Raw genomic sequence first — 115,343 nt, forward strand, 5'->3', positions numbered from 1 at the left:
AAGAAAGCCTCGCCGGCGAGCGTAACGTTACGGTGTCGATTGCCGAAGCCGTTTTTGTCATAATGTAGCTGCGTGTTACTATTAAGCCATACGATGGAGCCATCGGGAAGCGATACCCTGGATTTGCTACCGGGGGAAGCGCTGATTTGTTGCAGTGCGGGGGCTGCCGGCCGAAAAAGTTGCCAGCCGGCCCACGTAGCCGCAAATACGGCCGCTGCGGCGGCTGTTGCCAATAGCCTCCGCAGCGGGGCGGAATAACGGGATGGTGGCAGTTGCGGACGTACGGTATTCCAGATACGTTCTTTACTGCCGCAGGGGGCCGTTATCTCCTCTAACGGCGTTTGCCAGATAGCGGCGGCAACATCCGCGGAAGCTGCCGCTTCGGGATCGTTTTTTAGTAGTGCATCCAGCTCCAATAGCTCCGCGGAAGAAATGTTACCGCTCAGTCGTTTGCCGAGTAATATCCATATGCGATCGTTGTCCATAGTACAATTGAATAATGACTGAATAAAGGGCGCCCGATCGTATAAGACAACATTCAACAGAAAATGCCCCCAAAAGGGGGACGGATTTTTTTTGACAGGATCACTGATCACCGATTGCCGGGGGAGATGCGAGAAGGAATGCTTTTATTCTGGCGAGTTTTTTCAGGGCGATACCCACCTGGTTTTCCACAGTCTTTATGGAGATATTAAGCAGATCGGCCACTTCCCTGTACTTAAGCCCATCTTCTTTTACGAGCTTAAAAATGAGACGACACTGCGGCGGTAGCGCATTAATGGCCGCATTGACATGTTGCATCATTTCATTGCTGATGAATTGAGCTTCCGGACTTATCTGATATTCCGGCAGACAGTCCTCATCGAGATACCGGGTTTTCTTATGCGCATATTTCCGGAGATAGTTAAGCGAGATGTTACGGGTGGTGGCATAGAGATACCATTTCATATTACCTACGCGGAGGAGGTCTTTCTTGTGCCGCCATACGGCAATGAATACATCGGCTACTATTTCTTCTGCCATTTCCCTGTGACGAACTATGGCCATGGCCACCTGCAGCAATGGAGCGCAGCAGTAATCGTATAATTCTTTAAATGCCTGTGTATCACCGTTGTATATCCTGGTTGTCAGTTCGGGGATATCGTCGCGCATGAAAATAAGAATAGCAAATTATGCAAAAATCCAATTGAGTAAATATAAATTGTCTTTTTGACAAATATACTATTTATATGTATTCGGGTCATTATCTATCCCTGTCATCGGCCAAACAGGCAGAAAAATGACGCGATAGTGCTGGTTTTAGAAATAACAATATTGCCGAAGGAAAGAATAAGCGTACTGTTGGAATGTAAACAGGTGAAAATCAGTATTTTTTGTTATTTTAACTGGCTGCTCCTCCTTTTATAAGCGTGCTGTCTGCGGAACGTGGCCCGATTACGAAAAAAAAGGACGAAAAATAATTATCACATGAGTTTGACAAATAAAACGATACTGGAAAAAGCCAACGAGGCGATCAAAAAAGGAGACAACGAGAGCTTCCTGGCTTACTGCACTGATGATACGGAACGGGTATTCGTGGGGTCATTGAAATAGACCGGTAACGGGCATTGGACGTTGGTAACGCAATGGCATTGAAAATGTCCGGATGGGACAAGCTGCTATACAACGGCCTGTCCCATTTTATTTTACTATATCGAAATCCCTTCCCTGATCGCTTTCAGCAGTTGTTTGTTGTTAGACTTTGTAATGACCACCTCCCTGCATTGATTGAACCGCGCGAATGCGCTAATAGCTTCAATGAGTTTATCAGTCATCGGCCGGGTGAAGGACACCGGTTCAAAATGAAGGTTATGAATAGTGAGCGTGCGGCGCTTCCGGTCGGCTTTGGAATCCATCCGGGCCACGAAAGTGTCGCCTATCAGCACCGGCAGGGAGAAATAGCCGTACTTCCGCTTTGCCTGTGGTACAAAACATTCTATCTGGTAGTCAAAATCAAAGAAGTCTTTCAAACGATGCCGCAGCACGTTTAACGTGTCAAACGGGGAAAGAATAAAAGCGTCTCCGCTCAGGTTTATTTTTTTCTTTTTATAAACGGGCAACATGTACAGGGGAGCGGTGTTCAGTCCGTCTACACGAACGCTGCACACTTCTCCTTCTTCCACCATCTTCTCCAGTACTGTTTTTACCAGGTTGTCTTTTGCGTAGTGCGCACGCCAGGAGATGTCTTTTACATAAGCGATCCCCAGCGACTGTAAAGAGCGCCGGATGACATGCCGTGCAAATTCTTCCGGAGATGGCGGGGTAGTATCTATATCACCCGGTAACAGGTTGATGGGCAGGTCATATACCTTGTGGAAGTTCTCCTGCCGCGTACACATGAGACTCCCATCGAGGAACAGCCGCTCGAGTGCCAGCTTCGCCGGGCGCCAGTCCCACCAGCCGGTACTGGCCACGGGGCGGTCATTTTCAAAATCTTTCACCATCAGCGGGCCTTCACGGCCTATTCTGTCCAGCACCTTACGCATCAGGTTGACCTCCGGTTGTGTCAGCGGTTTTCGCCGCGACAAAAAACCTTCCTTCACCGGCAGGGAGAAACGATATTCATGCATGGGGATATAACCGGTACCGTAAGTGAAAAATTCGAAGATCCGGCCGTCTGCCTGCAGCTCATCGATCCATTCCGGTTTGTAATCAGGCACGCGCGATGCTATCGCGTGGTGGTGCGCCCGCTCTACCACATAGTTGGTATCGATCTGGATAAAACCAAAATGATCGATCAGTTTATAAACGGCCTCAATGCCTTTTCCGAACTGCGCCGGCTGTGCCAGCCCTGCGGCATGGAGGATGATTTTTTTCGCGTCTGAACTGGTGAGCGTATGTTGCTTCGTCATGAAGACAAAATAAGGAAATAATCAATATTGTTGTTTCATGACAGATAAAAAAACAGCGCGGTTATGCGCTGTTTTTTTCTATAGTGGCCGCCAGGTGTTGCTATTATCAACTTAAGGCTAACGCCGGTGTAGCTGCCCAGAGATCCTTGATGGCTTTCTCTAATTGCTCGCTGGTGTCATAGCTTCCCAGGGTCGAGAATATTTTGGTAACTTTATACAGCGCGGCAGTCTTGGCCTCCTTGATATAATCCAGGGGTATTCCTTTTAGAATTACCCAAAATAAATAGAAGTTCATCGGCATCCGCACGTTTCGGGTATGAAGGATTTCATCTAGTCGTTTGTTGCTGGGTGTTTCAGCCGGTTTTCCGGTGGGTTTGGAGATAAGTAGTTTCGCTTTTTCGATAAACTCAGCTTCAAAATCATTCAGCGACAAAAGAAATTCAGATTTGAAATTCTTGTCTTCCAGCATCTGGGTGATATGTGCCTTTTTTCTGAATTTTACAATAGTTGCAGAAAGGCGTTTGCTGATATCAAGTACTTCCTTTATGTTAGCCATGTTGGCTTTCCCTGAGGTCATATAGTGAAGGTAACTAAGGTTGGTCACAAGTTCTTCATTGAGCATCCTTTTGTCATCTTTTCTCAGGTACAACCAGCTGTTTCGCTTACAGAGGTCTTTTATGGCATCGGTGATGTCACGGTCCACGTAAGCGTTCCAAAACTCAAAGGTGTTTTCCTTGATGGGAATGGGTTTGTGATTGATGCGTTTGAATAGTTCTTCCGGAAGAAAGTGTTTGTTGTTTTCTTCTTTTATCTCAATCACTTCCAAATCATAGTCCTTTATGTAGGATTGTTCTTTAGCGGAGAGATGCTGGAACTTTTTACGGTGAAGATCAGGCAACAGCCCTGTGCGTAAATTTAGCGCGAACTGGTGTTTTTGGGACTTTACCATTTTTCCCTGTTCGTCTGCGTATTTTTCTCCCAGGAAACCAAGGATCGTTAATAAACGTTGTTGACCATCAATTACCTCGGCTATACCATTTGCCCTTTGATATATATATAATGGATGGATTTTGATGCCCAGAAGTATACTCTCAATGAGCGAGGACGCTTTGGAGATATTCATGACTTCGTTCCGCTGATAGGGTGGCTTGAGCTTGAATTTTCGTCTTTTCATTCTGTCCAGAATATCACTGACCGATGTGGAAGTAGGGTCCATTTTGGAGAAGTGCTCCAGTTCTTTACCTGGAGTAAACCGCTCTTCCATGTATTTTTGCATCTTGTCTTTGTGGTCAACCAGGAAAGTCTCATCACTTTTTAAGTATTTGATGAAAGAGATGTCAAGTTGGGAGACGAAAAAGGTGGAGATAGTAGTATATCTTTTGATGATCAACTGCCAGTGGTTACTCTGGTCCATAGTATAATGCTGGCTTTGTTTCTGGATGTGATTTACCAGCCTTTCCTTGAAGATGATATTATTTATTTCATTTGAGGGGACGTTTTCCTTTTCACATACCGACAGCCCCCAGAATATGCAGTCGTGAATTAAGCCGTTAGAAGGATGATTCGCTTTCTTTAGCCCGGCACTGATTTCAGTCAGGTAGTCACATTTTTCCCTGAACTTGTCAAAAATAATTGAAATTTTTTTGGCACTTCCGGTCATGCTGTAAGACAAATAGTCATAGTACATATTGACAATGTCTTCCCGCTCATGCCGGTATTTATTAATAGGAATATGTTGCAATACCAGTAACTCCCGGATATGTTGCAAAATGGTCTCCTGGTTTTTGCTTTTGTGAGCAAATAGGGTAGTTACCAGTTTGTATAGTTCTGGTTTTTTTTCGAACTGCGTCTTGAAGTATATATTAATCTCATCCTGGATGTATTGTGCTTTGAATACCTCCTCTTTCTTTAAGGGTGAAATACCCAGGTTGTAACGTTTGAAAATTTCCCTTTTTATAACTTCTTCATCATAAGGACTGACAAGCGCCTCATTGGTTGCTGTCACCTGGATCAGCCGGAGGGAAGTGGAAAGTATACGTTCTTTCATTGTCTCATCCAGTTGCGAGAACTTTTTGCCTGCGAGGTTCCACAGTTTCTCAAGACCGTGAGGTTTTAACGAAAATTCGTTACGAATGTAACGCTCGATCGATTCACAGCGTTGCCTGCCATCTATGACCTCCCAGTCTTTACCTTTGATATATACTACAATCGGAGGAATTTCCCCATGTAATAAGATTGTCTCAATCAGGTAAGTGGCCTTTACGTCCGTCCAGACATATTTGCGCTGATAGGAAGGTTTGTAGTTGAGAATGTGCGATTGATCACTATTGAACTGGAAGACAGAACGTATAGATCGTAGTTTGTTGTGAATGATGATATTGTTGAAAAGAGAACTGATAGTTGTTGGTTCCATTTTTTAATTGGATTAATTATAGTAATAGTTTGCTGGCAGGGAGCTCACAGGATAGCGACAATTAGGTACGGCGGCAAGATCTGATGGTTTTGAGCGCCGCCTGATACGCTGCTATGACTTTCGTTTTTGTCATATTCAACTCGTCACCGATTTCATGAAAAGTGTATCCTTTTTCATAAAATAGTTTTAGGATATTGGTCTGGGAATGAGTGAGGTATATCTGATAATCGTCTACACGTATAATGGGAGGGAGGTTCGACATGTCTAAAGCCTCATTGGTCCGTTTAATGTAGGGATGTATGGCGGCTATGCATTTTTTCACTTCCACCGCAATGTGCCTGATGGTATGCCCGGTTACAGCTGCTATCTGTTGATGGCTATAACCTTGTAGCAGCAGATCGATCAGTTCTATTCTGCTTTTGGACAGATATCCTGCGGCTTTCCGGATAAGATTCAGGTTTACCTCGTCTGTCATCAGTTGTTCCTGATGCGATGCTTCCCGATACGGATCATAGACGGCCAGCTGGATACCCTGGTCACTAAGTTGTTCCAGAGAAATGAAATTATTTTTGGAATTACTGATGTAGGTTAAACAGTCCCATTTTACACGTTTGCAGATAAAGTTTTTGATGTGTTCTATGTTTTCCATCATATTCCGGCGGTCCCAAATGAGCTTGAACGCATTTTGAATGATCGTCGTAATCTCAAATTCATCTTTGATGATGCTACGGGCGAAGCTGAATACAGGTCTGTATAGGTGATTGTATATAAAGCTAAAACCTCTTTCGTTGCCTTCTCTAAAGAGCAGAAAATATTGATGGGCATGGTTATCCCGTTCTGACGGTAAAGCGTTGTCAGTCATTTTGTTTTATTTTTTTTGTTTGTAGTTGGCGTTTTCCCGTTACGCCTGTTGTTTTGGTTTTCTCCTATCCGTTGTTTGTGGGTTAGGGAATAAGAAAATGTTAATTCAGGTCTCAGTTTTTCATTTATATTTTCTTTTTGAGATTAATAAATTTGAGCGCGAAATAATGATTCTCTTTTTAATTATTGGTGAATAAGTTGCGAAGGTTATAGGGATAACAATATATTAACAAACATTGAAATAATAACTGCATGAAGTTAGGTTGTGTTGTGAAGTTAAAAACGAAGCCAGATTTTGGGTTGTCATATAAGAATGTGATCATGCAGGGTCCGGAGGAAGAGAAATTCATGTATGGAAATTGCGTACGGGGATCGTTGTTCAATAAATCATTAAATTGTACAAAAAAAAATTACATGCGTTCCATGCTGAACTGGTATAAAATTTCAGAGAAGATATTTGAGGAGATATGCCGTGAAGTAGGCGAGACTGCTTTCCCTGCATCCCGGCTATCCCTGTACTTGAAAAACGGGCATGCGCAGGAAGGAATTGATATACTAAGTGCGGTTGGCGAAGACGGAAAGTATATCTGCATACAATGCAAACATGTGGAGATATTGTCACAATGTGATTTGACAGAAATTGTCGATTTATTACTGGCGAAGCAATTTCATGATAAAACATCCTGCTTTGTTTTAGCCACCACAGCAGACCTGCAGGAGCCGAAGCTGCAGAAGCATCTGATAGCATTGACTGAGCAACTCCTGAAAAGAAATATACGGTTCGAATACTGGGATCGTCGTGTCCTGGAGGAGAAGTTGAAACGGCAGTGCAGTGTGGTGAGTTACTACTTCGGGACGGCCGCTGCGGATGAACACTGTTATGCACAATCCAGGTTACCCGGTATTCCACCACGGACAGGTGAAAAAAACTATCTGCAAAGAACCTTGAGCCTTATGCAAAACAGGCTACAGGAAGATTCCCTGTCATCGTTTTTTTCCGACAAGGAGACCATAAAGTTAGCCAGCCTGTTTACAGGTGAGTATAGATTTCAAAGAAAGCTGATCGGGGTGATTGCTAATGCGCATGAGGGGAAAAGTGTAGAGCTGCGGCAAAACGCATACCTCCTGGAACACGTTTCCATTCCGTTTACCTGCCTTTTGATTGAATTGAAGTCGCAGCTAACAATCCCCATTGACCAAATGCTCGATACGCTTTATCGAGGCTGGAAGCATGTTCCGGCGAAGGATCTGGCGGTTTTTATCGACGGCCTGGATGAAGTACCCACGGAATCTTTTGAAGATACCTTATTGCATATCCGGGATTTCTCACTCAGAAATCCATATATCAGCATCATCTTTAGTTGCCGCAAGTTATTTTTTAATCAATACAGGATCAAAGAGAGATTGGGGGCTTTTTCGTTTTACCGTCTGGGAAGTATTCAGCATGAAGACATCCGGATATTTATACGGTCGCAGATAAACATACGCTATGAAAAATTTATGGATTTCGTCAGAAAAGCGAATATAGGTTTCCTTTTGTCGGAGCCGTTTTACCTGGTCAGCCTGATAAAGCTGTTTAAGGAAAACCCGGGAGGCCTGCCCCGGACTAAAATAGCGATCATCGAAAAGTTGATGTTGGATTCCTTTTGCGTTAACGATAACCGGCGCCTTTCGGGCGGCAGATTGCTGCATCAGCGTGCTGTGGCTGCCACCATGATAATTCAGCAATTTGCCTTTGCCCTTCAATTGCATGGTTCAAATTCAATGGAAGCAAGTGGGGTACAGCAATTGTTTGGTCTGCCGGAAATTGAGTTACTGGAGCACAGCGCTCTTATTACGATAGAAAATGACCGCTGGAGTTTCGTAAATGCCATCTTCCAGGAGCATATAGCCGCCGTGGTATTGTCAAAGATGAATTTTGACGACATCGTAGCGATAGTTACGGTTGGCACACACAGAAGAAAAATTAAGGCAAAGTGGATACAGACGGTCACTTCATTGCTATTCTTATTGGAGGAAGGGGCGATGCGGGACCAGGTACTGCAACTGTTAAAAGAAGACAATATTGAGCTGCTTTTTTATACTGAGCATAGTAAGTTCGATGCAGTGACCAAACTGGAAATTCTTAAAAGCTTATTTGAAAGATTGGAGCAGTATCAGCTGCAGCCAATACTGATTGATGATAGCGCCATCGCCCTGTTTATCCAGGGAATACCGGCAGCGGTTGATTTTTTAACCGCACTGGTAGATGGAGCCGGTACATTTGTAGGGGTGAAGACTACCTGTTTACGTGTGTTGAAGTTTGTAACGCTTTCTCCGGCAGAGAAAACCAGGTTAAGTTCAACGTTGCAAAAGGAGCTTTTGTATACTACCGATCCAGGCTACGCTGGTGAGCTGATGCAAGTCCTGGCTAAGCATCAGCTGGGAGATGAGCCATTGGTCCATGCATTGATCGGGAATGTAGCGATGGGGGAATATCATGCGTTTAGAGATGGTGTATACCAGTTAATAGTGGCGCATGGCCTGGCTGACAAGCACTTTCTGTATGTGATGGATGGTATTCATGCATTGCGTAGGTACAATGCAACTATCAGGCACGGAGGTTCGGAAATGTCCTTTGGGAAGGCCATCACTCAAATAAAGTCTCTCGGCAACATGCAACGTTTGTTTGATGCCTTCATGGAGCCTGACTGGATGGCGTTTTATAAATACTCACACGATATCAGGGCGCTTTGGGCCAAGGTGTTGGACAATATGCGGCTGTTACATGAAGGGAATGCCTCTCTTGTCTTTATTCTTACAGGATTCGTGAAAAAGTTGGGCCTGAAACACCTGCGTGGAAAATATGAAGGATTGGAAGCCTTTTTGTCCGGGCTAACTTTTAACACGCTGCCTGCCCGGATACTGATGGAAGATATTCTATCAAAGACACATTGGGGGCTCAGCGTTTTTGTAACGGAGGAAGTCTTTGATTATTTACTATTTGAGTTTGAAGAATGTGATTTGCCGGTGTCAGTGTTGTATTCCATTGTTAACGCACTGGATAACAATGGGAAAATAGAAACAGCGGCGAAGTTAAGGCAACTTGTAAAGGATGCTTATGTTGATAGTGCACAGGATGTTGCATTTGAGGAAGTTGTCTACTCCACGTGGCAGCGTGCGAAAGATGAAAATGACAGGAAATACATAAGTGACCGGCGTTGTTGCCTGGAGGGGGTGAAAAAATACTTTGACGCTTATGGTCATAGCAGTATTCCGATGCTCGATATCTATGTAGACTACACCAGTGAACGGAAAAGACAGCTCGCTGACTCCGATTTTATTGAGCGGCTTTTACATAGGAAGCTGAAAAAAGACGGGAAAGTTTATCTTTCAGATACAATAAAGTTCCTGGCTGAAGAGGAGCAGTTTTTGCGATTTAGAGCGGAGTTTATCCTGGACTTGAAAATAAATGACAGTGAACGCAGTTTCTATGAAGGTCTGGTGTCACCGTATTATAACGACAACATACAATCGGCTGAATTTGAAAACTGTGTGAGCATGGAAGACGAAGGAGGGGCGGTGAGCCTTTTTTCAGGATGGAAAGAAAATCTGATGGTCCGGCTATACGAAGCCTTTTTATTCGAAACGCCGGCCGATAAATTAATGATGATGGTATGGGCCGACCAAAGTGGTATTAAGGGATTGGAAGACAACAAGAACCGGCCGTCTTCCCCGACAAAGTTGATATTAACGCGGTTGACGGAGCGACAGATCGCTGATTTTGCTGAACTGGTGTTGAAGAATATCCGTAAAGGAATAAAGTGCCGGCAGGTGCTCTCCACACATCTCGGTATTTGCAAATATCTGAAGGTATATGAGGCACGGGAAGATCTTTGGAGCTTACTGTCGTCGGGCGATTGGCATGGTATGGCTTTACAGCACGTCACGGAGGTTTTCCTCGCTTTGGGAGGTACTTGGTATGAAATGCTTACCGTATTAAAGGCACTTGATCGTTATAACTGGGACTTTTCGTATTTATCGGAACTATTGGCCGGCGAATACCCCCATGAGGTGGAGCCTATCCTGATCGGCTGTTTGAGGGAGCCTTTGGTAGATGAAAGCATCGTGTTTAATACCGCGAAAATCCTTACACAAATAGGCAATGAAGAAGGATTTGTATACCTGGTTGATTTGCTGCGCAAGAATGGGGTGGACAGCGGACTGACACAGGGAAACGTAAATATCGCCGCGATTGATACTACATTTGCGCTTTCGGTGTTGGACGATTTAGCTGGATGGATGATGAACACAGGCAATGATGAAGGCCCATTTTGGAAATCGCCGCGAACAATTATGGTGGAGTGGGTCTACCAGCTTGCTGAAAAAAGCGAAGCAGATCTGGACCTGGTAGTGCAATGGCTGTTTGGCAAGCAGCAGATGTTCAGAAATACGCCGCAACATCATCATTTCTTCTTTTATGCCTTTAATGCTATTGAGGCGTTCAGGAAGGTAAAAGAGCCGGTTAAGCCAGTCGGGGAGGTGGCTGCAGCCATCAACCGATGGGTCACCAGGTGAAAAGGAGCGCTGTGGATATTTTCCCTAACACCCCATCTTTCCATGCTCTGCATTAAATTATTGTAAACAGCTACTACTTTGTCATTCATACCGGAGCTTTGCCGTTGCATTATAAACACCTAACTGTAAGCAGGATGCGCGGACCAGATAGCAAAAAAGGGCAGCAGAGCCGGCCTCATTTTGATGAAATCTATGAACTGTACTGGAAGGAACTTTATGAGACCGCCTACCGGCGCGTGTCTGCGGCGGATGCGGAAGACATCCTGCAGGAAGTATTCCTGTCATTGCTGAAGAACCCGTCGGTCATAGAAAACGAAGGCTCGGTCAGGGCTTACCTGCACAAAGCCTTGAAAGGAAAGATCATCGATTTTTACAGGAGAAGTTTATTGAAAGAAGCTTTTGAAAGAAACGCGGCGTTTACCGCTCCCCGTTATAGTTCCCACCCCGATGCCCGCCTGATGCATAAAGAGCTGGAGGTCCTGCTGGAAAAGGAAATCAGCAGTATGCCGGAACGGATGCAGACCGTTTTCCTGATGAGCCGCAAGCGGATGCTCTCCAATGAAGAAATTGCAGATGAACTGGCGATCTCCCATCAGACGGTGCGCAACCAGATCAGCGCGGCTATTAAGAGAATACGCAGGGCGCTCCATCAATACGACCTCGCCAATAATGCCGGTACACAGGTAGTTCTGGCAGTAACCGCTGCCTTGTTAACCCGCTACTGACCAATGTTACCTTAATGTTAAGCCTGAAAATGCACCGGTACATTCGGCAGCGTTGTACGAGTATCTTCATAAAGACCGCAGGTGAACAAACGCGAATTACTCGAATTACTGCAGAAAGAAGCGCAGGGAAACTGCACTCCGGAAGAAACGGCCCGGCTGGATGCCTGGTATGCTTCCTTCGACCGCCAGGATACACCCGTTTTTAGCAATGAGACGGAAGCGGAACTGGTGCGTGCGCGGCTGCGTGCCCGCATCTACAGGCAGATCACCGCGGATATGCCGGACCTGCCGGCGCCGGCGCCACAGCGGAAAATAGGCATGTTCCTTCGTGTAGCGGCGGTAGTATTGGTATTGCTGGGCCTTGCAGGCGCGGCGTACTTTTTCCGGCAGGAGAGAACGGCGCTACCGCAACCAATCGCACTGCTCAGCAGCGCTTCCCCCGCCGGCAAAATGTTGAAAGTGACACTGACCGACGGGAGCGAAGTATGGCTCAACGCAGGCAGCTCCCTGAGCTATCCTGCTGCCTTCAACGGCCCATGCCGCGCAGTGTATTTAAAAGGCGAAGCGTTTTTCGAGGTGGCCACACGGCCGCAACAGCCGTTTGTGGTACATACCGATACTATCAGCACCGTCGTGCTGGGCACCTCTTTTAATATCAAAGCATATCCTGAACTGGGGAACATCCGCATCAATGTGGCAACGGGAAAAGTAGGCATCGTCCGGGGAGGGAACACCCTGGCCACTTTATCACAGGACCAGCAGCTGACTTACAGCAAACCGGATCATACCTGGCTCACGGAAACGAAAGAAGCAGGCCCCATAAATGCCTGGAAGGAAGGACGCATCAACCTGGACGGCGTTTCGTTCGACGAGCTGGCGGCTGTGCTGGAACACAACTTCGGCTACCGGCTGCAAACCAGCAGGACAGACATCCGTAAAGTCCGCTTTTCCATGAACATCATCACCAGCCATAAAATTGATGACGTCATGCGCATCGTATGCGGCATGACTCAGACACGCTATCGCGTCCGCGAACGGATAATCACTATTTATTGATCATGTGACCACATAAAAAAAACGGAAGCTGCTGAAACAACTTCCGTCATCATTCAACACGGTATTCAGTTCCCGGGAAGGTCTGTGAATACCGCTGTATCTAAACAGTTTATCACCATTTAAACGATTCGAAATTATGAAAAAAAACCTTTCGGGGTCCATTAAACATCTTATGAGAGTTTCTGTACTTCTAATGGGGGTGATGGTGGCCGGAACGCTTTGCCTGCATGCCGCCACCGGCGCTGCCCAGGACCTGAGCCATATCCGGCTGCAGATCCGATTGAAGGGTAAAACACTGGCCGCCGCCATATCAGAACTGTCGGCCGCCAGCAAACTGTCCTTCGCATTCGACAAGGCTGCACTGAGTGAAAAAAACGTCACCGAAACCAGCTTCAACAATGTAGCGCTGAGCGATATCCTCCACCGCCTGCTGCGCAACAGCGGCTACCGCTACGAGATCATCAACCAGTCGGTCGTGATCGTAAAAGAAGTCAAACCGGTGAAAGTTAACCCGGGGAAGATCTCCGGAAAGGTGACCGATGAAAAGGGCGATGCACTCCCCGGCGCCAGCATCCGTATCCCGGAGCTGAATAAAAGCACTGTCAGCGATGGCGATGGTGCTTTCAGCCTCACCGTCGATCCCGGCGTGTACACCGTCGAAATAAGCTTCATTTCCTTTGCGCCCCAGCGTATCATGAAAGTACAGGTAGAAGAAGGGAAGGCCCGGGAGCTGTCTGTTGTGATGAAGCAGGCTTCCAGCGCATTGAGTGAAGTGCTGGTCGTAGGCTACGGCACCCAGGAGAAAAAAGACATCACCGGCTCGATAGGCTCCGTGGCCGGTGACCAGATCAATAACAGGACCGTCGGCAGCCTGGACCAGGCGCTGGTAGGCAAGGTAGCCGGACTAAGCGTTTCCAACAACTCCGGCGCACCCGGTACCGGGATGATGATTCGCGTCCGTGGCGTAGGTACCATCAACAACAGCGATCCGCTGTACGTGGTAGACGGTAACCCGTTTGGGAATATCAACAACCTCGATCCGGAAGATATCCAGTCGGTAGAGATACTGAAGAGCGCGTCCGCTGCCGCCATCTACGGTTCCCGCGGCGCCAACGGCGTAGTGCTGGTAACGACCAAAAAAGGCAGCGCCGGCGCCATGAAAATAGACCTGCACACGTTTACCGGTATGCAAAGCGTCTATAAAAAACTCAGGCTGACCAATGCCGCTACCTATGCACGGTACTACAATGCCGCCCTGAAAGCAGGTGGACTGGCGCCCGTTTTCGATAATCCCGACAGCTACGGCGAAGGCACCGACTGGCAGGATGCCATTTTCAGAACAGCACCGGTCAGCAAATACGAGGTCGCTTTCTCCGGAGGAAAGGAAGGCTCAGTATATCGTATGAGCGCCAGCTACCTCAAACAAAAAGGGACGGTGATAGGTACAGACTACGCCAAAACAGGCGTGTCGCTGAACAGCACCCACCAGCTGAAACGCTGGCTCAAATTCGGAGAAAACCTGAACTACACTTTCACCACCCGCAACAGTATTTCCGATTACGATAGCGACGCCAGAGGCATCATCAGCACCGCCCTGCAGATGTCGCCCACCGTACCGGTAAAAAACGCCGACGGCAGTTATGGCGTATCTCCTTTCGCCAATACCTACAACCCTGTTGCCGCAGTAGAGAATATCCAGCGCCTCAATAAAAGATGGTTGCTCATGGGATCTCTCTATGCACAGGCAGATCTCCTGCCGGGACTGAATTTTAAATCGCAGTTTAATATCAATGTGGGCAATGACCGCAACCGTTCCTATATCCCTGTATACTATGTCAGCAACTCACAGAAAGAAGATGTGAGCAGCCTCGAAGAAGAAGCTTCCAACGGCACGGACTGGGCCTGGGAAAACACCCTGAACTACAGCCGCAGCTTTGGTAAACACCATATCGACGGACTCCTGGGCGTAACCGCGCAGCATTCATACGATTCGTATATCCGTGCGTATGGGCAGAACCTGCCGGCAGATGCCAGCCTTACCCGCTCGCTCCAATATCTCGACCTCGCCTCGTCCGGCATGAACGTGGGCGGCGGCGGCGACGAATGGGGCATGTTGTCTTATTTCGGCCGGGTGAACTACAGCTACCGCAACACCTACCTCGCTACCGTGAACGTACGCCGCGACGGCTCTTCCAAGTTCGGCGCCAACAACCGCTTCGGTACCTTCCCTTCGTTCTCACTGGGCTGGCGCCTGTCCAACGAACCTTTCCTGCGTGATGTGAAATTCATCAACGATCTCAAACTGCGCGGCGGCTGGGGCTCCCTGGGCAATGAAAGCTCTTTGTCTACCAGCGCCACCGTGTCCACGCTGAAGGTAAACATACCTTATCCGTTTGGCCGCGGCAAAGAGCAGGAAGTGCTGCTCGGTGCCACGCCCTCCAGCATCGGTAACATGGACCTGAAGTGGGAATCTACCACGGAAACAGACCTGGGCCTGGACGCGACTTTGTTCGACAACCGTATCACCATTGGCGCGGATTATTACCACCGCGCTACTTCCGGCATCCTGGTGCGCCTGCCTATCCTGGCGTCAGTAGGCGTGTCCGAAGCCCCTTATGTCAATGGCGGGAATGTGGTCAACAAAGGCTTCGAGTTCACCCTCGGCTTCCACAGCAACCGTAAAAAGAATTTCGGCTATGATATCTCCCTGAACTATTCCATCAACCGCAACGAAGTGACCAGCCTGATGAACGACGGCGCGGCCTTCTATGCCGGTGAAATCACCAGCGGCGTAAGAGTAAGTAAAACCATGGCGGGGCATCCTATCGGCGGCTTCTTCGGATATGTGACAGACGGTATCTTCCAGAACCAGAAAGAGGTGAACGATGCGGCGAAACAACCCGGCGCAGCGCCCGGCGATATCCGTTATAAAGACCTGAACGGCGACGGTGTGATCGACGATAAGGACCAGACCTACATCGGCAGCCCATGGCCTACCCGTATCTATGGCCTTTCCGCTTCTTTCTGGTATAAGCATTTCGATCTTAACCTGACCCTCAGCGGCCGCGGTGGAAACCAGGTGTATACCGGCTGGAAACATTATACCAATTCATCCGGTATCTCCAACTATTTCGCGCCGGACAAAGAACAGTCATGGACCGGCGAAGGCTCCACCAACAAAGAGCCCCGCGTGACGATCCTCGATCCCAACAACAACATACGTCCATCCGACCGTTTTATCCGGAACGGCAGCTTCCTGCGGCTCAACAGCCTGCAACTGGGCTATTCACTGCCGCAGTCGCTGCTGAAGCGGTGGGGTATCGCTAAAGTAAGGGTGTATGCAGGAGGAGAGAACCTGTTGACCATCACGAAGTATGATGGCTTTGATCCGGAAGTGGGCATGCGCGACGGTAACGACGGCGATCCGCTCGACGTAGGCATCGACCGCGCATATTATCCGCGCCCGCGCACCCTTTCTGTTGGTCTGAATGTAAACTTTTAATACCGAAAATATTTGACGTCATGATGATGAAACGAATGGGCATAACGATGCTTTTACTCGCAGCCGGCGCTTTTTCCGGGTGTAATAAATTACTGGAAATAGAACCGCACGGCCGGCAAACCACCGCCACCTTTTTTACCACGCCGGCCACCGCCCGGCAGGGACTGATCGCCGCTTACAAGGCGCTGCAGTCCAACTACCGCACCGGTTACCCGGGTTATGTGAGATGGGTTTTCGGAGATGTATGTTCCGATGATGCGAGGGCTAACGGCGGTGACAACCCGGATATGATCCAGGTGGAATTCTTTACTGCCAACGCCACCAATCCGTTCTATGAAAACGCCTGGTCTACCTTGTACCAGGGTATACACGCGGCTAACATCGTCATTGAAAAAGCGCCCGGTGTGAAAGGTATGGATGACGCCACCAAAAAAGTATATGTGGCGGAAGGCAAATTTCTCCGTGCATATTATTATTTCAACCTGGTACAAATTTTTGGTGGTGTGCCACTGATGGTGAAAGAAACGTTGACCGATTACAATATCCCGAGGAACAGCAAAGAAGAGATATGGCAGCAGATCGAGTCCGACCTGTTGGACGCGGAGCCTGCGCTGCCGGAGAAAAGCGCACAGGAGAAAGCAGATTACGGCCGCGCTACCAAAGGCGCTGCACAGGCTTTGTTGGCCCGCGTGTATCTCATGCAGAATAAATTTGCCGAAACAGAAACATGGACCAAAAAGATCATCGATTCAAAGCAGTATAGCCTGGACCCGGTGTATTACCACAATTTTACCATCGATGGCGAATATGGCGTGGAACCTATCTTTGAAATCAATTTCCAGTACGACGCCCGCTTTTATGATGAAGAAGGCTCCGGTGACGGCGATGGCAGGACCCGCGGACCGTTATCCTACGGCTGGTGCTACGATAACCCTACCCAGGACCTGGTAGATGCCTTCGAGCCCGGCGATCCCCGAAAGAAAGCTACCGTGTATAAAACCGGCGATGTGCTGCCGGATGGTACCATCGGTAATACCGGCACCAGCGCTACCGGTTACCTCTGTACGAAATATCTCATCCTGAAAAATGAAATGCCGGACCAGCCTAAAAGTTCAGGTAAAGACCAGATCGTTTTCCGCTTAGGGCATATCCTCTTGTGGTACGCAGAAGCAGCCAATGAAAACGGACATGGCCAGGAAGCGCTGCAGGCGCTGAACCAGGTACGGGCGCGCGCCAGGGAAGGGAATGCACAGATATTGCCGGATGTGACCACCACGGAAAAAGATAAACTGCGGCAGGCTATCTGGCAGGAGCAAAGGGTAGAATATGCTACGGAAGTATTCCGCTTCTATGACCTGGTACGTACGAAGAGAGCGGCGAAAGTATTGAATGATTTCGCCAAAAAATACAACAGCCTGAAAGGCGCTTCCTTTAAAGAAGGGGTGAACGAAATTTTCCCCATCCCGCAGTCGCAGATCAACCTGAGTCAGGGGGTGCTGACACAAAATCCGGGATTTTAAAAACAGACGTTGTATTTTATACGATAAAAGCATTACATGAAAAGATACGTTATTGCCGCAGCGTTCCTTTTGCCGGTGCTGGCCATATCCTGTAAACAGCCTGCGCCAGCGGAGGAAACAAAGGAAGCATCTCCCCGTAAGATCAAAAATATCATCTTTATGGTAGGCGATGGGATGGGCACCACACAGATTTATGCCGGCCTGACGGCCAACAAAGGCTCGCTGAACCTGGAACGGTTTAAATGCATCGGTTTCTCCCGGACCAACTCCGCCAGCAATTATATGACGGAATCCGCAGCAGGGGCCACGGCTTTTGCTATCGGCCAGAAGACCTACAACGGGGCTATCGGGGTGGACAGTGCGGGCAATCCGCAGCCGACCATCCTGGAAATAGCGAAGCAGCACGGACTGTCTACCGGCATTGTAGTCACCACTGATATCACAGACGCTACGCCCGCCACCTTTGCAGCCCATCAGAAACAGCGGGAAATGCAGGCCGAGATAGCGGCGGATTATATTAAGTCGGACGTAGATGTACTGATCGGCGGCGGCCGCGAACACTTCGATCAGCGGAAAGACGGCCGCAACCTGCTCACGGAGTTCACACAGAAAGGTTACCAGGTAAAGTATACCACCGCTGACGCTGAACAAGTGAAACAAGGGAAACTGGTGGCCCTCATCAAAGAAGAGCGGGTAGCTGTGAGGGGAGATCAGCTGGCACGCACCACCAACGCTGCGCTGCAGCTGCTGCAGCAAAACAAAAAAGGCTTTTTCCTGGTAGTGGAAGGCTCTAAAATAGATGACGGCGGTCATGCCAACGATCTGCAGTTTGTCACCGAAGAAGTGATCGATTTCGATAAAGCCATCAAGGCGGCGCTGGATTATGCAGAGAAAGACGGGGAGACGCTGGTGATCGTTACTGCCGACCACGAAACCGGCGGCCTCACGATCGCTGAAGGCGACCTGAAAACCGGCAAGATCAGCGGTAAATTCTCCACCGACGACCATACCGGGGTCATGGTGCCGGTCTTTGCCTACGGGCCGGGCGCAGAGGCTTTCATGGGTATATACCACAACAATACCATCTTCCGGAAATTTATGGAGGCATTAAAATTCTGAGAAGCTTTTAAGTAAAAATAAAAATCCCCCGGAAAGCAGCTGCTTTCCGGGGGATTTTTTGTTGAATAGAAATGCCTGTCACACATAAAAAACGTTTATTTCCGCGTCAGTGCCGTTCCTTCGAAAGATACGCCAGGCCAGCCATGCGCCATAAACTGACGGATATTCTGATGGTCTTCTCCGGAAGGGTGGTTGAGCACCGATTGATAATGTTCGGCAAACAGGTAAAGGGTATCTTCTTTGGAAAGGCCGTTCAGCTGCGCGAAAGCGAACACTTTGGCGCTTCCCTGGTTTTGGGTGGCTTCGTTATAGGCGCCTCCGTTTTTAAAGGCGGTAGGTTGGTGATGGTACTGACTTTCTATGAATGCAATGACGTCTTTAAAGAGAATGGAATGTTCCTTCAGTTGTCCGATCAGTGTAGTCAATTGTTCTTTCATGCAGAATAGTATTTAAAGGATGTACGTGTTATTCGTCGGTGTCGGGTGTTTCTTCCAGCTGGTCTTTCTCGCTGCCTCTGCGGAGTTTCACTTTAGGATTGCTTTGCGTGCCGGTCACGTTGAAGGGGATGCCCAGGATACCGAACGGTGGCAGGCCCAGGCGGCCTTTCAGGTTTAACCGGCCGTCCATGCCCACCTGTCCTTCAAAGCGGGGACGGAAGCCTGCTACCCGTAGTTTCGTCCGCTCTATGGTGATGATATTATTGTTGATGCTGGATTTGATGTCTACTTTGGAGACGTCCGGGTCCCGGATATCAGATTTGCCGGTGGACTGGCTGACGGCGTTCATCAGTTTAAAGCCTTTGAGCTTGATTTTCTTCACGGACAATACGCCGCCGCCTTTCAGGGAAGGATAGACGGGGCTCATGTTGCCGTCCAGCTTGCCGCTGAGGCGGTAGTCGAGGCCTACGATGCCGCTGGCGCTGGCTGCTGAACTGGCCATGTCCCGGAAGATTTTAATTTCATTATAGGCGCGCCGGATGTCAAATTCCTTTGCGGTGATGTGGTAGTCGAAAGTAGCCCGCCGGGGCTGTGTAGCGGCATAGGTAGCGTCCATTTCCACCGGCGCACCGATGATGTTGAACCCGGTCTTGTTGAGCGCCACTTTACCGCTGTCGAGTACTACCTGTCCGTGGAAACTGTCGATGTTCATGCCTTTGAAGCGGATCCTGTCCGCTGCTGCGTTCAGCGTCAGTGCCAGGTTGGAAGGCAGCATGATAACACCGGAAGGACCGGTGGTTTTGGTTGTTGCAGTGGTGGTGGTAACAGGACTGGCATTTGCCATCAGTTCATCTACAAGCAGGTAATTACTGTTAAAATCGAAGGTGCCGCGCAGCGTTTGATTTTTCTGGGTGAGATAACCAATGACGTTGCTTAGGAAGCCGTTCATGGTGAGCTTCGATTTACCATACGTGGCGATGAAAGTATCAAACCACATTTTATCCTGGTCAAACCGGAAGATACCATTGCTGATGTAAAAGGGGAGCGGGAACATGTCCGAGTGAAGCACCACATCCTTCACCGTCATGGTGCCGCGGTTGTTTAGTTTGGCGTAGCGGCCGGCCATGGCGTCTGCCTGGGTGCCGCTGAGCGCCAGGTTGGTTTTGATGAAACCTTTCACATCATAGCCCTGTATGGCGAATACTTTATAGATAGCGCCCAGGTCGATGGTACCGTTGGAAGTGATATTGTATCGCAGGTTATCGAAATTGCCGACGTCGGCTTTCAGCAGGAAAGGTTGTCCTTCGAATTCAAAAGCGATCGGTTTCACGTTGACGTTCAGGGAGCGGAGGGTGCCGGTGGTATTGGTGATGGTGGCGTCTACATTGATCTTCTGAATAGGCTGCGGGTAATATTTTGTCTGCAGGGCGCCGTTATCCATGGTCAGCTTCGCGGTGGTGACAGGAAACAGCCGCTTGGCGGGCACATAGCTGCCTTTGGTGTTGATGTCCACATGCAGGGCGCCGGTGACGTCCAGGCTGTCCATCGGGTAGAACTGTTTGATGTCGCCCAGCTGCAGCACGGAGGCCAGTTGCGCGTCTATGACAGGCGCCTGAGCGTTGCTGAAACGAAGGTACCCTTTGATATAGTTGCTGAGCAGGTTGGCATTGAGGTTGTCGATATTAAAATGGGTATTGGCCAGGTTGTTGTCCGGGCAATTCGCCGTCACCCCGAAGCTGATATTTTTAAGGCCTTCCGGTAGCGCGGCCAGTTTAAAATAACCGTTGCGGAAGCTGGCCTTGAGGTCAAAGGCGGGGATGCTGCTGATGACAGTATCCGGCTGCTGTTTGGGGCTCCGGTCCACAATGCGGGTAGCATAGGGGCCATCGGCCAGCAAGTGCGCTTCCAGACGGCCTTTCAGGTCAAAGGATTGCCAGCCCATGGCTTTGCTCCATTTCTCCAGGTCGATGTCTGTGTTTAATTTGACATGAATATCCGGTGTTTTCAGCCCTTTTACCCGTATCACGGAACTGAAATAATCTTTATCGATGTTAAAGAAGATGGAGTCTACATTCAGGTATAGACTGTCCGTATTCAGCCCGGCGAGCCTGGACTGAAAATTCAGGAACAGGTTTTTCACCGGTGCAGGCGCCTTCGGATTGGAGATCACACCATCACGTACCTGCATGTTAAAAGTAAGGTTGGGCATAGTGTGGGTTTCAGCGATGTACTCGCCGATTAAGCTGGCGTTAACGTCTGCGGTGCCGTCTATATTGGTATGCTGCATCCAGGTCAGATATTCGGGAGGCAGCGCACCGAAGATAGCGTGCAGGCTGGATTCTATGGAACTAAGACGGAAGTCCATCTTGTAGCCGTTTTTCAGGAAGGCGAAAGCGCCTTTCAGCCGTACCGGCAGTTCATTTATTTTAAGGTCGTTCTTTTCGAAAATAAAATCAAGGGAATGGGTGTTGATTTTTGTGATCAACTCCCCGTTCAGTTTTTTAGACAGGATGTAGGACGTATTACCATAGTTAAAGTCGAGAGAACCGATATTGATCCTGGAATAAAGATCGAAGACTGCTTTGGAAAGATCTCCCTTACCCAGGTAGTTCACGTCCCTGGCCTGCACGTACATGGGGAGCGACTGATCATCGTAGATAAGGTGACAGTGGTCTATCTGTATCCTTTCTATCTTCATGGACGCGCTGCCGCTGTCTGGCTTGCTGGCGGTGCTGGCGGGCGCGCTTTTATACACGTTGTAGTTGGGATGCCCGGAGGAATCTACCATGATATGGATCTTCCCGTTGGTCAGAAATATTTCATCGATGGTGATGGCATCGGACAACACACTTTTCAGGTTCACCCCCAGGGCAACTTCCTTGCCGGCTACCAGCGTGTCTTGTTGGAAAGGCGCTCCGCCTTTCAGGCTAACATCATATAACGTCAGTGTCAGGGAAGGGAAGTGGTTAAAGAAAGACAGCCGCGCCCGGGAGAAATTGAGCTCGCCGGTAATACTGTTGTTTGCCCAGGTTTTGATTTTGCTGGATACCGCATCGGGGAAAAGGAGGGGTAGTAAAAACAACAGCGCAAGAATGGCTGCTATAGATATGGATACAATTTTTAATGTTTTTAATGCGACTTTTTTAATGAAGGCATTACGCATAGCAATCCGGGTATATATTAAATCTTTGCCCTTGTATGGGATGCATACGGCAGGCAATTTTTATTGTGGTTACGGGGACGAAGGTAGGCAGAAAAATCGAAGACCCGCGCACAGCGCAGGTCTTCTTTTTATAGGGATGTTAGTATGTTCCGCCGGCAGAAAATCGGGTCATTGATGACAGCAGTGTTACTTCTCTTCCGGCATTCTGTCGGTCTGGCTTTTCTTACGGTTAAACCGGTACACGACATTCCCGGTATAGATCACCCCTTCCCGCTGGCTGCGGGTAGAAAGGGAATATGCCGGCACGTCCATTTCCTGCAGCAGGATATTTGAATTGAAGATGTTGTTGACGCTGAAGGAAAGCGACATCCGGTCGCCGAAAAAGTCTTTGGAGAAGCCAATGTTGGCGCGGTATTGTTCTGCCGTAGTTACCTGTACTTCCTGCCGTCTGCCGCGGTAGGTGAAGCTGCCGTCGATGTTCACGATTTTTGGGAACCGCATACCGGAGCGGATGGTGGTAAACCAGGTAGTGTTGTCGGCGGAATAGGTTTTGCCGGCATATTCCCCGCGCTGGGAATAGGAGTACCAGTTGATATCCCAGGAGAGGCGCCACCAGCCGTACGGACTATAAGTGGTGGTCATGTCCAGCCCGTAGCGCTTTTCATTGCCCATGTTGGCCCATGTCCGCACAAAAGTGCCGTCGGGTTGCGGTTCAATCACCGCATCAAAATAATTGGTGGTGTACTGGTAATAGATACCGGGGTTCACGGTTAGCAGCCCGGTTTTTTTCAGCAGTGCCAGTTCCGCCACATTGGTATACATCGGGTCCATATTGGGGTTACCGCGTTGGAGGAACCGCTGGTCGGACAAGCCTGAGAATGTGTTCAGCTGCCAGAACTTGGGCCGGTTGATCCGGCGGCTGTAGCTGGCCTGCAGGCTCCAGTCGTGCGGGAAGCTGTACTGCAAATGCAGGGTGGGGAACAGGTTGATGTACTGTTTACTTTTGTTGAGCGTTTGTTCCCGGTCGCTGATATGGATGCTGGACAGTTCCGTACGCAGGCCCAGCTGCGCGTCCAGCTGCTGCCACTTTCTTGCATATTGCGTATAGGCGGCATAGATATCTTCATCATAAAAAAGTTTGTTGTTGTTGCCATCCAGTAATTTCCCGTTCTGCGAAGCGGAGTATTCGCTGCGGATAGCGCGCCACTGGCTGCGGATGCCCATTTCCAGTTGACCGTTTTTAAACGGTGTTTTATAATCGCTTTGCAGGTAGATGTCTTTGCTGCTTTCGATATCCCGGGTGATGATATTCAACGGGCCAGGCTGTCCGCCGGATTGCCGGATGTCCTGGTTTTCGTCGTCATGCCAGAAATCATACTGCACATAGGTGGTCCATTTTCTGCCGGGTTGTTTAAAGGTCCGGGCGTAGTTCAGTTCCAGTTCGTTGAATATCTGCGGCTCACGGTAAGCCTCCTGCCGGCTGATGGTACTGTCGGCCGAGCCATGCGCATTAAAATAGTTATAAAGGAAGTCGTTTGTGTCGTTGTTGTTCCGTTTGGTGCGGAAGTAGCTGGCGGTAAGCGTGTTTTGTTCGTTGAGGTAAAAATCAGTCCCCAGGTAGAGATTGACGCTGTTGGAGTTTAAGTCGGAGCGGTTATGCTGCCGCAGCAGGTTGTATGGGTTTTTGTTGACGCGCGCCAGGTCTTCCAGCAGTAGTAATGTCTGATCGCGTATACCGATATTGGTGAACAGGTTGACGCGTTGTGTTTTGTAGCTGGCGTTGAGGTTGGCGGTGTTGTTTCTCGGACTGGCGAGGCCGGCCTGTAAAGCCGCGTTAAATCCCAGCGCGGCATTTTTTTTCAGGATGATATTGATGATACCTGCGCTGCCCTGTGCTTCATAGGCGGAGGAGGGGTTGGTGATCACTTCTATCTTTTCGATGTTCCCTGCGGGGATCTGTGCCAGGCCGTTGTTCTGTGTTTGCATGGACGGCTTCCCGTTAATCAGTATCCGCACGTTTGGATTGTCACGCAGCGATACATTGCCCTGTATGTCTACATTCACGGCGGGCACGTTGTTCAGGATATCGGTAGCGTTGCCGCCTTTGGAGAGGATGTCTTTTCCCACGTTGAACACTTTTTTATCTGTTTTTAGTTCGATGGTGGATTTTTCGCCTTGTACCTGTACGGTGGCGAGTTGTTTGACGTCGTCTGTCAGGGCGATGTTTCCAAGGTCGGTATCTTGTTGCAGGACAACTGTTCGGGAGTGGGCCGCGAAATTAAAAGCCCACGTACGGAGCGTATAGCTGCCAGCAGGAAGGTTTAGTTGAAAGCTGCCGTCGGGGCCGGCCGCAGCGGGGAACTTTTTAGTGGAGTCGGTCTGTGACTGTAACCATACGGCAGCGCCGATGATGGCTTCTTTAGTGCTGGCAGACGTGATCTTTCCTTTCAAATTATAAGATTGGCTGAAGGCCGGTACGGCTATGCCGAGGCAACATAAAATCAGGAATAATGGCTTCATTTCAGGAGTGTTTTGGCAAATGTGAAACAATCCGGAAGGTCATTTTCGGGGGATCGATCAACAACAGGTTGCGGGATACAGACAGTGGATAATGGGGCTAAAAGGGTGTTCGGCTGCGGAAACCCTGTTTTCATACGCGTAGCGGCCAGATTCGTCGACGGTACCGTTAAGGTGACCTAAAGTTTGGTACTTTTACGATCATGCCTTTAATTGAAAGAATCATATTATTTACCGGCAAACACCGGCTCCTGGCACACTGCCTGTATTGGCTGGGGGTGTGCTCCTTGTCTGCTATACGGTATGCCGCCAGGTATCCCAACCCGTCCACCCCGGAGCCGTTCAATAATTTGCTGTTTGTCGGGTTGTTCGAGCTGGGAAGTACCGCCCCCATCACCTATTTTTTAGCCTATTGGGTACTGCCGCAGTTGTTGACGGCAAAAAACTATTTCCGCACGGTGGTCGTATCACTGGTAGTGCTGTACCTGATATCGGCGCTGACGCGGCTGAGCGTGGTGTACGTGCTGGAACCGCTTATCCGCCTCAAGCCTTTTGAACAGGAATCTGTGCGGGTCATTTTTACAGATATAGGCGCTCTGTTTTTTAATTACTTTTTCCAGGCGTTTACCTACGCTTCGGTCTTCATTTTCATCAAACTGCTGAAAGATCAGTATGTGGTGAGTAAGCGGGCCATGGAGCTGGAAAAACAAAAAACGGACATCGAGCTGAGTGCCCTGAAAGCACAGCTCAATCCCCATTTTTTGTTCAATACCCTGAATAATATTTACTCCCTGTCCATCATGCAGTCGGCGCAGACATCACCTTCCATCGCCCGCCTGTCGGCCATACTGGACACGCTGCTGTACCGTTCCGATAAAATGTTTGTGCCGGTATCACAGGAGATATCCCTGCTGCAGAACTATATCGAGTTGGAAAAGCTCCGTTATGACGACCGGCTGGTTATTTCTTTTGAGCAGCGGGTGGAACGGGATGTGGAGATAGCGCCCCTGATATTGTTGTCGCTCGTGGAGAATGCTTTCAAGCATGGGGCGGGGGAGGATGCGGGTTCCCCGGAGATAAGGATTGTGCTGACACAACAGGATGACCTGCTGATTTTCTCTATCAGTAATACTTTTGAGCAGAAGGTGGACCAGCAGCTGGGGATTGGGCTGGAAAATATCCGTAAGCAGCTGGCGTTACTTTACCCGGAATCCCATACATTTGAAACGAGTGTAGCGCAGCGCATATTTACAGCGAAGCTGGAGCTGCGTTTAAATCGACAGGTGTGAAAATAAAATGCCTTATTACAGACGATGAACCGCTGGCAATAGCATTATTGCAGAACCATATCAGCCAGCTCAGCACACTGGAAATAGTGGGCACCTGCTCCAATGCGCTGCAGGCGGCGCAGGAGCTGCGCACCAAACAGGTAGACCTGCTTTTCCTGGATATAAAGATGCCGCAGATTACGGGCATCGAATTCCTGAAAACTTTACGGCAGCCGCCTGCCGTCATCTTTACCACCGCCTACCGGGAATATGCCCTCGAAGGCTATGAACTGGACGTGGTGGATTACCTGCTGAAACCGATCACCTTCGAACGCTTCTTTAAAGCGGTGGAACGGTACTACTCCCGTTTTTCTCCCCGGGAAACGACGGCTGTTACTGCACGCCTGGCGCCGCAGGAAGAATACATCTTCCTGAAAACCGGTAACAAGTTCAATAAAATACTAACGGATGACATCCTCTATATAGAAAGCGTGAAAGACTACGTGGTGGTGCACCGTGCGGACGGGACCACTTTTATGGCGAAATACAAGATCGGCGATATGGAGGAAGAGGTCCGTGACAAACGTTTTTTACGCATCCACCGTTCGTTTATCGTCAACCTCTCGCGGGTGACGGCTTTTACATTGCAGGACGTGGAAGTGGGGCGGCAGGAACTGCCGATCGGGAATAGTTACCGGGAGTTTGTTTTCAAAGTGCTTAAAGAAGGATTATGAGAAGGGGGGCCGGAGCCCCCCTGTTATATTTTAAAGGCTAGTAGTTTAATGGCAACGACGCAGGCCCGGATTCCTCCAAGTGAATGGCGGCCGTATCCACCCCGTTTTACATTATTTACCGGCACCGGCTTTCATCAGGTCGGCAGGTGTAATCTGGTTGCTCAGCAGATAACCGAAAGCGTCCCATCGTTTCTCCGGCTGACCTGCAGCGGTTTTGGCATCAATATAGTTTTTGATCAGGTCCTGGCCATAGTTGTAATTGATGACATAGCTACGGTTCTTACGGATGAACTGTAATCCTTTTTCGGCTGCTTCGCCGTTGAGCAGCGTATAATTCAGCAGCCACTGCACAGCGGTGGAATCAGACATAGTGCCGTTCAGCATCCCCCTGGCCACTTCATTGCGGGCGTAATTGAGCCTGCCTTTGATGTCCAGCGCATGGAAATAGGCCGTGATACCGGTGGTGTCCAGGCCAGCCAGCGGCAGCAGTACGTCTCTGGTGAAGGTGGTTTTCTCTTCTCCCGGGAAAGCCAGCTCAATGCCGTAATTGGCGCTGCCTTCCGCAATGAGTGACTGCGGACTGAAGAGGGGATATAGGGAGATTTCGGTCCAGCCTCTATCGTGATACAGGTTTTTTTCGAGCAGCATGTTGTACACATGATGTCCGGGATACCCTTCATGGCAGCCGAGATCGATAGCCTTTTCGATAAATATCTTCAGGTCGGCGCTCACCTGGATGAGGCTCTGATAGTGTCCTTTGTACCAGTTGTAGCCCATCCATGGTTTGCCGCTGACATATTCCAGCGTGAAGTTTTCCGTGGGGGGCAGGTCGTAATGCTGCAGTGTGCGTTTACGGGCTTCTGCAATGGCTGTTTTAAAAACGGTGTCCAGTTTTTCCTTAGGGATCACGAAGCGGTTGGCCAGCAGCTGGAAGCGGGCTGCTACCGGACCTTTACCGGGGAGCAGGCTGTCCAGTTCCGCTATCAGCGACTGGTAATGTGTTTCGGGATACACAGGCGCCACGGCGCCGAACAGTTCTTTGGACTCTTCATCAAATGGTTTGTATTCGCCGGAGAATATCCGGATGCGGCGGCCGAAAGCGGTGAGCTGTTGCGTGATCCAGTTGGCACGGATGCGGAGCGTATCGTTGGCTGCTGCGCCGGCAACTTCCTGCAATGCTTTTTTCAGTGCATCCACTTCCGCGAGAAAGCTGTCTTTCGGAAACACTTCCTGTTTGGAAGCGGGCTTCAGGGAATCCGGCCCGTAATAGGCGTCTACAAAATCAGGGTCATACTGACCGATATTCAGCCCGAGGCGTACGTACTGCACCGCGAGCCGGTCCAGCTGTTGTTGCCCGTTTTCCTTTGCGGGATGGGTATTACAGGCAAATAGCCATAGAAGCGGCAACAGCCGCAGGGTTTTTTTCATGCAGAAAAAATATTTATGATGCGATCAGGTCTTCGATTTCGGTGGCTGTTGTGGCGAACGGGCGTCCGAGGATACGGCTGCCGCCGGCGGTGATCAGGAAGTCATCTTCGATGCGTACGCCGCCGAAGTTATCATAGGCGGTCAGCTTATCGTAGTTGATAAACGCCGGATGTTTCCCTTCCGCCTTCCAGGCTGCATTGAGCAACGGATTGAAGTAGATGCCCGGTTCTATCGTCAGTACAAAACCCTCTTCCAGTTCACGTCCCAGCCGGAGTGATTTCAGGCCGAAGTCGGTGCTTTTCTTCAGGTTGTCTGTATAGCCGACATATTGTTCACCCAGGTTTTCCATATCGTGAACGTCCATGCCGAGCATATGCCCGAGGCCGCAGGGGAAGAACAGCGCATGTGCGCCTGCTGCCACGGCTTCTTTGGCATCGCCTTTCATGATGCCGAGGGAGATGAGCCCGGCGGCGAGTTGTTCACAGGCCAGCAGGTGTACGTCTTTATACCGGATGCCTGGTTTTACAGCATCGGCGGCGGCTTTGTAGGCATTGTAAACGATATCGTAAATTTCGCGTTGTGCGGTACTGAATTTTTTACTGACGGGATGGGTACGGGTGAGGTCTCCTGCATAACGCATCGCGTTTTCCGCGCCGCAGTCACAGAGGACGAGTTGCCCTTCCCGGAAATCGGTCTTATGGGGATGGTTATGCAGAAACTGCCCGTTGGCCGTAAGGATAACGGGGAAGGACGTATTACCGCCGGCGGCGATGGCCACCGCCTGCAGGCGACCGGCGATCTCCGTTTCCGTTACGCCGGCGGCCGCCAGCTCCATGGCTTTGAGCTGCATATCGATGGTGGTGTTGACGGCGGTCTCTATTTGCGCTATTTCCTCGGTGGATTTAATGGCCCTTTGGCGGATGACCGCTTTGATGAGGGCTACGGATACCCCCTGCGCTACTGCCGCGACGGGCGTATCCAGCCAGGCGGCCAGCTTCAGCGTATGTTCAGGCCGGTAAGGCGGCAGGTAGTGGACCGGACGTTGCTGCTGTACTGCCTGCGACAGGAAGTTACCCAGCTGCGATAATGGCCTTACGTCTGTAAGTCCCGCCCGGGCAGCATCGGCGGCCAGCGTGTCTACCGGTCCTGTCCACATGATCTCTTCCACGGTGGCTTCATTGCCGAATAATATCTCCCGGTTGTTATCAATGTCCAGTACAAACGTCAGTCCGGGCCTGTCTATCCCGATAAAATACAGGAAGGTGCTGTCCTGCCGGAAAGGATAGATGTTATCCCGGTAGTTCATACCGCTGTCTTCGTTGCCGGGCAGTAAAATGATACCGCTGCCCATATCGGCCTGCAGCCTGTTTCTTCTGTTGGTATAAGTCTCCTTTGCAAACACGTATTGAGGATTTAATAATTAGCAGATTTATTCCTGTTAAAAATAAACAACAAACGCGGATAATACGTCAGCGGGTTAAAATGAGCGAACAGGAGGTTAAGAATTGTAAAAGTATTGCCACCGCCACCATTTACCATTTTGTTAACAACAAAAGAGTTACATTTATATCCTTACTCATCGGATAGCGTTTTTATCTTTTCATTTATTCTACTGGCGTATTTGAGATTTATTCCCGCTTCACAAATTTCAAATATGGTTATCTTTATTTTTTTCGCCGCCATCTGGTATCTTTCATTGTTTTCACAGACTTTTTTTCAGCACAGATATGCCGCTCATGGTGCATTTGCCATGAGTAAAGGCTGGGAGCGCTTTTTCTTTATTTTCACTTATCTTACGCAAGGGTCTTCTTATATGAGTCCCCGCGCATATGCTGTGATGCACAGGTTGCATCATGCGCATACCGACACTGAGTTGGACCCGCATTCGCCTTCAAACTCTTCAAACATCTTTGCGATGATGTGGGACACGAGGACGGCATATCAGCAGATTCTGCATAACAAGGTTGACGTGGAGACAAAATACACCAAAAACCTGCCGGAATGGGGCTGGTTTGACCGGTTTGCCAACAGCACGCTTTCCCGGTTGTTATGGGTAGCGGTATATGTAGCGTTTTTCATTGTGTTTGCCACCAATCCGTATCAATACCTGTTACTGCCGATAGTGGTGACAATGGGCGCATTTCATGGTGCCATCGTCAATTGGTTTGCCCATAAATATGGTTACATCAATTTCAGGTTGCGCAATACAGCCATGAACTTGTTGTTCGTGGATGTGTTGATGCTGGGGGAATCTTACCATAACAACCACCATAAGCACCCTTCTTCAGTGAATTTCGGGCAGCGTTGGTTTGAGATAGATCCGGTGTATCATGTAATCCGGCTGCTTTCTTATATCAAAATTATCCGCCTGGGACATCGTCCTGAGGAACAACCTGTCCTGTCATAAATAAGCACAAGGCAGCCGGCTGACACATCCAATGTGTCAGCCGGCTGTTGATAGTTTCAGGAGTATTTCAATAAATGCAGATGGTTCAGAGGGCGTTTTTGGCGCCGGAACCTACCTTTTTCACATCTACCGCATTGTAGCCTTTTGTGCCTCTTTCGCGCGTAAAAGACACTTTGTCCCGCTCTTTGATGGGCTCTGACACCTGGTTAATGTGAAAGAATATGCTTTCTTTGGATTTGTCGTCTGTGATGAATCCAAATCCTTTAGAGGTATTGAAGAAATTAACTATTCCAGTTCTGATGGGATCTTCCGGGGGACGGGGCGTGGCGCCGATCTGGATATCTTTCGAATCTATTTCTGCTTTTCTGTTTTCTCTGGGAGGGGAGTCGCTGATGTTTCCATTTTCATCCACATAAGCCAACATATCTTCCAGGCTTTTGCCTTTATTGTTGTTCAGCTTCCGCTCTCTCATTTTTTGAGCTTTGTCTTCTTTCGCTTTCGCTTTTTTGTTTCTGTTTTCTTTTTTGGAAAAAGAATCCGCCATAGTTTACTGGTTTTGGTTAAATCGCATGATTGCGTAATTATTCCTGTGATGCCCCGGAAAATGCCCTTCTAAAGAGCGTGTTACCGGCGACTTAATATCTCGACCGGGAGGAACGTTCTCTTTCTGCTCTGGGCCTTGCCTCATTAACAACGATCGTCTGTGCGTTGACAGAAGCGCTGTTCAGCTCACGGATAGCGTGTTCTGCCTCGCTGTCAACCGGCATCTCTACAAAGGCAAAACCTTTGGAGCGGCCGCTATAATTATCGATAATTACTTTAGCACTCCGCACGAGGCCAAACGGGGTAAACAAGGCAGTTAACTGTTGATCTGTTGTCTGGTTACTTAAATTGCCAACAAAAATGTTCATAAGATTAAAACTTTAAAAGGTAAGAAATGCGGCAGCTGGAAAAGCGAAGACTGAGGAAGAAAAGAAAGTAATCCAGACTAAGTCAGAAGAAGCCGAGGCAGGAGCCTGTGTAATTTGAATATGTGTAATTTGAATAAAGGTAGGTCTTTAAATCAACAAATCCGGGATTATTTTGAAATTCAATGTTCCCCGGGGAGGGTGGCCCCATATGGCGGCTGTCTCAGCGAATGCTTTATTTTTGTTTTACGGGAGATGCCAGCCGTCTACGTTAAACCAGCTGTCCACCGGTGTTGTGTTTGCCGCCCCCTGAAAACGGAAGTCATTGGTACGGGCGTCATACACATAATCGCGGCCCCATGTCCTTGCCTGCAAAACCGTAGCCTCAATAGCATCCAGTATGTAATGCACTTCCCGGTCGGTCATCGTGGGGTGGACAGACAACCGCACCCACCCGGGCTTGCAGGACATGTCGCCTGACAGGATAGACTGCCGGATAGCATGTGAGCGCTCCTTGTCCACGTTCAGCAGCAGATGGCCATAGGTGCCGGCGCAGGAACAGCCGCCGCGCAGCTGGATGCCGAACCGGTCGTTCAGCAGGCGAACAACCAGGTGGTAATGTACGCCCGGCACGATAAAAGACACCACCCCCAATCGCTGCACCGCCTGCGGCTCCAGTACCTGCAACTGCGGTATCCGCGCCAGCCGCGGCAGTATAACCGATAACAGCGCCTCCTCCCGCTGCCGGATGTTATCGACCTGCATCGCTTCTTTCAGCCGTATGCACATCGCCGCCTTGATGCCCTGCAGAAAAGGCGGTGTGCCGCCATCTTCCCGTTGTGCAATATCGGCGGTATAGTCGTATTCCCCCCACGGATTGGTATAGTCTACCGTGCCGCCGCCGGGCTCGTCCGGCGCGGCATGGCAGTAAAGCTTTTGGTGAAAGAGCAGCACGCCCGGCGTTCCGGGGCCGCCCAATAACTTATGCGGCGAGAAATAAATGGCGTCGAGGGCTGCGCCGGGTTCATCGGGGTGCATATCGATATCGCAATAGGGCGCCGCACAGGCAAAATCCACAAAACACCAGCCATTGTACCGGTGGACCAGTTTTGCCATGTCGTGGTACGGCGTACGGATGCCGGTCACGTTAGACGCGGCGGTCACCGCCGCTATCTTGACAGTCCGCTGCTTATACTGTTCGAGTAAAGCATGGAAGTGCCGGAGGTCCACCTGGCCGTTGGCGTCCCGTGCAATGATTTCCACGGTGGCCATGGTCTCCAGCCAGCTGATATGATGGCTGTGATGCTCCATGTGGGTAACAAATACCACCGGTCTCCCGGCTTCTTCCCGGTAGGTGCTGTGCAGGCAGGTTGCCGCCCTGCCGGGTATGCGCAGCCCCAGCAGCCTTTGCAGTTTGTTGACGGCGCCGGTCATGCCGCTGCCGCAGAAAAGCAGTACGTCTTCCTCCGCTGCATTGACATGTGCTTTGATAATACCTTTGGCCGTTTCGTACGCTTCAGACATATATGTGCCGGTGACGGTGGTATGGGTGTGGGTGTTACCCACGAACGGCAATACCTGCTGCCGGATAGTATCTTCAATAGGGCCGTAGGCACGCCCGCTGGCGGTCCAGTCGGCATAGATGATCCGTTTTCTTCCGAATGGGGAAAGGAAAGACTGCCGGTAGCCGATGATATGACGGCGGTACGTAGCGAAATAGTCTTCCAGTCCGCTGTTGCAGGGCATCGTATAAGACGGCATGACTATTTGGTTTTGGCAGGTGCAAGTGATTTAAACATGGCGTGTGGCGCCTTTGCAAAATGCTCCTGCAGGAAAAAAGATCCTGCAATGGGCAGCGCGATGAACAACGCCAGCACGGCCAGCTGTCCGGCAGATACTTTCTGGATGGCCTGCCTGTTCTGAGGTTCACATACTTCTCCCGGACAGTGCTGCACGGTTTTCTTAAAGAAAAGCGGGTACGCCAGGCAGCCCAGGCAGATGCCAAAAGCGGCTTCAAAGAAGAGAAAACAAAGACAGATAAAACAAACGGCAGCGGTGATGGGACTGTAGGCGTTAACGATCACAAAGAGATAAAACATAGTGGCGGACAGCACGATGCCGATGCTCCAGGCAAACCGTTTCTGGGGCGCGCCTACATATTCCGGCACCTGCCTGCGTACGATCAGCCGCCCCAGGACCAGGGTGGGAGAGAACCGGGGATGGATGAACACCCGTATCAGCAGGTCAAGCAGGAAAAGAGAGATGACATATTTCAGCATCACGAAATTGCCGTCGAAAACAATAAACATCAGCGAGGTATAGGTGGCGAGGAAGAGTATCCCGGCAGCGGCCCTGATCTCCCGTTCGTTCAATACCGGGATATCGTAACCATCCACTTTTTCGCCGAATGATATAAACTTGTTCATGTTTGTTAAGGTTGAAAGTAAACGTTGGATATTTGGATTGCCGGCGATGTAAAAGTAGCTGCCAGAAAGGGTTACCGGTGCGCCGTGTCAACAGACGACAGGTTCCGGTCAACAAACGGCAAGGTTCCGTCAAGCAGGGCCGGTAATTAGGAGATAGGAAAATATTTATCGACATTTATCCTGTCAAACAACAAGATGAAAATACGATCCCGCATACGCCGCTATGAACTGTACCGCTGGCTGATACCGCTCTTCCTGCTGCTAAACATATTACAGGACCTGGTGGAAGGCGCTGGTGATTTTCCCCTGCGGGTGGTGAATGAAACCTGGCTGGCCTTCTTCGTGTCTGTGGTCAGCTACCGGCTGCTGGAACATACACTACCCAAACTGGGATGGAAAAATGCCCTGTACAGCTTCTTCATCTTGCTGGCCTACGTGCTGGCCTATTCTATAGGTCTGTTGTTGTGGCGCTACCTCGGTATTACGCTGCATATCTTCACCCCGCTGGGCAAACCGGTACCGGTGGAAGACCGCCTGGGCATCCTCATTGGCTACAGCATAGGGTCGTTGGTGTTCTTCGCTGTTGTCAGGCATCTGTATAATTACATCCAGCTGAAACAACACGCCCAGCAACTGCGCATTGCCAGCCAGCAGGCGGAACTCAATTACCTGAAATCCCAGACCAACCCGCATTTCCTGTTCAATACGCTGAACAATATCTATTCGCTGGCGCGCGACAAGTCAGACCTGGCCCCGGAGTCCATCCTGCGGCTGTCCAAGATGTTGCGGTATATGCTCTATGAAACCAGCGAACCTTATATCGCGGTGGAAAAAGACCTGAAAATCATCGATGACTACATCGCCCTGGAAAAGCTGCGTTATGACGATTCACTGCGGATCAATTTTAACCATGACCTGGAAGACGCGAAACAGTCCCTGCCTCCGTTGTTGCTGATACCGCTGGTGGAGAACGCCTTTAAACACGGAGCTTCTGAAACAAGGGAAAACCCTTTCGTAGATATTCATCTCACCATAAAAAACAGGCAATTGTTTTTTGTGGTGAAAAATTCTACCGGCGAACCGGCCGGAGAAGGAAATTTCAGCCCGCAGATCGGCCTTTCCAACCTGCGGCGGCAGCTGGAACTGCTGTATTCCGACTATCAGCTCGATGTGAAAAAGGGAGACTATGTTTTTACTGCTACCTTAAAAATTAACCTGGCAAGCCATGTCTAAAATTAAATGTATCGTTATAGAGGACGAGCCGCTGGCCGCAAAAGTGCTGACCGACTACATCTCGCAGGTGCCTTTCCTCGAACTGCAAAAGGTGTGTAAAGATGCCCTGCAGGCATCGGAGTTTTTGATGCAGCAGGAAACCGACCTGATGTTCCTCGATATTCATCTGCCTAAACTCAAAGGCATGGCTTTCCTGAAAACGCTCGTCAACCCGCCGGCGGTGATCGTAACGACGGCTTATCACCAGTATGCCGTAGAAGGGTTTAACCTGAATGTGACGGATTACCTGCTGAAACCCTTTGAGTTCGAGCGGTTCCTGACGGCGGTAAACAAGGTCAGGGCCGATCAGAAGCGGACAGCCGGCGATGAGCGGGATTATATTTTCGTGACAGTGCAAAAACGCCGGGTACGTATTCCGTTCTCGGAGATACTGTACGTCGAAAGCCAGCGGGAGTATATCCGTATTGTGACCACCAGACAGGAGCATGTCTCTAAAATGAGCACCAACGAGATCGAAGAACTGCTGCCTTCCCATACGTTCAAAAGGGTGCACCGTTCTTTCATTGTATCCGTCAGTAAAATAGAGTCTTATACCGCCGAAGCGATTTCGCTGCATGGCGTGTCCATACCGATAGGCAGAGGGTATAAAGATGTGATAGACGACCTGTAAGGAAAAAGATACTGGTTTACCGGTATAAAAAATACACATTTTGCAGGTATTTCCCCACTGCCACCTTTGATGAAGCTGCCGTAGCCTGTCTGGCATCCGCAGCTTCACCAGCCTGGAAGAATTCGGTTTTTATGACAACAACGTCCGGGATGCCGACCTGCAGGGAATGCCCAAACTGCGGGCAGTATTCTGTTATGGCAATCTTCACCTGGTAATTTGCATTTAGAGATTTTTTGATTTGCGATTTCCTGATTTAGAGGACGTGCAACGCATATCAAATCAGGAAATCGCAAATCAAAAGATTCCTACCTGACTACGGTGGCTTCAAATTCTATATTAAGCGTTTCAAAAAGCGCCTTTACCTCCATGAGCGTTACCGCCGTCTGCACGCCATGTTTCGCAGCCCATTCCTTATACAGCTCAAAGCAGGTATTGACAAATGTTTCGGAAGAGGTGGTGTAAACCGTCAACCGAACGATACCGTTGCAGGCATAGCCGGCTTCGCGGACCACCTGCTCCAGGTTTTGCAGCGCCAGCAGCAGCTGGGTGGGCATATCGGCATCGGACGACGTGCCGTCCGGATGTACTGCTGCCTGTCCTGCACAGTAGAGGGTGCCGGTTACCTGTTTAACTTCCACGGCTTGTACATAACCGCGTTCGTCCTGCCATTTCCATGGGTTTGTGATTTTCTTTTCCATTGTGATCGTTTGAGGTGGGATGCTGCATGCGTCCCGGTTAAAAAAGTACCCTGCAAAGGTGGCCAGGGCGGCTTTCTTTTTGTGTGACAAACCTCACAATTTTGAAAAGAGGGTTAAGAAGAGGGCCCAAGCCTGCTGAGCGTTTCGCGGGATACGCCGAGGTAAGACGCCAGCAATGTTTTAGGTACCCGCTGCAGCAGCGCGGGATAACGTTGTAATAATTGCTCGTAACGTTCTTTGGCATTGGAGGTTAGGAAAGACAGGATGCGCCGTTGGGAGCCTACATGGCCGGCGTTGGCTTTCTGCAGGAAAAAGTGTTCCATTTTCGGAAGCCCGCTGCATAGTTTCCGGTAATCTTGCAGTGTAAGGCAGTATAGCTCCGTGTTTTCGAGGCATTGCAGCGACATGCCTGCGGCGGTTTGAGAGAAGTACGCCTGGTAGTCGCTTTCCCACCAGTCTTCCATCGCAAAGGAAACGATGTGTTGTTTCCCGGTATCGTCATGATAGATGAGGGTTAAAAGTCCTGATACGACAAAATAGGAATACCGTACGCTTTCGCCCATCCGGAAAAGAAAAGTTTTCTTTTTAGCCTGCTTAACGGTGAAGTGGGAAAGCACAAAGGCAAACTCTTCATCTGACAGGGGAATTATTTTTTCTATATGTTGTCTCAGCTTTTCCTGCATGTGTCGGGAGATAGATGAGCCATAAAGATAAAAAATCCCCGACGGACGGAAAGAGCATAGTATTCCGGGGCAATGGATGCATTGCCCCGGAAATGGTTTGTCTCCTATGCCTTCCACCAGTTGTAATAATTGTGTTCGTTGTCCACTTCGAATCCTGTTTTGGGGTATAGCTGGTTGCCAATCACATTGGTCTTTTCTGTTTCCAGCAGCAGGCCGCAGGCGCCGGTTTCATCGCAGAAAGTTTTGCAGCGGTCGATGATCGCCACGGAGATGCCGCGGCCTCTGTAGTCGGGGTTGACAAACAGGTCGCTCAACAGCCACTGGCGCTGGAGCTTTTTGTAGTGAAACAGGGAATAGAGCTGCGCAAACCCTACAGCTTTCCCGTCTACGATGGCCAGGAAGGTATCGGATTCACCGTTGCTGATCCGTTCCTTTAAAAATGCTTTTCCCTTTTCGAGGTCTGAAGGCTGACGGTAAAAGATGCGATAACTGTTGAATAATTCCGCGAATTCATCGAGATGTTCCATCCCGGCTTTAACAATTTGTACCATTGCTTATGATTTAGTGTTTGAGTTATCTGTCGTTCTACCTTACGTTGACCGATTCGTTCCAGTAGTAGCTGTCGGGGGTGGGCCTTTGTCCGAATACGGCGGTGCCTACACGAACAATGGTGGCGCCTTCCTCAATGGCCGTTTCCATGTCGCCGCTCATGCCCATGGAAAGCTCGTCCATGGCCACACCGGGGATAGCGGCGGCGATAATCTGTTGTTGCAGAAACCTGAGCAGCCGGAAACACTGGCGGACTTTTTCGGTTTCTGCGCTCAGCAGCCCGATGGTCATCAGTCCTTTTATCTGCAGGGTGTCCAGGCGGGACACCTGTTCTGCCAGTTGCAGGGCGCCTTCCGGCGCGATGCCAAATTTGCTTTCTTCACCGGAGGTGTTCACCTGTATCAGCACGGTCATTTTTTTTCCTTCCAGTTGTAGCCGTTGATGCAGTTTCTCTGCGAGGTCGGGACGGTCCAGCGACTGCAGGCAGGTGACATCATGCTTCAGCAGATCTTTTATTTTATTGGTTTGGAGGTGACCGATGAAATGATTTTCATGGGGGACTGCTTTCAGGGCGTCGTATTTTTCTTTCAGTTCCTGGACCTTATTTTCTGCGATGAGCGTATGTCCTGTTTCCAGTGCCGTTTTGATACGGTCTGCCGGGACTGTTTTGGTGGCGAGCAGGAGTTTTACGCTATCGGCGCTTCGCTGGCTGCGGGCGCAGGCTTGTTGTATCCTGGTGTTGATTTGTTGAAGGCGGTCTGCAATTTCGGTGGTCATACGTCCACATGGTTTGTTGTTGACTCCAGCCGGGCGATCAGTGCAGCTTTTACCTGGGTGAAAACATCATCTTTGGCTTCTGCGAAGGAGATGCCTGTTTTGCGTTCGATATGCCGCATGTGCTCCGGAAAGCGGGCCAGCAGGGTGTCGTAATAAGTATTTAATGCTGCGGTGGAAGGCATCTCAAAGGGTATATTGAGCTGAAACCTTCTGAGCAGTGCTTTGTCAATGATCTCCACATGGTTGGTGGCGCAGAGCAGCAGGGCGTTTTCCGGGAAATAGTCCATCAGCTGTATCAGTGTGTTGACAAGGCGCCTCATTTCTCCCACGTCGCGGTCGTCGTTGCCGCGGGCTTTGCCAATCTGATCAAATTCATCGAGGAATAAAACGGCTTTTTCGCGGGCGGCTTTATCGAAGACGGCTTTGATGTTTTGGGAGGTCTCGCCGATGCGGGCGCAGATGATATTGCTGAGGTTCAGGATAAACAGCGGCTTACCCAGCGCCTGCGCGATGGCTTTGGCGGTAGTGGTCTTTCCACAGCCGGAGGCGCCATGCAGCAGTATTTTATTGTTGACCGGGAGCCTGTATTGCTGTAGCGCTTCTACATAATAGTGTTCCTTTATCAGCTGTTCAATGGCTTTCCGCTTTTCTTCGTGCAGAAACACTTCTTCGAGGCGGGTGGCTTCTTTATCCGTGATAATAAGATCGTAAATATTCATGGCGGCTGGTTGTTTTTTAAGTGGACGGGATCACTCCTGACGGCGCCGGACCATCGGAAGTGTGTTATGGCAGGTTGTGAATAGACGTCCCAAAGGTACGGTGTCCTGCGTTACCGTCTGACGGCTTATGTTTTGTTACACAAAGGTACCGGCTTACTGGTGGATGCAGGTGGTCCAGATTCCATAAAAATGGCTGGTCCAGTCTGCGAAAAGAGGTTAACTTAGCTATCACAAAGCTTCCGCCATGAGTCATACTTCCCGCATCATCGCTTCCTGGCATGCTAATGCAGACCAGTGGATTGCCACTATCGACCACGCAGAAATTGCCTCGCGGACGTTGGTCACCAACGAGGCCATTGTAAGCACGGTGATGGAATATTCTCCAGGCTCCATACTGGATATCGGGTGCGGAGAGGGGTGGCTGACACGCGCTTTGTGGGAGCGGGGCCTGAAAGCTTCCGGTGTGGATGCGGTAGCGGCGCTGATTGACAATGCGAAGCAAAAAGGGGGCGGTACCTATGCCGTAGCTGGTTTTCAGGACATCGCCAGCGGCGCTTATGTGGTGGAGGAGATGTTTGCTGCTGCGGTCATTAATTTCGCGCTGCTGGACAAGGAGGATACGGAAGCCTTGCTGAAAAACATCCGCAGGGTGGTGACTGCCGGTGGACTGGTGTTTATCCAGACCCTGCATCCGCTGGTGATTGCCGGGCAGGAGCCATATGTGACCGGGTGGAAGGAGGGCAGCTGGAACGGCATGAAACGGGCGTTCGTACAGCCTTATCAGTGGTATTTCAGAACGCTGGAAGATTGGTCCCGGTTATTTGCAGAAGCGGGGCTGACGGTTAAACAGATAAAAGAACCGGTGCATCCGGAAACGAAAGCGCCGGCATCGGTGATATTTGTGCTGGAGGTAATGGTTTAGAAAAAGATATTGTCCCGGTTGCAATGCCAGCCCGGGTCCATAGTGGTGCCCATGCAGGAGCCCATGTAATAGATATTCCCCACGATAGGGCTGAAGGTAACTTTCCCGTTTTTTTCCACGATTTTGGTGACCTTCGGCGCGATGCCGCTGTTGAGGATCACTCTCGTTTCGTCGCTCTTGTTGCACTTGGGGCATAAGGTTTTGCCGGCCGCGTCCTGCTGCACAGGCGCCGGAAGTACCAGCGTAATCCGGACGGTGTCGGAGGCGGCTGTGAGATCGACGGTTTTCAGATAAGCGTTAGCACTGATGCCCAGGCTGCTATACAGCACATCTACCTGTGGAGGTGTACTACCGGGAAAGGAGTAGGTGAAATTTCCCTGGTTGTCGGTAACTGTTTTGCCCACCACTTTCCCTTTGTCTTTCAACAGCAGCTGGAGTGCAGCAGTGGAATATGTTTGAGGTTTGTCTGTAATGATGTTGCCGGTAATTACTTTTTTACCTGGAGGTGCGGGCAGCAGCAGGAGTGTTAACAAAAGCTGGTAGATCATATGTGAAGTTGATAGGTCAAATATACCGAAATAAATTTTTCGTACCTTCGTTGGATGCTGGATATTGTAATCGCGTAGTTGCCGGCCCTCCGCCGGTAATTACATACGCCCCGGGCAACGCCCGTTTTTTAAATAAAATATTTATAAACACCTGAATGGCATGGTTGCTCAAATCATGCTACAGGAAAACTATTATCCGGCAATGAATACAAACAATTATATCATCAGAAAAGAAAGACAATCCGATATCCCGCAAATCCATGCTGTCACAAAGGAGGCGTTCCTCGTGGCAGAACATGCCAGCGGCACGGAGCAACTGATCATCCGGGCGCTGCGCAACAGCGGCCGGTTAACCTTATCGCTGGTGGCGGAAGAGCGCGGTATGATTATCGGTCACGTGGCGATTTCGCCGGTGGCGATATCTTCCGGAGAAGAGGGATGGTATGGGCTTGGTCCGGTATCCGTGATGCCGGACCGGCAGGGCGCCGGTGTGGGCTCAGCCTTGATCCGCGCGTCACTCGATGAATTGCGGCAGCTGTCCGCCAAAGGCTGCGTAGTGTTAGGTGAGCCTGCTTATTACGGCAGGTTTGGCTTTAAGGCAGACGCGCGGTTGCTTTATCCCGAAGCCCCGCCGGAATATTTCCAGGTGCAGGCTTTTGAGGGGACGGTCCCCACGGGCGCAGTGCAATATGATGCGTCGTTTTACGTAACGGAATAACGGAACAATAAAAGAGGCTGTCCCATACTTTTGGGACAGCCTCTCCTATTCAGGTGCCTGAAGGAACAGGAAGTTGTTTGATCGGTTCTCCGCGTCTTCTATTATTTGAGGCCACCCTCTTTTAGTTCAAAGATATTTTCTGCAATGCAGATACCCTGCGTACCATCGGGAGAATTTTGTAGTGGAAACCTGATTCCTTCACCAAAATATTTTCCTATGACATTTCAGCATCTTTCAGCATTGAGAAGTTATCCCAATCCAATTCCCAACGAGGTATACCACCTGTTAGGCTACTACACTCCCGGAGATGGAGGCGGAGGAGATTTTTACTGGGACAGTGCCGCCACCGGTGGAGATAACACTGGTATGGTGTTCCAGTCAACGCAATCGTCTACCGGACGTTGGAAAAGACTTTACAGTGATCCGGTCAATGCCAGATGGTTTGGCGCAAAAGGGGATGGCGCCACAGACGACACCCAGGCGCTGCAGGCAGCACTGAACTTTGTGGCCAACAGCGGGAAAAGCCGCACGTTGCTGATCCCGGATGGTGTATACAACATCACCTCTCAATTATTCGTGCTTGACCAGACACATATTACCGGGTCAGTCAACTACAAAACCATCATCAAAAAAACGACAAATACGGCCACTAACTATCCCTCTCCCAGACCGGAAGACATGTACAATGTAGATGCTATTATGTGCATTGTTCAGCCTTCATATGGTCCTTATGCCTACCAGAATAACGTAGAGAACATCCGGCTAAAGGGTGAAGCTCCCAACAAAAATCAGTACGGCTTATATTATCCACGGACCAATCATACCCGTTTAACAAAAGTTGAGGTCGAAAATTGTATTAACGGTTTTTATACAAAGGACAGCTGGCAATGCGAGCACATTGCCTTGGTAGCAACCCGCTGTGATCACGGATTTGTATTTGCCCCCACCACTCCGAAAAGCGGCACCGGCACTTCCTGCACCTTTGTACGCTGCTGGGCGTCCGGATGCCGGCTGAGCGGCTATAACATCAGGAATCTTTATTACACTTCATTCTCAGACTGTGCGTGTGATCATCTGACCAACAATTCCTATTCTACCGATGGGGTTATTCCAACTGCCTATTATTTTGAAGGATGCGATGGTATTACCTTGATGAGTTGCGGGCTCGAATCCGGTATCTGCCAGGCCATCCATCTGAAAAATACAAAGGCCTTTAGCCTGACAGGCTCATTTCATTCTTTCCCGCCGATATCCACTGTTTTTAATGACGCCACTGCGGGCCTGTTAAAATTCGAAAATTCTGTAGCCGCCTTCAGTGGATATCTGCTGTATACAGAATCGTTGCAAGGCACCAATATGTCAAATATTTATGCCACGACGTCTCAGGTCAGTTTTACCAACAGCATTTATACCCTGCCATACGGGAAGACATTTATCGACAATGATTCCACAATAATTGATCTGGGCGGCACATCATCGCACCTTTACAATCCAACTACAACACCGGTAGCAAACCTGACGGCTGCCGTTATCAGTAAGCATATAAGGGTGCCGGACCTGGGCGCCAAAGGACTGGCCTATGTCAGCATGCCTGCGAAAGCCGTTATCAGGAGTATTCGTTTCAGTGCATTGAATACTACCAATACCAGTAGCTTCAAAATATTGGTGGGGTATAATGCTACAGATAAAAATTCCTACTATGGGATAGTAAACTGGCCTTTCCCCGCAGATCAATATGTTCAACTAGCGGTATCTCCCGGTAAATCCAGAAAACCAGCTACCTTGTCCAACGGAGAAGGCTGGGTGCTTTTTGTGAGCACTGATCCATTGCAGCTTGCTGCCGGCGCCGGCCTGGTGTTTGAAGTAGAATATGTGATAGAAAATTAATCAGATGCATTTAAATCACGGCCAGCAAGGGGTAGAGAAAGATTAATCAATTTTTCTTAGAATATACTGCCGTATAAAATTGAAGCAGCCGCCTCTCGCTTTGTAATGCCCCCAAAAAGCTGAACACTTTTTGGGGGCATAGTAGCTTAGGACGATTTCTTTTTATTCTGCCGAAGATGATCAATTTCTTTTCGCGGTGGCAGACAATCCTGTTGCCAGCAACGATTCAATGGCAGCTTTTATATTGGGTAGTGGTCCTATGTGGCCGCCGGTGCCCTGCGGTGTACCGGTATTGATCAGGAGGTTCCGGATGGCTGCCGGTGACAATACGGTGCCATTGTGTGCCTTATACCACGATTGCACCGCCACTACTGCGGAGGCGACGATCGGGGTGGCGGAGGAGGTGCCTGCAAAATCCTTGGAGTAGGTAGCATTGATGCCGCCGTTATACAGGGAGCCGTACCCGGCGCTGACTACGGTCCAGTCTCCCCAGCCCTGCAGATGTACTTTACTGCCATAGGAGGAGAAGCTTGCTTTGTTTCGTTGTGACCTGGTGCCTGCGCCAACAATGATAGCGCCGTTGTCGCCCCGGGCGCGGTAACTGGCGTAATAGGCGCCGTCGAGGTCCTGGTTGCCGTTGCCGGCGGCAGCCACGATGATGATGCCGGAGTCGGTGGCTGTTTTGGTGATGTCCCACACGGCCTGGTTAAAATCGGCAGGTACATACTGCCCGCCCTGGCCGCCGGTCTGCATTTCATACAGGAACACATCGCCCCGGCGCAGCCGCTGCAGTCCGGCCGCAATACCTGCCGGTCTGCCGCTGACCCGTTCTGAGATGACGTAACAACTGTCGGCGCCGTATACCATGCCGGTCACGCCGAAGCCATTGTTTTTCGCCATCAGGATACTGGCAACTGCGGTGCCATGGTCTTTGAACTGATCGTCCGGTGGCGGCAGTACCTCACGGATGCGGGAGCCGGTCAGGTCTTCATGGTTTTTGTTGTACCCCCATTCAATGTCGGCGATACGGATACCGGCGCCGGTTACACCGATAGACCAGGCGTAGGCGGCGTTGATGCCGCGCACGCTGGGATCGGAGGCATCGACGTCGTTTTTGTAGTACTGCTGGCTGCTGAAGTCTGGCGTGGGCGGCGGCGGTGGTGTTACCGGTTCCATCGCTGCATACTCTACGATGTCCAGCTGTTCAAAAGCATTGGCGAGTTCCAGTACAGCTGCGGGAGACAAGCCCGGAGCTTCTTTTACGTACAGCAGTCCCCTGAAAGCATAACGATCGAACAGGCCGGGGGCAGGTGCGGCCTGACGTCCCTGCTTCATCGCCGTTTTCTCTTCGGGGCTGAGCGGGATGGCCTGTTCGTATGTGTATGCCTGTACGTTACCCGCATTGCGGCTCCACGTTTTGGCCGTCGCTGGCGTCTGTCGTGCAGCGAACACGGGTTGATTTTTTTCAATGTCCCTGATGGCGGTGGCTTTGAATTTGACGAGCAGCCGGTACTCATGGACACCCGGTAGCAGCTGATTCTGGCCTTTCAGGCCAATGGAAGGGGAAGTGTTTTCTGTGGGTTGACTGGCAGGCAGTTCCTGCGCTTTCTTGGTACACGCGGCCATAGTGAGGCCCACGGCGAGGATGAAACATAGACGCGTTTTCATGTTGGTTTTTTTTATAGGTTGACAAATAAAAAAAGACAGGATTATCCGCACTGGCTACATACAGCGGGGCTTATCAGGATTGTTCACCGTACAGATATGGTTACCTGACAGTTGTCGATATATTGATGGCGGTAATGAAGTATAGTGTACCTTTAACAGCGGTTGGTTGGTGTTGAAAAATCTGTATTGATCTGACGGGTTATAATGAGTCTGTCGTTACGATCATGAATATACGGAATTCCGGTCATCTGCCAATCACTATGGTCTATAAAAAACAAACGTAAACATGCCTGCTTTATATGAAGACGGGGGTATCCTCGTTCGTGAATTTTTGCCGGATGAACTGGATGTGTTCCTGGTGTTATTTGAAGATCCGGCGGTGACACAGTACCTGCCGGTAGTTAGCCCCGAACGTTACAGGGAGTTGTTCCAGACAGCGCAGGAGGATTATCGTAAAGGACTGTTTGGCCGCTGGGGTATCTGGGACGTTGCTTCCGGCGACTTCATCGGGACTTGTCTGGTACGGCCATTTGTGGAGGTGCCGGACCAACTGGAAATCGGTTATACGTTGGCGCGGGCCTACTGGGGGAAAGGCATTGCCACTACTGTCGCTAAAATGCTGGTGGACTACTGTTTTAACCAAACGGTTGTAAAAGAGGTGGTAGCGCTGACGGACCTGGATAATGTTGGTTCACAAAAGGTGCTGCTGAAAGCAGGCTTCAGCCGCTCGCCGCGTAATATAAGAAGGGAGGGAGAGGAACTGGCGTATTTCGTCATACATCGTCCTGCGTAATTGCCGTTTATTGCAGTGTACGGCGACATGCTAATCGTTCCGGCCTCCGCGTCACGAAACGGGCGATATCACAACACAGTTGTAGAAGCACTGCAACAATGGAGACTCTTTTTGATGGGCCTGCCATCACTCACGCGACAGCGTAAACGAAAATAAATAACATTGGTATTCAGTGGGATAAGGGGGAGCAGGCATGCAAGGGGCCGTCTCCTCTGGCATGGATTGGGAAAATCTGTTCATAAAGCGACGATCATTTCTAACCTTAAATTTTTTGTTATGAATAAAGACAAAGAAAAGGACATTGATCAGCAATCAAATCCATCTTTTACCAAGGAAGATTTATTGGGCAAGCAGGAGCAGTCAGAACCAGCGGAACAGCAGGGACTGTTGCTGCTATGGGAGTTTCTTCATTCCTGCATTGCCTGAGAAAGAAACATACCGGGCTGTTTGTGGGGCAATGGGTCGCCCCGCTCTTGTTGTTTGGCATTTATAACAAGATCGTTAAAACACAGGGACATGACTGACAGATGGGGAAGGGTTATGTTCTTTGGAACGATGTTGTTATAAGATCAGGGCCGCCTTTCAGCCGCGGCCTTGTGTTTGTTATTCAGGAATATCGAGTCCGGCGTCGAGGGCCTGTTGTTCGTATTTCTGTGCCATAGCTTCATCTTTTACATCCTCGTTGTATAGATACATCCGGCGTAGTTCCAGCGTGGCATCTTCCATGCCGAAGTCTATTGCTTTCATATAATGTGAAAGCGCTTTGCGCGGGTCGCCTTTTACGCCCTGGCCCAGTTCGTATAGCCGTGCCATATTAAAAGCGCAGTAAGCGTCTTTGTTTTTTATGCCGCTGCGATAAGCATCGACCGCGCTTTTATAATCTTCTGTCGCTTCTGACAGCGTGCCCACGTAGTTGTAACAGTCGATCCCAAACCGGCTTGCATATACGAAATGTTTCAGCGCCAGCTGATCGTCTTTGATTACTTTGACACCTTCATAATATAACACCCCGAGGTTGTAGTGCGCATGGGGGATATGCTGGGAGGCTGAATGGTGGTACAGTTCCAGCGCCTTGCGGATGTCAGGGGAGGTGCCGATGCCGTGCTGGTAGCAGTTGCCCAGCCCGTTGGCGGCATGCGGGGAGCCGGCGGCCACACCACGGGAGTACCAGTCGAAAGCAGCTATGTCATCAACATAACCCTCAACGGTCTCGTGGATAAAGCCGAGGTCGTTCATCGCATCTTTCTGGCCCTGGGCAGCAGCGGCTTTAAACAGGCGGATGGCTTCGTCGTATTGTTGGGCCTCCAACGCCTTGTCTCCCTGCTCATACAGCATGTCGGCAGGAAGTTCGTCACCGGCCAGCGGAAGGAGAGCCGCTACCAGCTCCTCTGTATAACGGTAACGGTTATCCTTGAGATGCGTAGCGATGGCTGCAGCTGTGAGAGGAGTAACCTTGCCTTCGTGATTAATGGTGAAAGCGCTTTCCCCGTTAACAGCAATGGTTTCCCACTCGTTGGTATTATGCCAGGTGAAATCCCGGGAGATGATATCATATACCGGCGGTATCAATATATTGTACTGTGCAACAAACAGTCCTTCCTTGCCTTGTTGTGTGAGCAGGCAGGTATATCCTTCTGTCAGTTCAATGTTGACAGGAGACAACGGGACTACCCAGCCTTTATACGCGGAATAGATACCATACTGCCTGCCCTGCCGGGCGATGACGGCGCCATTCATCACTGCTTCCAGTTCATCATATTGGACAGGTAGCAGTTCTTTGCCTTCCATGGTAAAGAGGCCGCATTGTTGTTTGGGTTTGCGACGGATGTATATAAAAATGGAATCGCCCAGGCAGGTGCCGCCCCAGCTGACTTCGTCGATGCTGTCGTCGCCGATGCGGGTAAAGTGCGATGTATAGTAGTGTTTGATGTTCGTGTCGAGGTGGCGGGCGGCGATGATTTTCGCATCCAGGAAGTTATGCTCTTCTATGTCTTCTGCGAAGGCAAAGGGCAGCAGCTGATTACCTGCCGCGTCCACAACGCCGTGGCGGCCATTGCGGGCCACAATAAAACGTAACGGCGCATCGGAAAGATACAGGACATCGTCGTAACCAGCATCTGGCAGCGGGTTGCCGGGGAGTACGATGTAGCACAGGTCGCCGCATTTTACGATCGCCCGGCCGTATTGCACGTCGTAGGCCATGTCATACGCCAGCCCTGAAACGAGGCGCCCTTGCCGGTCTGCGTATCCCCACTTATTGTCCCGCCGCACGAGGGCGAAGTTTTCATTCTCCGGGAAACTAAATACTTCATCATACTCGGCGGGGACCACCACGTTGCCCTCTATTTTGAGGCCGACAAGGCCATTTTCAGAGAACGTTTCCTGGCCGGAGGTGTCTTCATAAGGCTCGTAGTAACCGGACCGGATAACGTCCCAGCCATGGCCATAAACGCTGCAGCTGAAAAATTCCCGGAAGCTGCCGAATCGATAGGGGTTGTCCTGCACGTCAGGACACTCGTTGAGCAACAGCGGGTCATTGGCGGCGATGGCCGCTTCGATGGCGGCGTTGGTAAGCCGGATATCTTCCAGTAGTTCTGCGGCCTGTGTTTCATGCGGCTCGTCGCTCATATTAAACACATCCCAGGCGTCGAGATGGAAGCCGTCATTCACGATTTTTGTATCGAGGAAGTTGAAGATATTTTGTTTGTCCACCCGGAAGGCCTCGGGGTTGTCGGTCAGCCTGGCGGCATGGGTATCGATAAAATCGTAGAACCTTTTCAGCGCGGCAATACCCTCCGGAGCATGGGCGTAGATACCGCCGGCCTGCCCGTTATACGCGGGTGTGCCCAGATACGGTCTGCCGGAAAATAAAGGATGCAGGAAAAAGGGAAACTCATATTTCCATTCCATCATGGCAATGCTGTTGGGGTCATCATTGCCGATAACCGGCAAAAGGCTTTCCAGCGACCCGTCGGCCGGCATCTCCGGGACCGGGCGGTTTACTTCGTTGTTCAGGTTGTAGAGGTAGATACGGTGCGACATGACACAATCATTATTTTTTCTTTCGGCCATGGTGGCCTGTCGGTTAACAAACAGGCAAGTTGGCGTATTTTAGGGCATCTTCCAAAAAAAATCTATCTTGGCCACTGTTAAAACCGAAATAAGATGACCCTGGCTATTCACGAAACCGGCAATGTACGCGTAGCAGAAGTAATTTCAGACGATATCCTGGTCCATAATCCCGACGAAGCCCTGCAGCTGATTGTCGATGTTTATTACCAGGATTTCGACAAGATGATTATACACGAAAAAAATATTATCCCCGATTTCTTTGACCTGAAAACCGGTATCGCCGGCGAGGTGCTGCAGAAATTCATTAACTACAAAATGCGGGTAAGTATTGTCGGGTCTTTCGAAAAATACCCCGGCAAAAGCATCCGTGATTTCATCTATGAAAGCAATAAAGGAAGCCATGTGAACTTTATGTCAACGGTTGAACTGGCGGTAGAGAAGATGGGGAAGGCATAGAGAAACGATAGCAAAGTTAAATACCTTCCATTGGAGCTGAACTACTATAAAGTACCATACAAAAATAAATGATAAAGGTGACTACCGGTTAGATGACAACTTGTAAACGATAAAGAGCTACGATGGAATTTTACGAATAAGTGTTTAGATGCTGATTGGATGATGAATACTTGTTTGAATTAAGGAGGTAACGTTACCCATGAATAATCAAACCGCCAATATTTTACATAGAATAAATCGGTCACTCCCTTATCTTTTCTTTGGCGCGTTGATTTGTATGGGTATCGGTTATTGGATAATGCAGTATAGATTGAAGCAGCATTATGTACTGACTGTAGGGACAGTATTGGAGTACAACATTAATTCCAGAGGCCCTGGAGGTACGGTAAAGTATGCTTACAAGGTAAAAGGCAAATTGTATTATAGCAGCAATCCATACCCTGAGATTCACCGCTCAGGAAAAGATAGCATTGTTGGCAAGCAATTCCCGGTTGCTTATGATACTGCAGATGTAGACAACAGTCGGATATTAATTACAACTAAAAGGTTTAAAGAATTTTCTATTCCCTTCCCCGACAGTCTGCTTTGGATCGAAGATTATGAAACCGATTGGTAACATTTCCCTTAACACTAAATAACACTCCACACCCCACTCTGGCACGCTTTTATCATTATTACCCCTAAAGGAACCTTTACCGCTGCAGGGTTGAAGGGAGCCGCCAATACATCACAACAAAAAGCTTTACGACGATGAAAACATTAAAATTTCTCGTCCTGGCGTTGGTGTTGGTAGGGGGATTGACCAGCTGCCTGGTAGTCCATGACCGGCCGGGATATTATCACCGCCCGCATTACCATCACCATCACTACGGACATTGGTACCGATGACAAACATCAAAGGGGACACCGCGACCGGTTCCCCTTATTTAACCACCTTTTTTCTTATGCTTTTCTGAATAAACAGAAACCAACCATTGATAATTATAGCTTGCCTGACAGCGCTGTTCCCAGCGCTGTCTTTAATTCATGCTCAGACATTACGCCGGTATGGCGCCATATTTCCTGGCTATCCTGCATCAGCACGAGGGTGGGCACTGCCATAATATGAAAACGGCCTGCCAGATCTTCTTCCTGGTCAATATCAATACGGCTGACACGGAGCTGATCGCTCATGGTTGATTCCACCGCGTTAACGATGGGGGTCAGTACTTTGCAGGGATAACACCAGTTGGCGAAGAACTGCAGTAAAGTGGCGTGTTGCTGGCTCATATCGTCTCGTTTTTATACCAGCAAAATTAGGGAGGACTGGTGGCGGAAGCATTACACGTTCCGCCGGACTTTTAGTACAAACGGCGGTTTTTAAACGCCGTCGTGCCGGTGCCCGTTGCGGTACTGTAATGGAGTAACGCCTGTTTGTTTTTTGAAGAACCGGCAAAAATAGGACTGGTCGGCAAAGTTGAGATAATTGGCAATACCGGCGATGGTCTCGTTGCCTTGAATGAGCTGTGCTTTGGCTTCGGTGATCAGCTGCCGGTGGATGAAACTGCTGGCCGGGCTACCCGTAATTTCTTTGACGGTGTCGTTCAGGTGATGCGGATTCACGAACAGCAGTTTGGCGTAGTCAGTTACCAGTTTGTATTCCTGGAAATGTTTGGAGACGAGGTTTTTAAACGAGGCGACGAGCTGCTCTTTGCGGGGCAGGTGCGGGTCGTTGTCGCCCTGTTGTGACAGGAATATCCTTTCGGTTTCTATCAGCAGTACGTTAAGGTACAGTCTTACCAGCAGGTCGTCATTGAAAGTCTGCCGGTTGCAGTGCTCTTGCCGCAACTTGCTGAACAGCCCGGCTACCAGCGCGGATTCTTCGGAAGAGAGGCGGATAAACGGTTTTTTGTCGTGCTGGAAAAAAGGGTACTGGTGTAGCTTAACCTGATTTTTAAGACAGAGCAGAAAGTAGTCAGCATCAAAGATGCAGTGATAACCTTGCACATCGTCGCTCCAGTGGTGAATGGCATGCAACTGGTTCTCCGGGATGAAATAGAGCATTCCGGCATCGAAGGTGTAGGTGTTGTAGCCGATGGTTTCCTGTACGCTGCCGGCTGTCAGCAGTACCATGGAATAAAACTTACGGCGGGTGCCGGAAAACGTTTCGTTTTTGTGCAGTCGCTTCAGCTGTTCCAGTGTGGCGATCTCGAGAAAATTGCTGGTCTGTTTACGGGCAGTAGTATCACAGGCCTCGCAGAAAGAGTGCTCGGGGCTGGACAGGTATTCCTGTTTAAAATCGTACGGGTTGCTGACTTCCCGGAAAGTATTTTTCAGATAACTCATCTCCTTACATTGTCATGGTGGTAGGGTACCCTTTGAGGGCCCAATCCTTGTATCCGTCATCAAATTTTCTGGCTTTATAGCCTTGTTGTTTAAGCAGGGTGACTGCTTCTTCCACCAGCATACAGAGAGAGCCGCGACAATAGGCTACGATCTCCTGTTTTTTGGACAGCTCGCGGATGCGCGCCTGCAGCTGGTCCAGCGGTATGGAGATGGCACGGTGTATGTGTCCGCGGTGATATTCATCTTCCGGCCTTACATCCAATACAATGACATCGCCGGCATGTACTTTCTCCAGCAGTTCTTCGGCGCTGACGGCGTCACCGTTATGATAACCCTTGCGGTAATCGTCGATCGCTTTTTTCACTTCGGTGTTATGCGTCATGCCCAGCTCGCGCAGCGATGCCCAGGCAGCGTATACGTTTTCGCCGGTCAACTGGTAGTAGATGTAATTGCCTTTGCGGCTGATGGCCACCAGTTGCGCATTTTTCAGCACCTGCAGGTGCTGGGAGGTGTTGGCGATGGTCATGCCTGTATAACGGGCGATGGTCTCTACGGTGAAAGGTCCCTGCGCCAGCAAATCAATGATTTCCATACGATGCGGATTGCCCAGCGCCTTCGCGGTTTTGGCCAGCTCCACATAAACGGTGTCTTTGAATTTTCTCGCAGTCGTTTTCATAAGCCACAAAAATACAGAAAATTCAACTATTCAATAAATTTATTGAATAGTTGAGGATGTGTTTGCTTTGCGCTATCTTACCTGGATGTTACCTGTGCTACTGATTCCTGAAAAAACAGATGTCGAACTGGAGGCTGTAGCCTCTGCCTGGACAAATAGAGGAGGTGATGTCCGCCGCCTGGGAAAATACTGGGTCCGTGAAGAGGCTATTGCCGGAAGGCCTGTGGCTATTTACGGCAACCAGGCTTTCGCTTTTGTCCTGGCGCAGTTGTATGGCGCTGAACTACTGTCGCCGGATGATACCCTGATCACCCGGTTGGACACCCGCTGGACACAGCGGACCATCACGCTGCGCGATGCCGGCGACTTGCGGGAAACCGACTTCCCCGTTTTTGTAAAGCCGGTAATACCTAAAATATTCAGGCCTGGCATCTTTCCTACACTGACCGATTTTCAGAACGTACTGGGCACGCTGCCCCCTGAAGAGGCGGTGATGGCATCTTCCATTGTCACGCCTATCACGGCGGAAGCCCGCTGTTTTGTACATAACGGGCAGATGCTGGACATCGCTCTTTATGAAGGCACGGCTGACCTGGCGACCGGATCTGCTTTTGTAAAAGACTTCCTGCAACATCATGTAGCTGACCTTCCTGCCGCAGTGGTTGTAGATATCGCCTGTTCTCCACAGACGGGTTGGTTTGTGCTGGAGTTCAACGCCTGCTGGGGCGCCGGACTTAACTCCTGTAACGCCGCCAAAGTAATAGAGGGCATCGTAGCAGCCACGGTGTCTGTCTGAAGCGATTACACGAAAAAATCACCGTGCTGTCTTCCTAAACCCTCTCAGCAGCAACAAAAGGCTGAAAAATGTCAGTATACCGGCTATCAGGTAGGGCATACCAGGGAAATACACCGGCGACGTGCGCGCAGTGGCCCAGGCGAAGCTGCTGGTCAGCAGCGGCGGGGCCAGCAACGTAGTGAGGCCCATCAGGCTGCCCAGCCCGCCCTGCAGTTCGCCCTGCTCATTATCTGGCATGGCGCCGGCGACAATGCTCTGCATAGCGGTACCCTGTATGCTGCCAGCGATGTAGATAACCAGGGCGGGCAACAGTATCCATTGCCATCCGGCGAAGGCAAACAGCAGAAAGCCGGTGATCATACACAACAAGCCGGTAACGGCCATCTGCCTGTCGCTGAGCCGTTTGGTGAGCACGCCCACCAGCCAGGTCTGGGAGATGATGGACAATACACCTACAAACGCCAGCGAATAACCCACCAGCAGATTACTCCACTTAAATTTTTCTATGGTGAAGAAGGCCCACACACTCTCCATACTATGGGTGGCGAAAGATACCAGCATCATGGAGAATATCAATGACTTTACCAGCGGAAACCGCACCAGGTGCTGCAGAGCGCCAAGGGGATTGGCCCGCTTCCAGTCAAAAGCCCGGCGATGCGCCAGGGGCAGCGACTCCGGAAAAAAGTAATATCCCAGCAGGAAATTGAGGAAGCTGAGCGCTGCGGCCACCATAAAAGGGGTGTGCGTACCCCATCGGCCCAGTGTGCCGCCAATCACCGGGCCGATGATGAAGCCGAGGCCAAAGGCAGCGTTGATCAGTCCATAATGACGGGTACGGTTTTCGTCGGTACTGATGTCGGCCACGCAGGCGGAAGCCACGGCGTAGCTGGCGCCGGTGATGCCTGCAATGGCACGGCCGGCGAACAGCCACGTTACATTGGGCGCAAAAGCGAGAAAGAGACAGTCAACGGAAAAACCCAGCAGGGAGGACAGCAGGACGGGCCGCCGGCCGTAACGGTCGCTCAGTCCGCCCAGTACAGGCGCAAAAATGAATTGCATGGCTGCATAGGCAAATGCCAGCCATCCGCCGTAGCGGGCGGCGGTGCTGATGTCTGCATGAAGCAGCTCACGGAGTAACTGCGGCAGGACCGGAAAAATCAAACCAAAACCAGCGGTGTCTATCACGACCACCAAAACAATAAATAACAAACGGGAACGGTAATACGCAGACTGCATCAGGATACAATAGCTAAAATATGAGAAATACACGGCCATGGAAACACGCCGCGTTAAACGATGGGCAGGAAGCCCGGAAAGTAAGTGGTTGATCAGTATCTCATGGGCGCAAAAATAACAGGAAATTACCTTCTCTCAAAAATATATCTTGTCATTGTCCACACCAGTGGGATATTCCATACCTTCAGGGCCATTATGGTCCAGGCAGCACATACCGATAAGGAAACGGTCGTCAGCATACTGACAGCCGCTTTTGCAGATAATAAAAGCGTTAATTACGTGGTCCGCCAGGGTCGCGGGAGGATGGTTCATCGGGGTATTGCCGGGTAAACAGCATCAGGGGACGGGCAGCCTGCTGCTCCGGCAACTCCTCGCAGACGGGCAACGCCCCGTGTACCTGGAAACATCGATGGTCGATAACGTCAACTGGTATACGAAAAGGGGTTTTGAAGTTTATCAAACCCTGCAGTTCGGGCATGGCAATCTGTACCTGTTGAGAACAAGTACCGCGCGTGCATGAAAAATCAATCAGTTTATCCGCGTGTCAACGGGAAAGTACCGTTTGTTTTTCTCTTCTCTCCATTTCACGAACATAATATGTTGTACAAACTCGAGGAACTGGTAGTCATCCACCAGCATACTTAAGGTGAGTCCATCCGGGGAACCGGTACTTTTTGTACGGGCCTGTTCATAACGGGTGAGTTTCTCCTGTAAGTTGGCGGTAAGGGATTTAACCAGTTCCGGGAAGACCTCGAAGGCTTCCTGCATAATACGTTGACCTTTAGGAGTTTGTTTCAGCTCCTGCAGGCGTTCATGGGTTAATGGTGGCAGGGATACGCCGGTCTGCTGGGATTTTTGGCCTGTCGTCATCGTTTTAGTTTGTGCTTTTATAGGTTAATCAGGTTAATAGTCAGGCTTTTATATGCCTTTCGATATGGATTAGAGTACAGATTTCATAAAAGGTTACAAAATGTTACCATTTTTTGTAACTTATTTTCACTTTAACCATCTAATAACTGATAATGAGTATCATTCAACCTATTGACACGCTTACTGACAATGAAATTATCGCCAGGGTGCTGGCAGGAGAAAAACGATTGTACGAGTTGCTGATGCGGCGCAATAACGCCAGTCTCTTCCGGATCGGGATGTCTTTCCTGAACAACGACATGGATGTGGAGGACGTGATGCAACAGACTTACATCAATGCCTATCAGCACCTGGAGAGCTTCCGGCAGGAAGCTGCTTTTGCTACCTGGCTCAAGAGGATTATGATCAATGAGTGCCATCAGCATCTCAAAAGGAGGCAGCACGCAGGCAGCGAGGATATTTCAACAGTGGAGCTAGGTCAGGATATTGCCAAAACTAGAACACCTGTGGACACTGTCATTAACAAAGAGCTGGGTGAAGTGCTGGAAAAGGCGCTGCTGAGTATTCCGGAAAAATACCGGGCCGTTTTCGTGCTACGGGAACTGGAACAGCTCAACGTGGCGGAAACCGCCAAAGTGCTGGACATCTCCCGGGTTAACGTCAAAGTCCGCCAGATCAGGGCCAAAATGATGTTGCGCGAACATATTTCCAACTTCTATAAAAATGATGTGGTCTTCCCGTTCCATCTTATCCGGTGCGACAGGGTGGTCAACAATGTGCTCCGCCAACTGGAGATTGAATAAAAAAATCTTTTTACAATGGAAGACCGGCACGCAGGGCCGGTCTTTTTTTGCCTCGCTTACGCCTCCATTTCCTCAAAAGCGCCTTTGCGCAGATGAATACCGTATTCAAGATATGCCTTCAGGCAGTCGAGGAAGTTGGTCCACCCGAAAGTATTTTGAGAGAACCATTTCAGCCCTTTCTCATCTAACGGAAGCGTTCCTTCGGTCACTTTTACGAGGGTACCGCCGTTTGGTGAAGGCGACAATATTATCTTCACCTGTGTGGTGTGCTGTGGGGCGCCTTCCCATTCAAAATGAATTTCTTTGTCTTTTACCACCTTTTTCACCGGAATATCGTAATTGACCGCTTCTTCGGCAAACCGCCATACCACCGTTTCTCCCTCCACCATGCGGCCGCTGCCGGAGGCAATAAAGTAGTTCCGCATTTTCTGCGGATCAACGATGGCTTCAAAAACTTCCTGCGGCGGTTTGGCTATCCGCATGGATGCGGAAATGATCAACGGTCCCATAAGATATGTTTTTAGAGGATGATAGGGTAAGTTACACCGTTATGCCCAGATTTTTTCTGAAGGTAAACGCCGTTTTCATGATAATTTCAGGGGTAATCCTGCAGAATGCCGACAGGCCTTATAGTTGACCGGTTCGCGAGGGGTAATGAATTAATTTTCAGGCAGCTGATTATATATTTAAAAAATATGACTATATTGCTGATAGAAAGACACTCAATTTAATCGCATCAGTTACAGCAGCTTGTGTAGATTGGCCCCCTGACGTATGTAGATTCCCGGACTTGATGATTATGCCCTATTGAAGAGACTAGTTCCCAATATTCCCGAGCAGCATCATATCATTCTTTTAAAATTAAGTTTACTCAATGTTGAAACTACCTAAAGTGATCAGTGTAGTATGTGGTTTTTTTTTCGTACTGGCAGCCTGCAAAAGTAATTCTGGTAGCCGGGAAAAGTACAGACCGGCGAAAGATAGCAGTGCTGACATCCAGGTGCCGGGCGGCACAAATATGGCACCCGCCACCTATAAGATATTCATCGAGAATTCGGGTAGCATGAATGGTTATGTGACCGTTAATTCTGCGTTTAAGAATGCGGTCATGGGTTTTATTACCGATCTTAAAACAAAGGATATTGCCAGCCAGCTTAATATCTATTATATCAATAAGCAGATTTGCCCACAGAAAGAAAATGCCCAGCCGAACGAAATAAAGTACTTTTTTCAGAACCTGAATCCCGTGAGTTTCAATGCCTCCGGATGCGGTACCACTACTTCCTATATCCCTGAAATTATCAAACGGGTAGCCGACAGCGTTAAAACAGATGTCAATGTGCTGATTTCAGACTTTATATTTTCCGATAGCGAAGGTACGTCCCCGGCATACCTGGAAGCTGCGCAGCACACCATAAAATTATACCTTGCAGAAGCGCTGATGTCCCAGAACTTCGCTACTGTTATTGTTAAGCTGAATTCAAACTTCGACGGTAAATATTATATAGAAAGTAAACGTCCTGCCGTCGCAGATTTCAGCGGACACCCCATTTCCCGCCCTTATTATATGGTGATTTTCGGGAAACCTGCGCAATTACGGCCGATGTTGGACAAGATAAATTTCGGCCAATACAAAGGCTATGAAAACAGCTGTTATCTGTTTCCCCCAGGGAAACAATCTATTGACGCCAAGATCGTACTGAATGATAAAATAGGACAGTTCCAGGCTTCTTTCCCCGCCACCAACCTGATGATCAACCATGCTGCCATGGGTAACGACAGAAATGGTGAGAAAGTATTTCAGTTCTCACTGGCCGCCAACCTGGACCATCTGAAAACCGATAAAAATTATTTACTGGATGTATCTCAATACGAACTGCCTGTCAACTACCGGCTGGTATCAGTAAAAGAAACGGGGCCTTTGGCAGGGCCAGGTCTGGAAGGATATACCCACCTGTTTACATTACAAACCACGGCCCTGCAACCCGACCAGGACGTATATCTCCGCCTGAAGCCCCGGCTGCCGGGCTGGGTAGAGGCTTCTTCAACCAATGACGATTCCAACCCGGCTGATACGCTGCAACAACATAAAACTTTTGGCTTCGCTTACCTCGTCAAAGGAATGTCTGATGCCTACACCAATCACTATGCTGATGCGGCACAGTTCGCACTTAAGGTAAAAGTCAGCAAGGACAATGCCGGTGGCCAGGGGACCCGGAGTGGATTTCCCTGGTGGATCATTGTTGCGATCGTAGCCTTGCTGGGAGTAGTGTTCCTGTTAAAAAGAAGATCATAAAAATATATGTATGGAATTTGTCATTGCCCTTTTTGAATCACTTGGCCTCTATTCTGATGCCAACGGCCTGGGAGAACATCTTCGTGGACTAGACCTCTCCTGTACCGGCTTTACCAGGACCTCCCTCTATAATCAGGTTTTTATCTGGCTTTTTGTCATTAATACGGTCGTTGTCGTGAATTACTACTATTTGTTTTTTAACAGACGTCCCTGGAACAAATGGTGGGTATGGCTGGTAAATGTGCTCGTCGCAGCGTTGATCGTGGCGTATATTGCTTATGCAATGCCTCATAACGACCTGGAAACAAATAATATTTGTCAGCAGTTGAGCGTGACCGATAATGACTGTGTCGGCTTTGCCACAGCGGCGGCCATCTATTCTGTGATATGGTCTTTTATCGTATCGCTGATTATCAAATGGAAAAGTGGTGTTAACAAAAAAGTTCCCTTCTGATTATGGCAAAACTCTTTCTTTTCGCAATTGGCGGCACCGGTTCCAGAGTGGTCAAGGCGCTGACGATGCTGATGGCTTCCGGGGTAGAAATCAAAAATACAGAAACGATTATCCCCATTATCATCGATCCCGACAGTGCTAACGGTGACCTTACCCGTACTGTCGACATTCTGAAACTGTATAAGGAAATCCGGGAGAAAGGGAGCTCTAAAGACACCGGTTTTTTTCAGGTGAAACTATCTTCTTTGGATGAGCTGGGTGACCAGCGTTTTGTATCCGATAATTTTAAGTTCGATATCGACGGCGTAAAAGAACAGCTGTTCAAAGATTTTATCGGTTATAGTGAACTCGACAGAAATAACCGGGCGTTTGCTTCGCTTTTGTTCTCCAAAGCCAACCTGGAGGCTGATATGGAAGTAGGGTTCAAGGGAAATCCCAATATCGGCAGCGTAGTGCTTAATAAATTCAAAGACTCGGATTTTTTCCGCAAGTTTGCTTCCAATTTTGAACAGGATGACCGCATCTTTATCATCAGTTCAATTTTCGGAGGGACTGGCGCCGCTGGTTTTCCCCTGATATTGAAAAATATCCGGGAAGCCCGCAGCCCTGTACCGCATCATCATTTTTTGCAACATGCCCGTATTGGCGCGGTGACAGTCCTGCCTTATTTCGGCGTCGATAAAAACGAACAAACCAGTATTGATAGCAATACTTTTATCTCCAAGACCAAAGCGGCTTTGTCTTATTACGCGAGGAACGTAAGTGGTAACAATTCCATCAATGCATTGTATTATATCGGCGACAAGGTAACCAACGATCAGAAAGGGGCCGATGGCGCCCATGAGCAGCGAAATAAAGCACACTTCATAGAGCTCGCAGCAGCATTAAGCATCGTCGATTTTATGGAATTGCCGGATGCCGATTTGCAGGTAGACCAGGGACGCGCTGTAGCCCCCCGTTTTTATGAGTTTGGTCTGAAGAATGAAACCCAGGCGGTCACGTTTGACGATATGGCCATGCAAACATATGACATCGTGGCCCGGCCGGTTACCTGTTACGCGCTGTTCCGCAATTTTATGGAATATCACTACGAGGAGATTTCACGTGACAGAGGCGAAGCCTGGGCCTCCAATGGTAATAACAAACTCGCTACTGCAGAGATGGATAGCCGTTACAAGGCAGCTATTCATATGTTCAATAAACATTTTGCCGAGTGGGTGGAAGAAATGTCAGGATCCAATGTGGCGTTCAGGCCCGTCAATCTGCAGAAGTCCGGCAAAGATCTCTATAACCTGGTCAATAATAAGCCTGCAAAGAAAAGTATGATGAAGTCGTTGTTCCATGGATCAGGGCTGGACAATTTTGTAGGGATACTGTCGAAAAAAGAACCCGAATTTGATCATCTGAAAAATACCCAGAAGCTGATGGCCTTGTTCTATCACGCTGCAGCAGAGGTGGCACAAAAAGAAATCGGTATTTAAAGTTATTTCAACCATAAGTTATGAGCAAGATATTCCGTTTGCATTCCGGTGCAGGAGAAAACGTGGAACACTGGCAATCGGCGCCGGGACATTTGTCAGATAATTTTATTAATTCAATAGAAGATCCCGCCGGCTCCAATGCCAATACTCAGATAACTTCTATTCCATCGCCCTTTGCACGCATGGACCTGGTAAGAACAGCCTTCCGGTACGTTGCAGGCAGAAAAGAACTGGATGGGGTGACCATTTATCATCGCATGCTGTCTGACTGCCTGGATGTGGCGGAGATATTTTTTAACATAGAAGCGCTTCGTGATAAAATTGAGATACTGGAGTGGAATGCAGGTATCATCAGCAATGGCGGTGAACTGGGCGTAGATCCCAATAGTGAACTCGGACAATTATTGCATGCGGAGAACCCGAAGCACCGGTTGCTGGGAGAAACACTGAAAATGTATCTTTTCCAGGACCAGAAGGCATTCAATTTCTCAGACCTGAAACATTGTTATTTGCTGAATTACAAGCAGGGCCCGGAAATGATCAACATTATCGGAGGTACTTCGCCCGCGACACTGTTTTTTTCCTCTGCCAACAATCTCAGTTTTGTAGATATACGCTTCGGAAACGACCGGGTGTTTGATAGTCAGTATTGCCCATTACATAAACGCAGCAAAGATTTTATTGTTTTTTTCTACCAGCTGAGAAATACTTTTTCTGCTTTTTCGGATAAGTTCCCGGATATCAATAGCTACATGGACCAGTGTTTTGAACTGCTGGACAACACATTGAAAGATCGTATCCGCACACTGCAACCGGGAGGTTATGATACCAACTACAACCGGATTGCAGTAAATACAGAAGGGAACAATGTGGAAATACTGGGGCTGCCGCTGAGGGCTAAAAATTACAGCGCGAAAGCTGGAAATGATGACAATGATTTTATCATTGCAGCTACCCGGGTAGTGGACGGCCTGGTACCCTGTGTGCTGCCAAATGAAGCGTTTAATGATCCTTTACAATATGCTGGTGGCATATGGCAGCATAACTATCATGAGCAGGTGCCGGCTTACGATGCAAGACCACTTTCGGAACGCACACTGCCTAATCAGGCTCATGTCAAATATCCTTACCTCACGGTCAGTGACCTGCTGGAACCCTACCTGATTAAAGTACCTTATCCACTCGACACCAACCTTTTTTTTGATGGTAACTACGAATGCACCCTGAGCTCCAAAAAGGATCACGGGTTTATTTTACCACTAAAAAAGCAGTTCTTCGAGTATTTTTCTATTCAAGACCTGCAAGGCGTTACCGTGGATGGGAGGAAAATGATCCAAATGACCGATATGCCGGGAGGTATGAAAGTTACCTTGAGAATACCCATCCAAAAAAACCGGTATATACAATTCTCGCGGCTTTATAGCAACAACAGGATGCAGGATACAGTGCCACAGGTGGAAGGTAGGGATAACAAAGGTATTGTTATAGATCATCAGATTACGATGGCCATCTATCCGTTTATCCGGTTAAAAGATGGAATAGACCCACACTACCGGGTAATGATGGTAGACAGGGATGTGGCGGCGTTGACAAGGCATCAGCATTACTCACTTTCTTTTTACCGGGAAAACAATGTGGCCGCCTCTCTGAAAGTGGCCGATGTGCGCCGGCGAAGCGATAAACACCAGGAGTCCGGCGTTTCCTCTGCATACTACATCCTGGAGCAAAACTTTGATTTCGTGGAAGTGGCCAATAACCTCGCTAAAGGGTTGATAATACCCCTGTTTAAGCCTCAGCCGGTGGCTTCTAAAACATTTAAGTTCGCTATCGATTTTGGTACTACCAATACGCATATTGAATATAAATCCGGAAATGAAGAAGCCCGTGCATTTGATATAACGGAAAAAGATGCACAAATGGGCACTTTGCATGCTCCTTCCAGAGAAACGGAGGAGGCATTGATGAATCCTGTACATGGATTCAGTGCCAATAAGCTGGTGCATATCATCAGCGAAGAATTTTTGCCTTTGGTGATCGGACAACAGACGCAATATAAGTTTCCCCAACGCACTGTGGTGAACGACAACGGAATATTTAATCCTGAAGAATCAAACTACGCGCTGGGAGACTTTAATATTCCCTTCTGGTACCTGAAAGAAGCTCCCATGGGAGCGAGCACGATTACGCCTAATCTGAAATGGATTGACTTCAGGAATGATAAAAGATTTGAAAAAAGAGCAAAAGGTTTTCTTAAACAATTATTGTTGATGATCCGCAACAAAGTGTTGCTTAACGGCGGAGACCTGAATGCTACTGAAATTGTCTGGTTTTATCCATCCAGTATGCCTCAGTACCGGCGCAATTTTTTGCATGCCTCCTGGCAGAAGTATTACCAGCGTTATTTTGGGAATCAGCCACGGCTATACCGGATGTCAGAGTCCTTTGCTCCGTTTTATTACTATTATCATAAAGAAAACGTCAGGCCGCATGACCGTCCGGCTGTTAGCATTGATATCGGTGGAGGTACTACGGATATTGTTGTGTACAAAAGTGAAAAACCTGTACTGCTGACTTCTTTCCGCTTCGGCGCCAACGCGTTGTTTGGTGACGGATATGGTAATACCAGTCAGTTTAATGGCTTTGTGCAACACTACGAACAACCAATACATGAAGCACTGTCTGCCACCCATGCGAAAAAGCTGACTCAGGTTTATAATGAACTGAAACAAAGCAACTCCAGTTCACTGGAACTCATTGAGTTTTTCTTCTCCCTGGAAGATAACCAGCTAATCCGTGACAACAGGATTTCCTTGTCCTTCTCCCAAATGCTGGAGCAGCACCAGGAATTTAAGATCGTCTTTGTCTTGTTTTATGCTGCTATTATTTATCACGTAGCCAGGCTTATGAAAACCAAAGGGCTGCCTATACCAGAGTATATCACATTTAGCGGTAATGGCTCTAAAGTAATAAAACTCGCTTCCAGTGGCGATAACCTGAACACACTGTTGGCTTATACCAAAATGATCTTTGCAGACATTTACGAGGTGGAACAATCTCCCCAGATTGAATACCGGTTTTTCAAAAGCCCCAAAGAGATTACCTGTAAAGGTGGATTGGAGTGTAAAGATTACCAGGCGTTTGAATTGCTGGAGAATGAAATCAGGACGGTGCTTATCGGAAACGATCATATCAGCACTATTCCCGGCGCTTCCCTCCCGTATAGCGGTATAGAAAACAGTGAAGTGGTCGGTGCGGTAACTTCGGAAGTCAGTGCTTTTATAGACCGTTTTTTTAACTGGCACTCCCGCTTCAACTACTATAATAATTTCGGGATCAGTCCCCGCCGTTTTAATGAGTACAAGGAATTACTAAACAGCAAGATCAAAGTGGACCTGATTAGTGGTATAAAAGAGAAGCTGGAGGAGGTAAATGATAATGTGAATATCAACATTGAAGAAACCCTGTTTTTTTATCCGCTGATCGGTGGCATTAACCGGTTGGCGAACAAAATTCAACATGATAATAAGAACTAATATCATCCAAATGCTGAAGTATTTCATCTGTATGGCGATGCTGTTGACATGGGCCGGGAAATGCATAGGGGCAGACAGGGAAAAGCTGATCACGGCAAAGGAGTACTTAAATGCCAAAGTAACCTATATTATTCTGACCGAATATGTGGAAAATGGTCATGCTGGCCTCCGCCCACAATTGATGGAGTTAAAAAGTTTACTCGATTTGAATGTAGTTGCTGATGCCCCGGCTTATGAGAAATGGAAAGAGGAAGTAGTCAGCAGATTTAAGAGTGCTCCGGTAAAGGTTTGTAATTTTATTGATAGCATCGACATAGACCAGTTCACTGGAGAACACGATGTGCTTGCAGCTACTAAGTTGGTTGACACCGTTTTGGAACGCGCTAAACAGAGATATCCCGAATATAAGGCGGAACTGGACAGCAACAAGGCCCTGCTGGCGCAGCAGGTGGATGAGTTTATGAGAGGGAGTGAAGCTGTAAAGTCCGGTGCAGTGCTGAATCCGGCTGCCAACACGGCCAGCGAACGTCCGGTTGTAGGCTCAACAATGTCGCCTGGTTTCTTCAGTATGCGGCACCTTTCTTTCTGGAACGTGCTGGCCATTCTGCTGGGACTCACGGCAATTATACTACTATTGTTGAGCCGGGGGAAAATAGGGAAGGAGCTGGACCACCACAGGTTGTTGCTGGATAAGGTAGGAGCTCCGGATCAGCCCAAAGGCCTTGCCGGCGCCATACCGGAAGGACAAAATGCCTCTTCAAAACGGAACGGGTCGGCTATGCCGGATAAAAGAGCGCTGGAGAACTACCTGAATGACAGCGAAGCCCTGAAAAACATGTCCAGGGAATTGCACGACCTAAAGAGAGAGCTCAGCGACATCAAAGAGAAGAATAAAAACACCCCGCAAACCCAGCCTGCGCCGGTGGCGCCTGTCCAGCCGCAGCCGACAGTAGTGAACGACAATGTTTTTTTTATGGCGGGTCCGGTGGATAACTACTTCCCCACCAACGCCAAGTCCATGAGCAAGGAAAATACAGTGTACCGGTTTATCGTAAAAGACAACGGGCAGGAAGCTACCTACGAAATACATACCTCCGGCGCGCCGGTCAATGAAATAGTGAGTATGCGGGAGCGTTATATAGTGCCTGCCTGTAATGAAGATAATCTCCCCGGCGCCAGCGTCAGAAGTATTAAAACCACCCGGTCCGGAATAGCGGTGCTGGAAGGCGACAAATGGACTATTAAAACCAAAGCAAGTATCCGTTATGAGTAATCTATTCGAAATATTTGAATACGCAGGGATTGGAATCATCATTTTTTTTCAGTTTAAGGTTTTCTTAAAAACTTACCGGCGGATCAATATCTTTAAAAATATTTTTCCCGAAGTCCGGCAGTTTGAGGTGAAAAACTATGGCATTGCTCCCCGTTTCCTGGCACTGCCACCCTGGAAGGTGCTCGCAGAACTGGACAGTTATGCGATGCAAAGTCGTCCGCCTGTGGAGGAAGAAGAATTGGTCAGCGCTAATGGTATTGTGGCGCTTCCGGCGACTTACAAAGAAGACGACCGGGTATTCATTGATCTTATACGGCTGGCGAATGGCGGTAATATTGTTACTTCCAGGATTATTTATGCTATTAATACTTACCTGATCCGCAACAGAGGGGTGGCCTCCGATTTTCACCTGATCAAAGACGTGGTGGAACGGCATACCGATGCAACGGAAAGCGATATCAATCAAACAGTATCTCTGCCGTTATATCTTGGGCTGATGGGTACCTTTTTAGGTATTTTCCTCGGTCTCTTCCAGTTAGCAGGGGTAGATCTGACCAAATCCAACGAAGGAATCGAATCCTTACTGGGTGGTGTGAAGATTGCCATGGTAGCCAGCTTGTCCGGGCTGTGCCTGACGGTGTTGCATACCGGCTATTTTTTTAAAGGTGCAAAGTCACTGGTTGAAGATAAGAAGAATGACTTTTATACCTTCATTCAGACAGAGCTATTGCCTTTGTTAAACCAAAACATTAACTCTACCCTGTTTTCCCTGCAGCACAACCTGCATAAGTTCAATGAGGAGTTTAAAGGAAATGTCGGCCGGCTGAGCGCTGCCATGGGTAAAAATTATGACGCGCTTATCGCCCAGGAACGCATATTGTCCACATTGGAAGAAATTGACATCAATGCTTTCGCCAAAGCCAATGTAGTCATACTGCGGGAGTTACAGAAATCCACAGAGAACTTTACAACATTTAATAATACCTGGGCGCAGGCCAACGAGTTTGTGAATAACGCGAAAGGCTATACCGAAAAGCTAAATGTGATGATGGCGCGCTCTGATGATTTTCATGAGCTGGGCAAACAACTGATGACCGTTTTTGCGGAAAATAAACAACTTCAGGCTTTTTTACAAAGTCACTACAGTAAGCTGGAAGAAAGTAGTCAACTGGTAAATGGCGCAGTCAATCAAGTGGCTGACAGCCTGGGAGACAGCCTGGAGAAAATGGAACGCTTCACACATGCTAAAATCAGCCAGTTGCAGGATCTTATGTTAAAGGAGTATGACCTGATGCAGCGTGAACTCCCCGACAGATGGAAGAAGCTCGACCATCTGGCACACCTGGAAGCGGTCAATAAAGTACTGAACGAGATCAAGTCCGGTAACCAGGAACAGATGAGCCGTCTGAGCACTGAGATGAATGCTGTGAACAAGAAAATGTCCGGCACACTGACGGTGTTGGAAAAAATCAATGAGAAAAGCAGCCCGTCTGTTACAGTGACGTTGAAACAGGCGTTTGGAAGACTATTTAACGGCAAAAAAAGTGCATCATGAAATCTGGTAAAAATGATTTCTTCTGGCCCAGCTATACCGATTTAATGACCAGCCTTTTCTTTATTATGCTGGTATTATATGTACTCACCTATGTCAGGTTGGACAATACCATCAAGGTACAGGAGAAACAACTGCAGATCGTGAAGACAGTGCAGGAGAACCTGAAGCCGCTGAGAGAAGATGCTACTACATTTAATTATGAGGATACTTTCAAACGCTATAAGCTGGCGTTCGATGTTAAGTTTGTAAAGAACCGGTTTGGCATCAATCCGCAGGAGCTGGAAGAATATGAAACAACGATACATAAAATTGATAAAGCCGGAGAAAAACTGAAAGCTGTTATTGACAGTTTACTGGCTGTGAAAAAAGAAGCCGCTGCGGCCAACAAGGAAGATCTTAAGAATATGTCCTATATACTAGTGGTGTCAGGATATGCATCCCGGACCGGAGACGAGTATCACAACTACCAGCTGAGTTATGAAAGAGCATTGAGCCTCTGGAGGCACTGGCGTGATAAAGGCATCGATTTTGAAACCCTGAAGTATGACGGGCTTATTGATCTTCAAATAGCGGGTAATGGCTGGGGAGGTGTAGGACGGATGAAGGACGAGTTAGCAAATCAACGGTTTCTGATTCAAATATTTCCTAAAATACCGGATTTGGAACGAAAATGATCAAGCATCTTTATATAGTACTGATTATAGGGGGAATGATATTATTGTCTGGCTGCTCAGGATGTGCTAAATCCGGGCGTTATGGTCAGCAAGGTTCCCGGCAGAAAGAAAATGACAGGCACGTGGCCCCGCCGGTTTCTCCGGTAGCGACAGGAGGCAGAACAGTGGTAAAGATGTTAAAACAAGATGGCGTTTATACGATTCCCGTGAAGGTAAATGGTACTGATATGTCTTTCATATTCGATACTGGTGCTGGCCTTATCTCTATTTCCAATGTAGAGGCGTCTTACCTGTACAAGCAGGGAACCTTGACGGCGGACGACATTGAAGGGCAAGCTAAATATGTGGACGCCAATGGAGATATCTCTGTGGGGACGATCATTCGATTAAAGGAAGTGGCCATTGGCGACCGGAAGATTCATAATGTTAAAGCTTCGGTGGTGAACAATACAGTGGCTCCACTGCTCTTTGGACAGTCGGCGCTGGAGCAGTTTGGAAATATCTCTATAGACTATAAAAAAGGGACGATCACGTTTGAATAGGAGAATAAAGTTTTCATAAAAAAGCGAATAACAATAATTGTTATTCGCTTTTTTATTTTTCTTACGATACTATCGTTAGATATGTTTTAGCACTTCTTCCCCAATAGCATCGGTGCCTTTGATCATATCGGCCGGCGTTTGTGCGTTGGCGATATCCCGGGTACGGAAGCCGGCTTTCAGCACCTGGTCTACGGCAGTGATCACTGCTTCGGATTCCGCTTTCATGCCGAAGGAGATGTCCAGCAGGAGGGCGGCGGAGAGGATAGACGCCAGCGGGTTGGCGACACCTTTGCCGGTGATGTCGTGCGCGGAACCGTGGATCGGTTCGTAAACGCCGGTACCGTCGCCAACGGAAGCCGAAGCCAGCATGCCCATGGAGCCGGCGATCTGGGATGCTTCGTCGGTGAGGATGTCACCGAAGAGATTGGCGGTTACCACTACGTCGAAGCGGCGCGGGTCTTTGATCAGCAGCATGGCGGTGGCATCCACGAACTGGTGTTCTACTTCCACGTCAGGATATTCGGGCGCTATTTTCTGGATCACTTCCCGCCACAGTCGGGAGGTCTCGATAACGTTGGCTTTGTCAACGGAGCAGAGTTTTTTACGGCGGGTGCGGGCGGCTTCAAAAGCTTTGCGGGCGATGCGCTCTACTTCGAAACGGCTGTATTCTGCGATGTCGAAGGCGGTATCGCCGTTGTTTTTACGGCCTTTGTCACCGAAGTAGATGTCGCCGGTCAGTTCCCGGAAGAAGAGGATATCGGCGCCTTTCAGGATCTCCGGTTTGATGCTGGAAGCGTCGAGCAGTTCGTCAAACAGTTTGATAGGGCGCAGGTTGGCGTAGAGGCCCAGTTCCTTGCGCATTTTCAGCAGTCCCTGTTCCGGCCTTACTTTGGCGGAGGGATCGTTATCGTATTTCGGATGACCTACAGCGCCAAACAGGATGGCGTCGGAGGCGCGCATTTTGGTCAGCGTTTCGTCGGGCAAAGGGTTGCCGGTGGCTTCTATGGCGGCGTGGCCCACGAGGGCTTCGTCATAGGTGAACGTGTGACCGAAGCGGGCGGCGATCTTGTCCAGTACCTTTTTGCCTACGGCTGTTACTTCCTGTCCGATCCCGTCGCCGGGAACAATTAAAATATGTTTGGTTGCCATGATAATAATATCAGATTAAGTTGAGCATTTTCTGGGTGGCTTTGATGGCAGACACGGTCTGGTCGCTGTCCAGCCCCCTTGTTTTAAACTCTTTGTTGCCGAAGCTCCAGGTGATGATGGTTTCGCACAGAGCGTCACTCTTACCGCCGGGAGGAATATGCACGGAGTAGTCCGTGAGTACCGGCAGTTCCCGTTTTTTCTTTTTATAGACGATTTTCAGGGCGTTCATAAATGCATCGTACTGACCGTCGCCCTGGGAATGTTCTTCAAACAGTTCTCCTTCCACGGATATTCTGAGTGTTACAGAAGGATGGAGGTTTTTGGAATGGGTGAGCACATAGTTTTCTATTTTCACCTTTTCTTCTATCCGGCTGCTGTCGAGGATATCCGAGATGATGTAGGGGAGATCGGCCTGGGTAACGACTTCTTTTTTATCGCCCAGTTCTATGATGCGCTGGGTGACTTTTTTGAGGTTGGCGTCGGACAGCTGTATGCCCAGTTGCTGCAGGTTGTTTTCGATGTTGGCCTTGCCGCTGGTTTTACCGAGTGCGTATAGGCGTTGCCGTCCGAAACGCTCCGGCATCAGGTCGCTGAAATACAGTTTGTTCTTTTTGTCGCCGTCGGCATGGATGCCGGCGGTTTGGGTGAACACGTTGGCGCCTACCACCGGTTTGTTGGCCGGGATACGGATACCGGAGAAAGTCTCCACCAGTTTGCTGGCGCTGTAGAGTGATTTTTCTGAAACGGCAGTTTTTACGCCGGGGAGAAAATCGTTGAGTACAGCGATGGCGCTGGCGAGGGGTGCGTTGCCGGCCCTTTCGCCCATGCCGTTGATAGTGAGGTGGATGCCGTGGGCACCGGCTTTCACGCCTTCCAGTACGTTGGCGGTGCCGAGGTCGTAATCGTTATGGGCGTGGAAGTCGAAGTGCAGCTGCGGATAGCGCTGCACCACGTCGCTGATATATTCCTGTACTTCGCCGGGGGTGAGTACGCCGAGGGTGTCGGGGAGCATCACCCGTTTCACCGGCTGGTGTTGCAGGAAGTCGAGGTATTGATATACGTAGTCGCGGGAGTGGCGCATACCGTTGCTCCAGTCTTCGAGGTATACGTTGCACTCCAGTCCTTTTTTGCGGGCGAGGGCGATGACTTCGCCTACTTCCGCAAAATGTTCGGCGGGCTTTTTCTTCAGCTGGTGGGTGAGATGGTTAAGGGAACCTTTGGTGAGAAGGTTCATCACTTTGGCGCCGGCCTGCAACATCCATTGTACAGACACGTCGCCGTCAACGAAGGTGAGTACTTCCACTCTTTGAAGGAGACCGTGCATCTTCGCCCATTTGGTAATGGCTTTCACGGCCGCCAGTTCGCCTTCCGATACGCGGGCGGAGGCAATTTCTATTCTGTCCACTTTCACTTCTGTGAGCAGGACCTGGGCGATGGTCAGTTTTTCCGAGGGGGAAAAGGAGACACCGCTGGTCTGTTCACCGTCGCGGAGGGTGGTGTCCATTATTTCAATGTAGCGCTGCGGTACTGGCATAAGGCGGATGAATTAACGTTAATACATGCTCTTGGCCGCGAAGGTTTTGATGTCTTCTTTCATGGCCTGCAGATAGTCGATATCGTCATAACCGTTGGTCATGTTGTGCTTTTTGTAGCTGTTGATATCGAACGATTCACTTTCGCCGGTGGCGGAGATGGTGATGGTCTGCGCCGGGAGGTCTACTACCAGTTCCGCTTTAGGATCGGCTTCTATGGCGGTGAAGATCTTATGAAGGAACTCCGGGCTTACCTGTACCGGCAGGATACCGATGTTGAGTGCATTGTTTTTGAAGATGTCGGCAAAGAAGCTGGACACTACGCAGCGGAAACCATAGTCGTAGATGGCCCAGGCGGCGTGTTCGCGGCTGGAGCCGCTGCCGAAGTTTTTACCGCCGACCAGTATTTTACCGGAGTAGATCGGGTTATTTAAAACGAAATCATTTTTCGGAGAGCCGTCGGCGTTATAGCGCCAGTCACGGAACAGGTTGTCGCCAAATCCTTTGCGTTCGGTCGCTTTCAGGAAGCGGGCAGGTATGATCTGGTCGGTGTCCACATTTTCAATCGGCATTGGCACTGCTGTGCTTTTGAGGACCGTAAATTTATCGTAAGCCATGTTGTTGTTTGTGTTGTTAGAAGATGGTAGAGGGGTGTCAGATCAGTTCGCGCGGGTCGGTGACTACGCCGGTAACGGCAGCAGCAGCGGCTACCAGCGGGCTGGCGAGCATGGTGCGGGAGCCGGGGCCCTGGCGGCCTTCGAAGTTGCGGTTGCTGGTGCTGACAGCGTATTTGCCGGCCGGGACCTTGTCGTCGTTCATGGCGAGGCAGGCGGAGCATCCGGGCTGGCGCAGCTCGAAGCCGGCGGCGGTGAGGATATCCAGGATGCCTTCCTCACGGATCTGTTGCTCTACGATGTGTGATCCCGGTACGATCCAGGCGGTTACGCCTTCTGCTTTTTTACGTCCTTTTACGACGGAGGCGAAAGCGCGGAAGTCTTCTATGCGGCCGTTGGTGCAGCTGCCGATGAATACGTAGTCTACTTTTTTGCCCAGCATCGGCTCTTCTTCCTGGAAGCCCATGTATTGCAGGGATTTCTCGTAGCTGGCGGCGCTGCCACCGGCTTCCTGTGCCACGGGGATACGCTGGGTGATGCCCATGCCCATACCGGGGTTAGTGCCGTAGGTGATCATCGGTTCGATGTCGGCGGCGTTGAAAGTATATTCTTTATCGAAGGTGGCGCCTTCTTCTGTTTTTAATGTTTTCCAATAGGCGAGCGCGTTATCCCAGGCAGCTCCCTGCGGGGCTTTCTCGCGGCCTTTGATATAAGCGAAGGTGGTTTCATCCGGCGCGATGATACCGCCACGGGCGCCCATTTCAATGCTCATGTTGCAGACGGTCATACGGCCTTCCATGCTCATCTGCTCAAATACTTCACCGGCATATTCCACAAAATAACCGGTGGCGCCGGCGGCTGTCAGTTGAGAGATGATATAGAGGGTAACGTCTTTAGGGGTAATGCCCTTACCGGTGGTACCGGTAACGGTTATACGCATTTTCTTCGGCTTCTGCTGCATGATGCACTGGGAGGAGAGTACCATTTCCACTTCGGAAGTGCCGATACCGAAGGCGATAGCGCCAAAGGCTCCGTGGGTGGAGGTGTGGGAGTCGCCACATACGATCGTCATGCCCGGCAGGGTGATACCGTTTTCCGGTCCTACCACGTGTACGATACCGTTGCGGGGATTGCCCAGCCCCCAGTGGGAGATGCCGTATTTAGCCGTATTGGATTCCAGCGCCTTCAGCTGGTTGGCGGAAAGCGGGTCCTGTACCGGCAGATGCTGGTTAATAGTGGGGGTATTGTGATCGGCTGTTGCAAATGTTTTTTCGGGGAACATCACGCTCAGTCCCCTGTTTTCCAGGCCCAGAAAGGCTACCGGGCTGGTTACTTCATGAATGAAGTGACGGTCAATAAACAACACATCAGGACCGTCTTCGATTTTCCTGACCGCATGCGAATCCCATACTTTGTCAAATAAGGTAGCGGGTATTTTGCTCATTTTCATAATTTTAAAGGTAGGCGCTAAATTCTTAAAAAATCTCCAGATATTTTTATGATTGTCATATTTTTTCTAAAAAGAAGTGTAAAAAGATGATTATTGTTTGGCTTTCAAAATATGTCTGTTTGTTTTAAAGTGTTGATTATTAGTGTTATAGTAAAATTACTGTGCATGACAAAAGCAGCCAGGTAAGATCAAAAAGTCAATAGTGATTGTCATTTAAGTGTCATGAATATGGTGTGGGGTCCTGAAAGCAGTGGGTAGGGGGCGGGAAAGAGAAAGGGACAAATAGCAATATCGACATCATAAAGTAACGGACTACCCTAAACGAAAGGGCTGTGAAGGGTTCCATTGGCGGATGTACGTTGGCGGGGCCGGGAGACTGCATTTGGGATCAATGCCTTTCTCCGGGCGGGCAGTGGCATGCCCGCCCCGGGAAATATTCTATAAAATGTCAGTTGCCTATCCGGTGCAACGGCGGTACGGCTGTTCGGCGTGACCTATAAAATTTCCAGGTTCTTGGCTTTATACCCCTGCAGGGCTTCGCTGCCGGCTGGCAGTTCGGTAATGAGGTAATGAATATCCTGAAGATCGGCGATCTTCATTTTCATGGAGCTGTTGAGCTTTTCTGAAATAGCGAGGATGGCCACTTTGTCGGCGGCCTTGATCATGGCTTTTTTCACCTGGATGGTTTCCCAGTCGGCATCGGTAAGGCCGTTGACCGGGTCGATAGCGTTGGTACCAATGATACAGAGGTCGGCTTTAATATTGGACAGGTACTCGAATACTTCGCCGCTGACGGTCATCTGGCTGTAGGCGGAGATCTGTCCGCCGATCACGATGGTTTTGATCATGGGTTTGTCCAACAGTTCCACGGCAGAGAGTACGTTGACTGTAATAAAGGTAGCCCTTAGGGAGGGTGGTATTTTCTTAATGAATTCGCGGATGGTAGTGCCGCCGCCGATGAGCACGATCATGTCGTCCCGCAGCAGTTGCAGTGCTTTTTCGGCAATGACCAGTTTGTTGTTCTGCGCATAGGTCTCCGACTCATGGCCATAATGATAGGCAATGGACATGGCGCCCCCCTTTATCTTCACTACTTCCCCGTCGTCCGCCAGCTCGTTCACGTCCCGGCGGATGGTGTCTTCCGAAACATTGATCAGGCTCACCAGTTCACTGTAGGTAATCCGGGTATGGATGTTTACCTGCTGAATGATAAGCTGTTTCCTGGACTTTTTGGTGAGGGAAACCGGGGGTATCTGGTCCTGTGTGTTCATACTATCCATAGCATCTGATAAATTCAAAGGGTGATGATAGACAAAAAAACGGGCATATGCAAAAAACGCACCGCTCCTTTTTCGCATGGCCATAACATGGGTCTGCAACAAAAATAACAGAACCAATAGAATTTTGCACTTTTGGAAAGTAAATAATTTTTCTGCACTTTTTGTATTTAGTATAATTGTTGATTATTAATAGTTTATATTGATATTAGCTTTTTGTTACGCTTATTTTTTGCATGTTGACTGCAAAATAATGACGAATAATTTGCAGTTTTCGCAAGAATGCCTATTTTTATCCCTGTAATTTCCGCATTATTCGAAGAACTAACTATCAACCAAACCACATGATGAAACATATCATAACCGTGGCCAATTTTCCGAAGATATTCCTGCCACTCCTGGGCCTGTTATTTTCTGTCTGTAGTTATGCCCAGTCTGATCTGGTATCCGGGACCGTGACCAGCGCGGCCGACGGACAAAAAATCATCGGCGCCTCGGTGTCGCTCGTCGGCGCCAAAGGCATCGGCGCCCTGACCAACGAAAACGGTCAGTTCTCTATTAAAATACCTTCCACCGTAACCGGCGACATCACCCTCGCAGTGACCTTCATCGGCTTCGACCGCCAGGAGGTAAAAGTGTCCAAAGGTCAGTCCAACATCAGCATCCGGCTCACAACCAATACCAAAGCGCTGGGTGAACTGGTGGTAACGGCCCTGGGTATCAAAAAAGAGAAAAAAGCACTCGCCTATGCCGTCACCGAAGTAAAAGGCAGCGACTTCACACAGGCCCGCGAAATCAACGTGGCAGACGCACTCACCGGTAAAATCGCCGGCGTGAACGCCTCCAGCCTCGCCAGCGGCCCCGGTGGCTCCAGCCGTGTCATCATCCGCGGCAACGGCTCCCTCAACGGCGACAACCAGCCGCTGTACGTGGTAAACGGTATGCCCATCGACAACACCACGCAAAGCACCCTCACCAGCGGCGCTTCCAACGGCCTTAACTATGACCGCGGCGACGGTATCGCAGGCATCAACCCCGACGATATCGAATCCATCACCGTACTCAAAGGCGGCCCCGCTGCTGCCCTCTACGGCGCCCGCGCTTCCAACGGCGTGATCCTCATCACCACCAAAAAAGGCGTGGCACAGAAAGGCATCGGCGTAGACTACAACACCACCTTCACCATGGAAACACCGTCCATCATCCCGGACTGGCAATATGAATACGGCGCCGGTGAAAAAGGTAAAAAACCTACCACCAAAGCGGAAGCTATCGCCGCCGGACGCCTCTCCTGGGGACCGAAAATCGACGGCAGCAACGTGATCCAGTTCGACGGGGTGGAACGCCCGTACGCCGCACAGAAAAACAACATCAAAAACTTCTATAACACCGGCAATACCTTCACCAACACGCTGGCGTTCTCCGGCGGCAACGATAACACAAAATACCGTGTATCCCTGTCCGATATGAATAACCGCAGCCTGGTGCCCAGCCAGACACTCAATAAAAAAATCGGCTCTGTCAGCATATTCTCTAACCTCGGCAAACGCCTGACGATCGAAGCTTACGCACAATACAACGTGGAAAAAGCCAAAAACAGAAGCAGCGTTTCCGACGCGCCAGGCAACGTTAACTGGGGCACCTATATGATCGCCAACACCGTCGATATCCGTCACCTCGACCCAGGGTACGACGCCAGCGATAAGGAAGTGGAATGGAACCCTTCCGGCTTCGCCTCCAACCCCTACTTTGTAGCTAACCGCTTTCGTAACAACGATGACCGTAAACGTTTTATCGGTAACGCCAGCATCAAATACAACCTGCTGGACAACCTCTTCGTGCGCGGTCGTGTAAGCCATGATTATCTGAACATCAACTACACCGGTATTGTACCTACCGGTACGCTCTTCGCTCCGAAAGGCCTCTACCAGCAGTACAATACCATCGCCACTGAAACCAACGGCGAACTGACCATCAACTACCAGGGTAAACTAAGCCGCGATCTCGGCATCACCGCCATGCTGGGCGGTAACAGGCGCAAATCCCTCTCTGACGGGACTAACCTGAACGGTACCGATTTCTTCGCACCCGGTTTCTACGACCCGTCCAACGTCGTAAGCCTGAACACTACCAACGTGAACCAACGCCAGGCAACCAACTCCGTGTTCGGCTCCGTAGACCTGTCTTTCAAAGATCTGCTGTTCCTGACCGCCACCGGCCGTAACGACTGGTTCTCCACGCTGTCGCCACAGAACAACAATATCTTTTATCCTTCCGTGGGCGCCAGCTTCCTGCTGTCTGAAGCAGTGAAAATGCCTTCCTGGATCAACTACGCCAAAGTACGTACCTCCTGGGCACAGGTGGGCGGCGCTACCCCGCAGCCTTATATCCTGAGACAGACGTACTCAGTACTGTCCGGCGGCGGCCACCTCGGTCAACCGCTGCAGACACCTACGCAGACGACCTCCCAGGGCAGCGGCTCCGGCCTGCTGCAGGCGCCCAACCCGAACCTGAAACCACTGGTGTCTACCACCTTTGAAGCAGGTATCGAAGCGCGCATGCTCAACAACCGCCTCTCCGCAGACATCACGGTGTACAGCCGCAAAACCACCAACGACATCATGCAGGCGGCCATCTCCCCGGCATCAGGTTATAACTTCGCCATCCTCAACGTAGGCGAAATGAGCAACAAAGGCGTGGAAGTATTGCTGACAGGCGTGCCCATCAAACAGAAGAACTTCTCCTGGGACATCAGCTACAACATGGCCTACAATAAAAATGAAGTGATGAAACTCACCGAAGGCATCAGCAGCCTGCAGCTGGACGTGAGCGTTAACAGCTACGCCTATATTTTTGCGGACATCGGAAAATCCTACAGCACCATCAAAGGCTTTAAAGTACTGAAAGATGCTGCCGGCAATACCGTATATGACAAAGCTACCGGCTATGAAATGCGTACCGGCCTCACCGACCTCGGCACCGGCGTATCACCTTTCTCCGCCGGTATCACCAACAACTTTACTTACAAACGCTTTAACCTGAGCTTCCTGATCGACGGTAAATTCGGCGGCCACGTATATTCCGCTACCAATCTGTACGCTACCCGCTTCGGCCTGAACAAGATCACCCTGCCCGGCAGAGATGGCGGCCTGACCGTGAACGGCGTAGACCAGGACGGTAAACCATTTACCAAAACCTTCACCTACGAAACCGGTCTGCAGGCATACTACGACAACTACAAAAACCTCTCTGAGAAATTTGTATACGACGCCAGCTTTATCAAACTGCGCCAGGTGGTACTCAGCTACAATATCCCGGCAAAAGTGTTTGCCTTCGCCAAACTGCAGGGCGCTACCGTGTCCTTCGTAGCAAGGAACCTGTTGATCCTGTATAAGAATGCGCCTAACATCGATCCGGAATCCACCTTCAGCAACTCCAATGCACAAGGTTTTGAAATGTTCGGTGTGCCCCGTACACGGAGCTATGGCGTAAACCTCCAGGTAAAACTTTAGTTCATTCTTAAAATTGATCAGCTCATGCAACGTATTGCCAGATATAAATTCATTTTGCTCTTAGGGATGGTGCTGGGTTTTGCCTCCTGTGACAAAGACTTTGAAGCGCTCAACGTAAACCCGAACGCTTCCGAAAAACCAAACATCGATTTGCTGTTCACACAAAGCCTGCTGAAAGGCAGCCTCCCGCTGGACCGCGCCTATTTCTTCACCTCTTACCTGCATTGCGGTACTTACATCCAGCACTATGCCATCGCTAAAGAGATGGCCGGTTCCGGCGCCGGTGATAAATATGCGGTGAACGATTTTTACCAGAGCTTCTACTACCGGAACGTATACACGAACACCATGACTACGCTGGCGGAGATCATCGAAGCGGCACAAGGTCCGGAAAATGTGAACAAACTCGCAGTGGCGCGCCTCTGGAAAGCACTGCTGATGCAGCGTATCACCGACCTGTATGGTGATGTGCCCTACAGCGAAGCTACCCGCGGCAAGTACGACCTGTTTCAGCCTAAATACGATCCGCAGGAAGACATCTACGCCGGCCTGCTGAAAGATGTGGAAGAAGCCATCAAATCTTTTGACGCTGCCAAACCCACTTTCGGTAATGCCGACCTGATCTACAAAGGCAACATCGCCCAGTGGAAAAAATTCGGTTACTCCCTCATGCTGCGCCTGGCCATGCGCACTACCCGCGCTACCAGCACCAAAGTGGTAGCGAAAGACTGGGCACTGAAAGCAGTAGCCGGCGGTGTGATCACGGAAGGAGCAGACAACGCGGTCGTGAGATATTCCAACGGTCCGCAGACGTATAACAACAATCCCATTGCTTTTGAACTGGTAAACCAGGACTATGTGCCTTCTTCCAAAGGCGCCAGCAACCAGGAATGGGGCAAATTCAGCAAAACGTTCATCGACTTCCTGAAAAGCCATAATGACCCGCGGCTGGGCGTGGTGTCCGTTGTCTGGACCAACGGCAATCCGGATACGACCGCCGCTTTACAGAAAGGCATGGCCAACGGCACCGACGTGAAACCGGCCAACCCGGCTTCCTACTCTGAGCCTAACCCGGCTACCATCCTGAACTATGCTTCCCCACTGCTGGTGATGACCAACGCAGAGATGAACCTGCTGCTCAGTGAAGTAGCGTTGCGCGGCTGGAGCTCCGGCGACAAGGCGCAACTGTATGCCAACGGCGTTACTGCCGCGCTGCGCAACTGGAGCCTGTTCGGGGCTGCCGGCACCATCGCGCCGGAACGCATCAGCCAGTACGTGGCCGACAACACCCTTAATACCGGTGGTTCTTTCGACGCGCAGATGGAGCAGATACACACCCAGTTCTGGGTAGCGCTGCTGCTCGACGAACAGGAAGCATACGCCAACTGGCGCCGCACCGGTTACCCGGTACTGGTACCGGTGAAATATACCGGTAACGTAACAGGCGGCACCATCCCGCGCAGACTGCCTTACTCCCAGACAGAGCAGGGTATCAACGGCGCCAACTATAACGATGCCGTAAAAAGACAAGGTGCTGATGTATTAACAACCAGAATTTGGTGGGATAAATAATTATGAAAAGAGTATTCCTGTTTTCTGTACTCATAACAGTTCATACATGCCTCCTCGCTCAAAGGAAAAGGGTTGCCGCTCCGGCAGCCCTGATTCCTTTGCCTGTGGCAGCCTCCTGGACCGCCGACAGCGCTTTTATTACCGCTCACGCGGAAATAAAGGCTATGCCCGGCCTGGAAAAAGACGCCGCGCTGCTGAAGTCGTATATGGGGAGCGTTAGTGACCGTGCGGTAAACGCTCGTACATCCGCTGCCGTTACCCTGTCCGTCGATTCCGTGGCGGTGAAACAGCCGGAAGGCTACCTGTTGCAGATAACGCCGCAGCAGGTAAAACTGACGGCGCATGACGCCGCCGGTATCGGTCATGGGATAGCCACCTTACGGCAGCTGTGGAAGCCTGCCGCCGGCGGCGGACTGATACTGCCGGGAGCGATGATCACCGACTACCCCCGCTTCAGATACCGTGGCATGCACCTCGATGTAGGCCGTCATTTTTTTTCGGTGGACTATCTCAAACAGTTCATCGATCAGCTGGCATTGTACAAGTTCAATAATTTCCACTGGCACCTCACCGATGACCAGGGATGGCGTATAGAGATCAAAAAATATCCCCGGCTACAGGAAGTGGCCGCCTGGCGCGACCAGACCATGATCGGGCATAAAAAAGAACTGCCGCACCGTTTCGACGGAAAAAAATACGGTGGCTATTACACGCAGGAACAGGTCAAAGAAGTGGTGGCCTATGCCGCCGCCCGGCATATCAACGTGATCCCCGAGATAGAAATGCCCGGTCACGCATTGGCCGCTCTGGAAGCTTTCCCGTCATTGGGATGTACCGGTGGCCCTTACAAAACCGCACAGTTCTGGGGTATTTTCGATGATGTGTTCTGCGCGGGAAAAGACAGTACCTTCTTTTTCCTGCAGGACGTGCTGGATGAAGTGATTGCGCTGTTCCCTTCTTCGTATATCCATATTGGTGGCGACGAATGCCCCAAGGTGCGATGGAAGCAATGCCCGGCCTGTCAGCAGCGGATGAAGGCAGCGCACCTGGAAGATGAAAATGCGTTGCAGAGTTATTTTATCCGCCGTATCAGTGATTATGTCAACAGCAAAGGCCGCAAAATTATCGGCTGGGACGAGATACTGGAAGGAGGGCTGGCGCCCGGCGCTACCGTGATGAGCTGGCGCGGCGTGGAAGGCGCTGTGTTGGCGGCCAAACAAAAGCAGCAGGTGATCATGACGCCGGAAGAAGAGCTGTATTTCGACCACTACCAGTCCTTATACCCCGAAGAACAAACCGCAGCGGCCGGATATACGCCACTGGAAACGGTGTATGGCTACGAGCCGCTGGTGGCTGCCGGCGATACGGCGCTGCTGCCTTACATCGCCGGCATCCAGGGGGGAATCTGGAGCGAATACCTGTCTACAGAAACAAAGGCCAACTATATGATTTATCCCCGCTTGCAGGCGACGGCCGAAAGGGCCTGGTCGCCGGCAACAGTGAGGGATTATAACTATTTCACACAACGCCTGACTGCGTTGACGGGTGACCGTTATACCACCTGGAAGGAAATCAATTACCGGTTGGACAGTGTTGGCCGCGGCAGCCTGTATGTGGCGCTGCATGCCCGTCAGCCGGGTGCGGTGGTCCGTTATACTACCGATGGGCGTGCGCCCGTGGCCGGTAGCCCGGTATATAAAGGCCGTATCCGGATCAGTCATAGCACTGTATTACAGGCGCAACTGTTTGTGCAGGGTAAACCTACGGGCCGGTTGTTTCGTCAGCCGTTTGAGGTGAATAAATCTACAGGCGCACAGGTAACGCTGCAGGACCCGCCGAATACCAAATACAACCATGATGCGGCGTTTTTGGTCAACGGCGTGGCCGGTACGCACCGTTTCAACGAGGGGCAGTGGCTGGGCTTCTCCGCACGTGACATGCATGCGTATGTGGACCTCGGCAGCGTGCAGGAAATCAAACAGCTGGGCATTAATGTGCTTAACTATCACTGGCAGAAGATGTGGGCGCCCACCTCACTGGTGTTTGAAGTGTCGGCCGATGGTAAAATTTTTGAGCGTGTAGCCGCCGCTGATAGTTTCCCGGTGAATGGTATTAACCAGGTACGGTTGACCGTAAAGCCCGTACCCGCAAGATATATTAAAGTGACGGCGGTCAACAAGGGGGTGATCCCGGCGGGAGAGTATGGAGCGGGTGGCAGGGCGATGATGCTGGCAGACGAAATTATTGTTAACTGATGCTGTGCGTATTGATTCCACGTTAGCATTACATTTTATACGGCATGGCATTTTTGATTGTTATTGTATGCATACTGTTGCTGATGGTGTTGGTAACACTCGCCAAATGCAACGTGTTTGTGGCTTTTCTGATCGTATCCGCGTTGGCAGGCTGGTGGCTGGGTATGCCCTTGCAGTCCATTACCGGCGCCATGCAAAAAGGCATCGGTGATACGATGGGCGGGCTGTTGATCATCATCATCCTGGGCGCCATGCTGGGCAAGCTGGTGGCGGAGAGTGGCGCGGCGCGGCAGATCGCGCAAACGCTGATTCGTTTGTTCGGTACCCGTTATATCCAATGGGCACTGCTGGTGGCCGGATTTGTCATCGGCATTCCCCTGTATTACGGGGTAGGCTTTGTGTTACTCGTTCCTTTGATATTTTCTGTGGTCTACCAATACAAGCTGCCGGCGGTATATATCGGGTTACCCACGCTGGCGGCTTTGTCTGTCACCCATGGCTTTTTACCGCCGCATCCTTCGCCGGTGGCGCTGGTGACGCAGTTTCATGCCAATATGGGTCTGACACTGGTATACGGACTGATAGTGGCTGTTCCTGCCATTATAGTGGCGGGGCCGTTGTTTGCCCGTTATCTGAAAAAGATACCTGCGTCGCCATCCCCGCTTTTTCAGGCGCAGGAAAATCAGGCGCAGCAGTTGCCCGGCGCGTTCAACAGTTTCTTCACCGCCTTATTGCCCGTATTGTTGCTCGTTATTACCACCGGGTTATTACATGCCGCCCCGGCGAATTCGCAACTATACGGTTTTCTCTCTTTTGCCGGCGACGCTTCGGTGGTGATGCTATGCTGCCTGCTGATCGCCACTTTTTCGCTGGGCATCGCGCAGCGGAAGTCACTGAAAGATATCATGAACATATACGCAGAATCGGTCAAAGACATCGCTATGGTGATGCTGATCATTGCTGGATCGGGCGCTTTAAAGGAAGTGCTGGCCAATAGCGGTGTAAGTGCGCGGATAGCCATGGCGATGAGCTCCTGGCATATCCCGGTGTTGGTGCTGGGCTGGCTGATGGCCGCCGTGATCCGTGCCAGTATTGGTTCTGCTACCGTGGCAGGCCTTACGGCTGCCGGTATGATGGCGCCGTTTATCGCTACCGGGCAGGTAGACCCCAATCTTATGGTATTGTCAGTAGGAGCGGGCAGCCTGATGTTCTCCCATGTGAATGATGCCGGCTTCTGGATGTTTAAGGAATACTTTAACATCAGCATAAAAGATACCTTCCTGTCATGGTCCGTGATGGAAACTATTGTAGGCATCATGGGCCTGTTGGGGGTATTGGCGCTCAACGCGCTGATCACTCATTAAGCATTTATTAAACCAGAATATATGGAAAGCAAAGCAGCAGAAAAATTAAAAGCATTAGGCCTGGAATTACCACCGGCGCCAACGCCCCTGGGCGTGTACAAACCTTTCCTGATCGACGGGAAGTACCTTTACCTGTCTGGTCACGGGCCGGTGCAGCAGGACAAGTCGCTGATCATCGGCAGGATCGGCAGCGAGCTCGATATGGAACAAGGCAAGCTGGCCGCACGGCAGGTGGGCCTGACCATGTTATCCACCATTCAGACGCATGTGGGACTGGAAAAGGTGAAGCGCGTGATCAAAGTGCTGGGCATGGTGAACTGTACGCCTGAATTTGAACGGCATCCTTATATCATCAACGGTTGCAGTGAACTGTTTGCCGCCATATGGGGCGAAGAGAATGGTATCGGTGTACGCAGCGCCGTAGGCTTCGGCTCCCTGCCCGACAATATCCCGGTAGAGATAGAAGCTTTGTTTGAATTGTATTAGGATGGCCGCAGCAGATGCCGGGGAAAATATTATCTTTCCCTTAAAATTTGGATCATGCAAAAGCAGGAGGAAACAACAGCAGTCAGGCTGGCGGCTTTCGGTGAATTTCTGCTGAGGCTTCACAGCAACAGCGGCAAACGTTTCGGTCAGTCAGACGGATATATTCCTTATTACGCCGGCGCGGAGGCCAACGTATGCGTACTGTTGTCCCGCCTGGGCATATCCACGGAGTATATCACACGGGTGCCGGACAACGACCTGGCCGTAACAGGACTGCAACACCTGAGAGGTCATGGCGTAGGCACCGGCAGGGTGGTGTATGGCGGCGACAGGCTGGGATTGTATTTTACAGAATCCGGTAACGGCATACGCCCCGGGCGTGTGATCTACGACCGTACCGGCTCCTCCTTTGCCACTTTGCAGCCCGGAGAGATCGACTGGGCATCTGCGCTGGCAGGCATCAACGTGTTTCACTGGTCCGGCGTGGCAGCAGCGCTATCCGCCAGCAGCGCCGCCGTTTGCGCAGAAGCGCTGGCAGCGGCACAGGCGGCAGGCCTTACCATCTCGTCAGATTTTAACTACCGCGCCACGCTCTGGAAATACGGGCAGCACCCTTCAGCGGTAATGCCTGCGTTACTGCAGCACAGCGATATGACGGTAGCCGACCTGGACGCGGTGAACGTGTATTACAATATTGAAACAGATAAACAGCTCCCGCCGGAGAAAAGATTCGAACAGTGTTATGACCAGTTGCGCCGGCATATGCCGAAGCTGAAAACGCTGGCCATGAGCTTCCGGAAAGTACAGGGCAACCAACTCATGTATTTCGGAGCGCTCGCACAGGACGACCGGTATTATTTTGCAGAAGGATTTACTGTTCCGCAGGTCACCGACCAGATCGGCGCCGGCGATGCTTTCACAGCAGGCATCCTGTTTGGCGTAATGAACCAGCACCCGCCGCAGCGGACCATTGATTTCGCCGTCGCATGCGGTACGCTCAAACAGAGCATCCATGGCGACTGGGCGCTGGTAAATGAACGGGAAGTGACCGACCTGATGGCCAACGGCCCTTCAGGACGAATAGTACGATAACTACTCTTATTATGTTTACGATTGATGCACACCTCGACCTCAGCATGAACGCCCTGGAATGGAACAGGGACCTGCGGCAGCCGGTAACGGCGATCCGCAAAAGAGAGGCGGGGCTACAGGATAAACCAGACAGGGAAAAAGGCGTTGTTGCTTTTCCCGAACTGCGGAAAGGTAATGTCGGCCTGGTAGTGGCCACACAGATAGGTCGCTATGTAGCGCCCGACAACCCATTGCCCGGCTGGCACTCTCCGGAGCAGGCCTGGGCACAGACACAGGGACAGCTGGCGTGGTACAAGGCCATGGAAGATGCAGGCGAAATGATCATGATCAAAGACCTGCCCGCACTGGAACAACACGTCGCCCTGTGGAACGACGGCACGCCCAATGACCGCAAACCTATCGGGTACATCCTCAGCCTCGAAGGTGCTGACTCGCTGGTAACCATCGATCATCTGCACAGGGCGTATCAGAACGGCCTTCGTGCGGTAGGCCCGGCCCACTACGGCCCCGGGCGTTATGCCAACGGCACGGATGCTACCGGTCATCTCAATGAACAGGGACGCCAGCTGATACGGGAAATGGAGCAACTGAACATGATACTCGACGCCACGCACCTCTGCGACGACGCTTTCTGGGACGCTATGGACATCTTCAACGGAGCGGTATGGGCCAGCCATAACAACTGCCGCGCCCTGGTGAATCACAACCGCCAGTTCAGCGACGAGATGATCAAAATACTCATTCAGAAAGGAGCAGTCATCGGCGGCGCACTCGACGCCTGGATGATGGTGCCCGGATGGGTGCGGACACAGTCCACCCCCGAAGGCATGCAATGCAACCTCGAAAAACTCATCGATCACATGGACCACATCTGCCAGATAGCCGGCAACGCCCTGCATGTAGGCATTGGCACAGACCTGGACGGCGCTTTTGGAAAAGAGCAATGTCCCTATGATCTGGAAACCATCGCCGACCTGCAAAAGCTGCCGGATATGCTGTCCAGGCGAGGCTATAAAGCTGCAGATATTGAAAACATCATGCATGGGAACTGGCTACGGTTCCTGCGTAAGGCATGGAAATAACGCACGCGATGCCTTTCACGCAAAGACGCTAAGTTTTTTATTTTTTATTAAGAGCGCAAAGGAGCGGAGATCAAAGTTGTTCTTCGCTCCTTTGCGCTCTTATAACATAAATTAGTTCTTGAGACCCTTTGCGTGCAAAATTTTCGCGCGTTTGTCGGTCATCCAGGCGGGCAGCGCGGCGCCCTTCAGGTAATAGCTGAAAAACTCGAACATGCGTCTGTTATAATCCAGTGCGGGCTTATCAAATATGCTGTGGCCCTGTCCTTCGTATTGCAGGAAATAAACCACTTTGCCCATCCGTCTCATCCCCGTGAAAAATTCAATTCCCTGTCCCACCGGCACATCATTGTCTTCCATATTATGCATCAGCAGTAAAGGGGTTTTTATTCTATCGATATTCAATACCGGGGAGTTCTCCTGGTAAAGATCGGGCCTTTCCCAGAGAGAGGCGCCAATACGATCGCGGTACAGTTCGTACTGCCCTTGCCGTGAGTACCCCGAGCCGATGATGGAGCCGTAGGCACTGACGAAATTGGTAAAGCCTGCCGCAGAACAGGCCGCCGCGAACCGGTCGGTATGCGTGATGATATAGTTGGTCTGAAAACCACCGAAGCTGTGTCCCTGGAGGCCCATCCGGGTGGAATCGACATAGGGCAGTTGCACGAGCTTGTCTGCCGCGCCCAGCACGGTTTGGAGAGAGCTGCGGCCGGGATATCCGATGTCAAAGTGAACATCCGGTGTGAAAACGAGGAAGCCGTTGCTCACGAAATAGGGGATGTTCATCGGTCCCATACTGGGTTCCGGCCGGATATAAAGATGCAGGCATTCGCTGATCTTTTCATAATAATAAAAGATGACAGGGTATTTCTTGTTGGGATCGAAGTTCTCCGGTTTATATAAAATACCCTGTGCAGGTTTTCCATCCCTGGTGTTGAAATCTATCAGTTCGGTGGTCAGCCAGTTGACCCGCCGCTCCGGATGTATGTCGCTGATTGCGTCAAAGTGAATAAAGTCTTTTGTAACATAGATATTGGGAGCGCTGGCAGCCTCCATTTTCTGTACCAGGTATACATCGGCATTTTTCGCTTTCACGGGTGGCGTGCGCAGGTGGTATTTGCTTTCTTCCGGACCGGTGAAAATGAACGGATGCATGCTCAGCTGGCGCAGCTTTCCTTTTACGATGTCAAAGAAGCCGTCTTCTTTGGTGCTGCGGTTGAACGCGGTTAGCAGGATGTTTTTACCGGTACGTTCATTGGGGGGGAAAGCGAAGCGGAACACGATATTATGGGATTTACCATAACCTTCGGTTATGTTGACGGGCGCGGATTTCCCGGTGAGGTCAATCTGGAAAATATCGTGTTGGTCATACAGGTATAGTTTTGTTTCATCGTCACTGAATCCGCCCAGCGGGAGGTTGAGATAGGGTGCGAAGGGGATATCGTCATTATCGTAGGTGGTCCAGGTGGCGGTTATGCCGGCCGTGATGTTTTTTCGTTCGCTGGTAGCTACGTTGTAGCTGAAATAGTTTTGTTGGCCGGCATCGTAGTAGATGATCCATTTGCCTTGTGGCGACAGGGCATAGGATGCGCTGTTACGGTCGCCGGGCAGGGTAACCAGTTTTTTTGACCCGTTGGTGAGGTCTACCAGCGAGCGGGAAGACAGGGCGTTTTCATTCCAGTTCCATTCTCCTTTATGGGCCAGTGTTTTATCCAGCAGCTTCAGGGTGCTGCGTGGATTATAGGAGCCGGCATAGAAGCCGGCGAGGTAAAAGGGCGATTCTTCTTTATCCTGTACCTGCCGGATAGTATTGTTATGGAGATACCATATTGCCTGGCAGCGCAGCGGATCTTCTTCTTTGTTGAGCTTTGTGTCCATAAAAGTGCGCAGGCGTAAACGTGCCGGGTTGGGCGCTGGTGGCGCCGGATAGTCGCCGGTGAGCACGCAGTGGATAAAACTCCCGTCGCCGCTGAACTTTTCGAAGCTGCCGAAGGTCATTTCGTTTTGTAGCTGCATATGGGGGGCCGCTACGATCGCTTTTCCTGTCTGGTCGCGGTGATAGTACCAGAAGGTGGTAGCTTTATCATTGCTGCGTGTAAGGAAGACGCATTGTGTTCCCTTATCGTCTGCAACGATATTGAGTGGTTCTTCCCCGGTGTAAATTTCCTGTGTGCTGCGATGGGAGATGTCCGCCATTTGGAGGCGATAGGTGACGGAGTCTGTCTGGCTTTTGAGCAAAAGAAACTGGCCGTTGCCGCTGGGCAGATAGTCGGAAATGTCGCTGAATTGTTGTACGGTACCGGTTTTCAGGTTGCGTAGCTCCAGTTGGCCACTGGCGCTGTGGATAGCCAACCATCCGGTATCTGCCTGTTGAAATAACGTATATTTTTTTACCGCCGGAATGATTTCTTCTTTTGTGCTGCCAAGGGTGATGACCAGCAGACTGTTGTCCGGCAGTTTGGTGACTGCCAGTTTACTGTCAGCCGTAAAAGTGATGGGTTGGAAAGCTTTCAGTGCTTTTTTCCAGGAATGACCGATAGCCTGTATGATTTGCGTTGCCTGTCCGGGCGGCTGATTGTAGATGTAGTAGGACGCATACCGGCCATCGTTGCTGATGACAGGGTTGAGGGCCAGGCTCCAGGTATTGAAATCGGAGTCGTTGAGCGGACGTTTCTGCGCGTAGGTGCTGATGGTGAGCAGCACCAGGAAGACGGCTGGGTATAGTCTCATGGGTGGCGATAGGATTAAGGGGGGAGATGTCCCGGCAGACAGCTCCTGTATTCGTGGAAAGCATTTTTACGTTTCGTGGCGTTACCTCAGTTCTGTGGGTTGTCTGTAATAAACACCTTTGAGCAGGGCTGACCGGGAACAGTGGTGGCGTTGGCGCCGTTATGGTCGGGGCCGGGAATTTCTTTCCCGGTGAGGGTGTGATCGCATACGTCCTCATTGTCATACGGAACATATATCCTGTGGTTGACACGGGCTTTGGAAGCCACGACGCCTGCAATGACGGAGATAATGAAAACGGCAGATAACAATAAAGCTGACTTTTTCATAATAATGGATTTTGAGGATGATAACATCAGGTATTTTATCTTCTTCGTTGGCCTGGCAGGGAATGAGGGATCTTACTGCAATGATAACTATTTGAGGCTGATAATATTTTGTAAAGTGGTAACCGAAACCGTTGATAGCGCAGGAGAGGTGCGTGGTAATTTATCCGGATGATATTGCGGAATCAAATTATCCTATGGCCGCTCGCATCATAGGCGAAACAATCGACGCAAATATGGTAAAGCCATGGTATGACTGGCTTCAGGAAAAGTGCCCGGGGTATTCGCCTCAAAACGTCTGCTTCTTCTCCAGGTCCGGCAGCACCGCATCTATCCTTTTCGCCAGTTCAGGCAGTTTAATCGTTGGTACGGCGGGGAACAGGTGATGCTCCAGGTGGTAGAACATGCTGAATGTCAGCTTGTTTTTCCAGGTGCCGCGCTGGGTACGGGCCAGTTCCGGGGTTTCGGTGGTGTCGTGATGCACGGTCCATACGGCAAAGAAGGCCATCAGGCATTCGCCGGTGAGCATGACAATTATATGGTAGATCAGGAAGTGGAGGTCGAGGAGGAAAACGGTGGTCGCAAATACCGTGATGGCGCTGAGTTCCAACAGGGTATTACGCACATATTTTTTGTTGGCCGTCTGCAGGGTCACGCGGTGAATGTGGAACATATGTACAGGGCCATACAGGATGGCACCGTACCAGCTCATACTGGCAGATTTACCTTCATAGTCTTCTTCGGACAGACAGTATTTATGGTGGCGGATGTGGTTGTACTTAACGGCATTCATAGAGGCCATCATGAGGACGCTGTTGAGAAAGAGGGACAGCCATGTAAGGCGTTTATGGGTGCCGAGTGACTGGTGGAAGCCGTTGTGTACCTGCCTTAATGCTGTCAGGAAGAAAAAAGCCGAAAACGGGAGGGCGGCGAGGTAGTATCCCTTCCATGCCAGTACCCAGGAAACCAGTAGCCAGGGGATGGTCAGGTTGTTTTCAATCAGCATTTCCGGGACGGTCAGGTGCCGGAGGTCCTTCCAGTCGACTTTGCGTTGAATGTCAGTATGATTCATGGGATACAGGGTTATCCGGTACAAATATACGCCATCGGCAAGCAGGTTGATCAGTTTGCCCGTAAAAACCAAAGAAACCGGGGGAAAATTTTTTTTTCTTGATAAATTATTTATCTTCAAAAAATCAAAGTCTCAAAATAGCCCGTTACTATATGTCTATGTTCAACTTATATAAATCCAAATCTGAATCTGCAAATTCCCATCATTTTTAAGTCTGTACGCTGAATATCCGCCCCAGGGCGTTACCGCTTGGTTAAAGACAGGGGAGGGCCTTATGAAACTGTATTAGTTATGAAAAAGAAAAAAATTGACCTGGCAAAAAAACTGACCCTCGCCAAAGAAACAGTGGCTACCCTGACTGTAAAACAAAAAGAAGCAGTAAAAGGTGGTGAAACGGTGTTTTGTGACACTTACGACCCGGCCTGGACTTGCGAATCAAATCCCCGTCCCACAAATGTTTGCATGTAGTAATGGCTGTTAACCCGGCATCAACGATGGTAAATCCGATTTAACCCGTAAATCCCTGGTATGAGAAAAAAGAAAATTTCCCTCGGCAAGAAATTGTCCCTCAACAAGGCAACTGTTGCTACGATGACTATCCGGCAGCAAGCTGTTATAGGTGGCGGTCCGTTTACGGTTATGCCCCGTTGCATTGAAACGGTGGCACAAACCTGTATCACCTATATGCCCGGCCAGGATCAGTGCTACATATGTCCTGAAGGCTAACTTTAAACAGGTAATACCCCCGTTAAGGAAGGGTATGCCCTCCCTCAAATGCACTAAGTATGAAAAAGAAACAAATCGTTCTCAGTAAAAAGCTATTGCTGAGAAAAGATACTGTCGCATCGCTGAACGTGCAACAGCAAGCCAAAATCGCCGGTGGTGTTCCGTTAACATGGTGGAGCGCCTGTTGTCAGAATACCCGTGAGGTTACGTGCCCTGAAGGATGCGTCCGTACTTCTGAACCGAAATAATTCAGCTTTTGAACCCGGACACACCATCCGTTGTACCGCGGACGGCGGAGACGGTGTCCACCCTAAAACCTCCACAATTATGAAAAAGAAAACACTTCAACTGAGCAAAAAACTGCTGCTCAAAAAAGACACCCTCGTAACCCTGAATCAACAGGATCAGGCAAAACTCGCCGGTGGGGCTCCGCTCACCTGGTGGAGCGCATGTTGCGTGGAAACTGATGAAGTGACCTGCCCTGCAGGTTGTGTAAGAACAACCAAATAATCATGATAGCTGAACATCCGCCCCATGGCTACAGACAGGGGAGGGCTTTATTTTTTTTATCCATCAATATGAAAAAGAAAAAAATCGATCTCAGCAAAAAACTGGCGCTGAACAAGGAAACTGTCGCATCATTGAACATATCCCAGCAGCAGCAACTGGTGGGAGGCGTCGCTACGCGCGATATCGTTTGCATGGAAGATACACGGTATATCTCCAGCTGCAGAGCTACGCGCCCGTCGCCTAACTCACCCTGCTGCCAGATACCCTGATGGTAAAAGGGTATTGGTCACCGGATGACCAGGGAACAACTCCTGCATGAGCACACCCCTGTCTCCGTTCTTTTCCCAACAGGGAAAGCCCGTCTTTCCCTGTTGTACACTATTAAACCTCTGCTGACAAATGAATAATACCGCGACACAGTTAAGATACATCTATCATGATATCATCCCCCTGTTAAAGGAACGTAAATACAAAGCCGATTATAACACCAGCCTGTTCAAAGGTCCCTGGGGCGCACTGTTGTTTATGTTCTACTACGAACAGTATGCGGATGATCAGGCGGATAACGCCACCGCACTGCTGGAGGAACTATATGCTGAATACGCACCTGAAAAAGGAGATAATTATGCCTTCTGTAACGGCCATACCGGCCCGTTCTGGCTGCTGGAACACCTTACCCGCCATGAATTCCTGGACCTCGACATCAATGAACTGGCCAGCGATTTCGTGACTGCTACTATCCTGCAAAGCAATTTCCACCTGGAACACCAAAACTACGACTTCCTTCATGGTAGCTCCGGCATGTGCAACTTCCTGCTGAGGTTTGCCAGCCGCCCCGATGTTGCCGAACACCTCGGACATTTTGTTCAAAAGCTGTGGGACAACAGCGTGATGACCGACAAAGGCCGCAGCCTGCCCTTCTTCTATACACATGATAAACCCGAAGGTATCTTCTGCAATTCCTTCAGCCTCGCCCACGGGTCCTGCTCCCTCCTGATTATTGTAGCAAAAATATACGAGGCCGGTATCGCCAAAGAACGATGCCAAAGCCTGATCACAGAATCTATTCCTTTTATCCTCCAAAACCAGAATGCCGTTTCGGACGATTCCATGCACGCCCTCTACCCTGCCATCCTGGACGGGAAATCCACCGACAGCCGCCTCTCCTGGTGCTATGGCGACCTGAACGTAGCCATGATGCTGTGGCATTGTGGAAAAGTGTTTGGTGAAGAACATTGGAAAGAAGAAGCGCTGCACATCATGCGTTACAATATGCGCCGCGACACGGACGAAGCCGCCGGCATCGTAGACAACTGCCTTTGCCACGGTTCCGGCGGTATCGCCGCCTTCTACCGCAAATTCTGGTTCGAAACAGGAGACGAAGCTTTCCTCCGTTGCGCTAACCACTGGCAGGAAAAAGCAACCGAAAAAATCGTCTTCCCCGAAGACCACAGTAAACACGGTATCAAAATGTGGCTGGGTAAAGACAAACAGTGGGAATACGTATGGGACCTGCTCGACGGTAGCAGTGGCGTAGGATTGTCTATGTTGTCCCAAATGCACCCGCAGGCGCTGCCATGGGACGAGTGCTTCCTGCTCTCCTGAAAATTATTTTAATCATCTGCAAAAAGGAACTATTATGGCCTTATCGCATACAGGGTTTTTCCTATTAAGAAGCCCGCTATACCCGGTCAACCGGTATCGTGACGTGCTGGAGGACAGCCTCCAGGAGCTGGCAGACAAGAATCCGCTGTTCCTGTATGCCCTGTGCATTGCCTCCGGCGACCTGCTCAAAGAGCTGGAAAGGTTCCTCAGTGATCCGGCGTCGTTCAACAAAAAGAAGACCGACAAACTGCGTAAGTCACTGTATAAATACTGGGTACGTGCCTGCTCCCGCAGCACGCCCTATGGCCTCTTCGCCGGCTGCACCACCGGCGCCATCGGCGCCGATACACAGCTGCGGATCAATGACGTGAAAGACGCCTATCAGTATGTGCGCCTCGACATGGACTATTACACCCGCATCTGCTATCACATCAGCCAGCAGGCGGATATCAGTACCGCCTTACGCTACTATCCCAACAACAGCATCTATAAAACAGGGGATAAATACCGCTACGCGGAATATACCATCAACAATAACCGGCGCAAATACCTGCTCACCGCCGTGGAAGACTCGGTATTTATGAGCGCCATCATCCGCGAAGCCGCCGCCGGCCTGACGATCACACAGATCGTGCAGGTGATCCACGAGCAGGACCCCTCCATCACAGAAGAAGAAGCGACCAGCTTCGTCCGCGAACTGATCGATTCCCAACTGCTTATCGCAGATACCGAGCCCCGGATTACAGGAGAAGATAACCTGCAATCCCTCACAGACCGCCTTTTATCCATCCCCGACGCCAATACCTTCCGTGACGCACTGCTTGCACTACAGGCACTATTCCGGCAGCAGGACTTCGAAAGGTCCCGCCTGGCCGCCATCCATCAACAGTGCGAAAACGCTTTCCCCATCAGCATCCCTAAAGACCTGCTGCAGATAGACCTGTTTAAAACCGCTCAACAATGCCAGTTGAGCGAAACACTGGTCAACGATATCCTGTCACAGATCCATCGGTTGATGGCTCTCTGCCACGGCTATACGAAAGGGCAGACGGAACTGTCCTCTTTCATTACCCGTTTCATGGAACGCTATGAATCGCAGGAGGTACCGCTCAACCTGGTGCTGGATGGAGAAACAGGCATCGGCTACGGCGCCGCCATCGAAAACACCGTACATGCCCCCTTCGTGGAAGACGTGGCCGGCGCCCCCGGCGCGGAAAACCAGACGGTGTCCTGGTCACCACTGCAGCAACTCAGTCTCGATAAATACGAACAGTTCCTTCAGCAGGGCCTCTCCGAAGTGACGATCACCGACGATGACCTGCAGAAACTCGGCGACCCTGAAACCGTGCCCATGGCACGCAGCTGCTACCTCTTCGGCAGCCTGCAGGCCGCTTCTGCCGAAGCGGCAGACAAAGGCGAATACCAGTTCGCCCTCAACTCCATGGGCGGCCCCTCCGCAGCCAACCTGCTGGGCCGCTTCTGTAACGGCGACGAGGTGCTGACGGAAAAAGTAAAAAGTATCCTCGATGAGGAAGCCGCCGCCTTCCCCGATCTCCTGCTCGCGGAAGTAGTGCACTTCCCGGAAGCCCGCGCGGCCAACGTATTGATACGGCCCACGCTACGCCCCTACGAAATACCCTACATCGGCGTGGCCGGCACCCCGGAAGAATACCGCATACCGGTAAACGACCTCCTGGTGTCCGTCAGACAAAATGAGGTCATTCTCCGAAGTAAGCGGCTCAACAAACGGGTAATACCCCGCCTGAGCTCCGCTCATAACTACGGCTATAACAGCCTGCCCATCTATAAGTTCCTCTGCGACCTGCAACATCAGTCCGTGATGTCATACCTGAGCTGGGACTGGGGGGTGTTCGGCAACCGTAAACGCCTGCCCCGGGTAGTCTATAAAAACATCATCCTCAGCAAAGCCACCTGGACGCTCACCGCCAAAGAAACAGCACACCTCGGTGATGATGCGGAAGCCAACCAGCGCTTTATGGACCAGTACCGCGAACAGCAGAAAATGCCGGAAAAAGTACTGCTCGCCGAGTCAGACAATGAACTGCTGCTGGACCTGACAGCACCCGCTGCAGTGGGACTGCTGCTCGACCACGTAAAGAAAATGTCGTCGGTAAAACTGAAAGAATGCCTGCTGGCAGAAGAAAGCGGTATCGTACGCGATACAGACGACCAGGCCTATGCACATGAACTGCTGCTGCCGCTACGTTCCGTGCCTGTCGCGGAAAAAACAGCCGCTGAGAAACCTGCTGCGGAGAAGCCGCGGCCTGCTGCTATAGCGGCGCCGGCCACCATGCCGGTACGTAGTTTCGCTCCCGGCAGTGAATGGCTGTACGTAAAAGTCTATTGCGGTTTCCGCGTAGCGGAAGAACTGCTGGCCACCTGGTTCGCGGAGCAGTTACCGCAATGGCAGGAAGAAGGCCTGTTCGATGAATTCTTTTTCCTCCGCTACGGCGATCCGCTGCCACATATCCGCCTCCGTTTCCGCAACCACCAGCGCAGCAACAACGATGTGGTCCTGCACCGTATCCAGACAGGGCTGCAACCGCTGGTAGACAACGGACAGGTGTCTAAAATCCAATGCGATACCTACATCCGTGAGCTGGAACGCTACGGCAGCGCCACCATGCATCTCAGCGAACAACTGTTCAGCGCCGACAGTATGGCGGTACTGGGCGTCGTCAGCATGCTGGAAGGGGCAGAAGGAGAAGACTACCGCTGGCGCATGGCCCTGCGTGGCACCGATATGCTGCTGGAAGATTTCGGCCTCACCCCCACAGAACGCAAACAGCTGCTGGCCGGCCTGCGGGAAGGGTTTACCACAGAATTCGGCGGCGCGAAAACACAACACAAACCACTCAACGATAAATACCGTAAACACCAGCAGGAAATCGCCTCCTTCCTGCGCGCCGAAAATGACGAGGCCAACGATATCGCCGAAGCAGTGGAATTCTTCCGGCAACGGTCGGAAATAACCGCCCCGGTGGCGCAGCAGATACGGCAGCATTACCAGAACGATAACCGCTATTTCGATATCCTGGCCAGCCATATCCATATGTTCCTCAACAGGATATTCGTAGCCAAACAACGCAAACACGAAATGGTGATCTATCATTTTCTGGAGAAATACTATTTATCACAACTGGCGATGGAAGCAACACTGAAATAAATGGCTTTTACTACTTATAGACAACTGGACGCGATGGACTGCGGGCCTACCTGCCTGCGGATGGTGGCTAAACATTACGGCCGCGAATATCCGCTCGACTACCTGCGCGAACTGGCCAATATCACCCGGGAAGGCGTAAGCCTCCTCGGGATCAGTGAAGCAGCAGAAAAGATAGGCTTCCGCACCAACGCCGTGAAGATCACATTCGAACAGCTGGACGAGAACGTGGAGCTGCCCTGTATTTTACACTGGAACCAGCAACACTTCGTAGTGCTGCCCCCGCAGAACTACAACCGGCATAACCCTAAAGACAAAATACTGGTGGCCGATCCGGGCCATGGCCTCGTCAAAGTGGACAAGGAAACATTCCTCCACTGCTGGCAGGGAAAACAAAACCACGGCGTGGTACTGATGCTGGAACCGGGAGAACAGTTCCTCCGGCAGGAAGGGCCCCAACGCGCGGCCACCGGCTTCCGCTTTCTGTTCAGCTACCTGCGCCCATACCGCAAGTACGTGGTACAGCTCTTTCTGGGCCTCATTCTCGCCAGCCTCCTGTCGCTCATCATGCCTTTCCTGACACAGAGCCTGGTAGACTACGGCATCAACCGCCACAATGTACACTTCGTATACCTGATACTGATATCCCAACTGGTGCTTTTCGCCGGCTCCACGGCCATCGAGATGATCCGAAGCTGGATACTGCTGCACATGAACAGCCGTATCAACATCAACATCATCTCAGATTTCCTCATTAAACTGATGAAACTGCCCATCCGCTTTTTCGACAGTAAAATGATCGGTGATATCCACCAGCGCATCGGCGACCATACCCGCATCCAGAACTTCCTGACCGGCACCACCCTGTCTACCCTGTTCTCTTTTGTGAACCTGCTCGTGTTTACAGCCGTACTGGCGGTATACAGCATGAAGATATTATTGGTGTTCGTCCTCTTCAGCACCGCGGCCGTCGGCTGGATCTTCTTTTTCCTGCGCCGCCGTAAAGCACTGGACTACCGGCGCTTCCAGCGTATGAGCGACAACGAAAATGTTCTCTTCGAACTCATTACCGGTATGCAGGAGATCAAACTGAATAACTGCGAAACAGCCCGGCGCTGGGAATGGGAACACGTTCAGGCTGGCCTCTACCGGATCAACGTAAAAAGCCTCGCGCTGGGACAATACCAGCAGATAGGCTCCGTTTTCTTCAACCAGCTGAAAAATATCCTGATCTCTTTCATCAGCGCCCGGGAAGTCATGAACGGAAACCTTACCCTTGGCATGATGCTGTCTGTCAGCTATATCATCGGGCAGATGAACAGCCCGCTGGACCAGCTGCTGACCTTCATCCAGTCCGCCCAGGACGCCAAAATGAGCCTGGACAGGCTGGGAGAGATACACAACCGCCAGGAAGAAGAGAAACGGGAACTGATAGCGCCCCCGTCATCCCGGTCGGACGGCAGCGGCGATATCGTGCTCGAAAACTTATCGTTCCAATATGGCGGCGCTAAGTCGCCTTTTGTACTGAAAGACATCGACCTGGTAGTGCCTGAAGGAAAAGTGACCGCCATCGTGGGCACCAGCGGCAGTGGTAAAACCACCCTCATGAAGCTGCTGCTGCAGTTTTACGAACCTACCAGCGGACAGATAAGGATAGGGGAGCAGGACCTGCAACAGCTGTCGCCCAAATGGTGGCGCCGCCAGTGCGGCAACGTGATGCAGGACGGCTTCATCTTCTCCGGCAGCATCGCCAAAAACATCGCCATCAGCGACGAAACCATCAATAACGACAAGCTGGTGCACGCCGCCGAAATGGCCAATATCCGCGACTTTATCGAAGACCTGCCGCTGGGCTATCAGACCAAAATCGGTAACGCCGGCAGCGGTATCAGCGCCGGCCAGAAACAACGGATACAGATCGCCCGCGCCATTTACAAAAATCCGCATTACCTTTTCTTCGATGAGGCCACCAGCGCGCTGGACGCTAACAACGAACGGGTGATCATGGACAACCTGGAGCAGTTCTTCCGCGGGAAGACCGTCGTGGTGATCGCCCACCGCCTCAGCACCGTCAAACACGCAGACCAGATCATTGTGCTGGACAGGGGGCGCATCGTGGAAACCGGCAATCATGCCACGCTCACCGCCCGGAAGGGCAACTATTTTGAACTGGTAAAAAATCAACTGGAACTGGGAGGATAATGTCATGCCGGAGAAAAAAACGATACAACACCTCAACGGCCATACGCTGCATCCCTCCCTCACCGAGGTGAGGAGCGAAGAAGTGCAGGAGATCATGGGGAAGATGCCCCCCTGGATGGTCCGCAGCGGTATCACCATGATAGGCATCGCGATGGTGCTGGCCCTCGTCGGCGCCTGGTTCTTCCGTTACCCCGATGTGCTGCCCATGCCCGTCAGGGTTACGCCGCAGGAACGGTCCTTTATCGTGCAGGGGCATATCCCTGCCGCTGACGCCTGGCGGGTGAAGGCCGGCCAGCAGGTGATGCTGAGCCTCACCGCTTACCCGTCGGACACCTACGGCCTGCTGCCCGGTACCGTTACCACCGACGCGGTGGCGGAAACAGACAGTAGCTTCCGGGTAGAAGTAAAACTCACACAAGGCATGTTGTCTACCAGCGGAAAACAAATACCGGTGCAACCGGTACTGACAGGCACCGCTGAAATTATGACAGATGATAAAAGCCTGCTGCAACGGATACTGGGTAAGGCCCTGGCGCCCCTGATGACGGATTGATCCGCCATCAGGGCGCGTTTGACCGCTCTTGTAGATGTTTTGTAGATACTTTTTTTAACGACTTGTAGATGTCATGTTACCCCTGGAATTGCGCAAACCCCGTAAAGTTTGTCATCTTTGTGGCTGTTTAACCAGACCATGATCGGATGAAAAACAAGATTGTACTGTTAGTAGGTTGCCTGATTACAAAGATTGTTATTGCCCGGCAAGCCATCGTTGCTTTTATTCCCGATGAAAGTATCCGCGCTATCGGCCTGTTTACCGAAGGCCTGGCCTGGGCCAGTACAGGCGACGGTAATTACGGTTATTTAGACACCACCGGTAAGATGGTCATTGCGCCGAAGTTCCGGGAAGCCGGGATTTTCAGTGAAGGCCTGGCCCTTGTGGGACAGTCGGTCAACGGTAATATGCGCTACGGGTATGTCAACCGTCAGGGTCGCCTCGTCATCCCCTGTCAATATGATGACGCTCACAACTTCTCTTGTGGGCGCGCTGCCGTCAGAACAAAAGGCGTATGGTCGTATATCGACCGCCAGGGGAAAACGGCTTTTGTCCGCATGGACACCCCCATCGAAAATGCTCCGCCGCTTTCTTTTCACAACGGCCGCCTGCTGGTGCGCAAAGGGAAACTATATGGTTTTGTAGATACCTCGGGTCGCTGGGCGGTCCCGCCAACCTTCGCCTGGGCAAAGGAATTTGCTGACGGCGTGGCAGTAGTGGCCGGAAAAGAGATCAAAAGCGACAGCATGCCCGGCAACGGGCAACTGGCACAGCTATACAACCGCCTGCCTGCCGGTAAACCGGAATATATGACCAATGTTATCGATAGTACCGGTAAACTGCTCTTCACCACAGACGTGAAAGGACTGAAAGAATTTACCAACGGCGTATCCTTTTTCCTCCGGGACGACCAGTGGGGGCTAATGGATAAAACCGGTAAAATCCTGATGGTGCCCACCTTTGACGATCTGCCCTATGCCATCTCATCCGGCGTTTTTTTCAAACAGGTGAACGGAACAGCAGAAGGTAACAAAGACGGCTACCTGCAAATTTATAATACAGCAGGCCGGCCCACCGGCAAAATGCCGCTGTGTGACGCAGCAGGGAATTGTATGTACGATTCCCACGGCGCTTACCACAGCAATCTGCTGGCGGTACAGATTGGAGACAACTGGGGCTTTGCAGACACCTCCGGAAAAATAGTGATCGCCCCGGTATATAAAACAGTATCAGACTTCGCAGGTACGCACGCCGTGGTGAAAACGGCCGACGGAAAACTGCAGGTACTGCGTAACCCCGCGCTATAGAAGATCAGCACCTATTGTAGATATGAAGAAGAGAACATTTGTTATCCGCCTCGCCGGCAGCCTGCTCCTGCTCGCCGGGACAGCCCTGGCCCAAACACCGGAAACAGCAGGATACCTCGACCGCTTCGAGGGCGAGTTCGCAAAAATCCAGCTCAACGGCCGCCAACAGTTGCTGCACCGCAGCGGCAAAGTGGTAGTGGACAAAATACAGGAATTGAGCTACTACCGGCTGGTATCGGCAGTCAAACAGGATGCTTACGGCGTAGTGAACAGAAAAGGAGATATTATAGCTCCGTTCCGCTACGACGCGGTACGGATACTGGGAGAAAGCAAACAGGACAACCCCGCCGAAAATTACTGCCTTATCACCGTAAAACTGCAAGGAAAAACAGGCGCGATAGATAGCCTGGGCAAGGTGCTCTGCGAGCCGGAATACAGCGATATCGGCGTCCTTACCCCTAAAACCTTCAGCATCAAAAAAAACGGACTGTATGGCTGGTGTGATATGAAGACCGGCAAAGTCTTACAGGAACCGAAATATACAGAAGTGTCGCGCTCCTATGTGGTCGATGGCCTGATCAATATCCAGTTACAGGGCAAAAGCGGCCTGTCACAGGAAGACGGTACCATCCTGGTACCGCCGAAATATGAACGTTTTATGGGCTGGAACAGCCGGCAACTGTTCAGTTACTATGTACCCGGCGGAAAGTGCGGCCTGATGGACCGCCAGGGAAAAGTGCTGACACCTGCTATCTATGACGATATCAATGCAGGACCCTCCGATGCGCTGGTGGCCGTGAAAGTGCAGGACAAAACAGGTCTGCTGGACGTGGCCACCGGCCAACTGAAAACGCCCATGCTGTATACGCGGGCGGACCGCCTTGGCCCACTGTTCACGGTCTGGAAAGGCAACCTTTGCGGATTGACAGACGCGCTGGGTAAAGAAATCATCCCGGTAGCCCACACAGATCTCCAGTTGTTTGACAGTAAAGGCCATAACGTTTTAGGGGCCGTGGTCTCACTGGGCCCCTCATCAGCAGGGTATACCCCGCCTTATTATGTGGTGGCGAAGAAAGGTAATACGGCCGCGTTTTACGACGCCGCCGGCAAACAACTGCTGCCCTTTGAATATGACGATATCCGGGTAACATCGCGGAATGACAAGGCATACGTGTCGCTGCTGAAAGGCACTCAGTGCGGTTTGGCGGATATATCCGGCAAAATCATCGTGCCGGTGCAGTTCTCCGGGATTGACAATAACTATGGCATCAGTAACTATGACGACGATGCTGCCGGCACGGAGAAAAATAACTTCATCGCCGTGTTGAAAGTCATCCGGGAAGGGGTGATCGGCATAGGTTTGTTTAATATGGCGACCGGGCAACTGGTGATTCCCGCCGTCTACTCCGGCCTCCGCTGGCAGAATGACAATATGATCCGGCTGGAGCAGGGCGATAGTTCCGGCCTCGCAGACAAAACCGGTAGAATCATCCGCCCGCTGAAGAAATACGGCGCGTTCGATGCGGTCAGTCCGGATCTCATCGTGGAAAAACGTTATTACGATGACGGCAGTGCCACGCTGCTCGTGAACAAAGAGGGGCGGGTACTGTATGATAGTAAACACTGGGAGTTCTCCGCTACTGCCTCCAACCGGCTGCTGGTACCGGATGCCCGGAAAACGTGGCCGTTACAATTCAACAGCGGGCTGCTGAAAGTACGGGGCTACTCCTACGAAAACCAGTTTGTAGACACCACGGGTAAACTGATGGCATTCGAAGAATACAAGTATGTAGGCGATTTTTATAACCGCAGGGCCGTGGCTATTACGCAAGATGATCGCGTGGGGATCATCAGCATCGATAAAAAAGTAGTATATCCGTTGGAGTTAGATGACCTGACGTCCGCGGACAATGAGCTGCTGAAAATGAAGCAGGGTAAAAAAGTTGGTTTGCTGCGCAAAGACGGCTCCGTTTTCCTGCCCCTGGAGTATGATCATATCGACCGGGTGTATGATACCGCCCTTTATATTGTCACCCGTCAGGGTAAAAAGGGTGTGCTGAATGCGGAAGGTAAGGAGCTGGTGCCGGCGGATTATGATGAAATCCGCTACAGTAGGGACGACAGGATGTTCGAGGTAACAAAAGACGATAAAGAAGGATTGCTGGGGGCCGATGGCAGCATCCTGGTACCACCTGTATACGACGACCTGGAGCAAAACCGGACCTGGGGAGATCATTCGAAGTTCCCGGTACTGGTAAAACAGGGAGAATGGTACCTGTATCTTGATGCACAGGGGAAACCGTTGCCTTATCGCGCTAAAAAGAAAAAAGGCTATAATGAATAAAAAGATCATCTTCTTCATAGCCCTGCTGCTGGCGGGGCATACCCTGCCGGCACAGCAAGGCTCCGTCTTCACCAACGGACTCGCCCGCATTGTCACAAAGGAGAAAAGCTGGTTTATTGATACCACCGGTCAGAAAGTGTTTGATAAGATTGTAGCCGTCTATCATCCGGTGGACAGCATTGTGGAAGGAAGCATCTACTCCAACACGGAAAAGAATATGCTGATCGTCAGCAGTAATGGTAAAAAAGGGCTCGTAAATGAAAAAGGGCAATGGGTATTGAAGCCGGAGTATGATACGCTGGAAGTGAGATTCAATACCTATCTGGCAGTATATCGACAAGGTAAGATGACCTACGCGGATACCTGGGGTAAACTCCTGGTGCCGCTGCAGTTTGAGCAGGTAGGTATCCTGGATGACGACCGTTACGATGTGAAACAACAAGGGAAATGGGGTATCTATGATGTACGCCGGCAACAGCTGGTGATCCCGGCAGTATACGATGAGTTTGACTACTGCGGTGGCTGCGGGCGTAAAAGCGACTATCTCTATGCAAAGAAAAACGGCCGGTGGGGCATCATCAGCGCTGCCAACGAAGAACTGGTGCCTTTTGCCTTCGACCACAGTCACTCCCGGATGCGCAGCGATGAATGGGTATGCAGTTTCCGACAGAACGGTAAAGACGTGGTGGTTAACATCCCCCGGAAAAAAGTATATGGGGAGCCGTTATACAGTCAGATGGAAGTGATCGGCGACGGTATGCTGAAACTACAGAAAGACGGTCATTTCGGACTTATTAACCGCCAGGGGGAGCAAGTGCTGGATTTTGTATATGACGACATTAGCGATCCCTATGGGCAGTTCGCCAGTGGCCCTTTCCTGACCATCCGGAAAGAAGGCAAGACCGGCATCGTGGATATGAATGGCCGGATGGTCATACCACCTTCGCTGGATGAAGAAATCATCTGTTCAGATGACTATATCGTAGCCGCGCGGAACGGTATGTACAATGTATTTGATAGTGCCGGTAAGCCTTTGCTGAAAGAGGACTATAGCGAGATAGAACCGCTGAAGATAACAGGAGGCGCACCGCTTTTTGCGCTCAAACAAAAAGCGCTGTATGGTTTTTTTAACCCCGTCAACGGAAAGATAGTAGCGCCGGCATTTCACGAGATAGACGTCATCTCCTCCGGCAAAAGCAAGGGGATGGTACAGGTCACCTACCAGGGTAAGTCCGGGCTGTACAGACCCGACGGCAGCCAGCTGCTGCCCCTGAAATACAGCAGCTATGAGCTGCTGAACGATCATGTTTTGATGGTGACCACAGGCGCCGGCACCGGCCTTTTTGATGCCAATACCCGAGAGGAGATTATTCCGGCAAAATTCAAATACATGAGCCGGTTGTCCCAGGACAGCACGCTGCTGAGCGTTACATCGGAAAATGAATCGGGTGACCCTGTCTACGGCCTTTACCATATCTCAGGTAAAGAACTGGCGCCACCGGTGTATACCTACATCAGCGCGTTAAACCAGGAACATTACCTGTTGACAAAAGAAAAAACACATGCGGTCCTCTCGCTGTCAACCGGTAAGATCGCTGCCTTGCCTTACACCGACGTTGTTCCTGCACATGCGGCCAATCTCCTGGTGGTGTCAGATGGCCGCCAGTCCTGGCTTTGGAATGTGGTGGAAAATAAAACCGTATCCCCGCCTTTTCCCATGGTGAGGAAATATGAAGACGATACCGTACTGACGTCCCCCATTGGCACCTTTGCCTTCGGGGTGGCGCTGCTGGAAAAAAATGGCAAGATGGGCGTTATCAATACCAGTGGCAAGGAAGTGGTACCTGTTATTTATGACGGCGCGTCCCTGCTGAAACAGGGCGTTGTTCTCCTGGCCCGCAAAAATGGCGACGCCTGGAAATACGGGTATGTGGATACGACCGGTAAACTACTGGTACCGCTGGAATATGATTATAACGTGAACGGCTATATCTATGATTATGAAGACAGCACTTATTTGCCGCTGTATAAATCGGAGGGCGGTTACTCACGCGCCTATAAAAAAGGAATAGCCGGCCGGGACGGGAAAGTGCTGGTCCCTGCTATCTACGACAGAGTATTTGTAGGTATTGGCGGCACCGGTTTTTTAGCGGACAAAGACCGGCAGTTTACCATCCTGAATGCCGCCGGCAAGGAAGTTACTTCCGCTAAATTCTCCGCTGTTATGCTGGACCCTTCTGTGAATCCGCAGGCAGATGCCGCAGTGTTGTCCTATCCGTTGTTATGCCGGCAGGGAGAGCGGTATGTATACCTGTTGTCCAACGGGAAAACGTTGCCGTTGCAACTAACAGCAGTAATTCGGTTTGAGGAGTTCGACAATACGATCGGGTACCATCCATAAAAGCAGATCCATAAAAAAGCCGCTGTACATGGTGTACAGCGGATTTTTTATGGATCTGTTTTCCCGGCCGGCTGCGGCGAGGCGTATTTAAGCCGCGGATAATAAGCTTTAAAAAGGTCCGCTGGCTCCGGTGTATCTGATTGCATAGACATAGCTGCTCCCTTGCTGACTGTTTACTAATAGCGCTGCCTGGATAGCGCAGTGATAACTTACATATAAAATCGCAAAAAAGTAAACAAATACCCATTATCTTCGAAGTCTAACTACGAGTTGACTTTTTTATGAAGTTTACGTTCATTATTTTTATTGCCAGCTGGATGTTCGTCACCGCCTCCGTGCAAAAGAAGGGGCCGAATGTGATCACAACAGATATTGACAACTTCTGGAATGCCTATGACAGCATCTGTATTACAACAGATAGCCTGAAACAGCTGCATTATATCCGGACGCTGTATATCGATAAGGGCACGCCCGGTTTGCACGGGTTTATGAAAGCCAAAGCATATACAGCCGAAGAGTGGGTGAAAGTCATCCGCCGTTACCCTAAGTTTTGGCGTTCTATACGGAGTAACACTTACAAGGTTAAAAAACTGGCGCCGGAGTTCGGGCCCGGTATTGACAGGCTGCGGGAGTTATATCCTGCTTTAAAACCGGCCAACATCTATTTCACAGTGGGCGCCCTGCGTTCCGGCGGCACTACGCAAGACGACATGGTGCTGATTGGCAGTGAGATGATAACCGGCAATGCTACAACAGACATCTCTGAATTTTCTCCCGGAAAACAAAAATTCCTCGGCAACTACTATCTCACAGATCCCATAAAAAATGCTGTTCTGCTTAATATTCACGAGTACGTACATACGCAGCAGCGCCGCCACGGCTATAATCTCTTGTCGCAGGCGATTTGCGAAGGAGCGTGTGACTTCGTAACTGAACTGGTGACAGGAAAAAAGATGCCGCTTCCTTATATGGACTACGGTCTTAAAAACGCACAGGCGGTCCGGAAGAAGTTCCTGGCGGAGATGCATAATCCCTCCTGGGACGGCTGGTTATATAACGCTGCGTCAGACAATGCGCCCGTAGGCGATTTGGGTTATTATGTGGGATACGCTATCTGCAAGGCCTACTACGATCAGCAAAAAGATAAAAAAGCGGCCGTTCGTGAGATCATTGAGCTGGACTATGGCGACAGCACGGCGGTGAACGGTTTTTTTAAAGCTTCCGGCTATTGATGCTTATATTGCGTAATTATTTTGTAAGTAGACCTGTTTATGAAGAAAATACTAGCCTGTTGCCTGCTGTTGGGAAGCTTCTTTTCATTGAAAGCACAACAAACCCCGTTTGTTCTTGGTGTAACCGATAAAGTGGTATCATCACAACTGGGGGAGACCCGCACCCTGAACATTTACCTGCCGGAAGGGTATGAAAAAGACACGGCCACCTATCCGGTGATTTACCTGCTGGACGGATCTGCCAATGAAGACTTTGTACATGTAGCCGGACTGGTGCAGTACCTGACCATGATCCGTTTTATGCCACCGGTGATATTGGTGGGCATCGCCAATGTGGACCGCAAGCGGGATTTTACTTTCCCTACCACCGTCGAGAGAGATAAAAGAGATTTTCCCACCACAGGCGGGTCTGCGAAGTTCATCGCGTTCCTGGAAAAAGAACTGCAGCCATACATCGGTAAACATTACCGGGTAAGGCCCAACCGTACGCTGGTGGGGCAGTCGCTGGGTGGACTGCTGGCCGCGGAAGTGTTGCTGCGCCGCCCTTCCCTCTTTGAACAATATGCCATCATCAGTCCCAGTCTGTGGTGGAACGATCAGTCGCTGCTGGCAGCAGCGCCGGCGCTGCTGAAGGCAAATCTGAAGAAGCCTGTCAACGTATACCTGTCCGTAGGAGAAGAAGGTGATGTCATGAAAAACGATGCGGCCCGTTTGGCGGCGGTACTGAAAGCAACCAATCCGCAGCTGATAACGCCACATTTCCTGCCCATGCCGCAGGAGAACCATCTCACGATACTGCACCGCAGCCTCTATGCCGGCTTCGATACTTTGTTTCACAAGATGGTACCGCCTGTTAAGCAATAATATAGTCTTTCAGGACAACAGGCACATAGCTGTTATCTACGTACAATACCGGGAAGATACCGTTTCGGTGCCGGATGTAGTCGCAGGTCACTTCGTCCAGTACGCTGAAGTCAAAGGATTTCAGGAAGATCTGATGCCCGCCGGTAAATGACGCCGGGAGCGGGCAGGTCTGCAGGTTCGTGTTTCCCTGTGATGCGTGTAGTAACTGCTCTACTGTTTTGTCATCCGGGTTGCTGGTATCAGATGCGATGTTGCCCACACGCTCGGAGATGTGTTGCAGCAGTGCCGTGTCCCAGCGGGTGTCGCTGGTGCTGAAGATGCCGTAATGCACCCGCTGCTGTTCGTTGGACCTGATAATTTTTGCCAGACATACCGGCTTTTGGGAGATGTTTTCCAACACTTGTTTTTTCCCTCTTCCCGAGATGATCACAAAAAGGACCACGCCGGTGATGGTAATAAAACCTGCCAGCAGCCCGTAGCCGCTTTGCAGCAGCCGTCCTTTGTTCAGCAAAAAGAGTGTAAGGCCGCCAATAGCGATCAATAGGGTAGGAGCCAGTAGTAGTTTGTTTCCGGAGGCGGAATGTGCGTAATTTTTTTTCCAGTCGGTTTTTCTTTCAAGATGTTCCAGTTTGGTGACATCATAATGTGTCATCATGGGTAATAGACGTTTTTCATATGTGTGAATAGTAATAGTAAGGTTTCCTGTCTATAGGTGATCCACTTAATAAAGTTGGGTTAAACGGCCGGTCTGTGTCAATGGATGCGAAGATAAAGAAAGTCCCGCAGTTGAACATCAACTGCGGGACACCTGATAAAAAAAATACCGGGAACCGGGGAGATGGATCAACTGCTTATAACTACCTCAATGGCTGCGCCCAGTTCCGCTGTTTCCGGCGTCTCATTGTCGGTGTCTTTTTCAAACCAGTAATCCGCGCCATCACTGTCCTGTTTACGGACCAATCGCATGGTTTTGTTGGGCAGCGCCACCAGGAAATTATCAGCCGACTCCTGTGAGACGGCAATCAGCTGTCCGTGGTAATCAATATGAAATGTACTCATGGCAGGTCGTTTTATAAAAACATGGCACAATCATTATGCCTGTATGCCGGTGAGCGAACTCAACAACAGCCGTTTTTTGGGACAAGTTTTCCTATTTTTATCCCTGCAACAATTCAGGCTTATGAAAAAATGTTTAAACACCCTGTTATTACTGGCAGCTACCACCGTGGCGGTACAGGCGCAACAGCTGTACGAACCCCGTAATATCAGGAAGGCTTATGAGAACCAGACACGCTCCCGTAGCGGTAATCCGGGTGCCCGGTATTGGCAGAACAAAGGTCGGTATGATATTCATCTTACCATTCATCCCCCTTCTCCGGTGGTATATGGCAGCGAAAATGTCACTTATATCAATAACAGCCCCGATGCACTTGAAACGCTTGTGCTCGATTTGATCGGCAATCACCATAAACCACAATCGCCCCGGTCCGGGTACGTCAGCAAAGACTATCTCTCCGCTGGCGTGGTGATAGATACTCTTGTGATCAACGGTAAAACGGTCGCTTATAATAATGACCAGGGTACGGTAGGTACCGTTGCCCTGCCATCGCCGCTGGCGGCGAAAGACAGTTTGCAGCTGCAAATCAGCTGGCATCATGAGCTGTCGGTGGAAAGCGGCCGGGAAGGTATCATCGACAGCACTACCTGTTTTCTCGCCTACTACCATCCCCGGGTAGCGGTATATGATGACTACAACGGGTGGAACATGCTGCCGCATACCGGCCGTGTAGAGTTCTACAATGACTTTAATGATTACCAGGTGACCGTCAAAGTACCGAAAAACTTTGTCGTGTGGGGTACCGGTAACCTGTTGAACGCTCCGGAAGTACTGCAGCCGGAATACGCTTCGAGGCTGAAAAAATCCTACGGCAGCGATTCCTGCCTGCATATCGCCACCCGTGAGGAGATGCTGGCAGGCAAAGTCACCCGGCAGCAGGAATGGAACACGTGGAAATTCAGCTACGATCATATTCCCGATGTGGCGCTGGGCGTGAGCGATCACTATGTATGGGATGCTGCCAGCGTGATGGTGGACAGCACCACCCGCCGCCGCGCCAGCATACAGGCGGCTTACAATGATACGGCCTATGACTTCAGGCACTCTGTGGCCTTCTCGCATACTGCCCTGTCTTATTTCTCCCATCACTGGCCGGGCGTGGCTTATCCCTATCCGGTGATGACCGCGTTCCAGGGGTATGCCGATATGGAATACCCGATGATGGTGAATGACGGCTCTATGGGGCAGGACCTCGATTTTGCGCAATTGCTGCAGGACCACGAAATGGCGCATACCTATTTCCCGTTCTATATGGGCATCAATGAAAGCCGCTACGCTTTTATGGATGAAGGATGGGCCACTACCTTCGAATACCTGGTGCGCATACATGAAAAAGGCAAGGCCAGTGCAGACGATTTTTACCGGAAGTTCCGGGTGTCACGCTATATCAGCGATCCGTCCACGGAAGAAGATCAGCCCATCATCACCATGTCTAACCAGGTGACCGGTGACGGTTATTCCGTTAACTCCTATGGCAAGGCCTCGTTGTCTTACCTGGCGCTGAAAGATCTCCTGGGCGATGCGTTGTTCCGCAAATGCCTGCATGCCTATATGGACAAATGGCATGGCAAACACCCTATCCCGTGGGATTATTTCTATAGCTTCAACGCCGCTGCAGGACAGGACCTGAACTGGTTCTGGCAGAACTGGTTCTTCAGTAATCATTATATAGATCTGAAACTGGCAGGGGTGACGGTGAAAGGAAAAAACGCCGCATTGTCTATCGTCAACGAAGGTGGTTTTGCGGTTCCTTTCGATATAGTGGTCAATTATATTGACGGGTCTTCTGCCACAGTGCATCAGACACCGGCCGTATGGAAGAAAAATCCGCGGGCGCTGCAAGTCACAGTGCCGGCAGCTAAAGGTATCCGCTCGGTAACACTGGACGGCAACCTGTTTATGGACGCCACACCGGATAATAATAGCTGGAAAAGTAACTTGTAATCAGCAACATGCCATAAAAAAGCGGCGACACCTCCCGGTGCCGCCGCTTTTTTATGAGTTCTCATTTACAATTTAATGAACTCTACTCTGCGGTTGTTAGCCTTGCCTACTTCGGTATTGTTATTGTCGATCGGCTGGGTTTTGCCTTTGCCGTCTGTTTCGAGGCGGGCCACATCGATGCCGAAGTCTTTTCCCAGCGCCGCTTTCACTGCATCGGCCCTGCGTTTGGACAGGTCGAGGTTCAGTTTCTCATTCCCGTCGGCGTCGGTATGGCCAACGATCTTCACCCTTACGGCCGCATTTTCAGTCAGCACATTGGCGATATCTTTCAGAGCGCCGTAGGATTCCGGTTTGATCTGATCGCTATTGCTATCGAAGAGGATACCGTGGGAGATGAATTTGCCTTCTGTGATCAGCTTGTTGCGGGTGTCAGGAGCGCCTACCGCCAGGGTGATATTACCAATGTAGAAAGTGCCATCCTGTTTATCGTAGTCGGGCGCATATGCGGCAAAAGCGAGGGTATTCAGCACGGCGCCTGCATCCAGTGCGCGTGGCAGGTCCACTATTTTGGTGCTGTCCAGGTACACGCGTACCCGTTGTTTCTGGCGCCAGAGCGACAGCCGCACGTAGTTTTTCTTCGGTACGTTGAATACCGGCAGACCGTTGATGTTATTGTTGCCGATGACGTTGGAAGAATAGCTAAGGTACCCTTCACCGGACGACTTGGGCGCTAAACTTACTTTAAAGGAAGGGGTCGTGATATGCTCTTTGCCTCCCAGTTCAAATTTCTCTTCAGTGCCGGCGGTTTTTAGTACGCTCACCGTCAGCATACCGATATTGGAAATGCCGTTGTTGGCCATAATATCCACCTGGAGGGTGAAATTGTCCGGCAGGTTGCTGGTCAGGTATTCGGGATAAAAAACACCATCCTGTTTGATCGCCAGCCATTTACCGGTACGGTTGCTGACAGTCACTACTTCCGCACCGGAACGGGTGTTCCACTGTCCGGGGAACTCGCCTACCGGGTCTTGTGTGAAATTTTCGTGCATGATAATTTTCTCTCCCGGTACAAAATCAAACCGGGAATAAGACTTGATATCGGTGTTGGCAGGACCGCTATTGGCAGCGGCAGGCGCATTATTGCCGGTTTCTCCGGGAGCGGGCGTAGTATTGTCTTGTCCGCCTTTCTTTTTGGGCGCGGTGGCGTCGTCAATGGTTTTGTCGATCTTCTCATTGACTTTTTGCTGTACTTTATTCTTGATGCGGTCAAACAGCTGGGCCTGCGTAGTGCTCGCCACGGTACAGATACCAAGCAACAGGAATACTTTCTTCATGATAACAACAAATGGTTTCAGATGATAGATAAAATAAAATAGCCTGCAAGGTACGTAGGTTTAAACGTACCTGTTGCAGGGATATGTTATTTTTTCCAAAGTTACGCCTTAAGGAAACGTTGACCGCTTTCTGTTATATTTACGCGTAAAAAAAGTGTTGTCCCGTAAAACGATGATTACAGGGTTGTTGCTGACGATGGTGATCATGGCAGCGCAGTTGCCTGCCGGGCAGGGGCCAGTGCCGGTTGCGCTGTCGTGGCCGGACTATTTCGGCAGCCGCGTGTTCCTGCCGGCAGACAACCCGTTAACCGAAGAAGGGATACAGCTGGGCCGGCGGCTGTTTTACGAAAAGGCGCTGTCTGTCAACCGGCAAATGAGCTGTGCCACCTGCCACCAGCAGGCAAAAGCCTTTACAGACGGTCAGCGGTTCAGCGCCGGCGCCGATGGGGTGCTACAGCCCCGTAACACCATGTCGCTGGCCAATCTGCCGTGGGTACGGCAGCTTTTCTGGGACGGCCGGGCCGGAAGCCTGGAGGAACAGGCCCTGACACCCCTGACGGCGCCGCATGAAATGGGGCAGCCATTGGATGTTTCCGCCGTTGGGCTGCGACAGATAAAAGGTTATCCGCGGCTGTTCCGCCGCGCTTTCGGGTCAGACAGCATCACGGGCGAACGCATCGTTAAAGCGCTGGCCCAGTTTGAACGCACGCTGATCTCTGCCAATTCCCGCTATGATCAGTATTTACAAGGGAAATACCGGCCATCGGCCTCGGAAAGCAGTGGTATGGCGCTCTTTTACGCCAATACAGATACTGCGCGCGGCATCCGTGGCGCAGGTTGCGGGCATTGCCACGGAGGCCCCAAAACATACAGTGACCTGTTCCATAACAATGGGCTGGACAGCCTTCCGCCCGATGGCGGCCGGCAGCAGGTTACCGGCCAGGCGTATGACAAAGGCCGTTTCCGGGTGGCCACCCTGCGTAATATCGCACTGACGGCCCCCTACATGCACGACGGCCGTTTCCCCGACCTGGAAAGTGTGATCGATCACTACAGCGAACATATCGCCCACAGTGAAACACTGAGCCCTTTTCTGCAACAGCCGCTGCGCCTGACAACGCAGGAGAAAAAAGACCTGCTGGCCTTTTTGCAGCTGCTCACAGATTCAACATTTATCACCGACCCGCGTTTTTCCAATCCTTTTAACCATCATTAAGCTGATGATAAAGAACTGTCTTATAACACTGCTGCTGATTACAGGAATGACTGCCATGGCGCAACAGCAGCCGGTAGTGAAAGTTTCCGGGGAGGTTGCCCGCCCGCTGGCGCTCTATCCTGAAACCCTGCGCCAGATGAAGCGCGCCACCGTTTCCCTCAAAGACCGCGATGGTAACGATCACGCCTATACAGGCGTACCGGTACAGGTCATCCTGGAACAGGCGGGCGTCACCACCGGTAAAACGTTAAGAGGGGAAAACCTCAGCAAATACCTGCTGGTGCGTTGTGCGGATGGCTATGAGGTGCTGTTCTCGCTGGCCGAGCTGGATAGCAGTTTTACCGACAGGGTTGTGATACTGGCGGATGAATCCGGCGGGCAGCCACTGCCTGCGGGGAAAGGGCCTTTCAGACTGGTGGTGCCAGGAGAGAAGAAGCCCGCGCGCAGCAGCTTCCAGGTAACGGAAATGATTATACGGTTTGCGAAGGATTGACGATACTTACTTTATCGGGACCGCGTCCTTTCTGCAGATAAGAAACACCCGGGATATTTAATAAAATGATGAAGTTCCCCGTTTTTCTTTTTAGGGAGATGTGTATCTTGCCCCCCATGTTAACACTCGATGACAGGGCCTGGCAATTCCTGAGCGGCCCGTACGGCATAGACGAAAGCCTGCCGGAAGCCATTGCCGGATTAAAAGCAGCTTATTCCAAAGAACTGCTGGACGATATTATCTGGGAAAGAATTTATCATCAGAATACGCTGTATGAAAATACGTTTGCAGCCATTCCTCACCTGCTGGAACTGGTGGTCGACAGTACCGATGCGGAGATGCAGCTCGATATGCTCTGCAACCTTGCCGTGCTGATTTCGGAGGATTACAATCCCCCGCTGCGGGATACCATCCCGGCAGAATACAGGGATAATACCAATGTCACACCCGGGCAGATACGCAGTATCTATAATGACTACCTGCTGGCTTTAGAGCAGCTGCCTGCGCTGTGTACGACCCTATTGCCTGTGGCCCGCGCCGGGTCGGAGGAAGACGATAAGACCTACTTTTTGGCGGCAATGGCCGTAGCCTACGGACAACGTGCTTTCGCCCGCGTCTTTATCCGGTATAACAGCGGGGAGGAGTATATCGCACATTGTGAAGCCTGTGGCACAGATACATTTATATGGCCCAAAGAAGACCGGCTGCTGTGTTTCCGGGAAGACCCGGCTTTTCACAAAGAGCAGGAGGCATTTCCCATCACGCCCCATCCTGACCCAACGCCCTCATGGGAGAGTACCACCATCACGGCGGCCAACAGCTATGCCTGGGGGTATCACGTCCTTTCACAGCTGGACATGCCCACCCTGAAGGACCACTGGCCTTACCTGTTCGGTACCGCCAGCTGCCCGGACTGCGGCGAGTCATGGAACGTTTTTGAAAGCATCCTCGCAGGGATGTGATCATTACTTTCGACCCGCCCGGGAAGGTATATCCTTTCAGGGATGTGATCACTACTTTCGACCCGCCCGGGAGGGTATATCCTTTCAGGGATGTGATCATTACTTTCGACCCGCCCGGGATGGTATATCCTTTCAGGGATGTGATCATTACTTTCGACCCGCCCGGCATGATATATGATTAAATTTTATGCGTTTTCCGGATTTACCGGCCGTCATGAAATGTATGCTGCCAGCGTCTTTGAGATATCGTGTGGTATATGTTTTTTTTGTATCTTCGAGGACGGTAAATGGGCCCTTTAAAAAACTGAACAGGGACCATCTTCCGGCAAATAAAAAATTATGAACAAATCAGAAAACTCCGGTAAAAAGGAAAATCTCAGTAAAAAAGAAGTCGAAAAAAGAAAACAGCAAAAACAAAGAGAAAAACAGGAGAAAAAAGAAGAAAGGCTGGCGAACAGTAAAAAAGGAAAGAGTTTGGAAGACATGATGGCCTACATCGATGAGGATGGTAATATTACCTCCACACCTCCGGACCCCAACAAAAAGAGAGAAGTTAACCTGGAAGACATTCAGATCGGTGTGGCGCGTAAGCAGGAAGAAGAACCTGCCAGCCTGATCCGGACCGGGGTGGTCACCTTCTTCAACGAATCCAAAGGCTACGGCTTCATTAAAGACCAGAGAACACAGGAAAGCATCTTTGTGCATGTGAATGGACTGCTGGACCGGGTACGGGAAAACTCCAGGGTCACTTTTGAGGTGGAGATGGGACACAAAGGTCCTAACGCTGTACGGGTGAAACTGACGAAATAAGTCTGTCTATCATATTTAAAAGCTGCTGCGTTCCGGCGGAGGTCTTGCCCCCGCCGGATGCCGGCAGCTTTTTTATTGCGGCCCCTCCTGGTGCTGTATCATCATCAGGTATAACAGCGCTGCCAGCATCAGCAGGACAGCCAGTCCGGCCGCAGCCAGACAGTAAAGTATTAAAAACAGTGTATTCATGACCGTAGGTTTGTTTTCCAGCGCCGGTGAGTCCACAGCCAGTAGGCGGGTGACTGGCAGATGTCCTGTTCCAGGCGGGCGTTAAAAATGCGTGTAATTTCTAAAGGTGCTTCGGTGGCCGGCTGATCGGTGATCAGCGAAAAGCACATCTCCCAGGAATGCCCCTCCTGCCTGCGGATAACAGCATACACCACCGCGGCGTCCACCGCTTTGGCCAGCCGCTCCGTACCCGTGATCACCGGCGTAGGCTGATGCAGGAAGTCCACCATATGTTTGCCCTGCGGCGGCGACTGGTCCGCCACAAAAACATAAGCCCCGGGCGGCAGTCTGCGCTGTAACAGGTACCGCGGCGCCTCTTCCATCGTCAGTAGCTGCAACCCGAAACGGGAGCGTATCCGCTTCATCAACCGGTCGAAAAAACGATTGCTCAGCGGTTTGAATACGCCATATACCGGACAGCGCAATAAGGCCGGCAACATCGATAAACACTCCCAGTTGCCGTAATGCCCCAGCATCACGATCACCGGCCGGCCCTGTGCCTGGTAATCCTCAATCAAAGACGCGTTATGCAATACCAGCCGCCGCCCGATGTGACGGCGCGGCATCGTCATCAGCAAGGGCATCTCTGCAAACAACCGGCTGAAATGACGGTAAAAATCAATCGCCGTCCGCCGGATCTCGCCGTAAGACTTCTCCGGAAACGAACGGGACAAATTCTGTATCACCTCCGCATAACGGTAACGCATCACCCTGTATAACAGGAAATAAATGATCCACGCAAACCCCGCGGGATGAGGGTTGGATTTTATACGCATTGGTTAAAAAAAAGTTAAAGCATCACCCGCGGACAGGGTAACTGCCCGCTGAAGTGTCGGTACCACGACCGCTGCACTATGCAAAATGACAGCAATTACAAAGGATAATGTTGCGGTAAACGGATTGACTTTTACGCTAAACGGATTTTTTTATGGCCAATACATTCAGAAACAACACCGGCGATGTGA

The 115,343-nt window shown here is 50.5% G+C and carries 99 protein-coding genes (2 of these 99 only partly in view); 59 read left to right on the forward strand and 40 right to left on the reverse strand.

Annotated features, from left to right (window positions below):
* On the reverse strand, window positions 1–485 hold the beginning of the coding sequence (locus tag B5D63_RS07530; RefSeq protein WP_078668100.1) for a FecR family protein. The gene continues 502 nt to the left of window position 1, outside the view; the window shows 485 of its 987 coding nt (coding positions 1–485); it begins with the start codon at window positions 483–485; the stop codon falls past the left edge of the window.
* Window positions 486–585: 100 nt separating this feature from the next.
* Window positions 586–1,152: an RNA polymerase sigma-70 factor gene (locus B5D63_RS07535; RefSeq protein ID WP_078668101.1), complete on the reverse strand. Its 567-nt coding sequence runs from the start codon at window positions 1,150–1,152 to the stop codon at window positions 586–588.
* A 315-nt stretch (window positions 1,153–1,467) separates the two neighbouring features.
* Between B5D63_RS07535 and B5D63_RS35565 the strand changes: the two genes are divergently transcribed.
* Complete coding sequence (locus tag B5D63_RS35565; RefSeq protein WP_262488133.1) at window positions 1,468–1,593, forward strand: nuclear transport factor 2-like protein; 126 nt, start codon at window positions 1,468–1,470, stop codon at window positions 1,591–1,593.
* A 95-nt stretch (window positions 1,594–1,688) separates the two neighbouring features.
* Here B5D63_RS35565 and B5D63_RS07545 read toward each other — a convergent pair whose 3' ends face one another.
* From B5D63_RS07545 to B5D63_RS07555, 3 genes are all read right to left on the reverse strand, one after another.
* Entirely contained in the window at window positions 1,689–2,891 is a 1,203-nt protein-coding gene (locus B5D63_RS07545) for a winged helix-turn-helix domain-containing protein (RefSeq protein ID WP_078668102.1), read from the reverse strand.
* 106 nt (window positions 2,892–2,997) lie between these two features.
* On the reverse strand, window positions 2,998–5,304 hold the full coding sequence (locus tag B5D63_RS07550) for a DUF262 domain-containing protein (protein ID WP_078668103.1): 2,307 nt from the start codon (window positions 5,302–5,304) through the stop codon (window positions 2,998–3,000).
* A 61-nt stretch (window positions 5,305–5,365) separates the two neighbouring features.
* Window positions 5,366–6,166 carry an RNA polymerase sigma factor gene (locus B5D63_RS07555; RefSeq protein ID WP_078668104.1) on the reverse strand — a complete coding sequence of 267 codons (801 nt, stop codon included), beginning with the start codon at window positions 6,164–6,166 and terminating at the stop codon, window positions 5,366–5,368.
* 413 nt (window positions 6,167–6,579) lie between these two features.
* Here B5D63_RS07555 and B5D63_RS07560 point away from each other — a divergent pair, with 413 nt between their 5' ends.
* The 6 genes from B5D63_RS07560 (at window position 6,580) to B5D63_RS07585 (ending at window position 18,644) form a co-directional block, all read left to right on the forward strand.
* A complete protein-coding gene (locus tag B5D63_RS07560) occupies window positions 6,580–10,722 on the forward strand; it encodes a DUF234 domain-containing protein (protein ID WP_143312802.1) in 4,143 nt (1,380 codons plus the stop codon).
* A 134-nt stretch (window positions 10,723–10,856) separates the two neighbouring features.
* Entirely contained in the window at window positions 10,857–11,447 is a 591-nt protein-coding gene (locus tag B5D63_RS07565; protein WP_078668106.1) for an RNA polymerase sigma-70 factor, read from the forward strand.
* Between the two features lie 81 nt (window positions 11,448–11,528).
* A complete protein-coding gene (locus B5D63_RS07570; RefSeq protein WP_078668107.1) occupies window positions 11,529–12,503 on the forward strand; it encodes a FecR family protein in 975 nt (324 codons plus the stop codon).
* A gap of 172 nt (window positions 12,504–12,675) precedes the next feature.
* Window positions 12,676–16,005, forward strand: a complete 3,330-nt coding sequence (locus B5D63_RS07575) for a TonB-dependent receptor (protein WP_159455928.1) — start codon at window positions 12,676–12,678, stop codon at window positions 16,003–16,005.
* A gap of 20 nt (window positions 16,006–16,025) precedes the next feature.
* On the forward strand, window positions 16,026–17,525 hold the full coding sequence (locus B5D63_RS07580; RefSeq protein WP_078668109.1) for a RagB/SusD family nutrient uptake outer membrane protein: 1,500 nt from the start codon (window positions 16,026–16,028) through the stop codon (window positions 17,523–17,525).
* Window positions 17,526–17,561: 36 nt separating this feature from the next.
* On the forward strand, window positions 17,562–18,644 hold the full coding sequence (locus B5D63_RS07585; protein WP_078668110.1) for an alkaline phosphatase: 1,083 nt from the start codon (window positions 17,562–17,564) through the stop codon (window positions 18,642–18,644).
* 95 nt (window positions 18,645–18,739) lie between these two features.
* Here B5D63_RS07585 and B5D63_RS07590 read toward each other — a convergent pair whose 3' ends face one another.
* The 3 genes from B5D63_RS07590 to B5D63_RS07600 all read right to left on the reverse strand — a co-directional run bounded on the left by B5D63_RS07590 (window position 18,740) and on the right by B5D63_RS07600 (window position 24,764).
* Window positions 18,740–19,081 carry a HopJ type III effector protein gene (locus tag B5D63_RS07590; RefSeq protein ID WP_078668111.1) on the reverse strand — a complete coding sequence of 114 codons (342 nt, stop codon included), beginning with the start codon at window positions 19,079–19,081 and terminating at the stop codon, window positions 18,740–18,742.
* 28 nt (window positions 19,082–19,109) lie between these two features.
* A complete protein-coding gene (locus B5D63_RS07595) occupies window positions 19,110–22,244 on the reverse strand; it encodes an AsmA family protein (protein WP_143312803.1) in 3,135 nt (1,044 codons plus the stop codon).
* A gap of 186 nt (window positions 22,245–22,430) precedes the next feature.
* On the reverse strand, window positions 22,431–24,764 hold the full coding sequence (locus B5D63_RS07600; RefSeq protein WP_078668113.1) for a TonB-dependent receptor: 2,334 nt from the start codon (window positions 24,762–24,764) through the stop codon (window positions 22,431–22,433).
* Between the two features lie 200 nt (window positions 24,765–24,964).
* On the opposite strand from B5D63_RS07600, the gene B5D63_RS07605 reads away from it, so the two are divergent.
* Both B5D63_RS07605 and B5D63_RS07610 read left to right on the forward strand, forming a co-directional pair.
* The gene (locus B5D63_RS07605) at window positions 24,965–26,050 is read left to right on the forward strand and encodes a sensor histidine kinase (protein ID WP_078668114.1); all 1,086 of its coding nucleotides are present in this window, start codon (window positions 24,965–24,967) and stop codon (window positions 26,048–26,050) included.
* A complete protein-coding gene (locus tag B5D63_RS07610; RefSeq protein ID WP_078668115.1) occupies window positions 26,047–26,763 on the forward strand; it encodes a LytR/AlgR family response regulator transcription factor in 717 nt (238 codons plus the stop codon). Before B5D63_RS07605 ends, B5D63_RS07610 begins: the two co-directional genes overlap by 4 nt.
* A 111-nt stretch (window positions 26,764–26,874) precedes the next feature.
* Here the strand turns inward: B5D63_RS07610 and B5D63_RS07615 are convergent, their stop codons facing one another.
* Both B5D63_RS07615 and B5D63_RS07620 read right to left on the reverse strand, forming a co-directional pair.
* Window positions 26,875–28,191, reverse strand: coding sequence for a hypothetical protein (locus tag B5D63_RS07615; RefSeq protein ID WP_078668116.1), 1,317 nt, complete (start codon window positions 28,189–28,191; stop codon window positions 26,875–26,877).
* Window positions 28,192–28,204: 13 nt separating this feature from the next.
* Window positions 28,205–29,593 carry an aminopeptidase P family protein gene (locus tag B5D63_RS07620; protein WP_078668117.1) on the reverse strand — a complete coding sequence of 463 codons (1,389 nt, stop codon included), beginning with the start codon at window positions 29,591–29,593 and terminating at the stop codon, window positions 28,205–28,207.
* 252 nt (window positions 29,594–29,845) lie between these two features.
* Here B5D63_RS07620 and B5D63_RS07625 point away from each other — a divergent pair, with 252 nt between their 5' ends.
* The gene (locus B5D63_RS07625; RefSeq protein ID WP_078668118.1) at window positions 29,846–30,598 is read left to right on the forward strand and encodes an acyl-CoA desaturase; all 753 of its coding nucleotides are present in this window, start codon (window positions 29,846–29,848) and stop codon (window positions 30,596–30,598) included.
* 85 nt (window positions 30,599–30,683) lie between these two features.
* Here the strand turns inward: B5D63_RS07625 and B5D63_RS07630 are convergent, their stop codons facing one another.
* The 4 genes from B5D63_RS07630 to B5D63_RS07645 form a co-directional block, all read right to left on the reverse strand.
* Window positions 30,684–31,142, reverse strand: coding sequence for a cold-shock protein (locus B5D63_RS07630; protein WP_078668119.1), 459 nt, complete (start codon window positions 31,140–31,142; stop codon window positions 30,684–30,686).
* A 91-nt stretch (window positions 31,143–31,233) separates the two neighbouring features.
* Entirely contained in the window at window positions 31,234–31,509 is a 276-nt protein-coding gene (locus tag B5D63_RS07635) for an RNA recognition motif domain-containing protein (protein ID WP_078668120.1), read from the reverse strand.
* A gap of 243 nt (window positions 31,510–31,752) precedes the next feature.
* Window positions 31,753–33,267 (reverse strand): aminotransferase class V-fold PLP-dependent enzyme, encoded by a 1,515-nt coding sequence (locus B5D63_RS07640; protein WP_078668121.1) that lies wholly within the window; start codon window positions 33,265–33,267, stop codon window positions 31,753–31,755.
* A gap of 2 nt (window positions 33,268–33,269) precedes the next feature.
* On the reverse strand, window positions 33,270–33,932 hold the full coding sequence (locus tag B5D63_RS07645; protein WP_078668122.1) for a DUF4395 domain-containing protein: 663 nt from the start codon (window positions 33,930–33,932) through the stop codon (window positions 33,270–33,272).
* A gap of 195 nt (window positions 33,933–34,127) precedes the next feature.
* Here B5D63_RS07645 and B5D63_RS07650 point away from each other — a divergent pair, with 195 nt between their 5' ends.
* Both B5D63_RS07650 and B5D63_RS07655 read left to right on the forward strand, forming a co-directional pair.
* Window positions 34,128–35,165, forward strand: coding sequence for a sensor histidine kinase (locus B5D63_RS07650; RefSeq protein WP_078668123.1), 1,038 nt, complete (start codon window positions 34,128–34,130; stop codon window positions 35,163–35,165).
* Window positions 35,158–35,835: a LytR/AlgR family response regulator transcription factor gene (locus B5D63_RS07655; RefSeq protein WP_078668124.1), complete on the forward strand. Its 678-nt coding sequence runs from the start codon at window positions 35,158–35,160 to the stop codon at window positions 35,833–35,835. Before B5D63_RS07650 ends, B5D63_RS07655 begins: the two co-directional genes overlap by 8 nt.
* A gap of 305 nt (window positions 35,836–36,140) precedes the next feature.
* On the opposite strand, the gene B5D63_RS07665 is transcribed toward B5D63_RS07655, so the two are convergent.
* The 5 genes from B5D63_RS07665 to B5D63_RS07685 form a co-directional block, all read right to left on the reverse strand.
* Complete coding sequence (locus B5D63_RS07665) at window positions 36,141–36,533, reverse strand: RidA family protein (protein ID WP_078668574.1); 393 nt, start codon at window positions 36,531–36,533, stop codon at window positions 36,141–36,143.
* Window positions 36,534–36,646: 113 nt separating this feature from the next.
* A complete protein-coding gene (locus tag B5D63_RS07670) occupies window positions 36,647–37,216 on the reverse strand; it encodes a Crp/Fnr family transcriptional regulator (RefSeq protein ID WP_078668126.1) in 570 nt (189 codons plus the stop codon).
* Between the two features lie 104 nt (window positions 37,217–37,320).
* On the reverse strand, window positions 37,321–37,767 hold the full coding sequence (locus tag B5D63_RS07675; protein ID WP_078668127.1) for a GNAT family N-acetyltransferase: 447 nt from the start codon (window positions 37,765–37,767) through the stop codon (window positions 37,321–37,323).
* Window positions 37,768–37,801: 34 nt separating this feature from the next.
* The gene (locus tag B5D63_RS07680) at window positions 37,802–38,542 is read right to left on the reverse strand and encodes a YggS family pyridoxal phosphate-dependent enzyme (RefSeq protein ID WP_078668128.1); all 741 of its coding nucleotides are present in this window, start codon (window positions 38,540–38,542) and stop codon (window positions 37,802–37,804) included.
* Complete coding sequence (locus B5D63_RS07685; protein WP_078668129.1) at window positions 38,539–39,261, reverse strand: AAA family ATPase; 723 nt, start codon at window positions 39,259–39,261, stop codon at window positions 38,539–38,541. The genes B5D63_RS07680 and B5D63_RS07685 overlap by 4 nt, the downstream gene beginning before the upstream one ends.
* Before the next feature lie 244 nt (window positions 39,262–39,505).
* Here B5D63_RS07685 and B5D63_RS07690 point away from each other — a divergent pair, with 244 nt between their 5' ends.
* Entirely contained in the window at window positions 39,506–40,183 is a 678-nt protein-coding gene (locus B5D63_RS07690; RefSeq protein WP_078668130.1) for a class I SAM-dependent methyltransferase, read from the forward strand.
* Here the strand turns inward: B5D63_RS07690 and B5D63_RS07695 are convergent.
* Window positions 40,180–40,731: a hypothetical protein gene (locus B5D63_RS07695; RefSeq protein WP_078668131.1), complete on the reverse strand. Its 552-nt coding sequence runs from the start codon at window positions 40,729–40,731 to the stop codon at window positions 40,180–40,182. The genes B5D63_RS07690 and B5D63_RS07695 overlap by 4 nt on opposite strands.
* Window positions 40,732–40,933: 202 nt before the next feature.
* On the opposite strand from B5D63_RS07695, the gene B5D63_RS07700 reads away from it, so the two are divergent.
* On the forward strand, window positions 40,934–41,449 hold the full coding sequence (locus tag B5D63_RS07700) for a GNAT family N-acetyltransferase (RefSeq protein WP_078668575.1): 516 nt from the start codon (window positions 40,934–40,936) through the stop codon (window positions 41,447–41,449).
* 216 nt (window positions 41,450–41,665) lie between these two features.
* Window positions 41,666–43,336, forward strand: a complete 1,671-nt coding sequence (locus B5D63_RS07705; protein WP_159455929.1) for a glycosyl hydrolase family 28-related protein — start codon at window positions 41,666–41,668, stop codon at window positions 43,334–43,336.
* 180 nt (window positions 43,337–43,516) lie between these two features.
* Here the strand turns inward: B5D63_RS07705 and B5D63_RS07710 are convergent, their stop codons facing one another.
* The gene (locus B5D63_RS07710) at window positions 43,517–45,004 is read right to left on the reverse strand and encodes a S8 family serine peptidase (protein ID WP_078668133.1); all 1,488 of its coding nucleotides are present in this window, start codon (window positions 45,002–45,004) and stop codon (window positions 43,517–43,519) included.
* A 286-nt stretch (window positions 45,005–45,290) separates the two neighbouring features.
* On the opposite strand from B5D63_RS07710, the gene B5D63_RS07715 reads away from it, so the two are divergent.
* Entirely contained in the window at window positions 45,291–45,797 is a 507-nt protein-coding gene (locus B5D63_RS07715; protein ID WP_078668134.1) for a GNAT family N-acetyltransferase, read from the forward strand.
* A gap of 276 nt (window positions 45,798–46,073) precedes the next feature.
* Window positions 46,074–46,223, forward strand: coding sequence for a hypothetical protein (locus B5D63_RS34955; protein ID WP_159455930.1), 150 nt, complete (start codon window positions 46,074–46,076; stop codon window positions 46,221–46,223).
* Between the two features lie 177 nt (window positions 46,224–46,400).
* Here the strand turns inward: B5D63_RS34955 and B5D63_RS07725 are convergent, their stop codons facing one another.
* Window positions 46,401–48,839: an SEL1-like repeat protein gene (locus B5D63_RS07725; protein ID WP_159455931.1), complete on the reverse strand. Its 2,439-nt coding sequence runs from the start codon at window positions 48,837–48,839 to the stop codon at window positions 46,401–46,403.
* A 123-nt stretch (window positions 48,840–48,962) separates the two neighbouring features.
* Here B5D63_RS07725 and B5D63_RS07730 point away from each other — a divergent pair, with 123 nt between their 5' ends.
* The 3 genes from B5D63_RS07730 to B5D63_RS35265 all read left to right on the forward strand — a co-directional run bounded on the left by B5D63_RS07730 (window position 48,963) and on the right by B5D63_RS35265 (window position 50,213).
* Window positions 48,963–49,325 carry a DUF4180 domain-containing protein gene (locus B5D63_RS07730; RefSeq protein ID WP_078668137.1) on the forward strand — a complete coding sequence of 121 codons (363 nt, stop codon included), beginning with the start codon at window positions 48,963–48,965 and terminating at the stop codon, window positions 49,323–49,325.
* Between the two features lie 199 nt (window positions 49,326–49,524).
* Window positions 49,525–49,941 (forward strand): DUF3592 domain-containing protein, encoded by a 417-nt coding sequence (locus B5D63_RS07735; protein WP_078668138.1) that lies wholly within the window; start codon window positions 49,525–49,527, stop codon window positions 49,939–49,941.
* A gap of 134 nt (window positions 49,942–50,075) precedes the next feature.
* The gene (locus tag B5D63_RS35265) at window positions 50,076–50,213 is read left to right on the forward strand and encodes a hypothetical protein (RefSeq protein WP_200816929.1); all 138 of its coding nucleotides are present in this window, start codon (window positions 50,076–50,078) and stop codon (window positions 50,211–50,213) included.
* A gap of 93 nt (window positions 50,214–50,306) precedes the next feature.
* Here B5D63_RS35265 and B5D63_RS07740 read toward each other — a convergent pair whose 3' ends face one another.
* From B5D63_RS07740 to B5D63_RS07750, 3 genes are all read right to left on the reverse strand, one after another.
* Window positions 50,307–50,594 (reverse strand): thioredoxin family protein, encoded by a 288-nt coding sequence (locus B5D63_RS07740; protein ID WP_078668139.1) that lies wholly within the window; start codon window positions 50,592–50,594, stop codon window positions 50,307–50,309.
* A 90-nt stretch (window positions 50,595–50,684) separates the two neighbouring features.
* Entirely contained in the window at window positions 50,685–51,650 is a 966-nt protein-coding gene (locus B5D63_RS07745; protein ID WP_078668140.1) for a helix-turn-helix domain-containing protein, read from the reverse strand.
* A 4-nt stretch (window positions 51,651–51,654) separates the two neighbouring features.
* Complete coding sequence (locus B5D63_RS07750) at window positions 51,655–52,326, reverse strand: ArsR/SmtB family transcription factor (protein ID WP_078668141.1); 672 nt, start codon at window positions 52,324–52,326, stop codon at window positions 51,655–51,657.
* An 85-nt stretch (window positions 52,327–52,411) separates the two neighbouring features.
* Here B5D63_RS07750 and B5D63_RS07755 point away from each other — a divergent pair, with 85 nt between their 5' ends.
* Window positions 52,412–53,122, forward strand: coding sequence for an ATP-grasp domain-containing protein (locus B5D63_RS07755; protein WP_143312804.1), 711 nt, complete (start codon window positions 52,412–52,414; stop codon window positions 53,120–53,122).
* Window positions 53,123–53,140: 18 nt separating this feature from the next.
* Here the strand turns inward: B5D63_RS07755 and B5D63_RS07760 are convergent, their stop codons facing one another.
* Window positions 53,141–54,331 carry a TCR/Tet family MFS transporter gene (locus B5D63_RS07760; protein ID WP_200816930.1) on the reverse strand — a complete coding sequence of 397 codons (1,191 nt, stop codon included), beginning with the start codon at window positions 54,329–54,331 and terminating at the stop codon, window positions 53,141–53,143.
* Between the two features lie 280 nt (window positions 54,332–54,611).
* Between B5D63_RS07760 and B5D63_RS07765 the strand changes: the two genes are divergently transcribed.
* Window positions 54,612–54,878 carry a GNAT family N-acetyltransferase gene (locus B5D63_RS07765; protein ID WP_078668143.1) on the forward strand — a complete coding sequence of 89 codons (267 nt, stop codon included), beginning with the start codon at window positions 54,612–54,614 and terminating at the stop codon, window positions 54,876–54,878.
* A gap of 8 nt (window positions 54,879–54,886) precedes the next feature.
* Here the strand turns inward: B5D63_RS07765 and B5D63_RS07770 are convergent, their stop codons facing one another.
* On the reverse strand, window positions 54,887–55,228 hold the full coding sequence (locus tag B5D63_RS07770) for a hypothetical protein (RefSeq protein WP_078668144.1): 342 nt from the start codon (window positions 55,226–55,228) through the stop codon (window positions 54,887–54,889).
* Window positions 55,229–55,380: 152 nt separating this feature from the next.
* Here B5D63_RS07770 and B5D63_RS07775 point away from each other — a divergent pair, with 152 nt between their 5' ends.
* Window positions 55,381–56,031, forward strand: a complete 651-nt coding sequence (locus B5D63_RS07775; protein ID WP_078668145.1) for a sigma-70 family RNA polymerase sigma factor — start codon at window positions 55,381–55,383, stop codon at window positions 56,029–56,031.
* 56 nt (window positions 56,032–56,087) lie between these two features.
* On the opposite strand, the gene B5D63_RS07780 is transcribed toward B5D63_RS07775, so the two are convergent.
* Window positions 56,088–56,540 carry an SRPBCC domain-containing protein gene (locus B5D63_RS07780; protein ID WP_078668146.1) on the reverse strand — a complete coding sequence of 151 codons (453 nt, stop codon included), beginning with the start codon at window positions 56,538–56,540 and terminating at the stop codon, window positions 56,088–56,090.
* 365 nt (window positions 56,541–56,905) lie between these two features.
* On the opposite strand from B5D63_RS07780, the gene B5D63_RS07785 reads away from it, so the two are divergent.
* From B5D63_RS07785 to B5D63_RS07820, 8 genes are read left to right on the forward strand one after another with little or no spacing between them, the layout of a single operon-like run.
* A complete protein-coding gene (locus tag B5D63_RS07785; protein WP_078668147.1) occupies window positions 56,906–58,327 on the forward strand; it encodes a hypothetical protein in 1,422 nt (473 codons plus the stop codon).
* Between the two features lie 10 nt (window positions 58,328–58,337).
* Window positions 58,338–58,781, forward strand: a complete 444-nt coding sequence (locus B5D63_RS07790; protein WP_078668148.1) for a hypothetical protein — start codon at window positions 58,338–58,340, stop codon at window positions 58,779–58,781.
* Window positions 58,782–58,783: 2 nt separating this feature from the next.
* Window positions 58,784–60,262 carry a fimbrial protein gene (locus B5D63_RS07795; RefSeq protein ID WP_078668149.1) on the forward strand — a complete coding sequence of 493 codons (1,479 nt, stop codon included), beginning with the start codon at window positions 58,784–58,786 and terminating at the stop codon, window positions 60,260–60,262.
* 20 nt (window positions 60,263–60,282) lie between these two features.
* Window positions 60,283–63,795, forward strand: coding sequence for an acetate and sugar kinases/Hsc70/actin family protein (locus B5D63_RS07800; protein WP_078668150.1), 3,513 nt, complete (start codon window positions 60,283–60,285; stop codon window positions 63,793–63,795).
* Between the two features lie 10 nt (window positions 63,796–63,805).
* Window positions 63,806–65,068 (forward strand): hypothetical protein, encoded by a 1,263-nt coding sequence (locus B5D63_RS07805; RefSeq protein ID WP_078668151.1) that lies wholly within the window; start codon window positions 63,806–63,808, stop codon window positions 65,066–65,068.
* Complete coding sequence (locus B5D63_RS07810) at window positions 65,061–66,623, forward strand: hypothetical protein (RefSeq protein WP_078668152.1); 1,563 nt, start codon at window positions 65,061–65,063, stop codon at window positions 66,621–66,623. Before B5D63_RS07805 ends, B5D63_RS07810 begins: the two co-directional genes overlap by 8 nt.
* On the forward strand, window positions 66,620–67,297 hold the full coding sequence (locus tag B5D63_RS07815; protein WP_078668153.1) for an OmpA family protein: 678 nt from the start codon (window positions 66,620–66,622) through the stop codon (window positions 67,295–67,297). Before B5D63_RS07810 ends, B5D63_RS07815 begins: the two co-directional genes overlap by 4 nt.
* Window positions 67,294–67,839 carry a retropepsin-like aspartic protease family protein gene (locus tag B5D63_RS07820; protein WP_078668154.1) on the forward strand — a complete coding sequence of 182 codons (546 nt, stop codon included), beginning with the start codon at window positions 67,294–67,296 and terminating at the stop codon, window positions 67,837–67,839. Before B5D63_RS07815 ends, B5D63_RS07820 begins: the two co-directional genes overlap by 4 nt.
* A gap of 75 nt (window positions 67,840–67,914) precedes the next feature.
* Here the strand turns inward: B5D63_RS07820 and leuB are convergent, their stop codons facing one another.
* The 5 genes from leuB to B5D63_RS07845 form a co-directional block, all read right to left on the reverse strand.
* Window positions 67,915–68,988 (reverse strand): 3-isopropylmalate dehydrogenase, encoded by a 1,074-nt coding sequence (leuB, locus tag B5D63_RS07825; protein WP_078668155.1) that lies wholly within the window; start codon window positions 68,986–68,988, stop codon window positions 67,915–67,917.
* Between the two features lie 10 nt (window positions 68,989–68,998).
* Window positions 68,999–70,522, reverse strand: a complete 1,524-nt coding sequence (locus tag B5D63_RS07830; RefSeq protein WP_078668156.1) for an alpha-isopropylmalate synthase regulatory domain-containing protein — start codon at window positions 70,520–70,522, stop codon at window positions 68,999–69,001.
* An 18-nt stretch (window positions 70,523–70,540) separates the two neighbouring features.
* Window positions 70,541–71,137, reverse strand: coding sequence for a 3-isopropylmalate dehydratase small subunit (leuD, locus tag B5D63_RS07835; RefSeq protein ID WP_078668157.1), 597 nt, complete (start codon window positions 71,135–71,137; stop codon window positions 70,541–70,543).
* Window positions 71,138–71,174: 37 nt separating this feature from the next.
* The gene (leuC, locus tag B5D63_RS07840) at window positions 71,175–72,578 is read right to left on the reverse strand and encodes a 3-isopropylmalate dehydratase large subunit (RefSeq protein WP_078668158.1); all 1,404 of its coding nucleotides are present in this window, start codon (window positions 72,576–72,578) and stop codon (window positions 71,175–71,177) included.
* Between the two features lie 500 nt (window positions 72,579–73,078).
* Entirely contained in the window at window positions 73,079–73,864 is a 786-nt protein-coding gene (locus B5D63_RS07845; protein ID WP_235021480.1) for a DeoR/GlpR family DNA-binding transcription regulator, read from the reverse strand.
* Window positions 73,865–74,205: 341 nt separating this feature from the next.
* On the opposite strand from B5D63_RS07845, the gene B5D63_RS07850 reads away from it, so the two are divergent.
* Genes B5D63_RS07850 through B5D63_RS07880 form a run of 7 tightly spaced genes read left to right on the forward strand, consistent with a single transcriptional unit; the run spans window position 74,206 to window position 85,224 of the window.
* Entirely contained in the window at window positions 74,206–77,373 is a 3,168-nt protein-coding gene (locus B5D63_RS07850) for a SusC/RagA family TonB-linked outer membrane protein (RefSeq protein WP_078668159.1), read from the forward strand.
* A 24-nt stretch (window positions 77,374–77,397) separates the two neighbouring features.
* Entirely contained in the window at window positions 77,398–78,945 is a 1,548-nt protein-coding gene (locus B5D63_RS07855) for a SusD/RagB family nutrient-binding outer membrane lipoprotein (protein WP_078668160.1), read from the forward strand.
* A gap of 2 nt (window positions 78,946–78,947) precedes the next feature.
* Window positions 78,948–81,200: a glycoside hydrolase family 20 protein gene (locus B5D63_RS07860; RefSeq protein WP_078668161.1), complete on the forward strand. Its 2,253-nt coding sequence runs from the start codon at window positions 78,948–78,950 to the stop codon at window positions 81,198–81,200.
* Window positions 81,201–81,244: 44 nt separating this feature from the next.
* Entirely contained in the window at window positions 81,245–82,564 is a 1,320-nt protein-coding gene (locus B5D63_RS07865; RefSeq protein ID WP_078668162.1) for a gluconate:H+ symporter, read from the forward strand.
* Between the two features lie 21 nt (window positions 82,565–82,585).
* The gene (locus B5D63_RS07870) at window positions 82,586–83,050 is read left to right on the forward strand and encodes a RidA family protein (protein ID WP_078668163.1); all 465 of its coding nucleotides are present in this window, start codon (window positions 82,586–82,588) and stop codon (window positions 83,048–83,050) included.
* A gap of 54 nt (window positions 83,051–83,104) precedes the next feature.
* Window positions 83,105–84,142: a sugar kinase gene (locus B5D63_RS07875; protein WP_078668164.1), complete on the forward strand. Its 1,038-nt coding sequence runs from the start codon at window positions 83,105–83,107 to the stop codon at window positions 84,140–84,142.
* Between the two features lie 11 nt (window positions 84,143–84,153).
* On the forward strand, window positions 84,154–85,224 hold the full coding sequence (locus B5D63_RS07880) for a dipeptidase (RefSeq protein WP_078668165.1): 1,071 nt from the start codon (window positions 84,154–84,156) through the stop codon (window positions 85,222–85,224).
* 111 nt (window positions 85,225–85,335) lie between these two features.
* Here B5D63_RS07880 and B5D63_RS07885 read toward each other — a convergent pair whose 3' ends face one another.
* The 3 genes from B5D63_RS07885 to B5D63_RS07895 all read right to left on the reverse strand — a co-directional run bounded on the left by B5D63_RS07885 (window position 85,336) and on the right by B5D63_RS07895 (window position 89,346).
* Window positions 85,336–87,417 carry a S9 family peptidase gene (locus B5D63_RS07885; protein WP_394333846.1) on the reverse strand — a complete coding sequence of 694 codons (2,082 nt, stop codon included), beginning with the start codon at window positions 87,415–87,417 and terminating at the stop codon, window positions 85,336–85,338.
* A 620-nt stretch (window positions 87,418–88,037) separates the two neighbouring features.
* On the reverse strand, window positions 88,038–88,277 hold the full coding sequence (locus B5D63_RS07890; protein ID WP_078668167.1) for a hypothetical protein: 240 nt from the start codon (window positions 88,275–88,277) through the stop codon (window positions 88,038–88,040).
* A gap of 286 nt (window positions 88,278–88,563) precedes the next feature.
* Window positions 88,564–89,346, reverse strand: coding sequence for a fatty acid desaturase family protein (locus tag B5D63_RS07895; protein ID WP_078668578.1), 783 nt, complete (start codon window positions 89,344–89,346; stop codon window positions 88,564–88,566).
* 291 nt (window positions 89,347–89,637) lie between these two features.
* Here B5D63_RS07895 and B5D63_RS34960 point away from each other — a divergent pair, with 291 nt between their 5' ends.
* The 14 genes from B5D63_RS34960 (at window position 89,638) to B5D63_RS07955 (ending at window position 106,274) form a co-directional block, all read left to right on the forward strand.
* Window positions 89,638–89,814, forward strand: coding sequence for a class I lanthipeptide (locus B5D63_RS34960; RefSeq protein ID WP_159455932.1), 177 nt, complete (start codon window positions 89,638–89,640; stop codon window positions 89,812–89,814).
* A 60-nt stretch (window positions 89,815–89,874) separates the two neighbouring features.
* Window positions 89,875–90,072: a class I lanthipeptide gene (locus tag B5D63_RS07900; protein WP_078668168.1), complete on the forward strand. Its 198-nt coding sequence runs from the start codon at window positions 89,875–89,877 to the stop codon at window positions 90,070–90,072.
* Window positions 90,073–90,131: 59 nt separating this feature from the next.
* A complete protein-coding gene (locus tag B5D63_RS34595; protein WP_143312805.1) occupies window positions 90,132–90,320 on the forward strand; it encodes a class I lanthipeptide in 189 nt (62 codons plus the stop codon).
* A gap of 79 nt (window positions 90,321–90,399) precedes the next feature.
* The gene (locus tag B5D63_RS34600; protein ID WP_143312806.1) at window positions 90,400–90,582 is read left to right on the forward strand and encodes a class I lanthipeptide; all 183 of its coding nucleotides are present in this window, start codon (window positions 90,400–90,402) and stop codon (window positions 90,580–90,582) included.
* A 68-nt stretch (window positions 90,583–90,650) separates the two neighbouring features.
* Window positions 90,651–90,851: a class I lanthipeptide gene (locus tag B5D63_RS07910; RefSeq protein ID WP_143312807.1), complete on the forward strand. Its 201-nt coding sequence runs from the start codon at window positions 90,651–90,653 to the stop codon at window positions 90,849–90,851.
* A gap of 130 nt (window positions 90,852–90,981) precedes the next feature.
* Window positions 90,982–92,187, forward strand: a complete 1,206-nt coding sequence (locus tag B5D63_RS07915) for a lanthionine synthetase LanC family protein (RefSeq protein WP_078668171.1) — start codon at window positions 90,982–90,984, stop codon at window positions 92,185–92,187.
* A gap of 34 nt (window positions 92,188–92,221) precedes the next feature.
* The gene (locus tag B5D63_RS07920) at window positions 92,222–95,374 is read left to right on the forward strand and encodes a lantibiotic dehydratase (protein WP_078668172.1); all 3,153 of its coding nucleotides are present in this window, start codon (window positions 92,222–92,224) and stop codon (window positions 95,372–95,374) included.
* A complete protein-coding gene (locus tag B5D63_RS07925; RefSeq protein WP_078668173.1) occupies window positions 95,375–97,573 on the forward strand; it encodes a peptidase domain-containing ABC transporter in 2,199 nt (732 codons plus the stop codon).
* A 4-nt stretch (window positions 97,574–97,577) separates the two neighbouring features.
* Entirely contained in the window at window positions 97,578–98,126 is a 549-nt protein-coding gene (locus tag B5D63_RS07930) for a beta-barrel domain-containing protein (protein WP_078668174.1), read from the forward strand.
* Window positions 98,127–98,272: 146 nt separating this feature from the next.
* Window positions 98,273–99,433, forward strand: a complete 1,161-nt coding sequence (locus B5D63_RS07935; protein ID WP_078668175.1) for a WG repeat-containing protein — start codon at window positions 98,273–98,275, stop codon at window positions 99,431–99,433.
* A gap of 22 nt (window positions 99,434–99,455) precedes the next feature.
* Window positions 99,456–101,777: a WG repeat-containing protein gene (locus B5D63_RS07940; protein WP_078668176.1), complete on the forward strand. Its 2,322-nt coding sequence runs from the start codon at window positions 99,456–99,458 to the stop codon at window positions 101,775–101,777.
* Complete coding sequence (locus B5D63_RS07945; protein WP_159455933.1) at window positions 101,770–104,178, forward strand: WG repeat-containing protein; 2,409 nt, start codon at window positions 101,770–101,772, stop codon at window positions 104,176–104,178. The genes B5D63_RS07940 and B5D63_RS07945 overlap by 8 nt, the downstream gene beginning before the upstream one ends.
* 281 nt (window positions 104,179–104,459) lie before the next feature.
* The gene (locus B5D63_RS07950; protein WP_078668178.1) at window positions 104,460–105,410 is read left to right on the forward strand and encodes a DUF2268 domain-containing putative Zn-dependent protease; all 951 of its coding nucleotides are present in this window, start codon (window positions 104,460–104,462) and stop codon (window positions 105,408–105,410) included.
* Window positions 105,411–105,449: 39 nt separating this feature from the next.
* Window positions 105,450–106,274, forward strand: coding sequence for an alpha/beta hydrolase (locus B5D63_RS07955; RefSeq protein WP_078668179.1), 825 nt, complete (start codon window positions 105,450–105,452; stop codon window positions 106,272–106,274).
* Here the strand turns inward: B5D63_RS07955 and B5D63_RS07960 are convergent.
* Entirely contained in the window at window positions 106,264–106,929 is a 666-nt protein-coding gene (locus tag B5D63_RS07960) for a hypothetical protein (RefSeq protein ID WP_078668180.1), read from the reverse strand. The genes B5D63_RS07955 and B5D63_RS07960 overlap by 11 nt on opposite strands.
* 188 nt (window positions 106,930–107,117) lie before the next feature.
* Window positions 107,118–107,333 (reverse strand): hypothetical protein, encoded by a 216-nt coding sequence (locus tag B5D63_RS07965; protein WP_078668181.1) that lies wholly within the window; start codon window positions 107,331–107,333, stop codon window positions 107,118–107,120.
* 121 nt (window positions 107,334–107,454) lie between these two features.
* Between B5D63_RS07965 and B5D63_RS07970 the strand changes: the two genes are divergently transcribed.
* Window positions 107,455–109,335: a M1 family metallopeptidase gene (locus tag B5D63_RS07970; protein ID WP_078668579.1), complete on the forward strand. Its 1,881-nt coding sequence runs from the start codon at window positions 107,455–107,457 to the stop codon at window positions 109,333–109,335.
* A gap of 65 nt (window positions 109,336–109,400) precedes the next feature.
* Here B5D63_RS07970 and B5D63_RS07975 read toward each other — a convergent pair whose 3' ends face one another.
* A complete protein-coding gene (locus B5D63_RS07975; protein WP_078668182.1) occupies window positions 109,401–110,669 on the reverse strand; it encodes an OmpA family protein in 1,269 nt (422 codons plus the stop codon).
* A gap of 172 nt (window positions 110,670–110,841) precedes the next feature.
* Between B5D63_RS07975 and B5D63_RS07980 the strand changes: the two genes are divergently transcribed.
* The 5 genes from B5D63_RS07980 (at window position 110,842) to B5D63_RS08000 (ending at window position 114,150) form a co-directional block, all read left to right on the forward strand.
* A complete protein-coding gene (locus B5D63_RS07980) occupies window positions 110,842–111,885 on the forward strand; it encodes a cytochrome-c peroxidase (protein WP_078668183.1) in 1,044 nt (347 codons plus the stop codon).
* Between the two features lie 4 nt (window positions 111,886–111,889).
* Complete coding sequence (locus B5D63_RS07985; RefSeq protein ID WP_143312808.1) at window positions 111,890–112,378, forward strand: molybdopterin-dependent oxidoreductase; 489 nt, start codon at window positions 111,890–111,892, stop codon at window positions 112,376–112,378.
* 116 nt (window positions 112,379–112,494) lie between these two features.
* The gene (locus B5D63_RS07990) at window positions 112,495–113,340 is read left to right on the forward strand and encodes a hypothetical protein (protein ID WP_143312809.1); all 846 of its coding nucleotides are present in this window, start codon (window positions 112,495–112,497) and stop codon (window positions 113,338–113,340) included.
* Window positions 113,337–113,522: a hypothetical protein gene (locus tag B5D63_RS07995; protein ID WP_078668185.1), complete on the forward strand. Its 186-nt coding sequence runs from the start codon at window positions 113,337–113,339 to the stop codon at window positions 113,520–113,522. Before B5D63_RS07990 ends, B5D63_RS07995 begins: the two co-directional genes overlap by 4 nt.
* 157 nt (window positions 113,523–113,679) lie before the next feature.
* Window positions 113,680–114,150, forward strand: a complete 471-nt coding sequence (locus B5D63_RS08000) for a cold-shock protein (RefSeq protein ID WP_078668186.1) — start codon at window positions 113,680–113,682, stop codon at window positions 114,148–114,150.
* Between the two features lie 185 nt (window positions 114,151–114,335).
* Here the strand turns inward: B5D63_RS08000 and B5D63_RS08005 are convergent, their stop codons facing one another.
* On the reverse strand, window positions 114,336–115,154 hold the full coding sequence (locus tag B5D63_RS08005; protein WP_078668187.1) for a lysophospholipid acyltransferase family protein: 819 nt from the start codon (window positions 115,152–115,154) through the stop codon (window positions 114,336–114,338).
* Between the two features lie 152 nt (window positions 115,155–115,306).
* Between B5D63_RS08005 and B5D63_RS08010 the strand changes: the two genes are divergently transcribed.
* Window positions 115,307–115,343 carry the 5' end (the start) of a helix-turn-helix transcriptional regulator gene (locus B5D63_RS08010; RefSeq protein WP_078668188.1) on the forward strand. 938 nt of this gene lie beyond the right edge of the window, so 37 of the gene's 975 nt are visible here — the first part of the coding sequence; the start codon lies at window positions 115,307–115,309; the stop codon falls past the right edge of the window.

The sequence above is a fragment of the Chitinophaga eiseniae genome (assembly GCF_900167135.1).
GTDB lineage: Bacteria > Bacteroidota > Bacteroidia > Chitinophagales > Chitinophagaceae > Chitinophaga > Chitinophaga eiseniae.

Excerpts from the sequence above, each read along its gene's own strand:
- B5D63_RS07830 (WP_078668156.1), bottom strand. The coding sequence starts at position 70,522 with ATGCCAGTACCGCAGCGCTACATTGAAATAATGGACACCACCCTCCGC.
- B5D63_RS07885 (WP_394333846.1), bottom strand. The coding sequence starts at position 87,417 with ATGGCGGACATCTCCCATCGCAGCACACAGGAAATTTACACCGGGGAA.
- B5D63_RS07870 (WP_078668163.1), top strand. The coding sequence starts at position 82,586 with ATGGAAAGCAAAGCAGCAGAAAAATTAAAAGCATTAGGCCTGGAATTA.
- B5D63_RS34955 (WP_159455930.1), top strand. The coding sequence starts at position 46,074 with ATGAATAAAGACAAAGAAAAGGACATTGATCAGCAATCAAATCCATCT.
- B5D63_RS07585 (WP_078668110.1), top strand. The coding sequence starts at position 17,562 with ATGAAAAGATACGTTATTGCCGCAGCGTTCCTTTTGCCGGTGCTGGCC.
- B5D63_RS07850 (WP_078668159.1), top strand. The coding sequence starts at position 74,206 with ATGATGAAACATATCATAACCGTGGCCAATTTTCCGAAGATATTCCTG.
- B5D63_RS07785 (WP_078668147.1), top strand. The coding sequence starts at position 56,906 with ATGTTGAAACTACCTAAAGTGATCAGTGTAGTATGTGGTTTTTTTTTC.
- B5D63_RS07860 (WP_078668161.1), top strand. The coding sequence starts at position 78,948 with ATGAAAAGAGTATTCCTGTTTTCTGTACTCATAACAGTTCATACATGC.
- B5D63_RS07545 (WP_078668102.1), bottom strand. The coding sequence starts at position 2,891 with ATGACGAAGCAACATACGCTCACCAGTTCAGACGCGAAAAAAATCATC.
- B5D63_RS08000 (WP_078668186.1), top strand. The coding sequence starts at position 113,680 with ATGAACAAATCAGAAAACTCCGGTAAAAAGGAAAATCTCAGTAAAAAA.
- B5D63_RS07600 (WP_078668113.1), bottom strand. The coding sequence starts at position 24,764 with ATGAAGCCATTATTCCTGATTTTATGTTGCCTCGGCATAGCCGTACCG.
- B5D63_RS07560 (WP_143312802.1), top strand. The coding sequence starts at position 6,580 with ATGCGTTCCATGCTGAACTGGTATAAAATTTCAGAGAAGATATTTGAG.
- B5D63_RS07655 (WP_078668124.1), top strand. The coding sequence starts at position 35,158 with ATGTCTAAAATTAAATGTATCGTTATAGAGGACGAGCCGCTGGCCGCA.
- B5D63_RS07575 (WP_159455928.1), top strand. The coding sequence starts at position 12,676 with ATGAGAGTTTCTGTACTTCTAATGGGGGTGATGGTGGCCGGAACGCTT.
- B5D63_RS08005 (WP_078668187.1), bottom strand. The coding sequence starts at position 115,154 with ATGCGTATAAAATCCAACCCTCATCCCGCGGGGTTTGCGTGGATCATT.
- B5D63_RS07925 (WP_078668173.1), top strand. The coding sequence starts at position 95,375 with ATGGCTTTTACTACTTATAGACAACTGGACGCGATGGACTGCGGGCCT.
- B5D63_RS07650 (WP_078668123.1), top strand. The coding sequence starts at position 34,128 with ATGAAAATACGATCCCGCATACGCCGCTATGAACTGTACCGCTGGCTG.
- B5D63_RS07670 (WP_078668126.1), bottom strand. The coding sequence starts at position 37,216 with ATGCAGGAAAAGCTGAGACAACATATAGAAAAAATAATTCCCCTGTCA.
- B5D63_RS07685 (WP_078668129.1), bottom strand. The coding sequence starts at position 39,261 with ATGAATATTTACGATCTTATTATCACGGATAAAGAAGCCACCCGCCTC.
- B5D63_RS07805 (WP_078668151.1), top strand. The coding sequence starts at position 63,806 with ATGCTGAAGTATTTCATCTGTATGGCGATGCTGTTGACATGGGCCGGG.
- B5D63_RS07690 (WP_078668130.1), top strand. The coding sequence starts at position 39,506 with ATGAGTCATACTTCCCGCATCATCGCTTCCTGGCATGCTAATGCAGAC.
- B5D63_RS07750 (WP_078668141.1), bottom strand. The coding sequence starts at position 52,326 with ATGAAAACGACTGCGAGAAAATTCAAAGACACCGTTTATGTGGAGCTG.
- B5D63_RS07595 (WP_143312803.1), bottom strand. The coding sequence starts at position 22,244 with ATGCGTAATGCCTTCATTAAAAAAGTCGCATTAAAAACATTAAAAATT.
- B5D63_RS07590 (WP_078668111.1), bottom strand. The coding sequence starts at position 19,081 with ATGAAAGAACAATTGACTACACTGATCGGACAACTGAAGGAACATTCC.
- B5D63_RS07960 (WP_078668180.1), bottom strand. The coding sequence starts at position 106,929 with ATGATGACACATTATGATGTCACCAAACTGGAACATCTTGAAAGAAAA.
- B5D63_RS07770 (WP_078668144.1), bottom strand. The coding sequence starts at position 55,228 with ATGACGACAGGCCAAAAATCCCAGCAGACCGGCGTATCCCTGCCACCA.
- B5D63_RS07725 (WP_159455931.1), bottom strand. The coding sequence starts at position 48,839 with ATGTCGCACCGTATCTACCTCTACAACCTGAACAACGAAGTAAACCGC.
- B5D63_RS34960 (WP_159455932.1), top strand. The coding sequence starts at position 89,638 with ATGAAAAAGAAAAAAATTGACCTGGCAAAAAAACTGACCCTCGCCAAA.
- B5D63_RS07675 (WP_078668127.1), bottom strand. The coding sequence starts at position 37,767 with ATGGTACAAATTGTTAAAGCCGGGATGGAACATCTCGATGAATTCGCG.
- B5D63_RS07580 (WP_078668109.1), top strand. The coding sequence starts at position 16,026 with ATGATGATGAAACGAATGGGCATAACGATGCTTTTACTCGCAGCCGGC.
- B5D63_RS07565 (WP_078668106.1), top strand. The coding sequence starts at position 10,857 with ATGCGCGGACCAGATAGCAAAAAAGGGCAGCAGAGCCGGCCTCATTTT.
- B5D63_RS07775 (WP_078668145.1), top strand. The coding sequence starts at position 55,381 with ATGAGTATCATTCAACCTATTGACACGCTTACTGACAATGAAATTATC.
- B5D63_RS07630 (WP_078668119.1), bottom strand. The coding sequence starts at position 31,142 with ATGGCGGATTCTTTTTCCAAAAAAGAAAACAGAAACAAAAAAGCGAAA.
- B5D63_RS07930 (WP_078668174.1), top strand. The coding sequence starts at position 97,578 with ATGCCGGAGAAAAAAACGATACAACACCTCAACGGCCATACGCTGCAT.
- B5D63_RS07645 (WP_078668122.1), bottom strand. The coding sequence starts at position 33,932 with ATGAACAAGTTTATATCATTCGGCGAAAAAGTGGATGGTTACGATATC.
- B5D63_RS07625 (WP_078668118.1), top strand. The coding sequence starts at position 29,846 with ATGGTTATCTTTATTTTTTTCGCCGCCATCTGGTATCTTTCATTGTTT.
- B5D63_RS07880 (WP_078668165.1), top strand. The coding sequence starts at position 84,154 with ATGTTTACGATTGATGCACACCTCGACCTCAGCATGAACGCCCTGGAA.
- B5D63_RS07550 (WP_078668103.1), bottom strand. The coding sequence starts at position 5,304 with ATGGAACCAACAACTATCAGTTCTCTTTTCAACAATATCATCATTCAC.
- B5D63_RS07865 (WP_078668162.1), top strand. The coding sequence starts at position 81,245 with ATGGCATTTTTGATTGTTATTGTATGCATACTGTTGCTGATGGTGTTG.
- leuC (WP_078668158.1), bottom strand. The coding sequence starts at position 72,578 with ATGAGCAAAATACCCGCTACCTTATTTGACAAAGTATGGGATTCGCAT.
- B5D63_RS07900 (WP_078668168.1), top strand. The coding sequence starts at position 89,875 with ATGAGAAAAAAGAAAATTTCCCTCGGCAAGAAATTGTCCCTCAACAAG.
- B5D63_RS07815 (WP_078668153.1), top strand. The coding sequence starts at position 66,620 with ATGAAATCTGGTAAAAATGATTTCTTCTGGCCCAGCTATACCGATTTA.
- B5D63_RS07890 (WP_078668167.1), bottom strand. The coding sequence starts at position 88,277 with ATGAAAAAGTCAGCTTTATTGTTATCTGCCGTTTTCATTATCTCCGTC.
- B5D63_RS07695 (WP_078668131.1), bottom strand. The coding sequence starts at position 40,731 with ATGATCTACCAGCTTTTGTTAACACTCCTGCTGCTGCCCGCACCTCCA.
- B5D63_RS07735 (WP_078668138.1), top strand. The coding sequence starts at position 49,525 with ATGAATAATCAAACCGCCAATATTTTACATAGAATAAATCGGTCACTC.
- B5D63_RS07955 (WP_078668179.1), top strand. The coding sequence starts at position 105,450 with ATGAAGAAAATACTAGCCTGTTGCCTGCTGTTGGGAAGCTTCTTTTCA.
- B5D63_RS07710 (WP_078668133.1), bottom strand. The coding sequence starts at position 45,004 with ATGAAAACGCGTCTATGTTTCATCCTCGCCGTGGGCCTCACTATGGCC.
- B5D63_RS07795 (WP_078668149.1), top strand. The coding sequence starts at position 58,784 with ATGGCAAAACTCTTTCTTTTCGCAATTGGCGGCACCGGTTCCAGAGTG.
- B5D63_RS34595 (WP_143312805.1), top strand. The coding sequence starts at position 90,132 with ATGAAAAAGAAACAAATCGTTCTCAGTAAAAAGCTATTGCTGAGAAAA.
- B5D63_RS07605 (WP_078668114.1), top strand. The coding sequence starts at position 24,965 with ATGCCTTTAATTGAAAGAATCATATTATTTACCGGCAAACACCGGCTC.
- B5D63_RS07700 (WP_078668575.1), top strand. The coding sequence starts at position 40,934 with ATGAATACAAACAATTATATCATCAGAAAAGAAAGACAATCCGATATC.
- B5D63_RS07665 (WP_078668574.1), bottom strand. The coding sequence starts at position 36,533 with ATGGAAAAGAAAATCACAAACCCATGGAAATGGCAGGACGAACGCGGT.
- B5D63_RS07950 (WP_078668178.1), top strand. The coding sequence starts at position 104,460 with ATGAAGTTTACGTTCATTATTTTTATTGCCAGCTGGATGTTCGTCACC.
- B5D63_RS34600 (WP_143312806.1), top strand. The coding sequence starts at position 90,400 with ATGAAAAAGAAAACACTTCAACTGAGCAAAAAACTGCTGCTCAAAAAA.
- B5D63_RS35565 (WP_262488133.1), top strand. The coding sequence starts at position 1,468 with ATGAGTTTGACAAATAAAACGATACTGGAAAAAGCCAACGAGGCGATC.
- B5D63_RS07615 (WP_078668116.1), bottom strand. The coding sequence starts at position 28,191 with ATGAAAAAAACCCTGCGGCTGTTGCCGCTTCTATGGCTATTTGCCTGT.
- B5D63_RS07920 (WP_078668172.1), top strand. The coding sequence starts at position 92,222 with ATGGCCTTATCGCATACAGGGTTTTTCCTATTAAGAAGCCCGCTATAC.
- B5D63_RS07895 (WP_078668578.1), bottom strand. The coding sequence starts at position 89,346 with ATGAATCATACTGACATTCAACGCAAAGTCGACTGGAAGGACCTCCGG.
- leuD (WP_078668157.1), bottom strand. The coding sequence starts at position 71,137 with ATGGCTTACGATAAATTTACGGTCCTCAAAAGCACAGCAGTGCCAATG.
- leuB (WP_078668155.1), bottom strand. The coding sequence starts at position 68,988 with ATGGCAACCAAACATATTTTAATTGTTCCCGGCGACGGGATCGGACAG.
- B5D63_RS07975 (WP_078668182.1), bottom strand. The coding sequence starts at position 110,669 with ATGAAGAAAGTATTCCTGTTGCTTGGTATCTGTACCGTGGCGAGCACT.
- B5D63_RS35265 (WP_200816929.1), top strand. The coding sequence starts at position 50,076 with ATGAAAACATTAAAATTTCTCGTCCTGGCGTTGGTGTTGGTAGGGGGA.
- B5D63_RS07970 (WP_078668579.1), top strand. The coding sequence starts at position 107,455 with ATGAAAAAATGTTTAAACACCCTGTTATTACTGGCAGCTACCACCGTG.
- B5D63_RS07800 (WP_078668150.1), top strand. The coding sequence starts at position 60,283 with ATGAGCAAGATATTCCGTTTGCATTCCGGTGCAGGAGAAAACGTGGAA.
- B5D63_RS07965 (WP_078668181.1), bottom strand. The coding sequence starts at position 107,333 with ATGAGTACATTTCATATTGATTACCACGGACAGCTGATTGCCGTCTCA.
- B5D63_RS07780 (WP_078668146.1), bottom strand. The coding sequence starts at position 56,540 with ATGGGACCGTTGATCATTTCCGCATCCATGCGGATAGCCAAACCGCCG.
- B5D63_RS07910 (WP_143312807.1), top strand. The coding sequence starts at position 90,651 with ATGAAAAAGAAAAAAATCGATCTCAGCAAAAAACTGGCGCTGAACAAG.
- B5D63_RS07555 (WP_078668104.1), bottom strand. The coding sequence starts at position 6,166 with ATGACTGACAACGCTTTACCGTCAGAACGGGATAACCATGCCCATCAA.
- B5D63_RS07715 (WP_078668134.1), top strand. The coding sequence starts at position 45,291 with ATGCCTGCTTTATATGAAGACGGGGGTATCCTCGTTCGTGAATTTTTG.
- B5D63_RS07945 (WP_159455933.1), top strand. The coding sequence starts at position 101,770 with ATGAATAAAAAGATCATCTTCTTCATAGCCCTGCTGCTGGCGGGGCAT.
- B5D63_RS07990 (WP_143312809.1), top strand. The coding sequence starts at position 112,495 with ATGTTAACACTCGATGACAGGGCCTGGCAATTCCTGAGCGGCCCGTAC.
- B5D63_RS07985 (WP_143312808.1), top strand. The coding sequence starts at position 111,890 with ATGATAAAGAACTGTCTTATAACACTGCTGCTGATTACAGGAATGACT.
- B5D63_RS07680 (WP_078668128.1), bottom strand. The coding sequence starts at position 38,542 with ATGACCACCGAAATTGCAGACCGCCTTCAACAAATCAACACCAGGATA.
- B5D63_RS07635 (WP_078668120.1), bottom strand. The coding sequence starts at position 31,509 with ATGAACATTTTTGTTGGCAATTTAAGTAACCAGACAACAGATCAACAG.
- B5D63_RS07875 (WP_078668164.1), top strand. The coding sequence starts at position 83,105 with ATGCAAAAGCAGGAGGAAACAACAGCAGTCAGGCTGGCGGCTTTCGGT.
- B5D63_RS07855 (WP_078668160.1), top strand. The coding sequence starts at position 77,398 with ATGCAACGTATTGCCAGATATAAATTCATTTTGCTCTTAGGGATGGTG.
- B5D63_RS07915 (WP_078668171.1), top strand. The coding sequence starts at position 90,982 with ATGAATAATACCGCGACACAGTTAAGATACATCTATCATGATATCATC.
- B5D63_RS07845 (WP_235021480.1), bottom strand. The coding sequence starts at position 73,864 with ATGGATAGTATGAACACACAGGACCAGATACCCCCGGTTTCCCTCACC.
- B5D63_RS07745 (WP_078668140.1), bottom strand. The coding sequence starts at position 51,650 with ATGAGTTATCTGAAAAATACTTTCCGGGAAGTCAGCAACCCGTACGAT.
- B5D63_RS07740 (WP_078668139.1), bottom strand. The coding sequence starts at position 50,594 with ATGAGCCAGCAACACGCCACTTTACTGCAGTTCTTCGCCAACTGGTGT.
- B5D63_RS07935 (WP_078668175.1), top strand. The coding sequence starts at position 98,273 with ATGAAAAACAAGATTGTACTGTTAGTAGGTTGCCTGATTACAAAGATT.
- B5D63_RS07535 (WP_078668101.1), bottom strand. The coding sequence starts at position 1,152 with ATGCGCGACGATATCCCCGAACTGACAACCAGGATATACAACGGTGAT.
- B5D63_RS07940 (WP_078668176.1), top strand. The coding sequence starts at position 99,456 with ATGAAGAAGAGAACATTTGTTATCCGCCTCGCCGGCAGCCTGCTCCTG.
- B5D63_RS07730 (WP_078668137.1), top strand. The coding sequence starts at position 48,963 with ATGACCCTGGCTATTCACGAAACCGGCAATGTACGCGTAGCAGAAGTA.
- B5D63_RS07755 (WP_143312804.1), top strand. The coding sequence starts at position 52,412 with ATGTTACCTGTGCTACTGATTCCTGAAAAAACAGATGTCGAACTGGAG.
- B5D63_RS07790 (WP_078668148.1), top strand. The coding sequence starts at position 58,338 with ATGGAATTTGTCATTGCCCTTTTTGAATCACTTGGCCTCTATTCTGAT.
- B5D63_RS07820 (WP_078668154.1), top strand. The coding sequence starts at position 67,294 with ATGATCAAGCATCTTTATATAGTACTGATTATAGGGGGAATGATATTA.
- B5D63_RS07640 (WP_078668121.1), bottom strand. The coding sequence starts at position 33,267 with ATGCCGTCTTATACGATGCCCTGCAACAGCGGACTGGAAGACTATTTC.
- B5D63_RS07810 (WP_078668152.1), top strand. The coding sequence starts at position 65,061 with ATGAGTAATCTATTCGAAATATTTGAATACGCAGGGATTGGAATCATC.
- B5D63_RS07705 (WP_159455929.1), top strand. The coding sequence starts at position 41,666 with ATGACATTTCAGCATCTTTCAGCATTGAGAAGTTATCCCAATCCAATT.
- B5D63_RS07980 (WP_078668183.1), top strand. The coding sequence starts at position 110,842 with ATGATTACAGGGTTGTTGCTGACGATGGTGATCATGGCAGCGCAGTTG.